Consider the following 115343-nt stretch of genomic DNA (forward strand, 5'->3'; position numbering starts at 1 on the left):
CGAGGTCGCGGGTACCCCCTTCGACTTCCGGGCGGCCAAGACGATCGGCGCGGACCTTCGTGCCGCCCACCAACAGCTGCTGTACGCAAAGGGCTTCGACCACAACTGGGTGCTGGACAAGGGCGTCACGGCGGAGCCTGAGCACGTCGCCACCCTCAAGGACCCGTCGTCCGGCCGCACCCTGCGGATCGCGACCACCGAGCCCGGCCTCCAGTTCTACTCGGGCAACTTCCTCGACGGCACCCTCGTCGGGACCGGCGGTGCCGTCCACCGCCAGGGGGACGCGCTGTGCCTGGAGACCCAGCACCACCCGGACTCCCCGAACCGGCCGGACTTCCCGTCCACGGTGCTGCACCCGGGCGAGACCTACCGCACCACGACGATCCACTCGTTCGACGCGTAGCCGGTGTTACCGAGGGTCACATTATTGACCGGTTTCACAGGAGCTTCACAATTTTCTTTCGAAACCACAGCGGTTGAACAGCGACCCACAGCCATCCGTATTCAGGAGCGGCCCGTGCTCCCCCGCGCGGGCCACCCAGAGCCGGAGGACCCGTCCTCCCCAACGGGTCCGCCACATACGGAGGTTCCATGGCCGACAACGTCACCTCGCTCTTTCGCAGCACGGCGGCGCACAGCCCCTCGATGGCTGCGCTTGCGCGAGAGAGCGACGGGACCGGCCCGGTCGACTTCTGTATCCCGTGCAACCCGTACTTCCCCACCCCCGCCATGATGGACACCATGTCGGCGCGGCTGCGTGACATCATCACGTTCTACCCGAGCAGCGCCGACACGATCACCGCCGAGCTGTGCAATCTGCTCCAACTGCCGCCGCAGGCGGTGGCGATGGGCAACGGCTCGACCGAACTGATCACGTGGATCGACCACTTGCTGGTCCGTGAATCCCTCGCCGTCCCCGTCCCCACCTTCGGCCGCTGGACCGACCAGCCCATGGAGACCGGCAAGCGGGTCGACATGTTCCCGCTCCAGGAGTCCAGCGGCTTCAACCTCGACCTCGCCCAGTACGCCGAGTTCATCCGCGCGCGTGGCACGCGTGTCGCCGTCATCTGCAACCCGAACAACCCCGACGGCGGCTTCCTGCACAAGCACGCGCTCGTGCAGTTCATGGACGCGATGGCCGACCTCGACCTGATCATCATCGACGAGTCGTTCCTGGAGTTCGCCGACGCGGAGGCCGAACCGAGCGTCGTGCAGGAGGCGATGATCCGCCCCAACGTGATCGTCCTGCGCAGCCTCGGCAAGAACTTCGGTCTGCACGGCATCCGCTTCGGCTACATGGTCGCCAACCCGTCGCTCGCGGGCCGCGTCCGTTCCATGCTGCCGAAGTGGAACCTCAACGCCTTCGCCGAGTACGTGGTGTTCATGCTCAAGGAGCACGGCCAGGAGTACATGCAGAGCCTCCACCAGGTGCGCCGTGACCGCCTCGACATGGCGAGCCAGCTCTCCTCCCTGCCCGGTCTGACGGTCTACCCGTCACAGGGCAACTTCCTCTTCGTGCGCCTCCCCGTCGGCGCCGAGGGCACCGTGGTCCGGGACCGGATGCTCACCGAGCACCGCATCCTGATCCGTGAGTGCGGCAACAAGATCGGCTCGTCCAGCCGCTTCGTGCGTCTCGTGGTGCGCCCCCAGGTGGACGTACGTCGCCTGGTGTCCGGCCTGGAACAGGTGCTCTACGGGACCAGAAGGGGAGCCGCCGTACCTGAGCTGGGTACAGGCATGAACTACAGCTCGGGCACTGCGGCGGTGGACCGGTTGGTCAGTGCCACCAACGGGGGCGGTATGCCGGGCCTTGCCGCTCAGGCCCTCGGTACCGGTATGCCGGGGCTGACAGCAGCCGCGGCAGCCGGTACCGGCATGCCGACTCCCATGCAGGCCCCCATGCAGATGCCCGCCGCCATGCAGTCCGGTGGCTCCGGGATGCAGATGCCGGCGGCGATGACCGCGCAGAGCTACGGTGGCGGGGGACAGAGTTACGGCGGCGGTGGGGGGCAGAGCTACGGCGGCATGCAGATGCAGACGCCCATGCAGCCGCAACCGCAGCAGGTGCCTCAGCCCCAGATCCCCCAGCCGCAGATGATGCAGCAGCCGCCCCAGATGCAGCCCCCGCAGCCCCAACAGCCCCAGCAGTCGATGGGCCAGCAACAGCCCACCCCGTCCGGCGTCCCGGCCCGCAACGGCCTCACGGCCGCCCAGGTCCGCGGCACCACCGGCCCCGGCCTGGCCCCCGCCCCGGCGACGGGCTGGCCCGCCGCCCAGAGCTGGCCCAACGCGGCGGGTATGGGGCAGGCGGGCTGAACGGCCCCGGCCCGGCGGGCAGTTGCCGAGAACGACCGTGTGCCGCCACCCTGATCGAGGGTGGCGGCACACGTCGTCACGGCGTTACGGCGGATCAGCGGTCGTCCGCCGCGGGCGTCAGCTGCACTCGTTGTCCGCGGCCTGCGAACCGCCGTCGTCCAGGTTGCCGTTGTACACCCATCCGTTGACCTGCGTGCCGCTGATCCGCACGTGGGTCCACTTGTTGCCGGCGGAGTTGGTCACCCAGCAGTGGTAGAACAGCGTCACCGAGGTGCCGACCTCGGCGGTGACGCCACAGTCGGCGCTCGGGCCGGTGCGGACCAGTGCGCTGCTGCCCGCGGCGGTGCCCTCACCACCGGACTTGTTCTGCCACGCCGGGTGGGTGCACGCGGCGGCGGCCGAGGTCGCCGCACCGGCCGCCGGAGCGGTGGCCATGAGTCCGGCCGAGGCCACGAGAAGCGGCAGCGCTGCCATGGTGCCCAGCTTGGTCATGTTCATCAGAAGTATCCCCTGTCCGAGGGGCCGCCCCGTTGGGCCGCCCGGTGATCAAGAGAATGTCGTGTTCACGCGGACAAGTCGTTGACCCTGAGTCCACGCCTTTTTGACCATCCGTCCAGACACCCGCTCAGACCGGTCCCCCCGCCATACCGACCGCCCTCCCCCGGTACTCCCTGGGCGTCATCTCGTACGCCCGGCGAAAGGCCCGGCTGAAGTGGGCGACATGGGTGAACCCCCAGCGCCCGGCGATGACGTGGATGGGAGTGGTGACCATCAGCGGGTCGCCCAGGTCCCGTCGGCACTGTTCGAGCCGCTCCCGGCGCATCCATCCGGCGACGGTGATCCCGCGCTCCTGGAAGAGCCGGTGCAGATGGCTGAGCGAGATGTGGTGCGCGGCGGCGATGGCGCCCGGAGCCAGCTCGGGCTCGTGCAGATGCTGGCGGATGAAGCCCTGTATGCGGAGGGTGAGCGCACGGCGTTCGGTCTCGGGGTCGAGGCGGGCGTCGGAGTCGAGGGCATGGGCGAAGAGCGCCGAGACCAGGTCGACGACGACCCTGGCCAACCGGGGCCCGTCGGAGGGCCGGTAGGAGTCGCTCTTCGCGGTCAACTGGGAGAGGAACTGGACCAGTAGAGAGCCGATGCCGTCCCGCCCGGACAGTCGGCAGCGCATCAGCTCGTCGATTCGGTCGAGTGCGGGCGGCAGTTGTGACTTGGGGATCTCCAGACCCACCCCGGTCTGCGCGGAGTCCGGAGGAAGGCCGATGCCGGACTCGCACTCGAAGGGCCGCGAGGTGTCGATGACACAGACGTCGTACGGCCCGAACTCGCCTTGTACGCCGTCTCGTTCGACTCTCATGGTGCCGCTCAGCCGCAGCGACAGATGGAACCGCTCGGGGTCGGACTGCCGGATCAGTCGCGTGGTGCGTCTGAAGCGCACCGACGGCAGGGTGGCAGGCCACACCGTGACGGCGCCGAGGTTCAGCACACGCTGGTAGGCACGGAAATCGTCGTGGCGGTCACTGAACAGTTCCATGGGGGCGTGTGTCCGCTGGAACAACTCGCTCCAGTAGTCGAACCGGTCCCCCGCCGAAACGTCCATGCTCCGGAACACCGTTTCACTCAACATGCGATTGCCCCCGCCCGTGAGGCCTTCTCAGAGCCTCACTCCTCGCCCCTTCGTACCAACACGACGGCATGACCTTCAACGAGGTGGAGGGATCTTTCACCGGAGCCTGCGGTGATCTTCCTCACCGCAGGCCACGGCATGGACGAAATCGCTGACGACCCGTCAATGGTCTTGCTCCAGAAGGAGTTTGGGTGCCACCGACGAGCGGTGTGCCGGGCTAGTGATCGTGCTCCAGGTGGAGCTTGAGCAGATCGACGCCGTAGTCGCCCCCGTTGGGGGTCCGGACGATGGTGTGGATGTGCTGCTGGGTGGGCGTGCCCCCGGGCCCGCCCATGCCGCCACCGCCACCGCCTCCTCCGCTCGATGACTTGTTGCCGTAGCCGAGGGGCGACTGGGCGTCGTACTCGATGAGTACGACGGGACTGTGCACGCGGTAGTAGAAGGCGGAGGAATCCTTGGTCTCGCCGATCCAGTAGAAGTACGTGTCGTCGAGATGTTCCTCCACCTCGGACATCCGCACCTCGGCGTGCGCGTCGGCCATGTTGCCGACGTAGACGCGCACCAGGTCGAGCAGCTTCTGGCGCGCGGTGGCGCTGAACCCGGCGGCGGCCAGGCCCTGGTAGGCGAGCTTGAGGTTGTCCTGACCGGCGCCGGCCTTCAGGTTGTCGCCGGCCTTGGTCTCCGAGGAGATCACCTTCTCGCGCTGGGCGTCGGTCAGGGCGCGCAGCGCGGTCAGACCGGCGGTGGTCTCCTTCTTGAAGGTGGTGATCTTCTCGCCCTTGTAGGTGGCCGAGGTCGGTTCGGAGCCCATGAAGGTCGGGGTCATGACGACCTGGTCGCCGAGGACGAAGTAGTTGATGGCGACGTGATGCCCCTCGTACTGGAACCCCCAGGGCTTGCTGGTCGAAGGCGTCCCCATGAAGGTGAAGAAGTAGGCGCCCTCGGTGAGGGTGTCCCGGCCGCCGCCGCTGTAGTCGCCGAGGAACGCGTTGAGCTTCATGATGTTGCGGGTCTGGGTGAGCCCGTCGGCGGACAGCGCGACACCGAGGAGCGCGTACCCGAGGTCGCGCTGCTTGTCGGTGATATCGCCCATCCGGACGCCCTGACGCTCGTACCCGTCGACGTTGCTCCACTTCAGCCACTCGTCGTCGTCCACGTCGAACACGCAGGACTTCCGCTGGGCGCTGGAGAGCCCGTCCAGGAAGGCCTGCGCGGCCTTGACGACGGCATCCGTGGAGACGTCGGTGGAGTGGATGGAGTAGAGCCCGTCGACGGTCTTCCCGTCGGTGGTGACCCCGGTGAAGTCGGCGTACTTGACCTCACTGGCCCCGGGTCCCATCCCTCCACCACCGCCACCGCCGGGCCCGCCGGAGGGCATGCCGTTCGGGGGGCCGCCGTACGAGGAGGAGGACGACGACGTACTCGCCGAGTCGGAGGATCCGGAGGAGCAGCCGGTCATGGTCGCCAGGGCGGCGACTCCACCGGTGAGCAGTGCCTTGTTCATGAACCAGCGGCGGCTGCGCTCGGTTTCGGGGGTGCGGGGGCGGTGTTGGGACATGGGGCCACGGTGGGGCGCGAAGCTGAGGGAAAACTGAAGGCCGGCCGAGGCGGCGACCGGTGACGCGCCTCATGCCGCTGTTGCGTCCGGGGGCCGGTTATGGTCCGGGCTTGGGCAACATCGCCGTTGAGCAGTTCGGGACCGGGACCGGGGAGGCGGACACGTGCCAGGTGAGAATCCAGCCGGCGGTGAGCGCCACCGCGCCGCCCGCCAGGGCGATCGCGCCGCCTGTTCCCAGGCCTGCGGCCGCCAGGCCCAGGCAGACCGGCCCGACGCCCTGCAGCGTCATGCTGCCGGAGCCGAGCAAGCCGAAGGCCTGACCTTGGCCGTCCTGCGGCAGGGCGTCCAGAAACGGGCGTTGCAGGCCGAGACCGTAGGCGTATCCGAGGCCGCTGACCAGCAGCAGACAGGACGAGACGCCCACTCCGGGCTCGGCAGCGAAGCCGATCAGCGGCAGCCCCGCCAGCGCAACCAACGGGACTACCAGTCGCTCCCGGGCGCGTGGCCGTAGGAGTCGGCCCACCAGCAGGTCACCGACGAGCATGCCGACCGGCAGACAGCCCATCAGCACCGCGTACCAGCCGGGCGCGAAGTGGCGTTCTCCCGCGTAGGCGACGATGAGGCCTTCCGCGCCCGCTACGAACGCGACGGGTAGCCACTGGGCCAGCATCAGTCGCCGCACTGTGCGTCCGCGCAGCAGCAGGCCGGCACCCCGCAGGCTTGCCCGGACGGCCCCGCCATCGCCCCCAGCACTGCCGGGTGTGCCGCCGAACTCTCCCGGCTCCAGCCGGGGTAGCCGGAGGCGGACAGCGAGCGCGCATCCTAGGTAGAGGGCGGCGCTGACCACGAGCGCCCGGCGCGGGCCGAGTGCCGCGACGGCCGCACCACCCAGCGCCAGACCGAACAACTGCGCGCCGGAGGAGGCGATGTTGTTCAGTGAACGGCCCAGTACATAGGCGTCGCCCTCCAGCCACCGCGCGACCAGCCGGCTCGACGCGCCGTGAAACACCGGTGTGGTGAGGGCGACCAGCGCCACGACACCGAGGCTTGCCACGATCGGCATCCGCACCAGGGCGAGCAGCAGGGCGGCGGCGCACTCCAAGGCGTAGCCGCCGACGATGAGCGCGCGGGGCGGCAGTCGGTCGGCCAGTGAGCCCAGCAGCAGCGAGCCGAACAACTGCGGGAGAAAGCCGATGCCGAAGGCCACCGCGCTCAACAGCGCGGAGCCGGTGGCCGAGAAGACCAGCACCGAGAACGTGGTGATCCGCAGCGAGCCCGCAGTGATCGCTACGGCGCGGGTCGAGAAGAGCAGCCGGAATCGCGGCTCGGCCAGCACCTCCCGGTAGGTGGCACGGTCGTTGCCCTGCGCGGGTTCGGCGGTTGGGGTCATGACGCGCACCCTCGCCGCGCGCCCACGCCACTCACCAGTGATTCGTCGCTGGACGAATCGAAACAGACGTCCAGCGGTAGCATGGCCGGGTGCTCCGCTTCGAGGTCTCCGTCGAGGACCTGCTGCGCAGCCGCTTCGCACTGTCTCCCGCGCTGGACCTCTGCCTGCTGCTGCGCTCGCTCATCGGCCAGGGCCGGCCGCTGCCGCGAGCCTGGGCCACCCGGCTCATGCCGGCCTTTGTACGGCTTCGCCGCGACACCGAACTGAACGCCGCACTCGCCCTGCAGACCCCGCAAGGCGGACCGAACTTCGTCGCCCCACCCCCGCGCGGCCTCAACCAGACCTGGGCGGACGACCTGGCCGTAATCAGGGCCACACCCCTGGAAGCGGCCCGCCACGAATTCGCCGTCACCACGACCGGACCGTCCGCCCGCGATCCCCGCGTACGCGCGGTGCTGGACTCACCGGACGCCGTCTCCCGGATCGCCGAGGCGATGGACCAGGCGTGGCACGAGCTGCTCGCCGCGGACTGGCCGCAACTGCGCGCGGTCTGTGAACGCGACGTCGTGCACCGTGTGGGTGTGATCGGCGAGCACGGATGGGCCGCGACCATCGAGAGCCTGCACCCCGGCATCGCCTGGCACGCCGGCGGTATCGAGATCGACTTCTTCCGAGGCGGAACAGTCCCCCTCGCCGGCGACGGGCTCCTGCTGATCCCTTCGGTCTTCGTCGGGCATATCGCCACGCATCTGGAAGACCCCTGGCCCAGGACCCTGGTCTACCGTGCCCGCGGCACCGCCGCCCTGTGGGGCGAACAGGAGACCGTCCCCCGACCGGACGCGCTGACCGCTCTGGTCGGCCGGGCCCGAGCCCGGCTGCTGGTGGCGCTGGACGCCCCGGCCAGCACCAGCCACCTCGCCCGAAGCCTCGCCATGACACCCGGCGCGGTGGGAGACCACCTCGCCATCCTGCGAGGCGCGGGGCTGCTCGTCCGCGCCCGGTCCGGACGGTCGGTGCTCTACCGGCGCACCCCGCTCGGCGAGGCACTGGTCGCCGGTTCGGGCTGAGGGCTACCGGCTGCCCGAACAGCCCCACCGAAGTCGCCCTCGCCCGCTGACCCGGCCCCTGCCGGCCAAGGCCCGCCCGGCCGGCTGCCCGGCGCGTCACGTGACGCGCCGGACGAGACATCCTATTTTCTTCCCCGGCGCATGAATCGGGTATGTGGGTGTGAGACTGTCGGGGTGGGCTGAGTGCAGGTGGCATCGGGCAAGGGGGCGTGATGGTGGCGACGTTCAAGCCGCGGATCTTCATTGGATCTTCAGGCGAGGCCAAAGACATCGCGCACTCCCTGCATAAGGCCCTGTCCGCGTCGGCTGCTCCAACTGTGTGGTACGAGGATAATTTCGCAGCTTCCAGGACAGTGATCGAGCGGCTCGACGAGGTCGCGCATTCCGAAATTGATGGCGCTGTCCTGGTGCTCACTGCGGACGATCTCCGTGAGCGGGCCGGAAGCACGTCTTTAACGCCACGCGACAATGTCATATTTGAGTTAGGGCTCTTCATCGGTGCAGTGGGAAGGGACCGCACATTCGGTCTGCTGTGCAGTCACTGCGCCAAGAGTCTGGAACTTCCCAGCGACCTTCTGGGTGTCACATGGTTGCACTTCCAAAATCCGCGATGCAACGGAGCCTCGTCCGCGACGGACCCGGTCGCCTACTTGGGACATCTCACCAGCGCAGTCCGCGGTGCCGCAGATCAGATTCTGAACGGCCTGAAAGCGGCGAAGGTTTCGCCTGTACGGGCACCAGGCCTCCCCGACCTGGTCAAAGCCTATCCGATGCGGAGATTGGTGACGCGACACACCTGGAATGAGGTGCTGCAGAACGCCAGTCGGCATATCTGGCTCTACGGAATGGCCGAGCACGGATACGCCGAAGACGACGACGTCCCCGAGCTGCTGGCGAGCGCGGCCTTCCGGGGCTGCGAAATCCGGGTGCTCCTTCTTGATCCGGACCACAGCGGGACCTTGTCGGTCGACCGTGAGGAGGGAAATCCGTCGGGGACGATCGCTCCCCGAATCAGAGCAGCTCTAGCCAGATTTCAAGCCATGGCGGAAGCGTGCGACGGCAACATGCAGGTGAATGTCTACGACGGGCCACCCACTGTCAGTATCGTACGCGGTGACGATCGTATTCTCGTCACACCCTACGTCCGATACATCTCGGGCAACAACACTCCAACATTTGAGCTGGAAAGCGCGGAACCCGTTGGCATGTTCGGTCGCTATGCGCGGCATTTTCAGAAAGTATGGAACGATTCCAGGCCATGGAGTGGGTGAAAGATGATTGGTTTGAAACGACGCTCACGCAAGCAGGCTACTGAATGCACCATGCAGAACGCTGAACTGCTTGAGACCGAGGTGATCACCGAAGGTCCCAAGAGGTTCGTCCGCGAGAAGTTGCGCATGCCAGACGGAAAGGAGATCGACTGGTATTACATCGACACGCCGGACAGTGTCATGATCGTACCCATCACCGCGGACGGTGACGTCGTGCTGATCCGCCAGTACCGCCACAACCTGAAAAAATACACGCTCGAAATCCCGGCCGGCACCGTCATGCGTGGAGAGAGCCCCAAGGATGCCGCTCTCCGTGAACTCTGGGAAGAAACCGGTTTCAAACTCGCCAGCCAATCCGCCTTGATCGATCTGGGTGACTACTTCGTTCTGCCTTCGGAGACCAACCGGAACGCCCACCTGTTCCTGGCCCCGTCCGTACTTCTCGGCACCACAGCACCCCCTGGTGACACACAGATCGAGAAGTACTTCGACATGAGCGTGTGCTCCCTGCCGCTGACAGAAGCTCTGGCCAGAATCGGCCAAGAGATCCACGGCATCGAGACCGTTGCAGCACTGCTCATGGCTGCAAACGCCATGAAGGCCGACAACGCATGACCATTACCGCCGGAACGCAAGGTCTCCGGCGGCAAGCTCCATCGCCACTGATCGCGCTCCGCGTCGTCCCCGCCCGTACGGCAGCCGTCCCAAGATCTGCCCGGTCCGCGCGTGGACCGCGTGGAAGGAGGCGGTCGGGCTCGACGACCCCGACGGGTGCGCCTGGCGGCGCCTCCTCAACCGCTGACACACCGTCATGGAGTGCGGGCTGCAGCCCGAGTCCATCGGAGACATCGTCACCCGCGCCGGCGAACGCGCCGGGATCGAGATCCGCTTCACCGGCCACAGCCCCCGCTGCGGACTCGCCACGTCCTTCCGGCTCAAGGGCCACGACCAGATCGTCATCGCCGAGCAAGGTGGTTGGGCCCCGCGCACTCCAAGGTCCTGGCCGGCTGCCTCGAAGTCGTCGACCAGTGGGAGGACAAGCACCTACACGTCGACCTTCCGCACTCAGGACCGGGTTCCGGTTATTCTTGTCCGCGATCTCCGAATCCCCACCAGCACCATCGAAACGGCCGAGTGCACGCTGCCTGTCCTGCTCCGACGGGGCGCCGGGTCGGGGCATGAGGGCACAACCGGGCCGCGTCGGCCCAGAATGCGAGGACCCTGATGGCGGAGGTCTCGGCAGGCAACCCGTGCCCGTTTCTGCGTGCTCTGGTCGCACACGACTACCTGGACGATGGTGTGGTGCCGCTGTCCACCGCGGCCGGCACGATCGTGCGGGTCGCCGCCGCAGGCGAAGGCGAATCCGACCTGCCGGACAAGGCGGTACGGCTGATCGCACTGCTCGCCAACGGGATCAGCCCCGCCCAACTGGTCCGTAACGCCCGGCAGGGCGTACAGCTGAACGCGCTGCGGGACGGCCCCCTGGACAAGCACGGGGCAGGCTCGCGCATCCTTGATGTGAAGGCCCAGGTCAACGAGAGCGAACTCGACCGGCTGGACACCTTCGCCAGCGACAAGCAACGGCCCGACGGCGGCACCGAGCGCGGCCTCGACCTCGCCGAGATCACCCGCTACATGGAAGCGAACTACGAGCGTGCCCGGAGCCACCGCCGACGCATCGACCGCAAACTCATGAACGGGGAGTTCCCGCAACTCCTGAGGGTGATCGGCCGCGACGGCCCGCAGGGGCGTTACCTGTCCCTCGACGACGTGCGCCGCCTGTGCGTCGAGCGGAAACTGCCCCAACGGATGCTGGACCGACTCGAAAAGCGCTGAGACAGCGAGCGCGGCCCGCACGGGAACACGCCTGTCGGCACACTGGGCGACACGGCTTCGATGCCCCGGATCAGGTGCGTGAGCGAGCAGGGCGGCGGCCCGGGGCGGTCGGAGTGATCCGCCCCCGCACCCGCCCAAGCCCCTACCTCAGCCCCTGGCGCCGCACCAGCGACCACCACTCCGGTACGTCCACCTCGGCCCGTACCGTCTTCCCCGGTGGCTCCCGGTCCAGCACCTCCCACCGGTCCGCCACCGCGTCGACGAGAACCAGCCCTCGCTTGGACTCCGCCAGGGGCGACGGAGGCCTTACGTCCCTCGGTCCCGGCGGGCGCGAGCCGCTGCGGCTGTCGGTGACCTCCACGCGCACGCCGCCCGTGACGAGCGTGAGCCGCAGCTCGAAGTCCCGCCCGGGGACGCGTCCATGGGTCACGGCGTTCGCGGCCAGCTCGGCGACGATCACGGCGACGGCCTCCGAGACGTCCGAGCCGTACAGGATGCCCCAGGCGTGCAGCTGCCCCACGGCGAGGTGCCGGGCGAGACGGGCACCTCGCGGGGTGGAGCTCAGGCGCTGGGTGAACATACGTACGGTAACCGGGTGTTGAGGGGCCGAGGATGCGCTCATGCGCCCAATGTGGCGCGCGGAAGGGCCACTTCACCAGGTCGGAGCCGTGTACGCCGGGGCAGCGTACGCGGTTACGGACTGGACAGTACTCGTTACTGCACGTGAGCATTGGCGGATCGGTGTGCGGCGGGGCGAGTGCGCGAGAGGTGGTCGGCGATGACTGAGGGCACGCAGGGGACGACGGGCGGCGAGCCGGAGTTCTCGGACAGTTTGCGGACGTTCGGGGCGGTGGTCCAGGCCTTGCGCGAGCACATGGGGATGAGCAGGAGGGAACTGGCGCTGGCGGTCCGGTTCTCCGAACACACGGTGGCCTCCGTCGAGTTGGGGAGGCGGATGCCCGATCCGGAGTTCGTCGACCGAGCGGATGCGGCGCTCGGCAACACGGGGGCGCTGAAGAAGGCGGCCGAGTTCCTCAACCGGCAGCCGGGACTGGCCGCATGGTTCAGGCGGTGGGCGCAGCTGGAGGGGACGGCGATCAGCCTGTGCACATACGAATGCCGCCTGATTCCGGGCCTGTTGCAGACGGAGGCGTACGCGCGTGCCGTGACGATGAGCGTGCCGCCGCTACCCGTCGAGGAGGAGTTGAACTGGCGGATCGAAGCCCGTCTGGAACGGCAGAAGCTGCTCTCCGTGCAGCGGAATCCGCTGTGCTCGTTCAGCTTCATCCTCGAACAGGCGGTGCTGGAGCGGCACACGGGCGGCGAGGAGGTCACCCGGGAGCTGTTCGACCACCTGTTGGACGTGATCGACCGGCACTGGAACGTGGAGGTACAGCTCATGCCGCTGCGGCAGCCCGTACACGCGGGGCTGGACGGCCCGTTGCAGCTGCTGGAGACACCGAAGAACAAGTGGTTCGCCTACTCCGAGGGGCAGGAAAACGGCCGTCTCATCTCTGACCCGAAAGGGATCAGCATCCTCCAGCAGCGGTATGCGAAACTGCGCTCGCAGGCTCTGACACCTGAAGATTCCCGGAGCCTGTTGGAGCGGATGCGAGGAGCGCTATGAGGACGACGTCCAGCCTGGCCTGGTTCAAGAGCAGTTACAGCGGCTCCGAGGGCGACGACTGCGTCGAAGTCGCCCTCTCCTGGCACAAGTCCAGCTACAGCAGCGGCAGCCAGGGCGACTGCGTCGAGGTCGCCACCTGCCCCGGCACCGTCCACATCCGGGACTCCAAGGACAAGGCGGGCCCCCAGCTCACCCTCTCCCCCGCCACTTGGGCCGGCTTCGTCGCGTACGCCGTCAGGGTCTGACAGCGGGCGGGGCGAGGTGCGGTCGAACATAAACCGCGTCCGCCGCGTCACAGTCCCGACAGCATCAGCTTCGGGGGGACCCCATGCGCACGCACAACACCCGTACCACGACCCGGCTCGCCCTCGTCCTCACCCTCACCACCGCCCTGTTCGCGGCCGGCTGCGACGGCGAGAAGGTGGAGGACGGCAGCACCGTCCCCAAGGACGGCAGCACCGTACCGAAGTCCACCGCGCCCAAGAACAGCCCCGCACCGTCGAACAGCCGCGCCCAGCGGGTCGCCGACGCCTGGGAGGGTTCCAAGGCGGGTGAGGACTGGCTCAAGGGCTACTTCCCCATGGGCGACGCGGCCCAGCCGCCCGGCGGCGGCTTCCGCAGCGAGGACGACAAGATGGCCTACGAGGGGGAGAGTTACGTCCTGCGTGGCGAACTCCCCGCCACCGCGCCCGAGGAGGGGAAGGTGGAGTGGGAGGGCGGAGGCTCCCTCGCCCACCCCCTGCTGGACGCGCGGCAGACGTACAGCGCCCTGAACCGCTACGGCGAGTCCGCGGACCCTCATCTCATCGTCACCGGGGCCAAGTTGGGGGAGATGACGATCTCGACGAGCCGGGGCCCGGCGACCGTACCGGCCTGGCTGTTCACGCTGGAGGGGTACGACGAGCCGCTCAAGCGCGTCGCACTGCGCCCGTCGAAGCTCCCGAAGTCTCCGATCGGGCAGCTCGGGGAGTCACCCACCGAACTGTGGCAACTCCCGCGGCTGGTGGACTTGTCCGAGGACGGGCGGACCATCACCGTGCTGGCGCACCACGGCTCCTGCGACAACGGCCCTCGTGTGAAGGCACTGGAAACGGACGGCAGCGTGGTGCTCTCCGCGACCGTCGCCTCCAGGAAGCTGGATCCGGATGTGGCCTGCGACGCCGCCATGCACGGAAAAAAGGTGAAGGTCGAGCTGGACCGGCCGCTGGGCACCCGGATCCTCCTGGACGCCTTCATGGGACGTCCGGTGCCGTACGGCGAGGAGGGCTGGGCCTCACCGAGCTGGAGTTGAGGCGCTGCGCCTGCCTCGCCAACCCCCTTGTCTCACAAGTGACTTGACGTGTCGTCACTTTGCCAAATCCCTAGCTCGTCGACAGGACATCGACAGGAAACCCCACTAGCTTGCCGTGTCCATGACAGAGATTTCGGAAACGCCCCCCACGGCGATCGGTCGCCGCACCGTACTGATCGCGACCGGCGCCACCGCCGCCACCCTGGCCGTGGCCGTCGCCGTGCCCGAATCCCCGGCCCCCACCGCGGACACGACCGCTCCTGTCGCCGCCGCGGCCGTCTGCACCCTCACGAAGGAGATGACCGAAGGCCCCTACTACCTCGACGGCCAGTACGTCCGCGCCGACATCCGCGAGGACAAGACCGGCATCCCCCTCAAACTCACCCTCACCGTCGTCGACGACGACACCTGCGCGCCCCTCGGCAACGCGCTCGTGGAGATCTGGCACTGCGACGCCCTCGGCGAGTATTCCGGCTTCGTCGGCAACAACGGCCACAACGAACCGGACAACGGCACCTTCCTGCGCGGCGGTGTACTGACGAACTCCAGCGGGGTCGCCAACATCACCACCGTCTACCCCGGTTGGTACCGGGGCCGCTGTGTCCACATCCACCTCAAGGTGCACACGAACGTCACGCTCACGTCCGACGGCTCGTTCACCGGCGGCCAGGAACTCCACACCGGGCAGCTGTTCTTCAACGAGACGATCACAGCGAAGGTCGCGGCACTCTCGACCTACGCGGCCAACACCGTCACCCGCACCACCCTCGCCCAGGACTCGATCTACGACGAGGGCGGCGCCGCCTCCGGCCTCCTCACCCTTACCGCACTGGGGAGTTCGACCTCGGCGGGGTACGCGGGGACACTGACCGTGGGCGTGGAAAGCAGCTGACGCCGGCCTCCCCGGCGTAACCCGGCACACCGGGAAGGGTGGTGCGGACACGGCCGGCCGTGTCCGCACCACCCGCACGCCCACCGACCCGACGGGCGACGCCCCGCGAGCGTGTCGCCGCCCGTCGGGCAGGCCTACAACTCCCTTACGGCTCCCACAGATCTCACTTCGCGGGGCACTGCTGCCACGCCAGGTGGTAGATCGTGTCGATCTCGCCGTCCGTCGAGTCCATCGCCATGAAGCTGGTGCCCGTCGACGTGCCCGCGTTCACCCGCAACTCCGTGTTGATGTTGAAGTTGCGCTGAACTCCACAGGGCGCCCACACCAGTTGGGCCCACTCGGTGGTGTCGGTGGCCTGCCAGTTGTCGTTGTACGGACCGTTGTACGAGTGGTTGCGGAACGCCGTGTTCGACGAGCCCTGGAAGTAGTACGAGGCTCGCTGGACGCCGCTCGCGCCCCGCTGAAGGGCCGCGAAGCCCCGGTAGTCGACGCTGGCGATGGCGTACGTGAAGCCCGCCGGGACGTGGACCAGCAGGTTGAGCTGGCAGTTCTTGCGGAACGCCGTCGGGTCGGAGTTGCCGCCGGCCTGGGCGAGGTAGTCGCTGTAGGTGACGGTGAAGGCGGTGTTGTCGCCGGAGACGGCCACCGCGGCCGTACCCGCGGGACAGCCGGAGCCGTTCACCGTGGCGACCTTGATGACGATCTTGTCCGGGGGCGGGTCCTCGAAGGACGACCCGGCACCCTGTGCGGGTATCGCGGAGGCGAACAGAGCGGCAATCGCGCCGCTCACGAGCAGGCCACCAGCCATGGTTCTCCCTTTCGTCGCAGTGGTGCAGTGGGGGGTGAGAATCATGCGTGCACAGCAGTCATGCACATGCCAAACAAGACGCACGACCGCACTCAACCTGTGATTGAGCCATGAAGGATCTGTGAAGGTCGAGCGGTCGCAGCATAGGTGGCCCGGCAGGCACCAGCCACGTCGATCCCCGGCCAATCCCCGCCCCCGCGCGGCCTGTTTAGCCCGTCGATGTAACGCGCAGCTATCATCACGCCACGCGGAGTGTGCCCCAACTCCGCACCAAACCAATGGAGTTGAGCGTTAGGTCCCCAGGGCATTCATAGCCGGGTTTTAAGGAAATCCTCAGGTGCGCCCCTAGGTTTCCGGGACATGACAGAGAACACGAACCCCCAGAACAGCGCCCCCACGACCGCCTCCGAGGTCCTCTCCGACACCACCGCCGGCGCGGGCAAACACCGGCTGAGCAAGTCCGTACAGCGACGCCGCGTCCTGATCGGCGGCGGTACCGCGGCGGTCGTCGGCGGACTCGCGGTCGCCGGCTTCGCCTCCGCCAGCCCGACCACCACGGCCACGGAGTCCGAGACGGCCACCAGCACCTCGGAGGACAGTTCCTCGTCGACCACCAGCAGCGTCTGTGTCCTCAACGCCGAGGTCACCGAGGGCCCTTACTCCCTCGACGGCGCGCTCGTCCGTGAGGACATCCGCGAGGACAAGGAAGGGTTCGAGGTCCAGCACACCTTCACGGTCGTCGACGTCGGCAACGACTGCGCCCCGCTCGCCGACGCCCTCGTCGAGATCTGGCACTGCGACCACCTCGGCGAGTACTCCGGCTTCGTCGGCGGCAACGGCCACCAGGAGGAGGACAACGGCACCTTCCTGCGCGGCGGGCAGCTGACCGACGAGAACGGCCAGGTCACCATCGTCTCGATCTGGCCCGGCCACTACATCTCCCGGGCCGTCCACATCCACATGCGGGTGCACACGGACGTCACGCTCACCGACACCTCGTACACCGGCGGAGAGGTCATCCACACCGGTCAGCTCTTCTTCGACGCGGACATCAACGCGAAGGTCCAGGCCACCTCCCCCTACTCGGCGAACACCACCCCGGAGACCCTTCTGTCCGCCGACAGCATCTACGACGACGGCGGTGCCTCCTCCGGCCTGCTGACGCTCACCGCACTCGGCTCCAGCGTCTCCGACGGCTACAAGGCCACCCTCACTGTCGGGGTGGACACGACCGGCTGAGCCCGGAAACGAGAACGACCTGAGCGCCGTGCGAGGACGGCGCTCAGGTCGTTCACGTTGTTCGTATCGGTCACACGGAGAAGGGGAGCCTGGCGTGCTACTTCAGGTAGACCAGGCCGTCCGTCGTGACCGCCGGGCGGCCGGTCGTGCCGACGACCACGATCTTGACCGTGTGCTTGGCGCTCGCGCTCCAGGTCTTCGTCCAGATCGCGTCACGGTACTTCGTCGTCGCCGACTTCAGATCCACTGTCGCGACCTTGACCCCGTCCACGAACACGTTGACCTGGCCGGACGTCGAGGCCCGCGACACCGCGAGGGCGGCCGAGCGGCCCGTGAACGTCCAGGTCAGCGAGGCGTTCCTGGCGGAGCTGGAGTACGACTTGCCGCCCAGGTAACTGGTCGACGACTTGGTCGCCCAGGTGCCCGTGCGGGTCGCCGAGGTCTCCTGGAGGATCACCGGCGTACCGGCGACCGAGGCCGCCCTGGTGTTGCCCGCCTGGTCGTACGCCGTCATCGACCAGGTCGTGGCCGCACCGGACCTGGCGGTCAGGTCGGCGCTGACGACCGTCGGGCCGTACGTCCTGGCGACCGGGGCCGTCAGACGCACCTCCTTCAGGGCTGCCGAGTCCGTGGCCTTCCACTTCAGGGTGACCGGGACGGCCGTCGTCTCCACCGTGCCGGCGCGCAGGGAGAGGTTCGGCGCGGTGGTGAAGGTGGGCGGGGTCGTCTCGGCGACGACGGTCGCGGTGGCGGTGGTCGCGGTCTGCCCGGAGATGTGGGTGGCCCGTACGGACACGGCGTGCGTGCCGAGCGCCAGGTTCGCCTGCGCCGAGGTCGCCGTACCGTCGGTGGTGGCGGCGACCTTGCCGTCGACCAGCAGCTCGTACTTCGTGATCAGGGCTGCCGGGGTGGTCGCCGACCAACTGACCGTCGTGGCCGACTTGGTGTACGTCCGAGTGTCCGAAGTACCCGCACCGGTCACCGAGTTGAGGGCGAGACCGGTGACCGGGCCCGCCGCATAGCTGCGGATGGTGGCCAGTTGGGCGTGGAGCTTGCTGCCCGGGCACTCGGTGGCGTAGCCGTCGCCGTGGCCGTGGATGGTCGGGAAGGAGAGCTTGTCGCCCGTCTTCCACGTCCTCGTGTTGTACTCACTGGTCCCGGCGGCGCCCGCGGTGAGCGTGGTCGTACCGGCCGGGTCGACACCGTACTGGCCGAGCTTCCAGGCGGCGAGGCGGGCGACGGAGGTCAGGACCGCCGTCGGCGGTTCGACCAGGTTGTAGTTGCCGAGGACCGAGATTCCGGTGGTCTGGCTGTTGAAGCCGTAGGCGTGCGCACCGAAGACCGGCTTGTCGACCCCGCCCTTGCGGCCCTCGAAGATCGTGCCGCACTTGTCGACCAGGAAGTTGTAGCCGATGTCCTTCCAGCCGTTCGATTTGACGTGGTACGTGTAGATGGCGCGGATCATCGCCGGGGACTGGTCGCACGTGTAGTCGTTCGTCTCGGCGGTGTGGTGGACGACCACCGCCTTGATCCCGCCCGTGAGGTAGTCCGGCGCCTCGGGGCTCATCGACTCGTCGGCGCCCCAGCCCGCCCGCAAGGTGATCGGCGGCTTGGGAGCGGTGGACGGCGGGGCCGTGGGACCGGTGCTCGCCGAGGCGTCCGGTGAGGCCGGAGCCGAAGTCGTCGCCGGCGCTGTCGTCACGGGCGCGCTGCTCGGCGACTCGGACGTGTCGGGGGAGGCCGAGGCGGACTCGCTCGGGGAGGCGGAGGCAGGGGCGGACGCCGAGTCCGTCTCCGTCGGCGAGGCGGTCTCCAACTCGTCCGGCGTGATCGTCGCGTCCGGCGACTCGGTGCTCGCAGCCGCCACGTACCCCGCCGGCTCCAGGTCGGAGACCGCACCGGTGCCGGGGTCGATCATGTCGACGCGCAGTCCCTCGGGCAGCTCGGCGGACTCCTTGCCGTCGACCCGGACCTCCACGCCGTCGGACGCGCCGACCCACGCGGGCTCGGTGCCGGCGCGGGCCGCGCCCTCCTCGCCGGGGCCGCTGTCCGTGCCCAGCTCCAGCCAGGACGACCAGGTGCCGGTGCCGGCCTCGCGGGTACGGACCTCGACCTTGCCCGCCATCCGTGCCGACGGGTCGGACCAGGTCACGCCGAGCAGACTGAACGGCTTGGTGTCCCGCTTGGCCAGCGTCGCCGAGTCGCCGTCGGCGGCGACCTTCAGCGCCGCCGCGTACTCCTCGCTCGCGATCGGCCCGGAGACCGGCTTCCCGTCGTCGGCCGCGCTGTCCGCGCCACCGCCGCTCACGCCCTGCACGATCAGAACCCCGGACACACCGGCGGCCACCACAGCCCCGATGCCCCACCCGCGACGCGATCTCAGCGATCTCATCCCCGTACGCACACCCTTCACCTGGACCCCACGCATTACATGCACATGAAGGGGTCAAGGTATCGGGAGAGTGAAGATCGTCAACAACCAACCCGCGATTTCATCCTTCGAAGTGGTTTACAAGCGCTCCGATGGAGCAAAATAAAAGGCCCTCAAAGACCGGAAACTCGGAACATTTACGGGTTTTCCCAGGCGGCCGGTTCCGCCGCCAGCCCCCGCACCGGCTCGGGCAGCTCCCCCGACGCCAGATCGGCGAAGGTCACCCCCTCCAGCACCTTGCGGACGTTGGCGCGCAGGGCGACCCACAGCGGCAGCAGCGGTTCGGCGGGGCCCGTGTAGGCGAGGCCGGTCGGCCGTTCACCGCGCACGGACACGATGGGCCCGTCGACGGCCCGGACGACGTCGGCGACAGTGATCCCGTCGGCGGGGCGCGCCAGCCGGTAGCCGCCGTTGCCACCGCGCCGGGAGTCGACGATCCCGCCGCGCCGCAGATCGCCGAGGATGCCCTCCAGGAACTTGTGCGGGATGGCCTGGGCCGCGGCGACGGTCTCCGCCTTCACGGCACCCTCGTCCTGCCGTACGGCGAGCTCCAGCACCGCTCGCACCGCGTAGTCAGCCCGCGCCGAGATCCTCATGGGGTCATTGTCGGTCGTCGGGATGTGTGGACAATGACCGGACACGTGTACGAGGAGATCCCTTTGGTGCTGAGCAGACGAACCTTCACCGCGGCCGTCGGCACCGCCGCCCTCGGTCTCTCCCTCGACGCGAGTGCCCGCAGGGTCTCCGACGCCCCGGCCGGGTCCACGCCCACCGGCCCGCCCCCCGCCCCGCCCACGGCGGACGGCCGCCCGCACACGGTCGGCTTCGACCGCTACTCGCTCCTTGTCGACGGCCGGCGGCTCGTCCTGTGGTCGGGCGAGATGCACCCCTTCCGGCTGCCCAGCCCTTCCCTGTGGCTGGACGTCCTCCAGAAGATGCGCGCGCACGGCTACAACGCCGTCAGCGTCTACGTGGCCTGGAACTACCACTCTCCTGCCCCCGGCCGGTACGACTTCACGGGCGTCCGCGACCTCGACCTGTTCCTCCGCCGGGCCGCCGAGACCGGCCTGTACGTCATCCTGCGCCCGGGCCCGTACATCAACGCCGAGGTCGACGCCGGCGGCTTCCCCGGCTGGCTGACCGCGACGAAGGGCCGCGCCCGCACCTCCGACCCGACCTATCTCGGGCATGTCGACGAGTGGCTGACCGCGGTCGACAGGATCGTGGCCCGTCATCTCCACACCCGGGGCGACGGCACGGTCCTGCTCTACCAGATCGAGAACGAGTACGGCTCGTACGTCACCGAGCCCGCCGGCATCGACTACATGTCCCATCTCTACGCCAAGGTCCGCGCCGACGGCATCGACGTCCCCCTCTTCCACAACGACCTGGGCAGGAACGGCTACTGGGCCCCCGGCACCTTCGACACCGGTGGCGAGCGGGGGCGTTGGCTGTACGGCTTCGACGGCTATCCGGACCCCGACCAGATCCCGCCGGACTGGGGACACTTCGGGATCGGCGGCGAGAAGGGCGGGGCCACGGCGAGTCCCGGCACCCCCGGTTTCATCCCCGAGTTCGGGGGCGGCTGGTTCGATCCGTGGGGCGGGGCCGAGTTCGACGGCGCGGGGTACGCGGGGTCGGCGCGGACCCGGGACGCGGCCTACGAGCGGCGCTTCTACCTCACCAACCTCGCCAACGGGATCACCGTCCACAACGTCTACATGACTTTCGGAGGCACCAGTTGGGGCTGGCTGCCCGCCCCGCAGGTGTACACGTCGTACGACTACGGCGCCGCCCTCGACGAGGGGCGCCGGGCCGGCCCGAAGGTCGTCCCCATGCACCAGTTCGGGCATCTGGTGCGATGCGTACCGGAGTTGGCCAAGCTGGACCGGGCCGAGGACATCGCGGCGGAGGACGCCGGGATCAAGGTCTACCACCTCTCCAACCCGGACACCCACGCCCATGTGTACGTCCTGCGCAACGACTCCGCGGAGCCGGTCGCCTCGACGCTCCCGGTCGCCGGGGTCTCGCTGCCGGTCACCGTCCCCGCCTCGGACGCCCGTCTCCTGGCCGCCGGAATCACCCTGGGGCGCCGGAAGCTGGCGTACTCCAGCGCCCAGCCGATGCTGTGGCTGACGGCAGGTCGCCAGGACGTCGCCGTACTGACGGGACCCTCGGGCGAGACTTCGGTGACGGCGGTGGAGTGCGCGAGCGAGCCGACGGTGACCGTGCGGACAGGGGCCGCGGAGTTCTCGTACGCGGACGGGGTGGTGCGGGTGACCGCCCGACTCGGCGGGCTGACACGGGTGTTGGTGGAAGGGGGCGGGGTCTCGGCTCCCCTCCTGCTCCTCCTGGCCGACGACGAGACCTCCGTGCGGCTGTGGCCACGTGAGACTCCGTCGGGGTCGGTGCTGGTGTACGGGCCGTCGCTGCTGCGGACCGTCGAACTGCGGGACGGTGTGGTGCGGTTGACCGGGGACACCGTCGACGTCACCGAGCTGGAGGTGTGGGCGCCGCGCGGGACACGTGAAGTGGTCTGGAACCAGGAGACGTTGAAGGTGTCGGCCACCGGCTCCGGGAGTCTGCGGGCCGAGCAGCCGTTGGCAGGGGTTCCCGAGGTCGCGCTGCCCGCGCTGAGCGGCTGGCGCCGGCTTACGGAGAACCCCGAGTCCGATCCCGGGTTCGACGACTCCAAGTGGACGGTCGCCGACCGGACTTCGACGTTCAGTACGACCGCCGTGCCCGACGGGCAGCCGGTGCTGTTCGCCGACGACTACGGCTTCCACTACGGGGACGTCTGGTACCGGGGTTCATTCACCGACGCCTCGGGGGCGGAGTCCGTGTCCCTGGCCTACAGCACGGGGACCCAGGGACTGCTGATGGCGTGGCTCGACGGCGAGCCGCTGGGGTCGCACCGGATGCCGGTGCCGGACAAGAAGACCGCACGGAAGGGGAGTTGGACGGCCACGGCGACCTTCGACGTGCCGGCGAAGGCGCGTACGCGCGGTCGGCGTGTGCTGTCCGTGCTGGTGCGGCGGATGCAGCACGACATGGACGGCAAGGCGCTGGACACGCACAAGGTCGCGCGCGGACTGACGGCCGTGACCTTCGGCGGCGCGAAGCCTGTCGTCCGGTGGCGGTTGCAGGGCGGGACGGCTGCCGATCCGGTGCGCGGACCGCTCAACACCGGTGGGCTGTACGGGGAACGGGAGGGGTGGCATCTGCCGGGGTACGGGGACGGCGACTGGCCTGTCGTCGACCTCCCGCGTACCGAGGGGCGGCGGCTCGGGGTGACCTGGTACCGGACCGGGTTCCGGCTCGCCGTCGATCCGGGGGTCGACGCGTCGATCGGGCTGGAGCTGACGGACGATCCGGCGCGCGCCTACCGCGTCCAGATCTTCCTGAACGGCTGGAACATGGGCCAGTACGTCAACGACGTCGGCCCCCAGCACACCTTCGCCCTGCCGAACGGCATCCTGCGCACCCGGGGCGCCAACACCCTTGCCCTGGCGGTGCTTTCGGACGGTACGACGGTGTCGGGGCCGGGGGACGTACGGCTGACGTTGACGGGCAGCTCGACCGGGGGAGTTCCGGTGACGGTCGTTCCCTCCCCCGGCCGTCCCCCGGCCGGTGGTCCGCGGACCTAGGCGAGCCGGATCACGTTCCACGACAACGGCTCCAGGACCGCGGTCAGTCTGCCGTCCTGGACGGTGGTGCCGGTGGCCGGGTGCGGGGTGACGCGCTCCGGGTCGGCCAGGGTGTTGCGGGCGTCCGGGTCGGCGTCGGCGATCACGCTGTGCTCGACGACCGACGTCAACTCCAAGCCGTTCAGGGCGACTTCGAGAGGAAGCGACCGGGTGCGGTCGCGGTTGACGGCGAAGACGGTGACGGTGCCGTCGTCGGCGCGTACGGCGGTGGCGTGCAGGAGGTCCGTCTCGCCGTACTTCTTCGTCTCGTAGGTCGGCGAGTCCACCCGTACGTCGAGCACCTCGCCGCGCCCGTACCTGCTGGCCTGCGCGAACGGGAAGAACGTCGTCTGGCGCCAGGCCGGGCCGCCCGGCTCGGTCATGATCGGGGCGATGACGTTGACGAGCTGGGCGAGACAGGCGACGGTGACGCGGTCCGCGTGCCGGAGCAGGGCGATCAGGAGCGAGCCGAAGACGACGGCGTCGGTGACGGAGTAGACGTCCTCCAGGAGGCGTGGAGCCTCCGCCCAGTCCCGCGCGCCGGAGTTCTCGATCTCGTGCCACTCCGAGATGTACCAGACGTTCCATTCGTCGAAGGAGAGGTTGATCTTCTTCTTGGACTTGAGCTTGGCGCCCACGTGGTCTGCGGTGGCGACCACGTTCTCGATGAAGGACTCCATGTCGACGGCGGAGGCCAGGAAGGAGTCGACGTCGCCGTCCTCGGGCTGGTAGTAGGCGTGCAGGGAGATGTAGTCGACGAGGTCGTACGTCTCCGTCAGGACCGTCGCCTCCCACTCGGCGAACGTCGGCATCGACTGGCTGGAGGAGCCGCAGGCGACGAGTTCGACGCCCGGGTCGATCTGGCGCATCGCGCGGGCCGTCTCGGCGGCGACACGGCCGTACTCCGTCGCCGTCTTGTGGCCGGTCTGCCAGGGGCCGTCCATCTCGTTGCCCAGACACCAGAGGCTGATGCCGAAGGGGTCCTTGTCGCCGTGGGCGATCCGCCGCTCCGCCAGAGCCGTGCCGGCGGGGTGGTTGGCGTACTCCTGGAGTTCGATGGCCTCGGCGACGCCGCGGGTGCCGAGGTTGAGGGCCATCATGGGCTCGGCCTGGGGGCCGATCTTCTTCAGGAAGGCGATGAACTCGGAGAGGCCGAAGCGGTTGGACTCCGTCGAGCGCCAGGCGAGATCGAGGCGGCGGGGGCGCTCGTCGACCGGGCCGACCGAGTCCTCCCACTTGTAGCCGGAGACGAAGTTGCCGCCGGGGTAGCGGATCGTGGTGACGCCCAACTCCCGGACCAGGTCCAGGACGTCGGTGCGCAGGCCCGCCTCGTCGGCGGCGGGGTGGCCCGGTTCGTGGATGCCGGTGTAGACGCAGCGGCCGAGGTGTTCGACGAAGGAGCCGAAGAGTCGGGGGTCGACCTCGCCGACCTTGAAGGCGGGGTCGAGGGTGAAGCGGGCGGTGCGGGACATGGGTTCCTCTCCGGCGTACGGCGTGCGGTGTTCTGTTCATCGGCGTTCGTCGGTGTTCGGTATATCGGCGTCCGCTCGCAACTTCGAACAAAACCGTAATTTTGGAGTGTCCGCACGTCAATGGCGTGCGGACCCAACGATCGTTCCGCAGCCTCCAACGATCGTTGGATTTTCCTGGTGCGGAGGGGTCCGGACGCGTAGGGTCGGCCCGTGAGTGAGAACCCTTCGGAGACCCTCTCGAACACCCTCGCCCGCCTTGAGGAACGCATCGCCGAGGCCCGTCTCGATCGCGCCGAAGTGCTGGACGTACGGGGCCTGTCGGCCCGTACCGCTCTCACCGAGGACGAGATCCAGGCGCTGCTGACCGACGGCGCGCGGCTTCCGGCCGAAGACATCGAGAGCCGCATCCGGCGCCGGGTGCGCATCCTCCACGAGACGCGCCTCGCGGCCGGCGGCAGAAAGCGCGGCGAGGTCTGCAAGGAGATCGCGGACGCGCTGTCGATCAGCCCCGAGTGGGCCCGTCAGCTGCTTCTCGGCAAGAAGATGCCGAACGTTCCCGATCTCACGGCCCTCGCCGCGTACTTCGATGTGGAGCAGGGCACCGGCTTCTTCACCGACCCCGCGCCCGTCGTCCTGAACCGTGAACTCCGTCGGCTGCTGGAGGATCTCGGCGACGCCGAGGAGGGCCCGCTGGTCCGGTTCGCGACCCGGCACGGGGTCGTCACGCTGGCCCTGCGCGGCCGACAGCTGACCCCCCGCAAGCAGGAGGCCCTCGCGGTGATGCTCGAAGGGCTGCTGAGCGGCGGCGAGGAGGCGGAACGGTGACGCGGCGGGGGATCACGCGAAGCGTCCTGGCGGCGCTGCTGCCCGCCCGGGCCGCGCACCGCTTCCGGACCCGGGCCGCGATGCGTGAACTGACCGGCGCGCTCGACGCGGCACTGCGGGAGCACTCCAACAGCCCCTCGGGCGGCCGGGAGTTGTGCCGGGCACTGTGCGAGGAGATGAGCGCACGGCGCGGGCGGCGCGTCGAGCTGCGTTTCGAGCGCTTCCCCGACGAGATCGAAGTCACCGGCCTGTGGGTGGAGTTCCACGACTTCGACCTCGTCATCGTCGAGGAGCGGGCCGAGGCGGTCCAGCAACTCGTCATCCTGGGCCACGAGTTGTGGCATCTGCACGCGGGGCACTGCCATCATCACAGCGCCGGTGCGACCGCCGCCCGCGCACTGGCCGACGAGCAGTCCTGGCAGGACGGCGCGCTGGCCGTGGCCGCCCGCAACGGCTCCCGGGCGGCCGACGAGGCCGACGCCGAGGAGTTCGGCCACCGGCTCGCCACCGTCTTCCGGCCGTGGGTGGAGGGCCGTACGGCGAGCGCGGGCAGCAGTGGCGTCCAGGCCTCGCTCGGGTATCGCGGCCGGGGAAGCGGAAACACACGGCGATGAACCCCTCCGGCTTCCCCGGTGAGCCGTACTCCGTCCTCGTGTTCGGGACACCGATCGCGTTCCTGGCCGCCGCCCTGGTGTTCAAGCTGCCCAGCATCGTCAGGCTGTGGCGGGACCCGCTGCGGCGCGCGGTCGGCGGGCTGCTGCTGCTCGCCTGCGGCATCTTCGTCCTCGCGGCGCCGCCGGCCGTCGGCTGGACCAACCGGGTCACCGGCGTGCCCAACATCGCCGCGCCCCTGGTGTACAGCTTCCTCGTCGCGTTCTGCGGGGCGAGTCTGCTGCTGATGATCGCGTGGCGCGGCGGTCTCACCGGCCACTCGCCGGGTTCGGCCAGGGCGCGGCGCGCGATGCGCTGGGTCGCCGCCGGGCACACGGGGGTGGTCGTCGCGCTGTGGGCGTTGTTCGTGCTCGCGGACGTACCCGTGGAGCGGCGGCGGGACCTGGACACGTACTACGCCCGTACGCCCTTCATGCGCGAGCTGATCGTGCTCTACCTGCTCGCGCACACCACCTCCTGTGTCCTGACGTACCGGCTGATCCGGGACTGGATCCACACCGTCGCACTCGACGTGTGGCTGCGCCGGGGTCTGCGGGCGCTGGCCGTCGGCTACGCCGCCAACCTGGTGTTCGACGCGGCGAAGGGCACGGCGGTCGTCGCCCGCTGGACGGGCGGCGACCTGGATCCGCTCTCCACGGAACTGGCCCCCCTCGCCGCCGGTGTCGCCGCCGTCCTGATCGCGACGGGGTTCGTGCTGCCGCACGCCGGCCAGTATCTGCGCGACCGCTGGCGGATCCGCCGCGCCCACCTCCGGCTCGCCCCGCTGTACGACCTGCTGCGCACCGCCACCGGCAGGGGCGTCCCCTTCTCGCTGCGGGCCACCCCGGAGCTGCGGCTGACCCGCCGCGAGACGTTCATCCGCGACACCCTGCTGCAACTCTCCCGCCACTTCGACGAGGAGCTGCGGCGGCGGGCCTACGAGGCCGCCGTGGAGCTGGGACACGGCACGGGCCGGGCGGGGGCGCTGGCGGCGGCGGTGACGATCCGGGACGCGATCGAGGCGCGTGCCCGGTCCCGTACCCCTTCCCGTGCCCCTTCCCGGACCCCTGCTCCCCAAGTCACCGGCCACGACGCGGACTTGCTCACGGACCTGCTCCGGGGCATCGAAGCCGTGTCCGAGGTCCTGAGCCACCCCGATGAGATCGAGGCGGTGCGCGCCCTTGCGACCGCCACAGTAGAGAGCCTGCACGTATATGAGTGATCAGTCGTCTCCCGTCAGATCAGCCGTGGTCCTCGGCGGGTCGCTCGCCGGGCTGCTCGCGGCCCGCGCCCTGGTCGAGTTCGCCGACCGCGTGACCGTCGTGGAGCGTGACGTCCTGCCGGACGGACCCGAGCCGCGCAGAAACCTGCCGCAGGCCCGACACGTGCACATGCTGTGGTCCGGCGGGGCCCGGGCCGTGGAGGAACTGGTTCCGGGCGTGGGCGAGTCGCTGCTCGACGCCGGTGCGCACCGGCTGGCGGTCACGACGGACATGGTCGCGCTGGCGCCGCAGGGCTGGTTCCGGCGGTGGGACGAGTCGCACCACGTGTTCCTGTGCGGCAGGGACCTGCTGGACGCGACGGTCCGGGCCCAGGTCCTGGACGACGACCGGATCAAACTGGTCGAGCACGCCGAGGTGTTGGGCCTGGAGGGCACGGACGAGGCCGTCACCGGGGTGCGGTTGCGCGGCGCCGACGGCAGCCGGCGCACCCTCCACGCGGACCTGGTCGTGGACGCCACCGGCCGCGCCTCGCGCACCCCGCACTGGCTGCGCGAGCTGGGGCTGCCCGAACCGCCCCGCCGCGTCGTCGACTCCGGGCTCGCGTACGCCAGCCGGATGTACCGGGCGCCCGAACCGGCCCGGCACGGCTTCCCGGTGGTCAACGTGCAGGCCGACCCGAGGGCGGGCGGACCGGGCCGGGCGGGTGTCCTCCTGCCGATCGAGGACGGCTGCTGGCTGGTCTCCCTCTCCGGCACCCGGGGCAGCGAACCCCCAACGGACGGCGCGGAGTTCACACGTTTCGCCCGCGAGGAGCTGCGTCACCCGGTGATCGCGGACCTGCTCGCGGGAGCGGAGGCGCTGACGGACATCTCCGTCACCCGTACGACGTCGAACCGCCGGCACTACTACGAGCGGATGCCCGCCTGGCCGGAGAACTTCACGGTGCTCGGCGACGCGCTGGCCGCGTACAACCCGATCTACGGCCACGGGATGTCGGTGGCGGCCCAGAGTGCCGTGGCGCTGCGGGATGTGATCCGCCGTCAGGGCTGGAACACGCCCGGTCTGTCCCGCCGTGTCCAGAAGGCGGTGGCCCGACCGGTCGCGGCGGCCTGGGACCTGGCGACGAGCCAGGACATCTTCTACCCCGGCGCCACGGAGCAGGGCCCCACGCTCCGGGACCGCATGCTGGCGGCCTACGTGGGCCGTCTCATGCGTACGGCGACGGGCAACGGCCGTGTCGCGCGCCGGGTGACGGACGTGACGTCCCTGGAACGCGGCGCGGAGGTGCTGTTGGCGCCAAGTGTCCTGCTGGCGGCGGCGATCGGCCCCCTGAAACCGCCACTGAGCGGACCGCCCCTGCGGCCGGAGGAGTGGAAGGCGGCGGAGTGAGAGTGGCGGAGTGCCGGTGACGAGAGCCCTGAGGTGAACGCGGCCGGGCAGGCAACGGAACGGAACTCCCGTTGCCTGCCCGGCCGTTGACGCAGTTGTCGTACGTCGCCGTACGTTCGCCGTGCTGTCAGCCCGTGAACGCCGGCTGGGCGATCCCCTTGCCCGCTCCCGGTACGACCAGGAGCGAGCCCGACATCGGGTGGGGGGCGGACAGACCGACGCGGGCCGTGGTGATGTACAGGTCCGTGAGGTCCGGGCCGCCGAAGGCGCAGGCCGTGGGGCGGACCGTGGGGAGGACGACCGTGCGGTCCAGGGTGCCGTCGGGGGTGTAGCGGCGAACCGCTCCGCCGTCCCACAGGGCGACCCATACGCATCCGTCCGCGTCGACCGTCAGGCCGTCGGGGAAGCCCGCGCCCTCCTCGATCAGCGCCAACTGGCGGCGGTTGGTGACACTTTGACCGTCGGACGACACATCGAAGACGTCGATGCGGCGGGTCGGGGAGTCGATGTAGTACATCAGGCTGCCGTCCGGGCTCCAGCCCGTGCCGTTGCTCACCGCCACGTCGTCCAGGACGGTCGTGACCGCGCCGTCGCCCGTCAGCCGGGACAGGGTGCCGCCGCCGGGTGCCTCGTCGTAGCGCATCGTGCCGGCCCACAGGGAGCCGTCGGGGGCCACCGCCGCGTCGTTCGCCCGGCGGCCGGGGGTGGGGTCGTGATGCAGCCAGCGGAAGCCGGTGGCCGGGTCGGCGCCCTCGGCGTCAACCAGAGCGACTCCGTCACGCAGGTTCAGGACCAGGCCGCCGCCCGTGCGCGGCTTGGCGGCACCCACGTGCTGTTCGGTCGCCATGACCGTGCGACGGCCGGTCGACGGGTCGTAGGTGTTGACCCGGGAGCCGAGGATGTCGATCCAGATCAGTCGGGACTTCGCCGCGTCCCAGGTCGGACCCTCACCGAGGGTCGCCTGTGCCCGGACCGCCACTTCGAGGGCGGGCTCGTACGTCGTCATGCCACACTCCGGTAACCGAGGCGCTCGGAGAGTTCGGCGGCGCCCTTGGCGGCGAGCTGCTCCAGCTCCGAACGGTGGTCGTCGCTCCAGCGGATCATCGGAACGGAGATCGACAGCGCGGCGACCACCCGGCCCGTGCGGTCGTGCACCGGGGCCGCCACACAACTGACGTCCGGGTTCGACTCGCGGTTCTCCACGGCGACACCCCTGCGGCGGATCTCCGCGAGGGCCTCGCGCAGGGCAGCCGGGTCGGTGATGCTGTTCGGCGTCATCGCGGCCAGCGGGACGTTGTCGGGGACCCGTGCGGAGAGCTCGTGGTCGGGCAGCGAGGCCAGCAGCATCTTGCCCACGGAGGTGCAGTGGGCGGGCAGGCGGCGACCGGCCGCCGACACCATCCGTACCGCGTGGGTGGAGTCCATCTTCGCGATGTAGATGACGTCCGTGCCTTCGAGGATCGCCACGTGCACCGTCTCGCCGCACGTCTCGGCGACGGAACGGGCCACCTGCAGGCCCTCCGCGGCCAGGTCCAGCTGCTCGGCGTAACGGCTGCCGAGCTGGTACGGGCGTACGCCCAGGCGGTAGCGTCCCGGCTGGCCGGGAACCTGCACGATGTACGAACGGGCGGCGAGCGTCGTCACCAGTTCGTGCACGGTGGTGCGCGGCAGCTGGAGTCGGCGCACTATGTCCGGGGCGGAGAGTGTGCCGTCTCCGTCCAGGAAGAGCTCAAGAATGTCGAGAGCCCGGGTCACGGCAGGTACGAGGCGTCCCATGACGGCCCCCTCTCTTGTGTTCAAGGTGTCGGTGGTCTCGACGCTTTTCGACGGCGTTCGAGATTTCAACAGACGATCGGCATGACGAACAGAGGACAGGCTAGCCACAAGGACTCGGGCGGGCAATGGGCGCGCGATGGCTTCGTTGCCGTCCGTGACTGTGCGCGCCTCCCGGCGGGTACGCGACGATGGTCCGCATGCTGTTCACGGTTATCGACTTCCAGCTGGTGCTGCTGCGCCGCATGGCCGACCACAACCCGGACCTGGTGGAGGACGCCCGGCACGAGCTGGGTGTGTCGATCGCCGACATGCGCGAGGCCAACAAGCGCTGGCAGGCGATGCTCCGCTCCCCGCGCGCCCGCGCCGCCGCCTCCCGGTACCGCTCCGTCCTCGGTACCCCCGAGTCGGTGACACCCCTCAGGATCGGCGACCTGGAGTGCGAGGCCTGGCTGTGGCCGGTCCCCCTCTGGCCCGACCTGCGCTTCGAGGTGCTCGTGGCCCCGAACGGCGTGGCCTGGAACGAGTGGCTGGTACGGGCTCCCGGCGCCCCCGCGCCCGACCTCCGCACGCCGGACGACCTGCGCCCCTGGTCCTGCACGGTCGACGAGGTCGCCCACGCCTTCGCCCCCGCACGCCCCCTGGAGGGCACGGCCCCGACCCGCTGGGGCCTGGCGTTCACAGCACCGGACGGGACGGGGGTACGGCAGGAATGCGTGGCGGAGTTCACGTGGGGGTTGCTGCAGCGGGTGGCGGTCAAGGACTGACGGGCCTGACAGGCCCGGCAGCCACGGCGGGCACGACGCGAGCGGCAGTCCCTAGCGACCGACGGCGGCCCGAAGGATGGCCTGCACGACCACCGGCACCGAGTCCGGATGCAGGCCGAGGAACAGGTTCGGCTCGATCAACTCCAGTTCCATGACCAGGGGTTCACCGTCGTCACCGAGGACAAGGTCCACACGGGCGTACAGGAGACCGGAGTTGTCGGGCACGACGGCCAACGCCCTTTCGGCAAGGGCGAGTTCGGCTGACGTCGGAGACCAGACCTCAAGGTCGGGATGGGCGACCTTCTCGTCGTCGTACGCCGTGCCCGGAGACAGCACGGCCCCCTTGCGACTGGCGTGCAGAAGACGCCCGCCGAAGAACTGCAGGGCACGTTCCCCGGTGACGTCGATGCTCCTGATGTACGGCTGCACCATCGCGGTGAACCCCTCCGCGTGCATGCGCGCGAGATGCCGTACGGCCGCCTCCCGGTCCTCGGGCGTGTAGCGGGCTGCGTAACGGGCGCCGGCGCCGGAGGTGGGCTTGACGACGTACTCGCGGTCGTCGGGGAGCTCGGGGGCGTCACCGGGGGCCAGATAGCGGGTGGGGACCGTGGGGACACCGGCCGCGGCCAGCTCACCGAGGTATCGCTTGTCCATGTTCCAGCGCAGGACACCGACCGGATTCGCGACCCGCGTGACCTTCCCGCACCGCTCCAGCCAGCCCGCGAACTCCTCCGCGCGCCAGGTGTAGTCCCAGGTGGACCGGACCACGGCGAGATCGAAGGAGGTCCAGTCGACCTCGGGGTCGTCCCAGTGGACGGCGGTCGCGTCGGCCCCGGTTGCCACCAACTCGCTCACCAGGAGCGGGAAATCGCGGTCCTTGCTGGGCTCCGGCCGGGGGTCGTAGGTGACGATCGCGATGCGGACCACGGGGACTCCCTCGGTAAGGCGTGTACTACTGGTTCACCACTGTTGGTGATACCGGGTGAAGGTTAACAAGCCCTTGACCTTCACCTTCGGTGAAGCCGCAGCATCGGTGGCGGAACGAGGAACCCGGCGGGAATCCGGGATCAGGAAACGGGGTGCTCCATGACGAAGCCGGAGATGCTGACCATCGGGGCGTTCGCCAGGGCGTGCCGTCTGTCGCCGAAGGCGCTTCGGCTCTACGACGAACTGGACCTGCTCCGCCCCGCCCGCGTCGACCCCGACACCGGATACCGCTACTACGCGGTCGAGCAGCTGGAGCAGGCCCGGCTGGTGGCCTGGCTGCGCCGGCTGGGGATGCCGTTGGCCCATGTCCGCCAGGTCAGGGCCCTGGAACCGTCGGCCGCCGCCCGGGAGATCCGTGCCTTCTGGGCGCGGGTCGAGGCGGAGACCGCGGTCCGGCGGGATCTCGCCACGTTCCTCGTCGATCACCTCTCGACACCGCCGAGGAAGGACACCCACCCCATGGCAAGCACCGATCTCCTCGAACTCCGTTACGCCGCCCGCACCGACGTCGGTCTGGTCCGCGCGGCCAACCAGGACACGGCGTACGCCGGTTCACGCGTCCTGGCCGTAGCCGACGGCTTCGGCCCCGGAGGCGCCCCGGCCAGTGCCGCCGCCGTCGAGGCCCTGAAGTTCCTGGACGCCGAACCGATCACCGCGGGCAGCGTCCTGAACCTGCTGGAGGACGCGGTCCAGGGCGCCACCCAGGCGGTCCAGGACATCGCCGAGGCCGCGCACGAGAAGACAGGGGACGAGAGGACGGACGACGTCGGCACCACCCTCACCGCGATGGTGTGGACCGGCTCGCGCCTCGCCCTCGTACACATCGGGGACAGCCGCGCCTACCTCCTGCGCGACGGCGCACTATTTCTGATCACCCACGACCACACGCTGGTCCAGTCGATGATCGACGAGGGCCGCCTGACCCCCGAGGAGGCCACGACCCACCCCCAACGCACCCTGCTTCTCAAGGCGTTGACAGGCGCCCCGTCCTCCTCCCCCGACCTCCGCCTGCACGACGCCGAGCCCGGAGACCGCTACCTCCTCTGCTCCGACGGCCTGACCAGGGCCGTACCGGAGCACACCATCCAGGACCTCCTCACCACCACCCCCGACCCGGACGCGACCGCGGTCGCCCTCATCGAGACGGCGAACGCCAACGGGGGCCCTGACAACGTGAGTTGCGTGGTGGCGGATGTGGTCCGCGCGGACGGCGGCCGGATGCGGGTGCGGATGCAGTAAGACGAGGCGGGGCGACGACGGGCGGCAGGCAGGCAGGCGTACGGCACCATCGATGCCATGCCCCTCACCGGCACCGACGCCTGCACCGCCGTCGCCCCGCCGCCCTTCCTCCACCGGTACGACGCGCGGTCGCCGCTGCCCGCGGGCACGGCTTCCCGTACTCCTGCCGCCCCGAACAGGGCCGCCTGCCGCACGCCCTGACCTGCGGCGCGGATGCCCGTATCGGGGAGACCGGCACGGGGTGCGGGGTCGGGCCGGCGTGGCTCGCTTCGGGGGCGAGGGCGTGCGTGCGGATCGTGAGCGTGGAACGGGATCTCCAACTCGCCCGTCGTACAGCCGAGTTGTTCACCGAGCCCCGGCATCGAGGGGTCGTCGGTGGGTATGCCGAGGAGTTCGTGCAGTTCTCGGACCCGGAATGCCTGGTCGGGTGCTGGTTGAAGGCGTTCACGATGGCCCGGTAGGCGGTGGCCTGTTCGGGCGGATCGAGTTCGCCTCCGTCGCCGGTCGGCGCGAGTTCGGCGATGACCTTTCGGGCGGTGGCCAGGTCCGCGAGACGCGCTTCGGTCTCGGCGAGTGCGCCGGTCAAGTCCCGTATCCGGCTGCGGAGTTCATCGGCAGAGGCGACTCGACGCCGGGCTCGCCTCCATCACGATCGCCGTCCTGCTCGCCGCCTGCCGGCCCGAGGACAGTCGCCAGGCCGTGGGCCAGATCGCCTGGACGACCGTCCTGGCCCCCGGTGGTGAAGCGAATCTGATGGTTGCGGCTCGGAGCGTCGTGATGGTGGCGGCGCTCGCGGTGTCGGCGACGGTGATGGACGTGAGTCCGTTCTCGACGAACGGGGCGCTGGTCCTGGCCTCGGCACCGGATGTCGACCGTGAGCGTTTCTTCCGGCAGCTGATGGTGTACGGAGGAGTCATGCTGGCCGTGGTTCCCGCGGTGGTGTGGCTGGTGCTGGTGGTACCCGGCTGGGCGTGACCGCGGCGCCTGACCGCTGGTACCACCACACATGTACGACGATGTGACGAGTTAAGGAGTACGACGCGTGTCCTCTCTCTTCCCCGGGCTGACCGACGGCCCGACCGAAACCCCGGACGAGCGGCCCGCCCTGCGCTTCGGCGACCGATCGCTGACGTACGCCGAGCTCGCCGCCGCTGCCGGAGCCCTCGCCGACCGGATCTCCGGCGCGGGCGGCCCGGTCGCCGTCTGGGCGACACCGGCGCTGGAGACGGCCGTCGGTGTCGTGGCCGCGCTGCTGGCCGGGGTGCCGGCGGTGCCGCTCAACCCGAAGTCGGGCGAGAGCGAGTTGGGGCACATCCTGAAGGACAGCTCGCCCACCCTCGTACTCTCCGCACCCTGCGACCAACTCCCCTCCGCTTTCGGCTCGTTGGAGCGCATCGACGTCGACATCGACGTGCGTACGTCCAGCGGGGTCCCCGGAACCGCATACGAACCCTCCCCCGAAACCCCCGCCCTCATCGTCTACACCTCGGGCACCACCGGCCCGCCCAAGGGCGCCGTCATCCCGCGCCGGGCCGTCGCCGCCACCCTGGACGCGCTCGCCGACGCCTGGCAGTGGACCTCCGAGGACGTGCTGGTGCACGGGCTTCCGCTCTTTCATGTGCACGGTCTGATTCTCGGCATCCTCGGCCCGCTGCGGCGCGGGGGCTCGGTACGGCACCTCGGGCGGTTCGGGACGGAGGGCGTGACCCGCGAGCTGAACGACGGGGCGACCATGCTGTTCGGCGTTCCGACGATGTACCACCGGATCGCGGAAGCGCTCCCCGACGACCCGGAACTCGCCGCGGCGCTCGGCCGGGCCCGGCTGCTCGTCTCCGGTTCCGCCGCGCTGCCCGTGCACGACCACGAGCGCATCACGGCCGCGACCGGCCGACGGGTCGTGGAGCGCTACGGCATGACGGAGACCCTGATGAACACGAGCGTCCGCGCGGACGGCGAGCCTCGCGCCGGCACGGTCGGCGTACCGCTGCCGGGCGTCGAGCTGCGGCTCGTGGAGGAGGACGGGACGCCCATCACGTCGTACGACAGCGAAACCGTGGGCGAGATCCAGGTGCGCGGGCCGAACCTGTTCACCGAGTATCTGAACCGGCCTGACGCCACCGGCGCCGCCTTCACCACCGACGGCTGGTTCCGCACCGGCGACATGGCGGTGCGCGATCCCGACGGCTATGTACGTATCGTCGGCCGCAAGGCCACCGACCTGATCAAGAGCGGCGGCTACAAGATCGGCGCGGGCGAGATCGAGAACGCGCTGCTGGAACACGCGGGCGTGCGCGAAGCAGCCGTGACCGGGGAGCCCGACGCCGACCTGGGCGAGCGGATCGTCGCCTGGATCGTCCCCGCCGATGCGCAGTCCCCGCCGGACGCCGACGAGTTGGCGAACCATGTCGCCGCCCGTCTCGCCCCGCACAAGCGCCCCCGGGTCGTGCGCTACCTGGACGCCCTCCCGCGCAACGACATGGGGAAGATCATGAAGCGGGCCCTGCCCAGTGACTGATCCGGCAACCGACCGAGAGGCCGCCCAAATGCCCGACGACACCCCCGGTCGCAGCTCCGCCCGCCGGCTCATCGCCCTGCTGACCGACGGCTCCCCCGAGGGATTCCATGAACTCCCCTACCCTGCAAGGGAGTTCAAGCCAGACGGCCCTCTGTCCTGGCAGGGCTACGATGCCGCGCGCGCCCGCGCCGCTGCCCGCACCGGCGAGGAGGAGTCCGTCGTCTGCGGCACCGCCGACATCGGCGGCACCCCTGCCGTGCTGATCGCCTTCGAGTTCGGCTTCCTCGGCGGCTCGCTCGGCGAACGCACCGGAGACCGGCTGGAGTTGGCGTACGAGTACGCGCGCACCCACCGCCTGCCCGTCGTACCGCTCGTCGCGACGGGCGGCAGCCGCATGCAGGAGGGCATGCTCGCGCTGACCCAACTCCAGCGCGTGGCGAGGCAGTCGATGCTCACGCGTGCGGCGGGCCTGGCGCAGATCGCGGTCCTCCGGGATCCGACGACCGGTGGCGGCTGGGCGACCCTGGGCGCGGGTGCCGACATCGTGCTCGCGCTGCCCGGCGCCCAGGTGGGTTTCGCGGGTTCCCGGGTCCGGCCGGCCGACGCGGACCCGGCGGCGTACACGGCCGAGGCGCAGGTGGCAGCGGGCGCGGCCGACGCGATCGTACGCCCGGAAGCACTCCGGGAGACGCTGGCCCTGTGGCTACGCCTGCTGAGCGCCGGTGCCGGTGCCGTCGATACAGCCGATACCGCCAGTACCGCCAGTACCGCCAGTACCGCCAGTACCGCCCATACGGTCGACGCCCGGCCGACGGAGGCTGCCCCGCCGCCTCCGCCCTCACCTCTTGGCGCCGGGTCCCTCCCCACCTCCGGCTGGGACGCCGTCCAGCACGCCCGGTCTCCCCAACGCCCGCGGGCCGAGGCCTACTTGGACGCGTACTTCGCTCGGCGCGCCACGATCAGCGGCGACCGTTGCGGCGGCACCGACGCCGGCATGGCGTGCGGATTCGGCGAACGCGCGGCGGACGGACGGACCGTCGCGTACGCCGCTCAGCTCGGCACGGCCACCCGTCCCGCCGGCTATCGCACCGCCGCACGCCTGATCCGCCTCGCGGACCGGCTCGGCATCCCGGTGCTGACCCTGGTGGACACCCCGGGTGCCGCCAACGACGCCGACGCCGAGCGCCAGGGCGCGGGCGCCGCGATCGCGGACCTCTTCGGCGCGGTCGCCGCCGCCAGTACGCCGGTCACCACGCTGCTGATCGGCGAGGGCGGCTCGGGGGGCGCTCTGGCCCTCGCCGCCCCCGGCAACACCTGGGCCACGCCGGACAGCTACTTCTCCGTCATCGCCCCGGAGCTCGCGGCAGCCATCCTCAAGCGTCCGGAGAGCGAGGTGGAGACGACGGCGGACCAGCTCCGGATCCGCCCGCAGGATCTGGTGGAGCTGGGGGTGGTGCGGGGCATCGTGGGCCGCCCGTAGCCCTCCCGGGACCTTTGGACGGCCACCTCGGGACCTTGGTCATAATTCAGACATAAAGGATAAAACACCCATACGGCGGCGCCCCGCCCGGCCCTCTACAACAGGCGCCCCTCTCCCGCCCCCCGCACGATGCCAGTGGAGGCCCGCCGACCGGCGCGGCCCGTACGGTCTGCGCTCTCGGGAGGATCTGCCATGACCGTCAGTCTGGAACAGATGCGCCGCTGCCATTTCGCCGTCGACCTCGGAGCCGCGCGGACCCGCGTCTACGTCAAGGGCGCCGGGCTCGTCGTCGACCAGCCGTCCGTCGCCGCCGTGAACACCAGGACCGGCGCGCTGATCGCGGTCGGGGAGTTCGCCGAGAAGATGACGGGGCGTACGCCCGACTACATCCGGGTCGTACGGCCCGTGTCCGGTGGGACCGTCGTCGACATCGAGATGGCGCAGCGCATGCTGCGGCACCTGATCGGCGACAAGGTGCGGCGCACGCTGCGCCGCAAGCCGTTCCTGCGGGCCGCCGCCTGCACCCCCCACGACGCCGACCCGCTCGCGCAGCGCGCGACCATCGAGACGCTCGTCGGGCTCGGCGCCCGGCGGGTCGAGCTCGTCGACACGCTCGTGGCCGCCGCCGTGGGATGCGGACTGCCCGTCGAACGGCCCGAGGCGACCATGGTCATGGTGTGCGGCGCCGCCGCCACCCAGCTCGCCGTTCTCTCCCTCGGCTCGATCGTGACCGCCCAGCGGATCCCGGTCGGCGGCGAGGCCGTCGACCACGCGATCGTGCAGCATCTGCGGCACCAGCACGAGCTGATGCTCCCCAGCCAGTCGGTACGTCCGCTGCAGCTCGCCCTCTCCGGCAACGGGCTCACCGCGCACGGGCCGTCGTCCACCGAGATCCACGGACGGGACGTCGCCACCGGCCTCGCCCGCTCCGTCCAGGTCGACACCGCCGCCGTTCGCGACGCCATCCAGACGCCGCTGACCGCCGTACTCGACGGGATCGGCAAGGTCCTGCGGGACTGCCCGCCCGATCTGGTGGCCGACCTCGCCGACCGCGGCATCATGATGGTCGGCGGCAGCGCGCTGCTCCCCGGGTTCGACCAGATGCTGCGGCAGGCCACGGGCATGCCGGTGCACATCGCCGAACGGCCGGACGTGTGCGCGGTACAGGGCCTCGGGTACATGCTGGAGGGCAGGATCGAGCCGATGGTGCTGGATCCACTGGCCACCTGAGGCCGGCCTCCCGCACCGCCGGCCCCACCATCCGCATGCCGGACGACAGGCCCCCGCCTCCCGCCTCTTCCCCGCCTCCTCTGCCGCCCCGTCTCGAAGCCGTGCTCGGCATCGGTACCGATCTCGAACTGCGCACGACCCTCCAGCACATCGTGGACGGCGCGGCCGAGTTGACCGGTGCCCGGTACGCGGGACTCGGGATGGCCGACCCCGGGCTCGACGGCCTCGTGGAGATCCGCAAGGCCGATCTGGGGCGCGCCGAACGGGAGGGCGTCACCGTCATCGACGTACCGATCCACGTCGATGACAAGGAGTTCGGGCGGCTGTATCTCGCCGAGAAACTCGACGGTACGCAATTCAGCGACGAGGAAAGGGAGTTGCTGGGGGTACTGGCCGCGCAGGCCGGAATCGCGATCGGCAACGCCCGGTTGTACGAGGCCGCACGGCAGCGCGAGCGCTGGATCGAGGGTGCCGCCGCCGTCACCACCGCGCTGCTCACCGGTGGGGCCGACGACGACGCGCTGATGACCGTCGCCAACCGCGCCCGGCTCCTCGCCGACGCCGCCGCCGGCGTCATCCTGCAACCGACGGAAGCCGGTGGCATGGAGATCGTGACCGCCTCCACCCTGGACGATGCCGGTGACATCGTCGGGACCACCATCGCCCCGGGAAGTCCCGTCCTCGTCCAACTCCTCGGCGGAGAGCCGGTGTTCGTCGACGACTCGGCGACCGATCCGCGGATGACCACCCCGGTGAGGCACCGGTTCGGGCCCAGCATGCTGCTGCCCCTGCAGGCCGAGGGACGGCTGATCGGCACGCTCGCGCTGCCGCGCCGACGCGGGGAGCGCCCGTACACCGACGTGGAACGGCTCCTCGCGACGCAGTTCGCCTCGCAGGCCGCCCTCGCGCTCGTCCTCGCCGACGCCCGGCGCCGCCGGGCCCGTCTCGCGGTGTACGAGGACCGCGACCGGATCGCCCGCGACCTGCACGATCTCGTCGTCCAACGGCTGTTCGCCACCGGCATGATGCTGGAGTCCACCCAGCGCCGGGCCGCGGGCGACGACACGGTGTGCGAGATCCTCGGGCACGCTGTCGACGAGCTCCAGGCGACCGTCCAGGAGGTCCGGACGACCATTTTCGCCCTCCAGCAGCCCCCGGCCGACGCACCGACCACCTTGCGCGGCAAGGTACTTCGGGAGGCGGCCGGTGCGGCGGCGGTGCTCGGCCGCCGGCCCTCCGTCCGCTTCACCGGCCCCGTCGAGCACCGCGTCCCGTCCCCCGTCGCCGCCCAGCTCCTGACCGCCCTGCGCCGCGCCCTCGCCACCGCCGTCCGTCGCCCCGCCGTCACCCGCGTCGCAGTCACGGTCGACGCGACGGCGACCCTGCCGGACGGTCGGGACGGCGTACGGCTGACGGTGTACGACGATGGCGTCAGCGGCGATGACACAACACACCCAGGCGCGGGTACGACGGTCATCTGGCAGGCCCCGCTGGGAGACGGCACCCTGGAGTGAGGTCACGGACCGTGGACGGCGGAGGGGCAGCCAGTGACGGACATTGACACGCGTAACGGCACGCGCGTCGGCGCGGGCATGAACACCCGCACGGGGATGGACACCGGCACGGGCACGCGCGTCGGGACGCGCGTCCGCACCCGCATCGGCGTGACCGGGCACCGCTCGATCCCCGCCGCCGTTCTGCCGTCCGTCCGCACGGGCATCCGCCTCCAGCTCCAGGGCGACGAGGAGATGGAGGTCCTGAGCAGCCTCGCGGCCGGGGCCGACCAGCTGTTCGCCGACCTCGCCCTGGACCACGGCATCCCGGTCACGGCAGTGATTCCCGGTATGGACTACGAGGCCCACCTCGGCGACGCCGACACCCGGGCCGCGTACCGCCGCCTCCTCGACTCCTGCCGTACGCAGGTGAATCTGCCCGAGGAGGCGACACACGAAGAGGCCTACTTCGCGGCGGGCCGCTGGATCGTCGACCATGCCGACCGGCTGGTCGCGGTGTGGGACGGGCAGCCCGCGCGGGGACTCGGGGGCACCGGGGACGTGGTGGCGTACGCCCGGCGCACGGGCGTACCGGTGACGGTGCTGTGGCGGCCGGGGGTGCTGCGCGCCTGACTTCGGGGCCGGGATCTCCGGTCCGGAGTCGCCGCCCCGGCGGGCATCTCAGCCGAACCTGACCACCCAGTCGGTGTGCTGCGGTGAGACCAGCCGCTCGGCGTCCGCCACCGCCTCCGCCCAGGCCGCCTCCGTCACCGTCCTGGACATCGTGGTCCGCAGCATGTCGAGGTCCTGCTTGATGAGGCCGTACGCGTACGCCAGCGGCCGGTGCCTGCGCACCTCCTGCCACGCCACCCCCGCCGCCGCCGCGGCGCTGAGCAGACCGGTGAGATCCCAGCCGCCGATCACACCGAGGGCCCGGAGGCCGGCGGACAGCAGTGCCAGCAGGGTCAGTACGGCGGTGACGGACGACCAGTGGACGGAGGACCTGTGCGTCTGCGCCGCCTTGTTGCGGTGCCAGACGAACTGTTCGAGCAGCCGGTCGCGGAGATAGATGTCCCGTCTCGCCGCGAAGGGCTTGGCGCGTACCGCCCGCATGGCCGGGGTGATCTGGCCGATTCCCCGGGCACGGGTCCCGTTGCGTGAATCGTCGACCCACCCCACCTTCCTCAGCTCCGCCAGCCGCCCTTCCAGTCGCTCCGCGAACAGTCCGTCGGGATCGATGACCCGGGAGTGGAAGGGCCCGCCGTGCACCATGTACTGCCAGGCCAGCGATTTGAGCAGCTCGGCGACGTCCCGGTGGGCGCGCCAGTGGGCCCGGGCCCGCCTGCGTGCGGTGTGCAGGCCGACGGCGATGGTCATCGCGTACAGCATGGCCGCCAATGCCGCCGGAATATGACTGTCAAGACGTTCCGCGAGCATGGCGGCCGTGGTCGCGAGGAGCAGGGTCACGAGTTGGGTGCGCACCGCGCGAAACGATTCTCCTTGCCTGACCAGCGCGCGATGGTCACTTATCCGGAAGAGCGGTGGCAGGTCGCTGTCGCTCAAGGTCACACTGGGCCCTGGAGTTCCCGTCCGCATGGTCCCCCCGTACGGCTAGAAGCGAACACCTGAGGGAATTCTCTCGCAGGAACGCGACAACAGACCACCCCCCGGTATGCCTTCGACAGCCGTGCGTGGTACGGTCCGCGCGAGAAGTGTCCACACAGGTCTCAGACTGTCTCAAGAACGTCTACAGATCCCTCCGGATCATCCCCCCGTACGACGGCGACGGGATGGGCTGGGTCTGTTCATCGACGAAGTGGAGCTATGAGACAGCCATGAACGAGGCCACGACAATCCAGAGCGTATCGGCCATTTCCCGGTCGGCGCAGCGACGGCACACCCCACTGACATCCGTCGCCACCGACAAGGCAGCCGTCATCAAGTCAACCGGACGCTTGACGGACGCCGCCGGCTGGACCTCGAAGAAGCCGATCACCTTCAATGCCGCAATCTGAGCGGCGGTAGGCCCGGCGACCTGGGGGTTCCCGGCAAAGCCACTGCCGGGAACCCTTGCCCCCCACGCCCAGGTACCCCAACCGCCCCAGAGGTATGGGGACTTGTTGGCACCATAGCCGCTCGAGGACCCGTAGGCTATCGCGGGTGACCCAAATCCAAGAACTGGTCCTGAAGATCCATAGCAGATGCAACATCGCTTGCGACCACTGCTATATGTACGAGCTGGCCGACCAGAGCTGGAAATCACGGCCCACGGTGATCTCCGAGGACACGGTCACACACGTCGCACAACGCCTCACGTCTTATGCTGAGGCCCACCGGCTCGATTCCGTCTCGGTCATTCTGCACGGCGGAGAACCCCTCCTCGTGGGCCCTGAGCGTCTCCGCCGCATCTGCGGGGAAATCACCCGCATCCTGTCTCCTGTCACCACCGTCGACCTCCGCATGCACACAAATGGAATGCTGTTGCACAGGCCTCAACTAGAGGTCCTCCGGGAATTCGGGGTAAAGGTCGGCGTCTCTCTCGATGGTGATCGTTCGGCCAATGACCGACATCGCCTGGACCGCAGGGGACGCAGCAGTTACGACAAGGTTCTGGCGGGAATCGAGCGGCTGCGTTCCCCTGAATACCGGCACCTTTACATGGGGCTGCTCTGCACGGTCGACATCAAGAACGACCCGGTCGTCGTCCATGACGCGCTCACCGCACTGAACCCGCCCGGGATCGATTACCTTCTTCCGCATTCGACATGGGACAACCCGCCGCCTCCCGGAATTACGGATTCCCCGACTCCGTACGCCGAATGGCTGCTCAGGATCTTCGACCGCTGGGAGGAACAGGGCCGCCCCATGAGGGTGCGCACCTTCGACTCCGTGCTCAGCACACTGCGTGGCGGCCCTCCTCTCAGCGAGGCCATGGGGCTGGCCCCGTCCGATCTGGCGGTCGTGGAGACCGACGGCACCATCGAGGGGGCCGACTCCCTCAAGGCCGCCTACGACGGGGCTCCGGCCACGGGATACGACGTCTTCCGGCACGGCTTCGAGGAGTACGCCCGCCATCCCGGAGTCCAGGCACGGCAGTTGGGCATCGAGGGCGTCAGTGAGACCTGTCGGCGGTGCCCGGTCGTCGAGTCCTGCGGGGGCGGGCTCTACGCACACCGGTACAGCACCACGTCGGGCTTCGACAATCCGTCCGTGTTCTGCGCGGACCTGCGCGCCTTCGTCGAGGGCGTCGCGGAGCGCATCACCGAGCGCGCATTCGCTCCCGCCGTCCACGACACCGGCGAACTGCTCTTCGCGCGGGACAAGTTGACGCGTGACCTGCTGCAACGCATGAACGACCGGGCGGTCGGGGATCCCGGACCGGAACCCGACTCCGACTCCGACTGGAGCGAGGCCTGGCAGGCCCTCCTGTCCCTGGACACGGACGACCGCACGGCAGCCGAACTGGACGCGGTGCTCTCGCACCCGTACACCCGTACCGCGCTGCGTCTGGCGTGGGACGGTCCCGCCGATCCGGCCCTGATCGCCCCACTGGTGGTGGCCGCTGCCGTGCGGTCGGGAGCCGGGACGACGCTGGCCTGGGAGCATCCGGCCGCCCGGCTGCATCTGCCGACCCTGGGCACCCTGGAGCTGCCCGGACCGGGCCGGGTCGAGGTCACGACCGACGCCGACGGCCTTCTCGTACGGCACAAGGATGGTGAGGGTACGGAGCGGGTGCCCCTCACCACTCCCGGTGCCGACTCGTCATCCGGGACCGCGCGTTGGCGGCCCCTGGACAACGGCGGGCCGCTCGTCGACGACGCCGACCCGTTCCGCGACTGCTTCCCCGCTCCCGTCACCGAACCGCTCTCCCCCGGTGAGCGGGAGGGCTTCCGTGCGCTGCTCACCCGGTGTTACGCGCTGATGGACGAGCGTCGGCCCGGTTGGCGAAGCGATCCGCGCACACTCGTAGCCACCGTCGTGACCCCGCTCTCCCAGGGCGCCGGAGTCCAGCTCGGCCGACATGCGCCCGGCGCCCTGGGGGTGGCCGTCGATGCCGAACCCGATGACTTCGTAAGGCAGTTGCCGCGGATCGGGCGGCGGGCCCGGCTCGCCGCACTGCGCGAGACGACGGATCTGGCGGTACCGGGCAGCCCGGCCGGACATCTGCTGGACGAGGCGAGCGAGGCACTGGCGTCGGGCTGCGGGGGCAGCGCCTCGCAGAGCCCCGACACGGACGGCCGCGCCGTCGCTCTCAAGGAAGCCCACCAAGCGCTCACCGAACTGGCCGAGCTGCCGCAGCGGCAGCTCACGGAGACCGGCACGGCCCTGGCAGACCAGCTGTGGGCCGAGTGGCGGGAAGAGGCGGGCGGGCGTGGCTGACCCCGGTGAACTCCGCCAGCTGCTGAGGACGTTGGCGATCCGCCGGGGCGGCGTGCTGATGGTGCACGCGTCCCTGAAGCACAGCGGGCTGCGGGACACCGAGGTACGGGACGCCCTGCTCGACGTGCTCGGCCCGGCGGGGACGCTGGTTGTGCCCACCTTCACCCAGGAGAACTCCCGTACCTCGCGCGCCCATCGAGCCCTGATCCGCGGGCTGGGCGAACGGGAGAGAGCGGAGTACGAGGCCTCGATGCTGCCGTACGAACCGCTCACGTCACCCTGCCGGGCCGCCATGGGAGTGCTGGCCGAGTGCGTCCGGACCAGCCCAGGCGCCGTGCGCAGCGCCCATCCGCAGACATCGATGGCGGGGATCGGCCCGCGTGCCGCCGAACTTCTCGACGGACACGACCCGCACTGTCTGCTCGGGGAACGTTCACCGCTCGCCCGGTTGTATGCCGCTCAGGCCCAAGTCCTGCTGCTACGCGTGGGATTCGAGGTGTGCAGCGCGTTCCATCTCGCCGAGTACCGGACGAATCCGCCCCGCCCCAGGCGCACATACGAGTGTGTCGTCGAGGAGAAGGGCCATTGGGTCTCGTACGAGGACACCGCGCTGGACGACAGCGGCTTCGCCGCTCTGGGGGGCGAACTGCCGCGAGAAATGGTCGCGTTCGGTGAACTCGCGGGGCGGAAAGCGACTTTGGTCGAGATGCGGCCCGCCGTCGACTTCGCGCGCGACCGGATGTCCGGATATCGCCATGGAATGACGTGAAACCAACGACACGTACGGCCAAGTCGTCGGGCACATTGTTGGTCCGGCCAGATGACGCCGTCGGCGGGACGAGGGCATCGTCGACGGGCAGGGGGGCGCGTGAACATACCCGCACGGGGACAGGGGTCGGACAACCGGCCCTACTTCTTTCTGAGTTACGCGCACACACCGGCGTGGGGATCGGGCGGAGCCGATCCCGACCACTGGGTGCGGGTGCTCTTCACCGATCTGTGCGACCACATCATGGCGCTCACCGATCTGCCCGCGGGCGCGGCGGGCTTCATGGACCGCGAGATGCGTTCCGGGGACGGCTGGCCGGAGAAACTCAGCGAGAACCTCGCCGCCTGCCGGGTATTCGTGCCGCTCTTCTCGACGCGCTACTTCACGAGTGAGATGTGCGGGAAGGAGTGGTACGCCTTCCACGAACGCATCCTGCGCGCCCGGAACACCGGCGCCGGGGATGTTCCCGCCATCGTCCCGGCCATGTGGACGCATGTCGACTACGGCCAACTCCCTGACTCCGTACGGCACATCCACTTCGACCAGGCCACCTACGGGCATCGGTACGCGACCCACGGCATCTACGGGCTGATCAAGCTGAAACGGCTGCGCGACGAGTACGAGGAGATCGTGCTCGACCTCGCCCAGCGGATCGTGCGGGTCGCCCACGACTCACCGCTGCCGCCCAGCAGGCCCCGACCGTACGAGTCGACGCCAAGCGCGTTCAAGCCGCGCGGCGAGGGCCCCCGCCGGATCCATCTGACGGTGGCCGCGCCGACCCGGGACGGTATCCCCGAGCATCGCGACAAACGCCCGTACGGTGAGGACGCCCAGGACTGGAATCCGTACCACTCGGAAAGCACCCGGCCACTGCCCGCGCACGCCGAGGAGCTGATCAGGTCGCTGGACTACCGGATCACGATCTCCTCCTTCGACGACGAGGACCCCGGCGGACAGGATGACGACGACGAGCCCGCGAACGCGGCCGGTGACGACATCGAGAAGGCTCCGCCGGGCCGGCCCGGCATCCTGCTCGTCGACCGGTGGGCACTCACCGACGCCGAACGCCGTGAACGGCTGCGGAAGTTCGATCTCGGCGCCCGCCCCTGGATCAGCGCGATCGTCCCCTGGAACCGGTCGGACCTGCAGTGTCACAGCGAGGAGGGCAAGCAACTGGCGGTGGAGCTGGAGCGCACGCTGCCGCTGATCCTCGACCGGGGCCGGCGCACCGACTGCAGGATGGCCGTCAACGGCGTACCCAGTCTCAAGGCCTTCACCGATGTCCTGCCGACCGTCGTGGCGCACACGACCCGGCAGTACCTCAAGCACGCGGTGGCTCACCCGCCCGCCGGCCCGCACGTGCCCCGGCCCCGTCTGATGGGCCCCACCCACCCGCCGCTCCCGGAGGCGGGAGACGACAACGGAGGAGAAGCATGACGGCCGTGCAGGACGGACGGATCATCACCTTCTACTCGTACAAAGGGGGCACGGGCCGCACGATGGCCCTGGCCAACACCGCGTGGATCCTGGCCGCCAGCGGCAAGCGGGTCCTGGCCGTCGACTGGGACCTGGAGGCACCCGGCCTGCACCGCTTCTTCCATCCGTTCCTGGACTCCAACGCGCTGGCCGCGACCACCGGCGTCATCGACATCATCAACGAGTACGCCTGGGCCGCGACCACCGGAACCCAGCGCTCCGGCCCCTGGCACCTCGACTTCGCGGACGTCGAGCAGCACGCCATGTCGCTCACCCCTGAGCGCCTGGGTCTCAGGTTCGTGGACGGCGGCTCGCTGGACTTCCTGTCCGCGGGCCGCCAGGACCGTTCGTACTCGGCGACCGTGTCGTCGTTCGAGTGGGACAACTTCTACGAGCGGCTCGGCGGCGGGATATTCCTGGACGCGTTGCGCGACAGCATGAAGGCGTCGTACGACTATGTGCTCATCGACAGCCGAACCGGACTGTCGGACAACGCCGACATCTGCACGATCCAGATGCCGGACGTCCTCGTGGACTGCTTCACCCTCAGCGACCAGTCGCTGGACGGCGCCGCCGCCGTGGCCCGCAGTGTCCAGGACGGCTACCGCAAGCGTCGCATCCGTGTGCTGCCCGTGCCCATGCGCATCGACGAGGGCGAGAAGGAGAAGGTCGACGCGGGGCGGGCGCTGGCCCGGCTGAAGTTCGCCGGGCTGCCCAAGGGGCTCGACGAGGGCGACCTGAGCCCGGAGGAGATGACGGCCTACTGGGGAAACGTCGAGATCCCCTACCGCCCCTACTACGCGTACGAGGAGACCCTGGCCACGGTCGGGGACGAGAGCGGCATCGCCAACTCCCTGCTGTCCGCGTTCGAACGACTCACCGCGGTCATCTCGGAGGGCACGGTCACCTCGCTGCCGCAGGTCCCCGAGCCCGTCCGGCTGCGCTGCCGGGACGCGTTCCTGCGACGTCGGCCGCTGGCGACCACGGCGGACATCGTCGTCGCGTACGCCGGTGAGAACCGGATGTGGGCGGACTGGATCGAGGCCGTGCTGAAACGCTCCGGCTGCAATGTGCTGCCGCACGACATCTCGACCGGCCCGGTCTCCCGCCCCGCCGACTCGACCCGCACCCTCGTGCTGCTGTCGAACGCCTTCCAGAAGTCCCGGTACGCGGACGCCGTCTGGCGCGCGCTGACCGACACCGACACCGAAACCCCGCACGGCGCGATGGTGCCGCTCAGGGTCGACGAGGTCCGGCTGCCCATGGCGTACCTGGACCACAACCCGGTCGACCTGCACCGCCTCGACGAGGCGCAGAGCATCCTCACGCTGCTCAGCGCCGTCGATCTGTCGGGCCAGCCCGTCGGCGCGGGAACCGGGGGGCCGCGCTTCCCCGGCTCGACGCCGGCGATCTGGAACGCGCCGCAGCGCAACAACACCTTCACCGGGCGCAACGTCATCCTCGACGTGGTCCGCGACCAGCTCAGCAGCGGTACGACCACCGTGGTGCCGCAGCCGCTCGCGCTGTTCGGGCTCGGCGGGGTCGGCAAGACCCAGGTCGCCATCGAGTACGTGCACCGGTTCATGGCCGACTACGACCTCGTGTGGTGGACCTCGGCCGAGCACGAGGACGACGTGGTCGCCTCCCTCGCCGAACTCGGCGCCCGCATCGGTGCTCCCGGCGGCGAGGACATGACGATGGCCAGCCAGGAAGCCGTCCAGATGCTGGCCCGGGGCATGCCGACGAAACGGTGGATCCTCGTCTTCGACAACGTGGACGACCCGGCGTCCCTGGCCCGCTACGTCCCGCAGGGCGGCGGCGGACATGTGCTGGTCACCTCCCGCAATCAGGCCTGGGCGCAGCAGGGGGCGTCCATGCCGATCGAGGTGTTCCTGCGCGAGGAGAGCGTCGAGCACCTGACCCGGCGCGCGTCGGGACTGAGTGCCGGGGAGGCCGACCAGGTGGCGCAGGCGGTGGGCGACCTGCCGCTCGCGGTCGAGCAGACGGCGGCCTGGCTCGCCGAGACGGCCACCCCGATCGACGACTACCTGCGACAGCTCGCCGACCAGACCACCGACGTACTGGACCTCAACCAGCCCGCCGACTACCCCCACTCGGTGGCCGCGACCTGGAACATCTCCATCGCCCGGCTGAAGGAACGCTCCCCGGCGTCGGTACGGCTGCTCCAGCTGTGCGCCTTCCTCGCCGCCGAGCCGATCTCCTCTCAGCTCCTGTACAGCAAGGAGATGATCGACGCTCTGAAGCCGTACGACGCCTCGCTCCAGGAGAGTCTGCTGCTCGGGCGGGTCATCCGGGAGATCGGCCGGTTCGCGCTCGCCAAGGTCGACCAGGTCAGCAACAGCATCCAGGTGCACCGGCTGGTGCAGGCGGTGATCCGCGCCCAGCTGACCGAGGAGGAGCAGCGGGAGGCCCGGCACGTCGTCCACACGGTGCTGGCCGGAAGCCGCCCGGACGGCGACGAGCCGATCGACGACCCGGAGAACTGGCCGCGCTTCGCCGTCATCTGGCCGCACCTCACCGCCTCCGACGCCCGCAACTGCGTCGACTCCGGGACCCGCCGCCTGCTCATCGACCGCGTCCGCTACCTCTGGAAGCGCGGCGACTTCCCCGGCGCCCAACGCCGCGCCGAGGAACTCCTCGCCCACTGGAAGGAGTTGCTCGGCGAGGACGACGTCCAGTACCTCTACCTGCGCTGCCAACTGGCCAGCGTGCTGCGCTCGCAGGGACGTTACGTGGAGGCCCGCGACATGGACACCGAACTGCTGGCACGCCAGCGCCGGGTCCTCGGTACATCCCATCCGCACACGTACGTCACCACCTCCAACCTCGCCAGCGACCTCGCCGCCCTCGGCGAGTACCGGTCGGCGGTGGACCTCGCCCGGGAGGCGCACGACGGGTTCAGCCAGATCTTCCACGAGTCCCACCGCCGTACCCTGAGCGCCGCCAACAACCTGGCTCTGGCGCTGCGCATGGTCGGCCGCTACAGCGACGCCCGAGCCATAGACCAGGACACCCTGGACCGCCGGATGGAGGTCCTCGGCCCCGACCACCCCTACACACTGGCCTCCGCCGAGCAGCTCGGCCGCGACCTGCGCGAGGTCGGCCGCTACTCCGAGTCCGTCGCCCTGCTGTCCCGTACGTACGACGCTCACAAGCGCATCCTCGGCAAGGAGTTCCCCGGCACCCTGCGCTGTGCCAAGTCGCTGGCCGTCTCGCTGCGCCGGGCGGGCCAGTTCGAGGACGCCCGCCGGCTCACCACGGCGACCCGCGGCCAGTACCGTGCCCAGTACTCCAAGCCGACCCCGGACTCACTGGCCTGCGACCTCAATCTTGCCGCCGACCTGTTCGCGGCCGACGAGCGCGAGGACGCCCGCGAGGTGGCCCGGGAGGCACTGGGCGAGTACATGAAGGTGCCGGGCGAGGCCCACCCGTACACCCAGGCCGCGCTCAACAACCTCGGCATCTTCCACTGGGGCTGCGGCGACGTGGACCTCGCGGGGGAGGTGTTCCACCAGGTGCTGCCACGGATGGTGGAGGTCCTCGGCGAACAGCATCCGCACACTCTCTTCTGCGGCATCAACTACGCCAACGTCCTCGCAGACCAGGGGAAGTTGGAGGAGGCGCGCGCGCTGGAGGAGAACGCGGTCACTGTCCTGCGTACGGTGCTCGGCCAGCACCATCCGGAAACCCTGGGCATCGTCACCAACTTCGCCCTCACCCTCACGGCACTGGGCCGCAAGGACGAGGCACGGCGGCTTCGGGAGGAGTCCCTGAAGGAGCTGCGCATGCTGCTGGGCGAGGAGAACGGCATCACACAGGTGGCGTCGGACGAGCGGCGGATCTACCGGGACCTGGAACCGCTGGCGGTCTGACGGTCCGTCAAGAGAGCCCGGGGCAAGGACTGTCGGTCGGCTGCGTGGTCAGCTGAACCTGTCGCCGAGCAGCCAGCCGATCACCCTGGGCAGTGCGCGCACCGCGGCGAAGTGGACAGCCGTGGGTTCGACGACCGTCCTGGCCCGTGGGATACGGGCGGCGAGCCAGGACGCGTGGGCGGGCGGCGAGAAGACGTCCCGCCCGCCGTGCCAGAGCAGGACGGGCACCCGGATGTCCGCGGGGTCGAACCCCCAGGGGCCGGTCAGCGCAAGGCCGTCGTCGATCCAGCCGTACGGTGAAGTACGCACCGCCTCACGGAAGTTGCGCAGCAACATCGAGCGCATCGCGGTGTCCGAGACAATCGAGAGGTCGTCGTCGGTCAGATCGCTGCGGAGTTCGTCGAGGAGCGTCGCCGGGTTGCTGCGGATGGCCGCCGAGCGCGGGATGAGCCGGGCGGCGAACCGCTCCGGATCAGTGGAAGCGGTGCGGAACTCCTTGACGTTGGAGGGGGCCATGCCCGCGAACCAGTCCAGCCCCTCCGCGTCCCTCGGGGCGAGCCCGACCAGCGCGGCGGCCCGGGTCACCCGGTCCGGCAGCAGTGCGGCGCAGGCGAGGGCGTGCGGGGCGCCGCCGGAACGGCCGACCACGGCGAAGCGATCCAGGCCGAGGGCGTCGGCGACATCGCGTACGTCGCCCACGACGTCCGCGACCCGACGGCCCGGGCGTCGGTCGGAGCCGCCGTACCCGGGGCGGTCGTAGCTGATGAGGCGGGCGCCGCGCTGGTAGAGGAACATCGAGCGGGGCCGGGGCCCGACCCGGCTGCCGGGCGTGCCGTGCAGGAGGAACACGGGGTGCCCACCGGGGTCTCCCGACACCTCGACGCGTAATCGCCGCCCGTCCGGGGTCCGCACATGGTCAGACACCACCGCCGTGTCTCCCTCCCCCCTGCGCTGCCCGATCCCTGCCCGAATGAACACAGGGCGAAACGGCTGCGCGTATCCAGCCCGTCCAGTGTTCGAGAACAAGGCCCCTCAGGGCCGGAGGGAGGTCTGGGGGCGTGGCCCCCGGGTACGGGACGGGTGGGAGCGGCAGAAGCAAGCCCCCCACCACCTCCCCTGACCGGCCCTTTACCCCCACCTGGCACACTGTCCGCACCCGGAGAAGGAGCAAACCGCATGTCGATGGTCGGCAGCCTGCGCAAAGTGGCCCGCCTGGCTCGGCGTGGGCGGCGGCGGGTGGACCTCAGTCACCCCGCCCGCTCACCGCTCGGCTCGACCGTCGTCAACTGCGTGATCTACCGGGACGGGGTTCGCCAGGAGACCGCCCCGACCGTCGAGGAGTCCGTCGCCCGCGTCCGCAAGCACAACCGCGGCTTCGTCTGGCTCGGACTCCACGAACCCTCCGAGACGGAGCTCACCCACGTCGCCGAACTGTTCGGACTGCACCCGCTCGCCGTCGAGAACGCCGTCCAGGCCCATCAGCGCCCCAAGGTGGAGCGGTACGGTGATGTCCTGTTCGCCGTGTTCAAGACGGTCTGCTATGTCGAGCACGACGAACTCACCGCGACCAGCGAGGTCGTCACCACCGGCGAGATCATGGTCTTCGCCGGCCCCGACTTCGTCGTCACCGTCCGACACGGCCGCCACGGCTCCCTCGGCCCCCTGCGCGAGGACCTGGAGTCCGACCCGGAGCAGCTCGGCAGGGGCCCGGCGGCGGTACTGCACGGCATCGCCGACCATGTCGTCGACGACTACCTGCACGTCACGGACGCCGTCCAGGACGACATCGACCAGGTCGAGTCGGACGTCTTCTCCCCGCAGAGCCCGCGCACCGCCGACGCCGGCCGTATCTACCAGCTCAAGCGCGAGCTGCTTGAGCTCAAGCGGGCCGTGGTCCCCCTCGGCCGCCCCCTCCAGCAGTTGGCCACCGAGCCGATGCCCTCCGTCGAGCCGTCGATACAGGCCTACTTCCGGGACGTGTCCGACCACCTCCTCCGCGCCACCGAGCAGATCCACGCCTACGACGCCCTGCTCGACTCGATCCTCCAGGCCCACCTCGCGCAGGTCACCGTCGGCCAGAACGAGGACATGCGGAAGATCACGGCGTGGGCGGCGATCGTCGCCGTACCGACGATGGTCTGCGGGATCTACGGCATGAACTTCGAGCACATGCCCGAACTGCACTGGCGCTTCGGCTACCCGCTCGTCCTCTCCGTCATCGGCACCGTCTGCTTCTTCGTCCACCGCGGTTTCAAACGCAACGGCTGGCTGTGAACGCGGCCCACTGCCCGCCCGTACCTTCTGTCGAGTCGTACGTCCGCCGTACCACCCGACCTGGAGCAGCGCAGTGTCCCAGCAGCAATCCCAGCGATCTTCGTTCCGCCGGGCCGTCGCACTCGCCGCGCTCCTGACGGCCGTCGCCCTTCCCCTGGCCACGGCCTGTACGGCGGGCTCGGACTCGGACACGGATACGAAGGCCGGGAAGAAGGCGTCGCCGTCCGCGTCGGAGTCCATGCCGCCCGCTCCCGTGGCCGCCGTGGTCGCGCCGGCCAAGGTCGAGGTGATCGCCAAGCTGACGGGCTGCGAGGTGACGATCCGTACCGACGCGGCCGAACTGCGCGAGGGTGTCTGTCACACCGCCGACGGCGACTACCTGATCACGACGTTCCCCGAGGAGAAGTACAAGCTCACCTGGCTGGACAGCGCGGCCATCTACGGCGGCAAGTACCTGGTCGGCACCAGGTGGGTCATCAGCGCGCCCCCGAAGCTCCAGGAATCGCTGCGCCAGAAGGTCGGCGGCACGTTCGAGGACCTGAACGACCACGACGCCCAGAACTAGGACCGGCCTGCGTCAGGACTGTCCCCCCGCGGGCGCCGGATCCGGCTCGTAGCCGCTGATGACGTACGACTGCTCGTCGTCGATCGCGTTCTCCTCCGGGTCCAGGGTGATCCGTACGGGGTGCCCGTCGGGCGCGTACTCCGCTTCCGCCGTGTCCGCGCCATCGTGGTGGGCCCGTGCCAGCTGGTCCAACAGCCCGCCGATGGTGGGCACTTCCTCGGGTGCGCGCTGGACGGCGCCCCGCGCGCTCTCGTCGAGCCCGACCGCCTTGGCCACCTTCCCGTCCCGGACCGTCACCCGGAACGTGCCGATCAGGCTGCGCTCCCCCTCGCTCGACGTGAGCGTGTAGACGTACGAGGCGGGTTCCTCCCAGGACTCCGCGAACGACGAGAACGAGGAGGTGGGGGTGGGCGAGGACGCCGACGCGCCCTGCCCCGACACCGAGGCTCCGGAGTCCCCTTCGCAGCCGGCGAGCGTGCACACCAGCCCCGCGACCAGTACGACGGACGACAGCAATCGGACCGAAGCCATGGTGATCCCCCTGAACAGTGAACGAGTACCGACTGCGGACTACCGCTAACCGCTACGACGCGGCTTTGCCGGGAAACGTTCATCCGAGAGGTCGATCCGACAAGCGGAGGCTCTCAGGCCGCGCGGCCCCGCCCGTCGGCGGTCGGGTCCGTCGCCACCCCGGCGATCTGCGCGAGGAACGCGTCGACGAGGTCGTACGCCCGCTGCCGTGACTCCTCGTGCCGGGCGCGGGTCTCCGCGAGCAGCCGGTCCGGGTCCTCGCCGTGCGCCCTGGCCTCGCGCCGGCCGGCGGCGTCCAGCCACTGGAGCAGTGTCTCCTCGTCGAGCTCGGGATGGAACTGCACCCCGAGCGCCCGTCCGGCCCGGAAGGCCTGCGGGCCGACCGCGCTGCGGGCCAGCTCGACCGCACCCGGCGGGACGGTGAACCGGTCGAAGTGCCACTGGAACCACGGCCCGGCCGGAATCAGCCCGGGTACGTCCGACTCGACGGCCGTCCAGCCGATCTCGTGCCGGGGAGCCGCCTCGACGCTCCCCCCGAGGGCGGTGGCGAGTGCCTGTGCCCCGAAGCAGATGCCGAGCACGGGCAGCTCGGCGGCGTGCGCGGTGCGCAGGAGCTCCAGTTCGCCGTCGATCCAGGGGGCGACCTTGGACCTGTCGTAGACCGACCAGGGCGCGCCGAGCAGCACGATCAGGTCGTAACCGGCCGGGTCGGGGAAGTCGAACCCGACGCCGGGGCTGTCGTGGCGCTCGGCCGGTACGACGGTCAACTCGTCGATTTCGTAGCCGAGTCGGGCGATGCGGTCGCCGACGGGACCGGACAGCGAGAGATGGTCGTGACGTATGACGAGGGCGCGCACGGGGTTCTCCACTTCGTAAGCGACATGGCCGGGTCGAGGTCCGGGGATCAGCTCTTGGGGCGCCGTCCGCTGCGGCGCGGAGCGGGTTCGGCGCCGTCGAGCAGTTCCAGCCGACGGTCCTCCCCGTGGGTCTCGACCTGGACGACGATCCTGCGCAGCGCGTCCGCGGTGGCCCGGCACTCCTCGGCGCTCAGAGGGGCGGCGACGAAGGCCTCCTCGGCGTTGAAGTCGGGGAACAGCGTCCGCATCAGCGTCTCGCCCTCGTCCGTGAGCCCGAGCAGCACCCGCCGTCCGTCCGAAGGGTGCTCGATACGCCGGACCAGCCCACGTGACTCCAGCGTCCGGGCCACTCCGGTGAGTGTCCCCTTGGAGATCCCGGCCTCCTCGGCGACGAGCCGTGTCTCGGTCTCCCCGGAGATCCAGACGACCCACAGCACGACGAACCCGGTCCAGGTGAGATCCACCCCGCGCAACACGGAGTTCTCGACATGCTGGCGCACGGCGGAGGCGGCCCGGTGGATGTTCGCGACGACGGCCATCTGGTCGTGCTGGATCGAAATGTCCCCGAGCTTGGCCTTGACCAACTGCTCGGTCTCGACGATCGGTCGCTGCGTCACCGGCACATCCCCATCCACCCCGTCCATACGCACATTCTCGTTCGGCACCAAATTGTACGGAGGACACGGAAGGCGCCCCGGCAGGCGCGGGGAACTGTGCGATCAACCACACGCAGCCCGCGCGGACCCACCGGCATCACATGGCGGACGCTCCTGCGGAAACCCGCCGCATCACGTCCCGGCAGAAGGCCCCGACCCCGTCCGGATCATCGGTGAACTGCGACGGCTTCACACAGAACGTCGTGAACCCCGACTCCATCTGCTCCGGAATCGAAGCCAGCGCCGCCCCGAGATCCGCACAGGACCGCTCATCGGGGAACACCACCCGCACTCCCCCGATCATCTCCAGCTCGGACACATCCCGTCCCGCCTCCTTCATCGCCTCCCCGAGCACCTTCAGCTCGTCGGCCGTGGGCCGCCCCAGCGGGTTGAAGGCGTGCCCGTACCTCACCAGCCGCCGCACCATCGCCGTGTGCATCCCGGCCCCGCCGAAACACAGCCGGGGCCCGTCCGGCCGGTACGCCTTGGGCTCGAAGTACACGTTCTCGAAGGGGTAGTTCCCGCCCTCGTGGGACACCGGCGACGGGCCCCACAACTTCGCCCAGATCTCCAGGTGTTCGTCCAGCAGCCGGCCCCGCCGGGCGAAGGGGACCCCGAGCGCGTCGTACTCGTCGCGGCTCCAGCTGACGTTGGGCAGCACTATCAGCCGCCCCTCACAGAGCAGGTCGAGCGTGCCCAACTCCCGCGCCAGCAGCAGGGGATGGCGCAGCGGGGCGATCACGGCCGAGGCGGCCAGCCGGATCCGTTCGGTCACCGAGGCGATCGCGCCGAGCAGGATCAGGGAGTTGGGCCAGGGCATGTACGGGTCCTGGTTGCCCGGCAGGGCCCAGTCGCGCGGGTTGCCCATGACGCCGTTCACGCCGGCGTCGGGGCCGAGCACGATGTGCTCGCTGAGCATCACCGAGTCGAATCCGGCGTCCTCGGCCTCCCGGGCCCAGCGCACCAGCAGCGGCAGGTCGACGCGCCCGCCGGTCATGGTCCAGTTCTCACTGAGGACCAGTTGCATACGAGGAGCTGCGGTCATGGTCGTACGCACTCCGTTCTCCTCGCCGACGTCCTCGCCGACGCCCTCACCAAGGCTGGGGCCGACGTCTCGGCGAAGGCTACTTTTCATTTGATGCCAAACAATAAATGGTCCAGATCCCCCCCGGCAAGGGGTGAGCGGTGTTCGTCGACGGAACGGCTGGTCAGGCAGTGGCCGTCGGGGCCCCGACGGACAGGGAACGGGAGGTGGCGCCCTGGTCCGGGCAGCCGCAGGACGCCCGGACGACCAGGCGGGACGCGAAGCGGCGGGTGCGGTCCGTCTCGCCGGGAGTCGTCGCGTCGAGTTCCGGGTCGAGCGCCATGTCCACCGCCCTGCGGGCCATCGCCTCGCGGTCGGACGCGACCGTAGTCAGCGGCGGGTCGGTCATCGCCGCCTCCTTGACGTCGTCGAAGCCCGACACCGCGAGCTCCCCCGGTACGTCGACGCCCAGTTCACGGGCCGCCCGCAGCAGGCCGATGGCCTGGTCGTCCGTCGAGCAGAACACGGCGGTCGGCCGGTCGGGGGCGGCGAGCAGGCGCAGCGCGATCCCGTAGGTGTCGTACCGGTTGTAGGGGGCGTGGAAGAGCAGTCCCTCGGTGGGGCGGCCGGCGTCCGCCATCGCCTTGCGCCAGCCCTCGACATGGTCGGCGACGGGATCCCCGGCCAGGGGAGCGGATCCGGGACCGCCCAGGCAGGCCACGGCGGTGTGCCCGTGCTGGAGGAGGTGCCGGGTGGCGAGCCTGGCGCCCTCGACGTCGTCCGTGACCACGGCGAACTTCCGTACGGAAGCGGACCGTTCGTGCATCAGCACGACCCGGGTGTCCATGGTGTCGAGCTCGGCGGCGATCCGGTCACCGAGCCCCAGACTGACCAGGATCAGCGCCGACACCCGCATCCCCAGAAAGGCGTGCAGGTAATGGATTTCGCGCTCCTCCTGGTAATCGGAGTTGCCGACGAGCACCATTTTTCCCCGGTCGGCGGCGGCGCGTTCCAACGCGTGGGTGATTTCCCCGAAAAATGGCTGACGGGCGTCCGGAACGATCAGCCCCAGCAGGTCCGTACGGCGACTGGCCATGGCCTGGGCCACCCGGTCGGGCCGGTAGCCGAGCTCTTTCACGGCTTCGAGAACGCGTCGGCGTTTCTCCGCGGAGACGGGCCGGGGGCCATTGTTGACGACGTAACTGACGACCGCGCTGGAAGTTCCCGCGAGTCTGGCGACGTCGTCCCGTGTCACCTTTGTCACCGGGTGAGTCTACGGGCGTCAAATAGCCTGCTGGAAAGGAACGTTGGCTTTCGGCCAGGGCGCCGAAACGGGTTCGCGGATGCTTCGTGCCGGGCATCGTGAGGACAGGACCGACAGGACGGGACGGCAGCGGCGCCGGGCGGAAGGCCGGTGTGCGGCTTTTCCCCCGGCACCGGGGCCCCTACCATTCACCTGCCCCACGGGCGGTCACACCCGTTCCGCCGGGGGGCGTCTCCGGTCGTGCCGTACGGCGCGCGGGGCCGGAGCGGAGGGGGGACAAGGCCATGGGGACATCCTTGCGCACCCGTTTACGAAGGCTGCCCGACGTGGTCCCCGGAATCGTGCTCGGCGCCGCGGGCCTGCTCGCGGTCGGAGTGCTGACCGGCCTGGCGGTGGACGCCTCGGGGCTGGTGCGTTCCGACGGCTATGCGCTCGGGGCGGCACTGCTGCTCGCGGTCGGCCTGTACGGGAGCACGTACTCGATCGATCTCGGGGCGCTGCGGGCCGATCTGCCCGGTGTGGTGGCCGCGGTCACCCTGGGTGTGGTTCTCAAGGCCGGGCTGATCGCCGGCACGATGGTGCTGGTGTTCCGGCGGCCGGAGTACCTGGTGCTCGGTATCGCCGTCGCCCAGATCGACCCGCTGTCGGTCGCCGCCCTGACCGGCAAGGGGCGGATGTCACCGCGCGCCCAGTCGCTGCTGACGGCGTGGGCGTCGTTCGACGACCCGATGACGGTTCTGCTGACGCTGTATCTGGCGGGGTACGCCTACACGGCGGCGGGCCACGAGGGCGCCCCCGGGATCAGCCGGGGCGCGGGCGGCGACTACGCGACCGGGCTCCTCTTCAACGCCGTGCTCCTGGCCGCCGTCGTGCTGTTGTGGTGGGCCGGACGCCGGGCGGTGTCACGGTTGCCGGACGTGCCGGCGGTCCGGCGTACCAAGGCCGGCGGGGCGGTGCTGCTCGTCGGGGCGATGCTGGTGCTCGCGGCGATGAACCAGCTGATGCTCGCAGTGGCGCTGGCCGGTCTCGTGCTGCGTGCCACGGTGCTCGACAAGGCGGTCGGCCGGGCGGTGGGCGGCGCGTTCCTCGCCGCGTTCCTGACACTCGGGCTGCTGCTCGCACACGGGGTGCGGCTGTGGCCCGGGTTCGTGCTCGGTGTGTCGGCTTTCGCCGCGCAGGCGGTGGTGGCACTGGGCGTACTGCCTTTGTTCGTACGGGAGTTGGAGCGCCGCGACCGGATCGCGCTCGGCCTCGGCCAGCAGAACGGCATCACGGCCGTGCTGATCGCCCTGACCCTGGAGCGGGACTTCCCGGGCACCGTCGCGATCGTCGGCCCGGCCGTCATCACCGTCAACCTGCTGCACGGCACCTCGCAGGCGCTCCTGGCACACCCGCCCGGCCGATGGCGGGCACGCACCCGCCGGGAACTCTCCTCCGACGCCGAGCGTCACTCTCCGTACGACCAGCAGGCGGACGACGAACAGCCGGTCGCATGACCGGAGTCCGGGAGTACGGAGTCCCGGAGTGCGGAGTTCCGGCGGCCCGGAAATGTGGGACAGACGGCGACCGCGGGGAATGCAAGACGTACGAGACCTACCAGGCATGTGAAGTGCCGGCACCGGACGGGGGAGACGCTGATGAGGCGGGCGAGGAGATCAGGTGTGCGAGGGGTGCCCTGCGACGGCACCCGGCCGCTGACCCGGAGCACCAGGAGCACTCGGAGCACAGCTCCCCCGGCCCGCCGACCACGCGCGCGGCACGCCCGGCACGCGGTGACCGGGGCGGCTCTCCTGCTGCTGGCCACCGGTGCCGCACCGGCCTTCGCAGCGTCCGCCGGGGGCGCCGACTCCCCTGAGCGGGATGCCCAGTTGGTGTACTGCCTCGATCCCGTCCACCGCACCGACCTGCTCACCGCGGCCGTCCGGCTGGGACTGCTGAAGGCCGATGACCGGGTGACGCCGGAACAGTGGTCCAGGGACCACGACGACGACTTCGGGCGGACCTGTGCCGCGCTCATGGCCGCCGACGCGGACTCCCCGGGAACGGCGGCACAGGGCGAGGGTGCGGACGAGGACGGCTGGTTGATGGCCCTGCTCAAGCAGCTGCCCCTGCTCCTGGTGGGCGCGCTGCTCACCCTGGGCGGCCAGTCCTTCGAGCGCGGCCGGTCCCAACAGCATGCGCTGCAGCAGGAGTTGGCGACGACGGAGAGCGCGTACCGGGTGGCCGCACGGGAGTATCTCGCCGAGTACGGCCTGCGGGAGCGGCCGGACCACTCGGCGGTGCGTGCCACCCGGGAGGCGCTGGCCGCCGCCCTCTCCCGGGTGCCCGGTCCCCCGGCCCGGCGTGCGGCGGCCGAGCGGCTCGCCGACGCGCTGCCGCTGGCCGATCCGTTGCCATGGACCAGCGGGGAGTATCTGACCGACTCGGAGGACCGTGTCCGTGGCGCGAACGAGGAGCACGCCTTGGTGGAGCGCTGCCTGCGCGCCCTGCCCGAGCTCAACCGCTCCTCCTCGTACTGGAGTTGGTACCGCGCGCGGAGCCGCTCCGCGCGTTCCGGGGCGACGGGGGGTGCCGAATGATCGGGCCGCTCGACGAGACGGAGAACGCCAACCCGTTCGGTGTGTTCCTACCGGAGGTGAGGGATCTGCTGCCGGTGGGGCACGCCCGGCCGAGGGCCGACCACCCGCTGGTGCCCTGGAAGGACGAGAGCCACACCCACCAGTGGGTGGACGTCGACCACGCCGGGCAACAGCTCGACCGGTTCGAGCAGTGTCTGAGGGACGAGCTGCCCGGGCTGCTCCTGCCGAAGGAGCGAGGGCATCTGATCGTGGTGACCGGGCCGGTGGGCATGGGCAAGACGACCCTCATCCACCGGTGCGTGCAGCGGGCGCACGAGTATCTCCAGGAGCTCTCGCGGCACTTCGAGGAACAGGCGCGCCCCAACCTCGCGCCGCGTCCCGTCGTGGCGATGGCCGGGGGCTACAAGAACGGCGGGGAGGAGGTCAGTTGGGACGGCCGCGGCAATTTCGCCGACACCCAGGAGATCAACGCGGCCATTCGCGACAAGCTCGTCGAGACACTTGAGGAGGAGTTCCCCGGGGTGTCGCTCGACCCGTCCGTCACCGGGGACGACGTCCGCGGGGCGTTCAGCAGCATCAGCAAGCTGCTCGCCCAGCAGAACAGTGTGCTGTTCGCCATCGTCCCGCACATCGACTGGCGGGACGCCGGGGGCGAGGTCCGCACGAACTTCCTCAAGACGTGGCTGAGCCACGCACAGAGCCGGATCGTACTGTTCGTCGAGATCAGTCACCAGAATCCGAGGACTGCGGGCGAGGTGATCGCGGGACTGCCCACGAACACGGCGGTCACCCATCTCTCGCTCGGTTCGCTCGCCACGGAGGACACCGTGAAGTTCACCGAGGCCGCCCGCGGCGGCCATCCCGACCCCGAGGACGCACCGCCGCTGCCCGCGATCCCGGGGCAGGGGCAAGGGCCGGGCCAGGGGTCGGCCCCGGCGCAGGACCCGTGGCGCCATGCCGACGTGAGATATCTGCGCCAGGAGTGCTTCAGGGTGGCCGAGCGGCAGAGACTCGCGGGTGGCCGTGTGCGCGTGACCGCCGCCGATCTCGCCGCGCCCACCCTCGACTCCGCGGACCTGGGCCGCGCGTCCGCCGACCCGGCTCGCCCGCCGCGCAGACCCGCCTAGCTGCGGGGCTCCCCACCCGCCCGTTCCCCTCGTACACGGGAACGCGTACACAGGAACCGAACAGCCGCACAGATGTACCCGATCGCCGCTCCCAAGGCCGACACCGGACACACGAGGAGTGCCAACGTGACGCCGACCAGTGGACACACCTGGCACCGCAACCCCTTCCCGCTGAGCCCTGTCGTGCGCCTCGGGCCCATGTCCGACCTGGGGGACGCGCGGGTCCGGGCGTCCGACTCGGGCAACGCCCACATCGACACCCCGCTGATCGCGGACGTCGAGGCGCTCGTCGACGACTACTTCGCGCCGCCCGCCGCCGGTGGCCGGCGCGGCCGGGCGATCGCCCTGGTGGGCGAGTTCGGCCTGGGCAAGAGCCACGCCCTGCGCCGGACCTACCAGACGATCCGGGCGCGGCACGCCGAGACGGCGACCTGGATAGTGGACGAACCGGCGCAGGACATGGGACGGCTCTACCGCGACCGACTGCGCGGACCGGGCGACACCGAGCAGGGCAAACGGGCCTTCGAGGAGCTGGTGCGGGACTACTACGCCTATGTGACGGCCGGCTGGGTCGGCGCGGCCGACGACGACCCGCGCCGCGGCACCCTGCGGGAGATCGCCACCGGGCTGCGCGACCGGGTCCTCGACCCGGACAAGGTCGTGTCGGCGCTGCGCTACGACCCCGAGGTGATCCACGCCGATCTGCGCGGCACCCTGGGCGAGGTCACCGAACACCGCAGGTTCTCCACCGCGCTCGCGCTGCTGCTGGAGGCGCCGTTCAACCGGATGGTGTGGAACTGGCTGAACGGCGCCGAACCCGCCGAGGCGCTGCGCGAACGCGGGATCACCGAGGCGATCGGCCCGTCGGACGGGCGCCCGGACCTCGCGGCCGGCATCGACCGCGTCTTCGACGCGCTGACCGTGCAGGGCTTTCTGCACGGCCGGGTCGGACAGCCGTACGTCCTGCTCCTCGACTCGCTGGAGAAGGTGCTCGACTGGCCGGACGACAGCCGGCGGGCGTTCATGGACGCCTTCGAACGCCTCATCAACATCTATACGAGCCACGGCGGTCTGCTGGTGTTCTGCTCCTCGCCCGACGGGCTGCGGGCGCTGCGCCAGAGCGTGCACGAGCGGGTGGTGCAGCTGTGGCCGACGGGGCTCGACCAAGACCGTACCGGGGAGCTGGTGGCCCGGTATCTGGCCTCGGGCGAGGAGACGGACGAGGCGGAAGCCGACGGCGAAGGGCCGTCCGCCCCCGAGTCCGACCCCGATTCGGCACCGCCTCCCACCGGGCCCTTCGACGACGAAGCGCTGCGGCTGCTCCACGAGTTGACCGAGGGCGTGCCCCGTGAGGTGCTCAAGACGTGCCGGGAGGCCTGGCAGCTCAGCGAGGACACCGCGGGCCTGGTGCGCCGGGTGCCGGGGGTGACGGTCCTGAAGGCGGTACGGGCACTGCACGAGCGGGTGTCGTACCAGCGGGTCCTGGGCGATGTGCACGACGCCCTCGATCTGGGCCAGTGGCGGATCGCCTCCCACGACCCGGTGCCGGCGAGGCGCACACGCTCGGCGGACGGCCGGGAGGAGGTCCTGTACTGGCTGTCGCCCGCGCCGAACGCCTACATCGCGGTGGTCTACACCCGCTCCCTGCTCCTCGCCGACGACGTCGAACGGATCGTCACCCAGGTGAACGGGCTGCGCGGCGCGGTGCGCCCGGGGCGGTTCGAGGCGCTGCTGGTGGTCAACGGGCTGGTGTCGCACGCGATGCAGGACCGGCTCGGGCGGTCGATCGGCTCCCGCCCGCTGGTGTACCGGCAGGGCGGGTTCCCGCGGCATGTGCACGAGGCGCTGCTGCAGCTGGAGCGGCGGCTCGTGGAGGAGGGCCGGGAGGAGGACCTCGCCGAGCTGGGCGAGCGGATGCGCCGGAACCTGGAGCAGCAGACGGCCCACCTCGACGAGATGCGCCGCAACCTGGCCGCGATGACGCTGGAGGTGCGTCCGGGCACGGCGGGCTCGACGGGGACGCCCCTGCCGGCCTCACAGTCCGTTCGCGTCACCGCCGAGGCGGAGCCGGCCGAGGAGCTGCCGGGCCCGGTTCGGCGCCGGTTCCGGGACGCGCTGGCGATGCTGGAGTCGGTGACCCGGCGGGTGGCCGGCCGGAGCGTGAACCGGCGGGCGGCGGCGACCTCGGCGGAGCTGAGCGTGCTGGGCTGCGCGACGCTGGTGCGGGCGCTGACGGAGGACTTCCGGGGCGCTGTCGCGACCTGGGCACGGGCGGCGGCGCCGGGTACACCGACCGAGGTACAGCTGAGCGAACTGCGCCGGATCTGCCGGGAGTACGAGAGCGCCGTCGAGGTGCTGCCGGTGCATCTGCTGGGCAACGCCGAGCACCAGCACCCGCTGACCCCGGCCCGCACGGTGGAGGTCCTGGCGGAGGAGGTGTGGGGGACGCTCAGCGCCCCGGCGGTTCCCTAGGTCCCGTCAACTCCCTTTGTATGTATGGGTGTTGTTCAGTGCGGCGGCGGACTGGTCACGCCGCCCGTGAGCTGGGCGAGGCCCGTGAGCCGCCGTTCCGCGTTGCCCACCTGCCGCTGGTCGAGGGTGACGCCGAGGAGGAAGGCGCGGGGCGAGGTCCAGTGGACGTACACCGCGCCCTCCTGGACGTCGAGGACGAGCCGTTCGACCGATGCGCCGCTGCCGGGGGGCGGGGCGATCAGGTCGAGCGCGTCCTTGAGGCGGATCAGGTGGCCGCGCAGGCTGCGCGAGAGGTCGCGGTAGGCGGTCCGCCGGGTGCGCACACTGACGTCCATGAAGCGCGGGCCGAGTTCCTGGCTGTCGAAGACGTCACCGACACAGACCAGGGTCCAGTCCCGGTAGTAGCCCGCGTACTGCAGGTCCGTGGTGTTCACATGGGTGCGCCACAGATCGCGCAGCCGCTGTTCGTACACGGTGTCCGGGGCGGCGGCCGTCCCGAAGTCGACGTGCGGGCCCGCGGGCGTCTCCCCGCTCTGGAGATGCGCCTTCGCCTGCGCGTCACCGCCGAGCAACTCGTCGGGGAGTCCGTGCACTTCGGTACGGATACGGGTGACGAGCAGGTTCATCGCCTCGTCCATGTCGGGCACGCCGTCGGGTACGTCCGTGACCGCCGCGAGGAACTCGTCGGGGCGGGCCCGGCCGCCCCACAGGCCGGCGCGCGTGCCCGCGAGGACCGTGCGCATCAGCTCGCCGGTCTTCAGCGGGCGCAGGACGGCGCCGAGGTCCTGGGTGCACAGCAGCAGCCTGGAGCCGGGCAGCGACTCGTTGTGGGCGTCGTCGCCGGTCTCGGTGACCAGGCTGGAGAGCGGGGCGCGGTCCGCTCTCAGGACGGCGAAGTCGAGGATGCCGTTGCTGTAGTGGGCCAGGGAGCGGATCGCGGGCGTCCGTGCGACGGTCTCCTCGCACAGCGTGGTTATCAGGCCGTGGCGCTTGGGAGTCCAGTGGGACTCCTTCAGCGTGGTGCTCGCGTGCGGTGCGGGGGCTGCCACGGGTGCTCGCCTTTCGCTCGTCGGTGGCTTGCTGATTCGGTGCTCTGCCGATCGGTGGCGTGCCGGTCGGTCGCCGGGGAGGCTGTCTGCGGGCGGGTCACACGTCGGGCAGCTCCAGGTCGATGTCGTAGCCCGAGGGCGGTACGGGACGGGTGGGGTCGACGCCGGTGAGGCGTTCCAGGTGGGCGCCGACCCTGCGGCCACCGACGCGGTGGGCGATGCCCAGGTCGCCGAGGCGGGCCAGTGCGGTGCGGGCGAGTTCCACGGCCTCCTCGTCGTGGCCCGCCGAAGCGAGCGTGGCGGCAAGGGAGTTCTCCGCGATGGCCACCCAGGGGTGGGCCCGGCCCAGCTTGTGGGTGAGGAGGTTCAGCGTGCCCCGGCCGATCTCCTCGGCGAGCCGCAGCTCACCGGTGGCCCGCAGATAGACGCCGTGGCGCACCTGGGCGACGCCCGTGTAGGGGTGCCCGGGCCCGAACCAGCGGGCGAGGGTGTCCACGCACTGCCGGGCCTGCTGTTCGGCCTCGTCGGCCTTGCCGAGGGCGTGCAGGTCGGCGGCGTAGCTGAACCGGCAGCGCACGGTGTCGAAGCGGTCGGGGCCGAACCGGTCGACGTACAGGCCGAGGGCGCGCAGGTCGCGTTCGTGGGCGAGTTCGTAGCTGTAGAGGGGGTCCTTGAGGGCGGGGAAGCCGTCGGCGAGCCGGCGTTCGCTGACCGCGAGGCCGACCTCGGTACGCAGCCGGACGAGGTCCCAGGTGTCGCCGTGCCGGCGCAGTTTCTGGCGCAGCAGGTCGCGGGCCTCACCGTCGCGTCCGGCGGCGCGGTACAGGTAGGCGAGCAGTTCGGCGGCGTTCCAGGCGACGGGGTCGTCCGTGCCGCCGACGGCCTGGCGGTAGCGGAAGCGGTCCTGGATCGCGGCCAGGGCGGGGGCGACCCGGCCGGTGAGCGACTCGGTGAGGGCGAGGTTGTGTTCGGCCTGGATGGTGGCCGGGTGCTGCGGGCCGAGCAGCAGGGTGAGGCCCTCCAGGACGGGCCGCAGTTGCAGCAGGGCGTCGTCGAAGCGGCCCAGCGCGCGCAGGGTGGCGGCGTAGGAGTCGGCGGAGAGCAGGGTGCGCGGGTGGGTGATGCCGAGGAGCCTGCGGTGACCGCGCAGGGCGTCCTGGGCGATCTGCCGGGAGAGGTCGTAGTCGCCGCGCAGCCGGTGGGCGCGGGCGACGAAGTTGAGCAGGCGCAGGTACTCGGGTGACTGTTCGTCACCCTCGCCGGCGGCGTTGCCGTCATCGGTTCGCCACGCCTCACGCGCCCGCCCGGCGATGTCGAGGAGACGGTCGAGGTCGGCGGCCTCGGCGCGCTGGCTCAGCGAGTTGAGGTGGCGCAGCAGCGAGCGGCGCACCCGTGGCCGCGGGTCCTCCCACAGGCGCAGCGAGAACACCTCGCGGGCCCAGTCCGCGGGCAGGTCGGGGCCCTGCGGGGCGTGTTCGGACAGGACGCTGCGCAACACGGACTCGATGTGCGCGCGTTCGGCCGGGTCCATGCCGGCGCGGATCAGGTCGCGCAGCCCGTGGTGCTGGACGAGCGGTTGCCGGGTGCGGTCGAAGTCGACGTCGAGCAGGCCCACTTGGGCCAGGGCCCACAGGGCGACGCTCACCATGTGCTCGTCGGGCAGCAGGACCTCGGTGCCGGCGGGTGCGGGCGTCGACGACTCGTCGTCGCGGGCGAGTTCGGACAGGATGCGGCGCGAGCGCAGCAGTTCCAGGCCCATGCCGCGCCCGGTGAGCAGGGAGGCGGCGCCCAGCAGCCAGCCCACGGCGTCGCGTTCGGGGCTCTCGGCGCCCCAGGCGAGGGCGCCGGGGGTGGTCCGTACGACACGCCGGGCGACCTGCACCATCACGGCCACGGGGGACACGGCGTCGGCGGTGCGCAGCAGTTCGGTCTTGCCGGCGCGGTACTCGGCGAGGAGGTCACCGACGGCGGCGCGGACCGCGGCGTCCTGGTTCATGTGGTCGTCGCGGCGGTGCGCGGCGGTCCGCTCGGCGAGGCAGTGGGCGGCGAGGTGCAGGGCCTGCGGGACGGAGTCGACGACGCTGCCGATCTGCCGGGCCTGCCGCTCGCTGATCTCCGGCACCTTCTCGGCGAGCAGCGCGCGGCTCTCCTCGCCGTCCATCGGGGCGATGGCCAGGGGCCGCAGATGCGGCGGCCGGACGTCCTCGGCGGGGTCGGTCCCGGCCGGTGCGGTCCGGCTGGTGATGAGGACGTGCCCGCGCTCGTGCGGTACGGGCAGCAGGCCGTGCAGTTCGGCGGGGTCGGTGACACCGTCGTAGACGATGAGCCAGCTCTCCGCCTCGGCGTCGGTGCGGGAGAGCCGGGACAGCAGCCGGGAGATGCCGTCCCCGTCGGTGCCGACCCGGTCCTCGGGGGCGCCGAGGCGTCCGGCGAGCCGGCCGAGGCCGCGCTCGACGCGGGTGCGCTCCCAGGCGCGCACCCACCACACGACGTCGTACGAGGCCCCGACGCGGTGGCACAGTTCGTGCGCGGTGTCGCTCTTGCCCCAGCCGCTGGGGCCGTGCAGCACCAGGCAGGCGCCGTCGCGGGCGGCGCCGCGCAGCTCCTCGTGGAGTGTGCCGAGCAGCGGGGCGCGGTCCACGAAGGCGCTGTTGCGCGCGCCCACGTTGGTGGTCTCCGGCAGCCGCGGGAACCCGGCCCCGCCGGCGCTGCCGCCGGGTTCGGGCGCGCCGAGGCCGAGGCCGGTGTACAGCAGCCGCAGTGCCTGGTCCTCGGTGGTGTCGCGCAGGTCGATCCGCTCGTGGTGGGCGGCCGCGGTGTGCGGGAACGGCTCGTCGACGAGGAGGATGCGGACGTCGGTGTGGGAGAGGGCGCCGATCTGTTCGAGCAGCGTGTCGTCGGCGTCGTCGGGCGACAGGAAGAGCAACGCGGCGCCGGGGTCGGGGCGTTCACCGGCGTAGGTGTCGGCGCGGCGCAGCTCCGTGCGCACTCCCTTGACGGCGAGCCGGTCGCGCAGCCACGCGGCCCACAGGGCGTGCCGGGCCGAGTGGACGACGGTGACGTCGGTGAGGCGGGCGGCGCGGCGGGCGCGCAGCCAGTCGGCGAGCTGCTCGTAGTAGGGGCGCAGCCCGCTGACCGTGCCGGCGTCCTCCGCCTCGACGGCGAGGCTGAGGCTGTCCTGGTAGAGGGGGTTGTACGGAATTTCGAGGAAGCGGATGTCGGTCCTGCCGAGCGCGGCGGCGACCGGGGCGAACTTCCGGCGCACCCGCTCGCGGGCGTCGCGCAGCCGGTCGTGCACGCCGATGTCGCTCTTCAGCCCGAGGGTGAGCAACCGCACGGGCCGGTCGCCCCGGCGCACGATCAGGTCCTCGGCGAGTGCGGCGGCCCCGTCGATGGACCAGGCGGTCATCGCGAAACAGACGACGATCGTGTCGGCGTACGCGGCGGAGCGCACCGGTTCCGTCTCGTCGGAGGAGTCCGGTACGGGGGCCTCGACGAGGAGATGGTCGTACGCGGCGGCGACGGGGTCCTCGGCGAGCGCGGCGAGGGCGGGGCCGCCGGGGAAGGTGGCGGTGTGCACGCGGCCGGGTTCGGGGCGGGGCGGGGGCGCGCTCATGTCGCGTTCGCCGGAGCGGCCGTCGACGAGGAGGACGCTGCGGTTGGTGTCGGCGAGGATGTCGGCGACGTTGCGCAGGGTCGTACTCAGGCCGAGGTTCCCGGAGGTGGCGAGGAAGACCGCGAACGGCCCCGGCCGGTCAGGGGTGTTGGCGTCTGGCATGGCTTCTCCGCTCGGCACGTCTCCGCTCGGCGCGGCGGTGAACAAGGGGGACAAAAAGGGCGGCCGAGGGGCGCCAGTATAGGTCGCCGTGCGCCTGACTCACGGCGTCCGGACCACTCCCGCGCGCCCCGTGTCTCATACGCTCTCGCTGTGCCCGGTGACGAAGGGATTGCCCTCGGCGCAGCTGTCGTACACCTGGCGCAGCAGCGCGCCGAGCACCGAGTCGGGCAGGGCCCCGATGTCCTCGGGCGACAGGGCGACGAGGTCGAGAACGACCGACTCGACCTCGGGGTCCGGGCCTTCGCCCGTTCCCGCTCCTGTACCCGCCCCGGTGGGGGCGGTGCCGTCGGCGACTGCCATGCAGGTCACTCCATGGGGTGTCGGAGGATCTCAGGAAGGGCTGTCCAGCGTAGCGCCGCCAACTGCCCTTACGGCAGAAGCCGGAGACCGTGAGCGTCGCTCAACTTCCCCACAGTCGACCTTCGTTGGCTCATTCATGATGTTGACGCTGTGGTTGACCCGCCCGAATACTGGTCGCACGTCGAACAGAGTGCGCCGTCGGCAGCGCCCGGACGGGCAACTCACAGGCACCGGACAGGCCCTGGGTCCGCGACGTACGCCTTCGGGGGGAAGCGGATGAGTCGACCGCCACCGGTCCGCGCCGAACCACCCTGGCCGAGGGCCGCCGACGTGGCGGCGCGCCGGGCGGCGGGCTGGCAGCCGTATCCGCTCGACTCCTTCGTCCTCAAGGTGCACAGCCGCTGCGACCTGGCCTGCGACTACTGCTACATGTACCGCTCGCACGACCAGAGTTGGCGCGCCCAGCCCCGCACGATGTCCCCGGCGACGCTGGCCCGCACCGCCGAGCGGATCGCCGAGCACCTGTCCGCGCACGGGGTGACCGAGGCGGGTGTGGTCCTGCACGGCGGCGAGCCGCTGTTGATCGGCGACGAGGCGCTCGCACGGACGGTCCGCACCCTGCGCGGTGCGGTCGGCGACGGGGTACGACTGCACCTGAGCCTGCAGACCAACGGCCTCCGCCTCACCGAGCAACGCCTCGGCCTGCTGGGCGAGTTGGGTGTGACGGTCGGGGTGAGCACCGACGGCGGCCGGGCCGCCCACGACCGGCACCGGCGGGGCGCCGACGGCCGCGGCAGCCACGCCCGGGTCGAGGCCGCCCTGCGCCGCCTGGCCGGTGAGCGCCACCGCCATCTGTTCGGCACGCTGCTCTGCACGATCGACCTGCGCAACGACCCGGTACGCACATACGAGGCCCTGCTGACCCACAGTCCCCCGGCCGTCGACTTCCTTCTCCCGCTGGGCAATTGGCAGACCCCGCCGCCCGGGCTGGACCCGCACGGCCGGCGCACCCCGTACGCGGACTGGCTGTGGGCGGTCTTCGAGCGCTGGTACGGCGCCCGGACCAAGGAGACCTCGGTCCGGTTCCTCGACAACCTGCTCGCCCTGCTGGTCGGCGCCACCCCGCGCACCGAGGCACTCGGCCTGTCCCCGGTGCGGTACGCGGTGGTCGACACGGACGGCTCCCTCACCCAGGACGACACGCTGCGCACCGCGTACGACGGCGCCACCCGCACCGGCCTCGACGTCCACGGCCACTCCTTCGACACCCTGCTGCTCCACCCGGGCATCGCGGCCCGCCAGTGGGGCGCCTCCGCACTGTCCGCCCCCTGCCGCGCCTGCCCCCTGCACCGGGTGTGCGGAGGCGGCCACTACGCCACCCGCTACGACCACGCCACGGGCTTCGCCAACCCGAGCGTGTACTGCGCCGACCTGACCGAACTGATCGGGCGGGTGCACGGACGCCTGAGCGCCGATCTGGCGGCACGCGAACAGGGGCGGACACGAGGGGAGCCGGGCGGGGAGCCGGGCGCGGAGGCAGAATCGGACGCCAGGACGGACGCGCCCCAAAGAGGCGCGGGGAACTGCGCGACCAACCACCCACAACCCGCAGCCGCCACACCACAGAACCCCCCGAGCTCAAAGGCGCCCCCGCCATGACCCCCTCCCCGCACCGGATGCCGGGCGCCCTGTTCGACGCGGTCGCCGCCGGGGGCGGTGGGGCGCCCGCCCTGCGACTGCTGGCCCGCGCCGAGCACAGCAGGCGTCTGGCCTGTGCGTATGCCGTGACGGTGGCGGCCCGGGAGGCCGGGGGCCGGGTCGCCGAGGAGGCCGAGTACGCCTGGGGTCTGTTCGCCGACGCCACGCGCACCGCGCCCGAGGCGGCGACGGCCGTACTGACCCACCCGTCGGCCGGCCCCGCCCTGTTCGGCCTGCTGGCCCATCTGCGCCACCCGGACGGTCGACTCCCCCCGCCCGTCCACTGGTTCACGGCCCTGGCCGTGTCGGCTGCGGCCCGTGCGGGGCTGTCGGCCCGGGCCGAGCTGCCCGTCGCCGGTTCCTGGGCCGCCCTGCCGTCCCTGGGCCGCGCCCGCTTCCCCGGCGCCCGCCCGGGCGACCGCGCCGAGGTGCGCGTCGACGGGGCGGGCCGCTGCCGTGTCACGGCGGCGGGCGAGACGGTCACGGTGCCCGGACTCCCGTACACCGGCGGCCCGTTGGGCGGTCCGACGCACGGACCCGGCGCCGACGGCCTGCCCGGCACCGTCGGCCGCTGGCACGGCGCGCATCTGCTCGCCACTCTCGACGGCGGCGCCCCGCTGCTGCTGGACACCCTCGACCCGCCGTGCTTCCCCCACTCCGCGCGCCACCCGGACGGCCTCCCGGCCGCCGAGGCACGCCGCTGGGCCGGCCCGGCCCGGGGAGCCTGCCGGATCCTGCGCGCCGACCGTCCCGAGTCGTACGCCGAACTGGCCGCCGGACCACACCTGTTGGTGCCGCTGACCCGTCCCGGCCACGGCAACAGAAGCGGCAGCAGCGCGGAGACGTTCGGCTGCATGGCGCTGTCCCCGCCGACCTCGGCGACGGGCCTCGCGGTGACGCTCACACACGAGACGCAGCACAACAAACTGGCGGCACTGCTCCACCTCTTCGACCTGTTCGAACCAGGTGGCCCCGAACGCTTCTACGCCCCCTGGCGCCCCGACCCCCGACCCCTCCCCGGCCTGTTCCACGGTGCGTACGCGCATCTGGGCGTCGCCCTCTTCTGGGAGCGCCGCCGGGAGACGGAACCCGACCCGGCGCTGCGTGCCACCGCGCACGCCCAGTTCGCCCGCTGGCGCCTGGCCGCCCACGAGGCGACCACCGTCACCCTGTCCTCCGGCCGCCTCACCCCCCTCGGCAACCGCTTCGCCCAGCACATGCTGACCACCCTGGACGCCCTGTGCCGTCTCCCGGTCCCCGCCCCGGCCCTGCACCACGCCGAATCGGCGGCCCGCGCCCACCGCGCCGACTGGCAGAACCGCAACGGAGACATGGCCCGCAGACTGTCGGCGTGACGGCGCCCCACCCCGCCCCACCCCACCCCACGCCGCTGTCGCGCGTCCCGGCCCAGGCCGGGGGGCCGAGCCTTCCTCCCCTTCGACCGCCCGGCAATCACCTTCCCGGCACCGTCATGTTCGACCCGTCGGCACTCGTTCCGTCCGGCGAACGTGTTACGCGCCGGAAACCTTGACGATCTCTGTGCCGGGTGCAACGATTCCGGCGCCGCGATGTTTACGTAAACATCGCCCCCCTCGGTCTTCTGACCGGCATGCGAAAGGGCAAGTTGATGCGCAACATCCTCGCCGGCACCCGCCCCTCCCCCAGACTCCGCGCCGCCCTCGTGGCTCTCGCGCTCGCCGCGACCAGCGGCACGGCCGTCGCCGCCAGCCCCGCCTCCGCCTCCACCCCTGCTTCCGCCCTCGCCCACGGCGCGCCGAGCATGGACACGACCCAGTTCAAGGGCGTCAACTGGGCCGACCCGCGCGACAACTTCGCCGACGACCTGCTCCAGCTGTCCGGTCTGTCGACGTCGGACAACTACGCCCGGACCTACTCCAAGGCGAGCCGGATCATCTCGGCGTTCCGCGCGAACCTCGGCGCCAACACCGTGCGGCTGCCGATCAACCCGTACACGGTCAACGGCTCCTACTGGAAGTCGTACCGCGCGGTCGTCGACGCGGCGTCCGACCAGGGCTTCAAGGTGATCGTCTCCTACTGGGAGGGCACCGGCGCCCAGAAGGACGGCTTCATCGACGACACGGCCACCTTCTGGCCCATGTGGGACAGGGTCGTCAAGACCTACAAGAACGACAAGCACGTCTACTTCGAGCCGATGAACGAGCCGCACGGCTACACCGACACCGAGTGGGCCGACATCGCGGCGAAGTGGCTCGCGCGGTACAAGTCCGTTCCCCGCAACCAGGTGTTCGTCAGCGGCGCCGGCTACAACGACCATGTGACGTCCGTCTGCGCCGACCCGCGTCTGAAGGGCACGTACCTGTCGCTGCACCACTACGGCTTCTGGAAGGAGTACGCGACCTACGACCAGTGGGTGGCCGACCTGAAGGTACGCATCGGTGACTGCGCGAACCGGACCGTCGCGGACGAGTTCGGGGCCTTCATGACGACGGGCCTCGACTACAACAAGAAGACTCCCGACAACAACTTCGTCAACTTCATGCAGGCCGTCACCGACACCTTCCGCGAGCTGAAGATGGGCTCCGTCTACTGGCCCGGCCTGCGCACCGACGACATGTACTCGATCCAGAAGCTGGTCGGCGACCCCAACCGCCCCTGGCTGGCCACCACCAACCAGTCCGGCGCCGACCGCCTCGCCTGGGGCTGGGGCCGCGGCAAGCCGGTCAAGGGCTGAGTCGAGCACTGCGTTCCAGGGCCGGGTCCAGGGCCACGGTCCAAGGCCGGGGTCCAGGGCCGATACCTCGTTGATCGGCACCTGTCGGGACCATAGGTTCGGGTGTATGACGAACCTTCGGATCGGTGTGATGTACGACCGCGACTGGGCCCCGGAAGGGCTGCCCGGCTTCGCGCGGCAGGCCGAGGCCCTCGGGGTGGACGACCTGTGGGTGGTCGAGGACCTCGGCTGGAACGGCGGCATCTCGGCGGCGGCCGTGGCGCTGGGCGCGACGGAGCGGCTGCGGGTGGGCATCGGGATCACCCCGGCTCCGTTGCGCAGCCCGGCGCTGCTGGCGATGGAACTGGCCACGCTGGCCCGGGTGTTCCCGGGCCGGCTCGTCGCCGGGATCGGGCACGGGGTACGGGAGTGGATGACGTCGGTCGGCGTCGCACCCCGTTCACCGCTGGCCCTGCTGGAGGAGACGATCACCTCCGTACGCGCCCTGCTGCGCGGGCAGCGGGTCGAGCTGGAGGGGCGCGAAGTGCGCCTGGACGGCGTCCAGTTGGTTCATCCGCCGATCGAACCGCCGCCGGTGGTCGCCGGTGTGGTGCGAGCCCGTTCGCTGGAGCTGTCCGGCCGGGTCGCGGACGGCACCCTGATCGCCGAGGGACACGGCCCGCGCGACCTGGAGAACACCCGGGCCCTGACCGCGAAGGGCGGCGCCGGCCCCGAACACACCCTGACGGTACTGGCGTTCTGCTGCGTCGGCGACGACCCCGACGAGGTGACCCGCACCCTGCACCCGCACACCGAGGGCCACGGCGGCTGGCTGGGCCGCCCGCAGGAGGAGGTGTTCACCGTGTCCGGCAACGCCTCGGAGGCCGCCGAGGACATCGGCGCGCTGTCGGCGGCCGGAGCGGACACCGTCGTACTCCGGCTCGTCGGCACCGAGCCGCTCACCCAACTGGAGGCCGTACTCAAGGCGTTGGGCCGCTGAACCGATCCGGGCAGCGGTCTGCGGACAGGGGTCGGCGGACAGGGTTCAGTGGGCGGCGAACTGGACGCGGGTGGGCTGGACGACGTCCGGCCGGACCGCGATCCCGTCGAGGGTCAGCTGTTCCCCGTAGATGTCACTGATCCTGATCGAGCCGCCGCACCCGCTGCCCTGCTCGGAGAGGAAGTAGTTGTACTCGGTGCGCGCCAACCGGACCCAGCCGCCGGCGGTACGGACTTCGAGGCGCGCCAGTGGATTGCGGTGGCCGATCACCTGGATGCCGCACCAGTACTGGCTGGACCCGGTCTTGTAGCGGATCGAGAGCGGCTCGGCCGTGGCGGGGCTCAGCAGGCTCCACGTGATCGGGATCCGGCCTGCCACGGGGGCCGCGATCTTGGCGAACGCCTCGGCGCTGAGGTCGAGTTGACCGGGTGCGCAGTCCCCCGGGCACTCGTTGGTGATCCGGACCGTGACGGATGCGCCGCTCGCCGCGCGGACGAGGATGTACGCCCCGCAGGCCATGGACGTCTCGTAGTCGGCGGTGTTCATCGCGGCGGTCATGACGTCGGCGCTCGGCCCGTACGAGCAGGCGTGGCCGTCGCCGTTCCCGGCGCCGTAGAAGGTGGCGACCCCCTGGTAGGTGGTGCCGGGCCGGATCCGGCCGGCCAACGGCGCCTCGCCCGAGGCCAGACGGGCCGCGGCTCCGCCGCTGCCGCTGCCGCTGCCGCCTCCGCTCGTGGCCGTCGGCGTGGGCGTCGATCTGGGCCCGGGCTTCGCAGCCGCCGCGTCGGTCGGGGTGGGCGTCGGGGACGGGGACCGGGTGACCGGGGGCTTCTTCGGGGAGGGCGTCGTCGCCTCCGGCGTCGTGCGCGGGACGACCACCCGGGCGCCGGCGGCGGCAGTGGCCGCCCCGTACCCGTCGTCGGCGGCCGGGTGGTCCGGCCGCAGGGCCACGAGCAGGGATATGACGAGCACGACGGCCGCCGCGGCGGCACCGGCGAGCACACCGCGCCGCCGAAGGGGAGAGCGGCGCGGGGAACGGCGCGGGGAATGGGACGCCACGGCAGAGGTCCTTACCTGGTCCGGAAGTGCATGTGCGCGATGCGAGGCTCCAGTCGAGGCAGCTTTTGGCCCATAGTCTCCACGGCGCCCGAAAAGGTTGCCGCGGTTTCGCGGATCCCGTGACCACACTCACCTCGGCCGGACCTCGGCGGATCGAGCTCCGGCTGCGGGCCCGCATTCCATGGTCGTCCCAGCGGCGTTCCGTCCCCGCAGGTCACAGGCGTATCGCCGTCCCGCCGTCCCGATCCGGAGCAGGAGCATCCGCTGCGGGACGGCCGATGCCAGCATGGCCGGCGACCGGGGGCTCCCGGCCACTCACCATGAGGAGAAACCAGATGGGACAGAGGACGCTTCTGCGGGGTCTGACCCTCGCCGTGGCAGCGGTCCTGCCCCTGTACGGGCCCACGGCGGTACAGGCGGCACAGGCAGCGGCACAGTCCGCGGCCACCGCGGTCGCGGTCTGCGGCCACACGAGCGCACAGCCCACACTGCAGCGGGGATCGACGGGGGACGCGGCGATCGCCGAGGCGCAGTGCGAGCTCAGTCTCGCGACGAAGCCGAGCCGGTACACGCCGATCGCGGCGGACGGCTCGTTCGGGCCGGCGACGGAGACACGGGTCAAGGAGTTCCAGCAGTGTGCCGGACTGGACGTGGACGGTGTGCTCGGCCCCCGGACCTGGGCGTCGCTGAACACCTGGGCGGCCCAGCCGCACACCTGCGCGACCCAGGGCACGTCGAGCACGGCGCAGACAGCCCTGTGCGGCCACACCGACGCGCGCCCGACGCTGAAACGGGGTGCGAATGGCGCCGAGGTCAAGGAGGTTCAGTGCCGGCTGAACCTGGCCATGGAGGCGTTCCACTATCCGCCGCTGACGATCGACGGGGACTTCGGCGGCGGTACGGAGTCCCGGGTCGTCGAGTTCCAGCACTGCGCCAACCTCGGCGCCGACGGCACCGTGGGCCCGAACACCTGGGCGAAGTTGGTGGACTGGTCCGGCCGTAACACGTACTGCACGCCGCCGCGCCCCGCCGGCTACCCGATCGACGGCCTGGACACGGCCAAGTACCAGCACCCCGGCGGCGCGCCGATCGACTGGAAGGCCGTGCGGGCCTCCGGTGTCGAGTTCGCGACGGTCAAGGCCACCCGGGGCACGAACGTCACCGACGAGTACCTGACCGCCGACCTCCAGGGAGCGCGGGCGGCGGGGCTGGCCGTCGCGCCGTACCACTTCTACACGGGCTCGGCGGCGGACACGGGTGGCGCCCAGGCCGACCGGTTCATCGCCGCCGTCCGCGCGACCGGGTACACCGGGAAGCGGGCGGGCGACCTGCCGCCGGTCTTCGACCTGGAACGCATGGACGACGGCAGCGGACGCTGTCCCACCTACGGCACGGTGGGCGACGCCAAGGCCTGGCTCGACCGGGTGGAGGCGGCCTTCGGCCGTACTCCGATCATCTACACCCAGAAGTCCGTCCTGGACGACTGCCTGGGTTCGACCACCGCCTTCGCCCGGTATCCGCTGCAACTCGCGGACTACCGCCAGTCGATCACCCAGCCGCCGCTGCCGAACGGCTCGACGACCTGGGCGATGTGGCAGTACACCGACGCCGCGCTGTTCCCGGGCATCCAGGCACCGGCGACCGGTGACGTGTTCAACGGCACCCAGGCCGACCTCGACCGGCTGGCCAACCGGTGACCCCGGCCGCCACCGCCGCCGTACCTAGGAGCGTCCCCATGACCGCCCGGTTCGCCCGCGCGTCCCTCGTCGCCCTGCTTGTCACCCTGGGCCTCACCGTCCCGGGGCCCGCCTCGGCCGCCACAGCCACCTCCTCCGCCGCCGCCACGAGCTGTTACGGCGGAGCGGTCACGGTGCACTACGGGGAGGTGCGCGACTTCGGCCCGTACGTGACCACGAGCCGCTGCACGGACATCAACATGCGCATGACCGGCGGCGACGCCGACTTCGGCTGGGCCTGCGTGCAGTTCGCGAAGGTCGGCGCCTGCAACTACTGGACCAAGATCGGCCGGAACTGGACGACCATCGCCACCGACGTCCTGAACGGAACCAAGTTCACCGTGCCCAACGGCGTCGATCTGGAAGGCAGTTCAGCCACCTTCCAGATCGCCTTCTGACCCTCTCACCCACTTCACCGAACGGAGACCCACCATGATCAGGACCAGGGCGCTCGCCTCGGCTCTCGTCACCGTCGCCGCACTGCTGGGAGCGGGTGCCGCGCCCGCCGCCGCACAGTCCTCGGCCGCGGCGACCAGCTGCTACGGCGGCGCGAAGAACCTGAACTACCGCTACAAGGGGGACGGGCCCAGGGAGTACGGCCCCTTCACCACGTCCTCGCGGTGCGGTGACATCAACATGCGGCTCACCACGGACGACCAGAGCTTCCTGTACGCCTGCGTGGTGTTCGTCGACCACACCGACAAGTGCAACCACGACAACACGTACTCCCTCCACGGCACCCCGTGGGCGACGGTCGCCACCGACGTCAAGGACGGCACCCGCTTCGTCCTGCGCGTCGGCCCCTATGACACCGACGCGCAGAACGTGAACTTCCAGCTCGCCTACTGACCTCTTTCCGCTCCTTCTCGCACCACCGTTCCGAAAGGACGACGATGACCTTCCTCTTCCGTTCCGCCGACGGCCGCTCCGTCGGCAGCCGCTCGCTCGACCGCCGCGGCATGCTGCGCGGCACGCTGGCCGTCGGCGCCGGCCTGGCGTTCGGCCCGCTGCTGCTCTCCGGTACCGCGCAGGCCTACTCGTGGTCGCGCACCATGAAGCAGGGCGACAACGGCGCCGACGTGCTGGAGCTCCAGATCCGGGTCGCGGGCTGGGCGGCCGACAGCGCGAGCCAGACCCGGGTCGGCCTGGACGGAGACTTCGGTCCCGGCACGGCCGCGGCCGTCAAGCGGTTCCAGGCGGCGTACGGTCTCGACGACGACGGGGTCGCCGGGCCCAACACCCAGGCGAAGCTCAACGCGCTGGAGCAGTCGGACGGCTCCACGGCCCACTTCAACTGGAGCGAGTTCTACGACCAGGCGAGCGGCAACTTCAACGGCGGCAAGGTGAGCGCGGCCACGGTGAAGGAGAACGCCCGCCGCTGCATGTACAAGCTGGAGGCGCTGCGCAAGAAGCTGGGCGACAAGCCGATCACGGTCAACTCCGGTTTCCGGAGCATCGCGCACAACGCCGACATCGGCGGGGCGAGCGACAGCATGCACCTGTACGGCACCGCCGCCGACCTCGACGTGCCCGGCGTGGCCACCAAGACCGTCTACCAGAAGGCGGAGACCTGCGGGTTCTCCGGTCTGGAGAGGTACACCGTCGACCACCAGCACGTCGACAGCAGGGCCGACCTGGGCCGCGACTGGTGGTGGGAGAGCGGCACGATCTGACGCCGACCCGGATGACCAGGAGCCGGCAGCCCCGGTACCGCGGCGGCGGTACGCGGGGCTTCGGGCTTCGGATCACCCAGAGCTCTCGCGCTTCAGTCCTCCGGCGCGCTCGTCACCGCTCCGGCCGGGGCCGTCAGCATGACCAGGCCCACAGCGAGCACGGCCAGCCCGCACCAGGAGGCGGCCGGAAGCCGCTCGCCGAGGACGGTGACACCCAGGACCGCGGCGACGGCGGGCTCGGCCAGGGTGAGCGAGGTGGCCATCGACGCGGGGGTGCGGCGCAGGCCGTACCCGAAGAGCCGGTAGGCCAGATGGACGGTGAACAGGGCGAGATACACGGCCACCGCCGCGCCCCGGGTGGTGGTGAGCCAGTGCGTGTCGACGCACAGCACCAGCGGCAGGACGAGCAGTCCGGCCGCGCCGAACAGCACGCCCATCACCGCGTCCGAGGGGTGTCCGCGGGTGATGAGCCTGCCGCCGATCAGCGAGTAGACGGCGTACGACAGTCCGGCGCCCACGGCGAGCGCGATGCCGGTCGGGTCCATCGGCGTGGTGTGTCCGGTGAGTTCGGGGCCGAGGACCAGCAGGACGCAGCCCAGTACGGCGGCGGCGGTGGCGGCGCTCCAGCGTGCGGTCGGCCGGGCCCCTCCGGTGATCCAGGCCAGCAGTCCGGCGAAGACGGGCGCGCTGCCCAGGGCGATCACGGTGGCGACGGCCACGCCGGTGCGGGCCACCGCCGGGTAGAAGGTGACCGGGTACAGGGCCACGGCCGCCGCACCCAGGACCAGCAGCCATCGCTCGGGGCGGGTGCAGGCAGCCGGCAGTGAGCGGGCGCGGCGCGAGGTGAAGAACAGCAGGATGCCGCCGAGGGCGAGACCGGCGCACCCGATGGCCGCGGCCGGTGCGCCGGCGGGGGCCAGGGAACTCGCGGTTCCGGTCGTGCCCCACAGCACGGCCGCGGCGAGGATGGGCGCGGGGCCGCCGAGGAGCGGGGTACGGGAAGGGCGCGGGCGGGCGGAGTCCGGGCGCGCGGGGGTCAGAGAGGTCGTGCGGTTCGGCACAGTCGTGTTTCTTCCGTCGTCGCATGCGTCTGGGAGCGGATCCGAAAACGGGCGCGCGCGCACGACAACAGCCCCTGCCTCGAAGGTCGTTGAGGGCCGGGGGGCAAACCGTCGGGGTACGCGCCCGGTCAGGCGCGGAGCGGCGGCAGAACGACGTGCCAGTAGGTGTTCACGGCGCGATGCTAGTCGCGCCCACCGCACATCGGCCAGCCGGTGCGGGCCCGCTCGGCGCGGTGGCCGGGGATCCGCCGGGCCGAGGAGAGCACCGACTCCGCACGGGCCGCGTCCGGAGACTGCTGGGCGCCAGACGCGGGAGGGCGGACTCAGGGCGTCGGGGGCCGTACAGGGGACTTCGGCGGCCAGGTCTGGCGACCGGTGACGCCCGCTGTCTACGGTGACCGCCGAGGAGAAGAGGCGAAAGTGAGCGCGATGCCCGTTGCCCCCGGCCCGGCGGACCCTGCCGGGACCAGCCGCAGTACGTCGGCGACGATCCAGCCGAACATCCTGCGCTATCTCGTCGTGGTCGCCGACGAGCGCGGTGTCGATCTGCGCCCCCTGCTGAAGCAGGTGGGACTCGACGAGTCGGTCATGCGCTCCGCCGCGCTGCGGGTGTCGTACCGGCAGGGCAGCGCGGTGATCCGCCGTGCGCTGGAGCTCACCGGGGACGAGCACCTGGGGCTGAAGGTCGGCTCGGCGCAGCATCTGACCGCGTGGGGCCTGCTCGGCTTCGCCCTGATGGCCGACGACACCCTGCGGCACGCCATCGAGACCGGGGTGAAGTACCAGAACCTGTCCGGGGCGATGGTGGTGTGGTCGGCCGCCGTGGGTGAGGAGGACGACGCGTTCGTGCTGCGAGCCGATCTTCCCGATCCCGCCATGGACCCGGGCGTGGCCTCCTTCCTGAGCGAGGAGGCGTTCGCCTCCGTGGTCACCCTGTCCCGGCTGGCAGTCGGCCCCGCCTTCGCCCCGAGGGCGGTGGAGTTCTCCTTTCCGCCGCCACCTCCACGCCAACTCGACCTGTACGAAGCCCTGTTCCGCTGTCCGGTCCGCTTCGGCGCGCCCGCGAACCGTCTGGTCGTCGACCCCGCGTGGGCCCGTTTCCGGATGCCCGGCCGGGATCCGGTGAGCTACGCGTCGACGCTGGAGATGCTCGACGCGCACATGACCTCCCGTCGTGACCAGCAGGATCTGCTGGAGGTGCTGGAGATCTCCGTCGCGCAGGGCCTCCCGGTGGTGCCGACGTTCGGTGAGCAGGCGCGGCGGCACGCGACGAGCGAACGGACGCTGCGCCGTCGGCTGGCCGACTGCGGCACGACGTACGAGGCACTCGTCGAGGGGGTGCGCCGGGAACGCGTCGAACAGCTCCTGCTCCGGCCGGAGTCGACCCTGCGTGACATCGCCCGCCGGGCGGGGTTCTCCGACGAACGGGCACTGCGCCGCGCCGTGCACCGCTGGCACGGCACCTCCCCCGGCCGACTGCGGGAGCGGATGCGTACGGCTCGCCTCTGAGGCCGAGACCGAGGCCGAGACCGAGGTCAGCGGGTGCGGATCCAGATCGTCTTCTCCCGGGTCCACTGGGCGAAGGCGTCGGTGGACTTCTCCGCTCCCCCGAATCCGGACTGCTTCCAGCCGCCGAACGGTGTGGTGATGTCGCCCTCGCTGTAGGCGTTGACGGAGACCACGCCGGCCTCGATGCCGCGGGCCAGCCGTAGCGCGGTGTCGAGGTCGCGGGTCCAGACCGAGGCCGCGAGCCCGTACTCGGTGGCGTTGGCCATGCGTACCGCCTCCTCCTCGGCGGTGAAGGTCTGGACGGTGACGACCGGCCCGAACAACTCCTCGGTGAGGACGTCGCTGCCGTCGGGGACGCCGGTGATCACGGTGGGCGGGTGGTAGGCGCCGTGCGGAGACAGCCCGTCGGGCAGTCCCCCGGTGTGGATCCGGGCCCCGCCCGCCCGGGCGGCCTCCACGGCTCCGGCGACCCGGTCGTGGGCGGCGCGGTTGATGAGCGGACCCAACTGCGTGCGCGGGTCGGCCGGATCGCCGATGACGAGCTCGCTCGCCCTGGCCGTGAACCGCTCCAGGACCTCCTCGGCGATATCGCGGTGGACCAGGACCCGGGAGCCGGCCGTGCAGTTCTGCCCCATGGTCAGGAACGCGGCCTCGATCATGTTGTCGATCAGCTCGTCGCCGTAGGAGAGTGCGTCGGCCATCAGCACCTGGGGGCTCTTGCCGCCCATCTCCAGGGAGACGCGCTTGAAGTTGCTGTCGGCGGCCTCCTTCAGGATGCGGCGGCCGGTCGCGGTGGACCCGGTGAAGGAGAGCGCCCCCACGAGGGGGTCGCGGGCGAGGGCCGCGCCGGCTTCCCGGCCGTACCCGGGGAGCACGGTGAGCACCCCGTCGGGCAGACCGGCCTCGGCGGCGAGGGCGGCCAGGTGCAGGGCCGAGCGCGGGGTGGCCTCGGCCGGCTTGACCAGCAGACAGTTGCCCGCCGCCAGGGCCGGTCCGACCTTCCAGGCGGTCATGGCCAGCGGGTAGTTCCACGGCAGGATCGCCGCGACGACCCCGACCGGTTCGCGGCTCATGAGACCCAGGCCGTCGGGCCCGCTCGGCGCGACCCGGCCGAAGACCTTGTCCGCGGCCTCGGCGAACCAGCGGATCGACTCGATCGCCCCGGGCACATCGCCCGTACGGCATTCGGTGATCGGTTTGCCCGCGTCCTCGCTGTCCAGCCGGGCGAGGACCTCCGAGTCGCGTCCCATCAGGTCGGCCAGCCGCAGCAGCACCGCGCCGCGCTCCCGGGGCGACAGCCGCGACCACACCCCGGTGCCGTGGACCTGCCGGGCCCGCTCTGCGGCCTCGGCCACGTCGTCGGCGCTCGCGGCGGGCAGGGTGGTGATCGGCTCGCCGGTGGCGGGGTTGACCACCTGGAGCGTCTCGTACGGCATCTCGTTCCGCGTCTTGTACGACGTCACGTTCAGCGTCTCGTTCGTGTTCATGCTTCCTCCACCAGTTCCCAGCGCCCGTCGGTCCGGCGGGCCAGGCCGCGTCGGCGGAGTTCCTCCAGATAGCGGGCCATGCCCCGGTCACCGCGCTTGCGGAACAGCGGGAGCACCCGGGGCAGCAGGTTCGGCATGAGCATCGCGAACCGCACCAGACGGGACTCGGCGGGCCGGGGGTAGGCCTCCAGCCTGGGCCTGTCCAGCAGGCTCACCACGGCCGCGACGACGTCGGCGGGCTGCTGGGGCGGGTCCTGGAACTGCATCGAGTTGCCGCCCTCCACGGCCTCCTGGCGCAGCATCCGGGTGTCGGTGGCGGAGGGGAGCACCGACCCGGCCAGGATGCCCTTGCTCCTGAGGTCGAGCCCGATGGCGAGCATCGCGCCGCGCAGCCCGAACTTGGAGGCGGTGTAGATCGGGGTCTCGCCGAGCGGGAAGATCCCGCCGAGGGAGACGGTGGTGACCACGCGGGCGTCCTGGGACCGCAGGAGAAGGGGGACGGCGATCCGGGTCGCGACCAGCGGTGAGGTCAGGTTGAGGGCGATCTCCCGCTCGATGCTCTCGACGCTGCGGACGTCGAAGCGTTCCGCGCTGGTCATGCCCACGTTGTTGACGAGGACGTCGAGGCGACCGTGCTCGTCGGCGACCACCTCGAACAACCGCTGCACCTGGGTACGGTCCATCAGGTCGCAGCCGATGCCCGTGTGTCCGTAGCCGGGAAGCTCGGCGGCCAGTTTCATCGCGCGGACCCCGTCGATGTCGACGACGACACAGCGGGCACCGCCGGAGGCGAAGCGGCGGCACAGCGCGCTGCCGATGCCGCCCGCGCCGCCGGTCACCAGCACGATCTTGTCGGTGAAGTCGAACCCGCTCATGCCGTCGCCTCCACGGGTCGCGGGGACCGCACGCCCGGCGGCAGGCCCTCGGTGCGCCAGCCCATCTCGCCCGCGACCTTGCCCAGGTGCTTCACGAAGGCCGCGGCGTCGACGTAGCCGGTGTGGCGGGGTGAGTCGACGAACTTCAGCCCGCCGGACAGATCCGGGCGGTCGGCACGGATCCGCTGGGTGAACCGCTCCGCGTTCGGCAGCCCGTGCCGTGCGTCGTGGATGTACCCGGCGATCAGTTGCGCCTGGGAGTCGAAGAGCTGGTACGCACCGGAGTTGGTCTCGATGAAGCCGATGCCGAACAGGCCCGTGTGCTCGCGCGAGAACGACGACAGGTACAGGTCGGGGTGCTGCTCGTCGCCGAAGTACCGCTGCGCGACCGGCACTTTGTGGACGTAGCCCGTGGCCAGCAGGACGAGGTCGAAGTCGTCGCTGGTGCCGTCGGTGAAGTGGACGGTCCTGCCCTCGGTGCGGGCGATCCCGGGTTTGGCGGTGATGTCGCCGTGCTGGAGGTGGTGGATCAGCATCGAGTTGATGGCCGGGTGGGTCTCGAACAGCTTGTGGTCCGGCTTCGGCAGCCCCAGCCGCGTCGGGTCACCGTTGATGATCCGCAGCAGGGCGCCGAAGACCCGCTGTGCCAGCCACATGGGCAGGTGCGGCCCGCTGTTGGCGATGGTGTCCACCGGCCGGCCGAACAGGTGCTTGGGGATGAACCAGTACCCGCGCCGCATGCTGATCACCGCGTGGTCTGCGGTCCGGGCCGCGTCGCACGCTATGTCGCAGCCGGAGTTCCCCGCGCCCACGACCAGGACCCGCTTGCCCCGCAGCTCCTCGGCGCCGCGATAGCCGACGGTGTGCCGGACCTGTCCGCTGAACTCACCGGGCAGTTCGGGGATGTTGGGGTGCCACTGCGCGCCCGTGCACACGACGACCTGCCCGTGCGTGCTCTCCCGTCCGTCGGCCCGGGTGACCGTCCAGGTGCCGTCCGCGTTCTTCGCCACGTTCTCGACCTCGACGCCGAACTCGATGCGGTCGGTCAGCCCGTAGGCGTCGGCGAAGGACCGCAGGTACGACAGGATCTGCCGGTGGGGCGGGTAGTCCGCGAAGTGGTCCGGCATCGGGAAACCGCCGAACCCCGACAGGGTCCTGCTGGAGATGAAGTGGGCCGACTCGTACATCGGGCTGCCGGGGTTGTCGATGTCCCAGATACCGCCGGGCCCGGTGTGCCGCTCCAGATGCGTGTACGGCAGATTCCGCTCGGCCAGGGCCCTGGCGACCGCCAGCCCGGCAGGTCCCGCCCCGATGACGCACGTATCGAACTGGCTTTCCTTCACAGGCCCGCCTCCTCGTTCATCCCGCTTCACGGCGTTCGTCACGGGTGTTGGAGGAAACGTATGCACCAGCCGTTCAGCGGGAACTGACCCGCGCGGCCACGGACGGGACCCCAGCGGCCGTGCGGCCCCGACAGTCCGGCGGAAAACGGGACTTGTTCGGGCGACTCATTCAGCAGACTCAGTCGATACCATGGAGTCATGGCTCACGTTTCCGCGGCCGAGCGCCGCCCTCAGCTGATCAAAGCAGCGATCGACTACATGACGAGGGAGGGAGTCGCGGCCGGGAGCACCCGCGCCATCGCCGCCGAGCTGGGGGTCGCCCAGGCCACGGTGCACTACACCTTCGGCACGAAGGAGGGGCTGTACCGAGCCGTCATGGAGCAGCTCACCCAGGATCTGATCGCCCAGGTAGAGCAGGCGGCGCCGGCCGACGCCGGATTCGAGGAGACGGCCGGCGCGCTGGCCGCGGCCCTGTGGCGGACGGTGCGTGAGCAGCCCGCCAGCCATCAGCTCCTCACGGAGCTGACCATGTTCGCGCTCCGCTCCCCCGCCCTGAGCGAGGCCCTCGACAGCCACTACCGGAGCATCACGGAGGTGACGGCGAGACTGGTGACCGAGGCGGCCGAGCGCTCGGGCCAGACCCTCGTCCAGCCCGCGGAGACGATCGCGCGGTTCTTCCTTGCAGGCTTCGACGGACTCACCATGCAGCACCTCTCCCACCCCGACGAGAAGGCCGAGCACACCTGTCTCCAGGCCTTCGTGTCCGCCGTGGTGGCCATGGCGGGCGGCCGGCTGGACCTGGTGTCCGTACCGGCGACCTGAACCGTCCCCCGCGACAGCGGGAGACCCCCACCACCCACAAGGCGACATTGTCATTCGACAATGTCGCCTTATTTTGTCGCCCTTGCATGCACTCCGAGCTGCACTTTCAAGCGACGAGGGCACCTGCACGAGTCACACGACTCGTTCATTCGACTTGAGCAGATGATAAAGTCGGCCTACCGATTGCGGGATCCCCACTGTCCTAGGGAGTTCGTCATGGCCGTTCTGCTCCACCGACTGGGCCACAGCGCCTACCGGCGCCGAAAGCTCGTCCTGGGCATATGGCTCTTCGTCCTGGCCGCCCTCATCACCTGCGTCAGCGTCTTCGGCGGCAAGCTCGACGACCGCTTCGCGGTACCCGGCACCGAGTCTCAGCGTGCGCTGGACAGCCTGAGCAGGACCCTCCCGGAAGCCTCGGGCGCCGGCGCCCAGATCGTCTTCACCGCTCCCAGGGGCCACCGGGTCACCGATGCCGCCTACGCCGCGACCATCGCCCGGACGGTGGCGGAGGTCAGGAAGGCCCCCCAGGTCAGCGAGGTCGTCGACCCCCTCACCTCCGGCGCCGTCTCGGCCGACCGGACCACGGCGATCGTCCAGGTCCAGTACCCCGTGCAGAACGCGCAGGTCAGTACCTCGTCGGTGGACGCGATCGAGAACGCGGCGAAAGCCGCGGAGAGGGACGGGCTCAGGACGTCGGTGGGCGGATCCGTCTACAGCAGCAAGGGCGTCCACGTCGGCCCCTCGGAGATCATCGGCGTGGCCGTGGCCCTGCTCGTCCTCGTCGTCACGTTCGGTTCGCTGCTGGTCGCCGGCATGGCGCTGCTGCCCGCGCTGATCGGTGTGGCGGTCGGTCTGGCCGGGCTGCTCGCCCTCGCGCCCGCGGTCAGCATCTCCTCCACGGCCGTCACACTCGCCCTCATGCTGGGCCTGGCCGTCGGCATCGACTACGTCCTGTTCATCCTCTCGCGCCACCGACAGCAGCTGGCCCGCGGAACCGACCCCAGGGAATCCATCGCGCTGGCCACCGGCACGGCCGGCAGCGCCGTGGTCTTCGCCGGCATCACCGTGATCATCGCGCTCGCCGCGCTGAGCGTCATCGGCATCCCGTTCCTGACCACGATGGGCCTCGGGGCCGCCGGAGCCGTACTCATCGCCGTGCTGGCCGCGATCACCCTCGTCCCCGCCGTCGCGGGATTCGCCGGCTCCCGGCTCACCCCCAAGCCCGGCAGCCGCGCCGCCCGGCGGGCGGCCGACGCCGACTCCCACTCCCACTCCGGCTCCGGCTCCGGCTCCGGCTCCGGCTCCGGCTCCGAGGGGACCACCGGCCGCGTCCCCATGGGCACCCGCTGGACCAAGTGGGTCATCGCCAAGCCGCTGCTGACGGTGCTCGCCGTCGCGGGCGTCCTGGTGACCCTCGCCCTGCCCGCCATGGACATGCGCCTGGCCCTTCCCGACAACGGCTCCGCCCCGCACGCCTCCACCGAGCGCAGGTCCTACGACACGATCAGCGACAAGTTCGGTCCCGGCTTCAACGGCCCGCTCCTCGTACTGGCCGAGACGAAGAACGGCACGGCTGCCACGAGCGCACAGGCCGGTGAGCTGGTGGCCCAGAAGCTCCGGACCCTCAAGAACGTCAGGGTTGTCCTGGCACCCCAGCCCACCAGCGACCCGGCACAGAGCGTCATCACCGTCCTGCCCACCTCGGGCCCGGACAGTGTCGGCACCGGCGACCTCGTCCGTGACATCCGCGAGGCCGCGCCCGGCCTCCGTGAGACCACCGGCGCCTCGGTCGCGGTCACCGGCACCACCGCCGTCAACATCGACGTCTCCAACCGGCTCAGCGACTCGCTGCTGCCCTTCGTCGGCATCGTCGTCGGTCTCAGCCTGCTCCTGCTGATGATCGTCTTCAGGTCACTCGTCATCCCCGTCAAGGCCGCCGTCGGCTTCCTGCTCTCGGTGGGCGCCTCGCTCGGCCTGGTCGTCGCCGTCTTCCAGTGGGGGTGGCTGGCCGACGTCCTCGATGTGCCGCACAGCGGACCCGTCGTCAGCTTCCTGCCCATCATCCTGATCGGCGTGCTCTTCGGACTGGCCATGGACTACGAGGTGTTCCTCGTCTCGGGGATGCGCGAGGAATGGGCCCACACCGGCCGGGCCCGCCAGTCGGTCGTCGACGGCGCGCGACACAGCGTGCGGGTCGTCACCGCGGCGGCACTGATCATGTTCACCGTCTTCGCCGGGTTCTTCCCCCTGGACGACTCCCTGATCAAACCCATCGCGTTCGCCCTGGCCGTCGGCGTGGCCATCGACGCCTTCGCCGTACGGATGACCCTCGTACCCGCGGTGCTCGCCCTCGCCGGGCGGGCCGCCTGGTGGCTGCCGGCCTGGCTGGACAGGATCCTGCCCGACCTCGACATCGAAGGCATCAGCCTCCAGAAGGCCCCGTCGACGGACCAGAACCAGAACCTGAACCTGAATCAGAAAGAACCCCAGTCGGTCTCCTGAGTCCGGCGAGTCCATCGGGCGGGCCCGTGGTGTCACCCCCGCCGCGCTCCCACCCGCCCGAGCGGCGCCCCGGCCGACCGGATCCCCACCCTCCCCACGGCGACCCAAGGACGAACGATGCACCGGGTACTCCTGACGGCCGGCGCCGCCCTCACGCGCGACGCCTACGCACGCGTCATTGAGGACTCCGCCCTCCTGACCGTCCAGGCCAAGATCCCCGACCTCACCCACGCTCTGGCCCAACTCCCTTCCCTGAGGCCCGACATCCTCCTCGTCGACGCCGCGGCCCTGACGCCCTCCCCCGGGACCACGACACTGCTGTCCCTGCGCCGCGCCGCCACCCACAACCCCGTCGCCGTCATCGGTGACATCCCCGCCGAGGAGACCGGCCCGCTTCTGCGAGTCGGAGTCACCGGCATCCTTGACCCCCGCATCGAGACGGCCCCCTTCGTGGCGGCACTCGCCCTGATAGGTCAGGGCGGAACCGTCATCTCCTCGCCGTCCACCACCACGAGGATCCCCGCCACCCGGCCGAGTCCGGTGCTGGGCGAACTCTCCACGAGGGAGCGCCAGGTCCTCGCCCTGATCGCCACCCAGCCGGACAACAGGACGCTGGCACAGCTCCTCGGCATCAGCCCGCTCACCGTCAAGTCCCATGTGAACCGGATCCTGCGAAAGCTCGGCGCCTCCTCCCGCGCCCACCTGGTCACGATCGCCTACGAGAGCGGCCTCGTCAGCCCCGGGCTGCCGACGGGGCGAGTGTTCGCGTACTGAGCCACCGGGGCCGGCCGCGAAGATCCCCGGGCCACAACGGCGGCAACCTTTCCGCCTCCTGTGGCGACCCAGGAGCGCAACACCCTCTCGCGAACGGATCGACATGCACGAAACCAGGCAGACCGCGCGGCACCGCAGGAACCGGCGCGGACTGATGATGGGCACCACCGCGGCGTTGGCCGTCACGGGACTTCTTGTCTGGCTGATCGTGGCCGTGCAACCCGGCAGCAGGGCCGAGGCCACGCAGGTCGCCGCCCCGCCCGCCGCCGCGGCCCAGACGACTCCGGCCCCGAAGAAGGCGGCGCCCACGGCGCCGCTGGCCGGACGGATCCGGCCCAAGGTCACCTACAAGGGGGTCGCCACCGTCTACAGGGCCGGGGTGGGGGACGGCGCCTGCTCGTACGGCCCGAGCGCCAACATGATGATCGCGGCCATGAACACCACCGACTACGAGACGTCGAAGGCCTGCGGGGCGTACGTACGCGTCAGCGCGTCGAACGGCAAATCCGTCACGGTCAGGATCACCAACGAGTGCCCGTTGCCCTGCGCACCCCGGCAACTCGACCTCAGCGAACAGGCCTTCGCCAAACTGGTCCCCGTCTCGACCGGCCGGACCTCGATCACCTGGAGCCTGGTGAGCCCCAGCACGGCGGGCAAGGTCTCGATCCGCTACAAGAACGGCTCCAGCCGCTACTGGTGCGGCATCCAGGCACTGGGCCACCGCAACCCGCTCGCCCGCCTGGAGGTCCGCTCCGGCAACGGCTGGCGCAAACTCGCCCGCACCGGCTACAACTACTTCCTCTCCCCCAACGGCACTGGCTGCGGCGGCTCGATCAGGCTCACCGACATCTACGGCCAGCAACTGACCGTCAACGGGATCGCGCTGCGCCCGGACGCCGTGCAGCCGACACGGCTCCAGTTCGCCCACCGCTGACGCGCCCGCCGGGGAGTCCACCAGCCGGTTGACTCCCCGGCGGGTCCCGGTCCGCCCTGCGGGGCCACTGGGACGATGCGCGCACGGCACCCCCGGCAGGCCCCTGCCGAGAGTTCCGCGACGGCCCTCGACGAGGCGTGCGTGAGCCCGGGGTGGACCGCTCTCCTCGTGCTCCTCACCCACCGGATCCCGGGGACCCTGCCCCGTTCGACGGAGCCGTAGCCGTAGCCGCGGGACGGCCGGTACCGAGCCGTCCTCGCCTCATCGCTCCGACGGGCTGGGAGCGGTGCACAGCGCCCAGATCACGAAGCCGTTGAGCGCGATCAGGACGACGGCCCAGAGCGGCGCGTACGGGATCCAGAGGAAGTTCGCGAGCATGGCCAGACCGGCGAGCCCCACGCCGACGGCCCTGGCCCAGGTGGCGCCCTGGAACAGGGCGGCACCTGCGAGAGTGATGACCACGCCCATCACCAGATGGATCCAGCCCCACCCGGTGATGTCGAACTCGTACACGTAGTTGCGGGTGGTGACGAACACGTCGTCTTCGGCGATGGCGGCGATGCCCGCGAGAAGCGTCATCAGACCACCGAAGATCATCAGGACACCCGCGAAGACCAACCAGCCGCTGCCGATCCCGGTACCGCTCCTCGCCGGGCTCCGTACGGCCGCACCCGGGCGGCTCCCACTCGCATGACTGGCCATCACAGGCTCCTTCGTGTCGTACGGCCCACCCGACCGCACATGCTTCGTCGGGCCGGTCGGGTTACTTCCAATCTGGTCCCGCGAAGTGCGCCGCGCACTTCGAGATGCCGCCCGATGCGGGGTGTGGAACGGTGGGAGGGCCGAAAACGGGCCCGGACCGGGGCCAGAGGTCTCCCCGGGGCCGGCTCCGTCCAGGAGGTGGCGTCATGGCCGACCAGGCCGGCGGAGGGCATCCGAAGGAGCGGGCGGCGCTGGGCCGGGCCGCCCGGGCGGACGCGCCGCGCTCGGCTCACGCGGAGTACCGGCAGTCGGCGAAGCGACCCGACCCGGTCGACGTCATAGAGGCCCAGTCGGCCGCCCGGCTGCCGGAACTCGTGCCCATCCGCTACGGCCGGATGCTGGAGTCCCCCTTCCGCTTCTACCGGGGTGCCGCCGCCGTGATGGCCGGCGACCTGGCCGACACGCCCCGCTCGGGATTCACCGCGCAACTGTGCGGTGACGCGCATCTGCTGAACTTCCGGCTGCTCGCCTCGCCCGAACGGCACCTGATGTTCGACATCAACGACTTCGACGAGACCCTGCCAGGCCCCTGGGAGTGGGACGTCAAGAGGCTGGCGGCCAGCCTGGCCATCGCCGGACGCGAGAACGGCTACACGGACGCCGAACGGGCCTCTGTCGTACGGACCGCCGTACGGTCCTACCGCGAGCGGATGCGTCACTTCGCCGGCCTGGGCCACCTCGCCGTCTGGTACGCCAAGGCCGACACGGAAGTGCTGTGGGAGCTGGCGGGCGGGAAGGTGGGGGCGCGGGCCCGCGAGCGTGCCCGGCGGGCCATGGCCAAGGCGCGTGGCCGCGACAGTCTCCAGGCGTTCGGGAAGCTCACGCGGGTGGTCGACGGCCACCGCAGGATCGCCGCCGACCCTCCCCTGATCGTGCCGCTCCAGGATCTGCTGCCGGACGTCGAACGCGACGCCCTGGAGGAGCAGTTGCGCGAGCTGATCGAGCGCTACGGACGCAGTCTGGAGTCCGACCGCCGCCATCTGCTGCGGCAGTACCGGGTCGTCGACATGGCCCGCAAGGTGGTCGGGGTCGGCAGCGTCGGCACCCGGTGCTGGATCATCCTGCTGCTCGGCAGGGACGACGAGGATCCGCTGCTGCTCCAGGCCAAGGAGGCCGACCGGTCCGTGCTGGCCCCGTTCGCCGGGGCGAGCGCCTACGACAACCAGGGCCATCGGGTCGTCGCGGGGCAGCGTCTCATGCAGGCCGCGAGCGACATCTGCCTGGGCTGGGCACGCGTCACCGGGATCGACGGACGGCAACGCGACTTCTACGTACGTCAGTTGCGGGACTGGAAAGGCATCGCCGCACCCCAGCTCATGACCCCCAAGGACATGCGCGCCTTCGGTGAACTCTGCGGCGCCACTCTCGCCCGTGCCCACGCCAGATCCGGGGACCGCGTCGCCATCGGCGCCTACCTGGGCGGCGGCGACGTGTTCGACCGCGCGCTCGCCGTCTTCGCCGAACGCTACGCCGACCAGAACGAACACGACCACCAAGCACTCACCGACGCCGTACACACCGGCCGGGTCCGTGCCCTGAACGCGTAGCGCGTGCAGGGGCCGAAGACGACTGCCGCGCCGCGAGGCACGGCACGGGCAGGAGGACGACCATGAGCGACAACCTGAACCTGGCATACGACTATCCGCTGCTGGGAGCGTTCTGGACGATGATGTGGATCTTCCTGTGGATCCTGTGGATCACCCTGCTGTTCCGCGTCATCGGCGACGTCTTCCGCGACGACTCGCTGAGCGGCTGGGGGAAGACCGGGTGGACCTTCTTCGTGATCATCATGCCGTTCCTCGGAATCTTCGTGTATCTCGTCGCCCGGGGGCGTGACATGGGCAAGCGGGAGCACCAGGCCGCCAGGGCACGCCAGGAGTCGCTCGACGCGTACTTCCAGGGACACGCGGGCAGCAGCGGGCCGGCGGACGAGCTGACCAAGCTCTCGGAGCTCAAGAGCAAGGGTGTCCTCACCGAGACGGAGTTCCAGCACGCCAAGCAGAAGGTCCTGGCCTCCTGACCTCGACGCGGGCGCCCCGCCGGCTTCCCCGCCTCCTCACCGCCCGGGCCTGTCCGGGGTACCGGGCCCACGCTTCCCGGGGGCGCGCCGGTACGGGTGCGTCCTCGCGCGGGCCGGGCGTGGTCGCCGCGGTCCTCCCGAGCTTGCGGCCGTACCGCGCGGCGAGGGCCACGACGGACGCGAGACCGCGCGGCCCGAACCACCCGACGTACGCCACGGTGGGCAGCCGCAGCCCCGCCTGCCGCGTGATCACGCCGGTGGCCTCCTGGTACAGGCCGGCGAGGGATGCTCCTCGACGCCGACACGGGCACTGCGGACTCTGGCCCGTACGGCCCACCCGGGCGGGCCGTCCTGCCGTGGAGCGGCGGAAATGGAGGGAGGCACTCGCACCAGACGTCTTGGAGTCCGCATGGCCGCCAGCCCGCACGAGCCGTCCGAGCCCGCTGCCGCCCCGGAGGCGGAGGCGGGTGACACGGCGGGGAGCAGTCGCGGGCACGGCTCGGCCCCAGTGCGGGTCACGCGGAAGGCCTCCTCGGCGGTGCTCCTCGTGCTCACCTGCGTCCTGGTGCCGGTCGCCCTGCTCACCGTGTGGGTGCACGACATCGCGCTGGACACCGACCGGTACGTGGAAACGGTCGCGCCGCTGGCCTCGCATCCGGCGATGGAGGAAGCGGCGGTCAGGCGTATCACCCGAGCCGCCGAAGCGCGGGCGGACGGCACCCGGGCCGCCGCGGACATCGCCGCCTGGCTGCGGTCGCAGGGGCTGCCGCCCCGCGCGGCACAGGCCGTGGAGGGTCTGGGCCCGCAACTCGACTCGGCGGTCGCCGACACGGTCGAGAAGGTGGCCACCCGTTTCGTGCGCGACGACCGCTTCGAGCGGATCTGGACGGACGCCAACCGGGCCGCCCACGCCGGGGTCGTGCACGCGCTCACGGGCGAGGGCCGGGGTGCGGTGGGGGTGGACAACGGGACGGTCACCCTCGATGTCGGCGAAGCCGTCGACCAGGTCAGGCGGTCGCTCGTCAAGGCCGGCTTGTCACCGGCCGCCAGGATCCCCGAGGTCGACCAGCAGATGGTGCTTCTCCGGTCCGACCAACTGGAGAAGATCCGCAAGGGTGTCCGTCTGCTGGACGTGCTCGGGAACTGGTTGCCCGCGCTGCTCGTGGTGATCGGTACGGCCGGCGTACTGCTGGCCCGGCGGCGCCGCCGGGCCCTGGCCCGTACGGCTCTCGGCGTGGCCTTCGCCTGCCTGGTCGTGACCGTCGCCCTGGTCGTCGCCCGCCGCTACTACCTGGATCGTCTCCCGCCCCAGGTGCTGTCGGAGGCCGCCGCGGCAGCCGTCTTCGACACCCTGCTGCGCTTCCTGAGGGCCGGCCTGCGCACGACGATGGTGCTCGGTGTGGTCATCGCGCTGGGCGCCTATCTGATCGGCCCGGGAAAGCTGCCGCGCGCCGTCCGGGGCACCTCCGAGCGCGCCGCCGACTCCGCGGCGCGGTGGGCGTACGCCCATGAGGCCCGCACCGGCCGGGTGGGGATCTGGGCCGAGGCCCACCGAAGGTGGATCGCCCTGACGGCCCTGCTGATCGTGGCCCTGCTGTTCGCGCTCTGGAACCGCCCGACGACTCCGAGCGTCCTGCTGCTGGTCATCGCCCTGCTGACCGTACTCGCGCTGCTCACGCTCCTCGCGGCCACCGGCCGCGCCACCATCGACGCCGAGGGCCGGCCACCGCGCCCGGAGGGCCGCGTGTGACGGGAGGCCGCGACGGCGTCCGGGTCGCGAGTCCGTCCCCGCCGCCGGTTCGCCATGGCCGTCGTCGTCGGCGCCGTCGGATCGAGTACTCCCACGACCGTCAGTAAGCGGTAGACCTCCTGAACCGCATCGCCACGGTGTTGTCGGGCCCGAACCTCCCGGAGGACCGGGCCGCCACCTGATCTCCCCTTGCCTGTTCTGTGCCACACCCCATAAGTTACTGACAGGTAGCTCGCCCGGCGGGCCACACCGCCGTCGGAAGGGTGGTGGGCGGATGAGCCCGCGCAGGAGTGACAGCCGTGACCGGACGATCCTCGGCACTGCCTCCCCGCTGCGCGAGTACGGGGCGCACACGACCGGCATCGACCGCGTGCTCGCACACAGCGGAGCGCCTCGGGGCCCGGTCCACCAACACGTCCCCGGCGGGCGGACGCAGCTCATCGACGACCGGTGGAGGCCGTCGACGTGTCCTTCGCCCTGTGGTGCTACCGGCTCGTGGCGAGCGGCTTCCGGGTCGGCTGGCCGATCGCTCTCGGCAGCCGCTGTCTTCGCCCGCCGGCAGGAGTCCCTCGCGGTCCTGTTCGTCCGGCACGGCCTGACCGAGGAACGCAGCCGTCGGCTGGGGGGCTTGATCGTCGCCGCGGTCGAAGGCGCGGTCGAAGGCGAGGTGATCATGTGCCGGACCGAGCAGAGCACCGCTCCCATCGAGGCAGCCGCCACCGGGATCGACGACCTGCTCCGCCACGCCCCGCGCGACCGCCCCAACACCGAATCAGGGCCCGGTCCGTGACCCGCAGACCCGCAGTCCCTCGCACCCGCAGCGACTTGAACCAGTCAGCTCAGCTCGAAGGAGTCTCCATGCCCTCGCTCGACCGCCACGACAACGTCTTCGTCCTCGACCTGGGAGACGGAGAGAACCGTTTCCACCCCGACTGGCTCACCGCCGTCAGTGCCGCGCTCGACGAGGTGGAGAAGGCGGAGGGCCCCCGCGCCCTGGTCACCGCCGCGACCGGCAAGTTCTACTCCAACGGGCTCGACCTGGACTGGCTGTTCGCCCACTCCGACCAGTACCACGACTACGTCGTCTCGGTCCATGAGCTGTTCGCGCGGATGCTGTCGCTGCCGGTCATCACGGTGGCCGCGCTCCAGGGGCACACCTTCGCCGCCGGCGCGATGTTCTCCCTCGCCCACGACTTCCGCGTGATGCGCGCCGACCGCGGCTACTGGTGCCTGCCCGAAGCGGACATCGACATCCCCTTCACCCCCGGCATGGCCGCCCTCATCCAGTCACGCCTGGCGCCACAGACCGCCCACAAGGCCATGGTCACCGCCCACCGCTACGGCGGTTCCGACGCCGCGGCGGCCGGCATCGTCGACCAGTCGGTCACCGAGGACGCGGTGCGCTCCACCGCAGTCGAGATCGCCCAGGCCCAGGTGGCCAAGGCCGGCGACACACTCGGCACCATCAAGGCCCGCATGTACGCCCCGGCCCTGGCCACCCTGCGCGACACCGCCAACCCGCTCGGCTGACCAGCACCTCACCGGCCGCGCACCGAACCCACCGGTCCCACCGGAAGTGCTTCCGGGCTCGACGCCTCAGGGCAGCGCCAAGCTGTTGTCGGGGGTCAGGCCGCTGAGCTTTTCGGGGTTGACCTGGAAGCGCAGGTTCTGGATGCGGCCGTCGACGAGGTCGAACGAGAGGGCGCCGACCGTGTGTCCGCCGAGGGTGGCCAGGACGCCGAGCTCGCCGTTGATGACGGCCGGTTCCATGGTCAGGGTGGCCAGTTCGGGCTTGGCCAGGAAGCCCACGAGCCAGCGCGCGACACGGTCGGTGCCGTGGAGGGGGCGGCGGGCTGCGGTGACCTTGCCGCCGCCGTCGGACCAGGCGGTGACATCGGGGGCGAGCAGCTCCATGACGGCGTTCAGGTCACCGCCCGAGCAGGCCGCCAGGAACTGGGCGGTGACCTGGCGGCGCCGGGTCCGGTCGGCGTCGAAGCGGGGGCGGCGGGCCTGGACGTGTTCCCGTGCGCGGTGGGCGATCTGACGGACCGTCGGCTCGGGACGTTCGAGGGTCTCGGCGATCTCGGCGTGCGAGTAGCCGAAGACCTCGCGGAGCAGGAAGACGGCGCGTTCGACGGGGCTGAGGGTTTCCAGGACGACGAGCATCGCGGTGGAGACGCTGTCGGCCAGTTCCGACTCCGCGGCGATGTCGGGGGAGGTCAGCAGGGGCTCGGGGAGCCATGGCCCGACGTAGGTCTCGCGGGTCGCCCGCGCGGAGGTGAGGCGGTTCAGTGAGAGGTTGGTGACCGTGCGCACCAGGTAGGCCTTGGGGTGGCGGACCGTGTCGCGGTCCGCTGTGCTCCAGCTCAGCCAGGTGTCCTGGAGGACGTCCTCCGCGTCGGTGACGCTGCCCAGCATGCGGTAGGCGGTGGCGAACAGCAGCCTGCGGTGTTCGATGTACGGGTCCTGCTCGTCCCTGGCGTCGACCATCGGCTCATGCTGCCAGCGCCGTAACCAGGGCGGCAAGGCCCGGGATCATGGCGCCGGCAGCCGATGCGCCCGTCATGCCACGGGCTTGCGGGTGGCCCGGCCGCCCTTGGAGACGATGGTGGTGACGTTCATGCGCTTGCTCAATCGGTAGGTCGTGAGCGGGCTGCCGCTGACCATCTCCTTGTACGCGACGGCGCTCCGGCCGGTGAGGTGCATACGGCGGGGGGTTTCGTCGGCCTTGGTGAACTGGATGACGGCGTCACGGCGGCCGAGGCTGACCGGCTGGTGGAAGTAGCCGAAGCGGAAGGGCTTGACGGCCTTGCCGCGCACGAGTCGCGCGATGGTGTCGGCGGTGTACTGGGCGGTGGGCAGGCCACTCTGGCAGGTGCCGTGGATCTGCCCCCAGGCCAGCCGGACGGCGGCGGCGTCGCCGATGGCGTGGATCTCCGGGTGGGAGACCGAACGCAGGGTGGCGTCGACCAGGATGAGGCCGCGGTCGTCGGTGGCGATCCCGGCGTCGGCGGCGAGCGGCGACACCTTGACGCCGGTGGTCCACAGGCAGGCGTCGGAGCGGACGAGCCGGCCGTCGGCCAGTTCGACGGCGTCGGGCAGCACCTTGGTGACGCGGGCGCCGGTCTCAAGAGTGACGCCGAGGCGGTCCAGCGCGCCGTAGAGGTAGGCGCGGGCCTTGGCACCCATCATGCCGCCGGGCTCGTCCAGGCTGATCAGCGTGACGTCCAGGCCGGGGTGGCTCTCGGCGATCTCGGTGGCCGCCTCGACGCCGGTCAGGCCGCCGCCGCAGACGGTGACCGTGCCGCCGGACGCGGCGACCTCGGTGAGGCGCGTGGCGAACCGACCGGCGATCTCCGGGTTGTTGAGGGTGAACGCGTGGGTGTCGGCGCCGGGGACCTTTCCGGTGTCGGTCGAGCTGCCCAGTGCGTAGACGAGCGTGTCGTACCCGAGGGTCTCGGCGTCGTCGACGGTGATCTGCCGGGCCTCGGGGTCGATGGCGGTGGCGGCGCCCTGGACGAACGTGACGCCCGTGCCGGTGAGGAGGTCGGGGATCCGGTGGTCGGCGAGCTCCTGCCCGGCGGCGATCTGGTGCATCCGCAGCCGCTCGACGAACCGGCCGGAGGGGTTGACCAGGGTGATCTTCACGCCGGTCCGGCGGGTGCGGTGGGCCAGCCGGATGGCACAGAACAAGCCCGTGTAGCCGGCGCCGAGGACGACGATGCGGTGGCCGTTGTTCATCGGATCTCCCAAGGTCGGGCACCGGCTTCGGTGCCGGTGACGCCCATGGGACAAGCGACCCGCACCGCACGTGACAGGTCGCAAATGTGATGTACGTCACAACAAATGCATCGGTGGCGTGCCGGCAACAACCCGTCGGCCGCCCCGAGCCGACGCGTATCCGACACCCGCCCACCCCGGGGAGGCCGGCCTCCCCGAGCGGCTCCAGCGCCAGACCCTCGGCGCAGACCGACAGGCACCCCGATTCGGCTCCGCGCCCCGCCCCCACTCGGCTGCGTTCCGCCTCCGGCAGTCCCCGGAAACGCTCCGCCGCCGACCTGGCAGCGCGGGCCCAGGACGCCGCGTCCGGCAAGGCCGTCCCCACCGTCATCACTCACCCGCTCGATCAGACCGCGACCGCCCAGCAGGTCAGCAGGTCAGCAGGTCAGCGACGCCGGGCTGTCCGGGGCGAACTCGTCCTCACCCTCGACCGATCACGACCGCCACGCCTTCCGCCGAGCCCGGCCGCCTTTCCCGGTCACCCCACCCGCTCATCACCCCACCGAAGGACATCGCCCACGGCACGGCCTGCCTCGTCCCCGTCGATGCCCTCGCGCTCTCGCTCGCCAACCCCGACCTGGTCGAGCCACTACGCTCTGACGCGCCGCTGAACACCCCCGACCCGGCGACCCTCTACGGCGGCGGAGCAGTCGGCTGCACCGACTACCCCACCCACACCGCCCGAGGAACCGAACCATGAACGACCCCACACCCAACACCCCCACCACAGCCGGCGAAGGGCCGATGAGCTACGCGATCTTCCAGCTCGCCCGCGCCCACCGGGCCCGTGCCGCCGCCATGCTCCGCGAGATGGACCTGCATCTTGGACAGGAACTGCTGCTGATGCACCTCCTCGACCGGGACGGCCAGACCCAGTCCGAACTCCTCGAAAGCGTCGGCCTCGACCACTCCACCGTCTCCAAGTCCCTGCGCCGCATGCAGGACGCCGGCCTGCTCCTCCGCGAACCGGCCCAACACGACCGACGCGTCATGGTCGTCCACCTCACCGACAAGGGCCGCGCCATGCGCGAACCCCTCGCAGCCATGTGGCGAACCCTGGAAGAGACCTCCGCCCGCAACCTGACGGCCCAACAGGCGGAGTCCTTCGTCCGCACCGCCCACGCCATCGCCGACGCGATCAACAGTCACACCCTTCCGCAAGAGGAGTCCGAGTAACTCCCTCTGCCCGCACCCCGGTTCCCGTGGTGCTGCGGTGTGAGATCCGTCCGTCCCGGTTCACCGACGCGGCGGTTACGACGATCAACAGGAGAGAATGATATGTGAGGGGAATGTAAAGACAGGGGGGCAACTGTGGGGGCGGACGGGGTAGTTGGGGCGAACGGGAACGGAGTTCCGTTGCTGGGCCGCTCCGTCGAACTGGCCCGGTTCGACGCGCTGCTCGACCGTGCGGCAGACGGCGCGCGCGGCACGGCACGGGGCGAGGAGTTCCGTGACAGCGGCCGTTGCCGGCTCGTCGACATCACCGGTGAGGCCGGCATCGGCAAGAGCCGGCTGCTCGGCGAGGTCTGCGCGCGGGCGCGCCGACGCGGAATGACGGTGCTGCGCGGCAGAGCCACGGAGTACGAGCGGCAGGTGCCGTTCCAGGTGTTCACCGACGCGCTCGCCCACCTCGACCCGAACGCCCTGGACGCCCTGGACGGCTTCCAGGAGACCGACCCGGTGGCGCCCCTTCTCCATCGGAGCGGCGCGGTCGACCGTTTCGGACTGCACCGGTCCACGGCTGCCCTGCTCGCCCGGCTCGCCGCCCCGTCCGGGCTGCTGCTGGCCCTCGACGACCTGCACTGGGCGGACCCGGCGTCACTGGAGTTGCTGGACCATCTCGTACGCCATCCCGTGCACGCCCCCGTCGTCCTGGCCGTGACACGCCGTGACCGCCAGAGTCCCGAGTCCCTCGCCGCCAGGCTCACCCGGGAACTCGACACCGGCACGGTCGTCAGACTCGGTCTGAGACCGCTGAGCGCACGCGACTGCGCCGAACTGGCCGGCCCCGGCATGCCGCCCGCCGAGACCGCCGCGCTGTACGCCGCGAGCGAGGGCAACCCGTTCTACTTCCTGACCCTCCTTCAGGCCCACCGCGGGGGTACGACACCCGAGTCCTCGGCGCCGCCCGGCCTCGGCACCCTGCTGCTGGACGAACTGACCGTGCTCGCCCCCTCCCGGCGCGGCATCGTCGACGCCGTGGCGGTACTGGGCGAGCACGCCACCCCGGCGATGGTGAGCCGGGTGACCGGCCGCTCCGGCACCGCGTTCACCGCCGATGTCCACGCCCTCACCCGACGCGACCTGCTGCGCTCCGCCCCCCAGGGCCTGCTGACCCTGCGGCATCCGGTCGTGCGAACCCTCGTCCACGAAAGCACGCCCCTCTTGAGGCGCGTCGAGATCCACCGGCTCGCCGCGCAGGAACTGGCCCGCGCGGGTGCCTCCGCCGCCGAGCGGGCCCACCATGTGGAACAGTCACTGACCGCCTGGGACCCGGCAGCGGTGGCCGTGCTCGAAGAGGCCGCCGCGCGAACCGCCCGAACGGCCCCGGCGAGCTGCGCCCACTGGCTCGATGTGGCACTCCGCCATCTTCCGCACACTCCCGAACACACCACCAGGCGGCGTGAGTTGGTCCTGAGGCGGGCCCGCGCCCTGGCCGCGTGCGGTGGCCTGCGCGAGAGCCGCGATCTGCTCCAGGAGCTGATCGCCACCCCGCGGCTGTCACCCGGTGGCCCGGCCACCGACGAGAACCAGGGTCTCGGCGAGAACCAGGACCGCCTCAGAGTGCGCGCGGTCGTCCTGTGCGCGCTGGTGGAGCGTCATCTGGGGCGCTGCACCGAGGCGGTCGCGCTGTTACGCCGCGAGCTGGCCCGCGGCCCCGCCCCGGCCGACGTCGTCCGGCTCGGTCTGGAGCTGGGCTCGGCCGCGCCCCAGGACAGCGGCACCTCGTACGCCCAGGTGCGCACCGAGGTCGAGGTGGCGCTCGCGGCGGCCCGGTCCCTGGGGGACGAGGTCAAGGAGGCGGGCGTCCTCGCCGTCGCCGCCCTGGGAGAGGCGTACGAGGGCAACATGACCGCGGCGCACGGATTCGCCCGGGAGGCCGCCGCCCTGGTCGACTCCCTGCCCGACAACGATCTCACCGCGCTGTGCGAACCACTGGCCCGGCTCGGCTGGGCGGAGGCGTTCCTGGAGCACTACCCGGACGCGGAGCGGCACGCGGAGCGCGGCCTCGACATCGCCCGCCGCAGCGGCCAGCTCTATGTCGTGCCCCATCTGCTGCTGTGCCTGTCCCATGTCCGGGTCCAGACCTGCCGGATCTCCTCGGCGCTGGAACTCGCCGACCAGGCCGAGGACATCGCCCGCGGGATCGGCAGCGACCAGTTGCTCGCGTTCGTCCTGGCGAGCAAGGCCGCGGCCCTCGTCGCCGCCTGCCCGCCGGGCGATCCCCGCCCTCTCGCCGTAGCCGAGGAGGCGGTGGCGGCGGCCGGTACCGGGGTCGACTGGTGGGCCTCCACGGCCTGGTGCATCTTCGGCTGGGCCGCGCTCATGGCCGGCGATCCGGTCCGGGCCCGGGACGCGATGCTCCGGGCGGGCGGCCCCGAACTGCAGCGGATCCAGCCCTCGATGCGGCCGCTCTACCTGGAGATCCTGGTCACGTCCGCACTGGTGACGGGCAGGCCCGAGGAGGCCCGCGGCTGGGCCGAGCGGGCGCGCAAGGAGGCGGAACAACTGGGGCTGCCGATGCAGCGGGCGTCCGCGCTGCGCAGCACCGCCCATCTGCCGCTGGCGCAGGGGGACACGGCAGCGGCGGCGGACCTGTTCGCGGAGGCCGCGGCGGAGAGCGCCCGCTGCGGCGCGGTCTTCTGGGAGGCCCACTCCCTGCTGCTCGGCGCCCCGCTGGAAGCGGCAGCGGGCCATGGCCGGGGCGGCACGCACGCCTGGCTCAGGGGGCGCCGGCTCGCCGAGACGGGCGGCAGCGGAATGCTGGTCGGCCTCGCCGACGCCACCCGTCCGCCCGGTGGCGGCTCCGAGGCTCCGTACGATTCCCCGGAGCGCGCCGAACTCACCCAGCGGCTGGCCGCCCTGACCGCCCGCGAGCTGGAGATAGCCGAGCTGGTGGCGCAGGGGCTCACCAGCCAGGCCATCGCGGACCGGCTCTACGTCAGCCGGCGTACCGTCGACACCCATGTCTCCCGCGCCTTCCGCAAGACCGGGGTCTCCTCACGTACCGCCCTGGCCACGCTGATGGCCCGCCGCCGCACCGGGAGCCGCTTCGGGGACACCCGCGCGGAACAGGACTGAGCCCGGTCCGGCCGCCACGGTCCGGACCGGGCCGGGCAGCCGCCTACTTGACGTCGACGAAGTCGCCGGTCGCCGTCGCGGCGCCGGTCGTGGCGGTGCCGGCGAAGACGAAGCGGTAGTCGCCGTCGACACCGGCCTTGGTGGTGGTGCTCAGGGCGCCGGTGCGGCTGGTCTTGACCGTCTTGAGGGTGGTGTAGGTGCTGCTGCCCTTCTTGCGGAACTGCAGCTTCACCGGCTGGGTCGCATATCCGTTGGTCTTGCCCGTGGACCAGTCGGCGCGCGTCAGCTTGCCGGTGACCGTGATGGTCTTGCCCTTCTTCACCGGCTCCGGGGAGGCGTTGACGGTCAGCTTGGCGGCACGCTTGATGCTGGCCTTGGCGACGTCGTCGTCGGCACTGGCGCTCGCGTAGAGGTCGTAGGCACCCAGGAAGAGCTTCCAGGGCCCCGCGACGCCGTTGCCGTCCTTGAAGTCGACCGCGGGGTCGATGGTGAAGACCGTCTTGCAGCTGTAGCTGTAGCCGCCCTCGACCGTGGTCTCCGTGCAGACGGGGTTGTCGTCCGTCCCCAGGGCGCCGGTGATGGTGTCCGTGCTCGAACTGTCGGTGCCCTGCCACAGGAACGCCATGGTGAGGGCCAGGCCTTCCTCGTCGAAGGCGGTGAACGTGACGGGAACGGCCTTCTTGCCCGTCACGCCGAGAACGATGTCCTTGCCCTTGTTGACGACTCCGTCCTTGAAGGTGGTGCCGCCCACCGGGTCCTTCCGCAGGCCGCTCTGCGCGGCGAAGGCTCTGAGATCCGTAGCCGTCCCAGGGCGCTCCGCTCCATGAGCGGCGCCCGGAAGAACGAGCGCCGAGAGTATGAGGGCGCCGGAAAGGACGGTGGCCGTGGTGTGCATACGCATGTGATTTTCCCCAGGGTGAGGTCGGACGGCCCAGCCGAACTTGCCTTGTGGCAGGGCCCGTTGACGTGGTGAAGAGAAAGCGGTCAAGAATCCAGGAGGTCGGTGCGCTCCCGGATGCGCGGAGGGCTCAGGACGTGGGAGAGCGGAAGACGTCGTCGATGTCGAGGCTGAATTCGGGCGTCGGGTGGAGCTCGGTCGGGTAGAGGCTGGTCGGGAGAAGGTCCGTCGGCTGGGAGCCCGGTGCGGGTACGTCGGCCGGGTCGGCGGTGGGCTTGCCGTCCGGGCTGCACACCTGCGGCGCCGAGGGCTCGGACAGTTCGTGGTCGGCGACCCGCTGCGACCGGAAGTCCACAATGGCGCGATCCCAGGCGTCCTTCTGGCCGCCGACCTCGACCTCCTCGGGCAGTTCCCTGCTTGTCAGCGGCTTGCCCACGGTGACCGAGATGAGGGCGCCCACGCAGGGACTGCGGTCCGTCGCGTAGAGGGACTTGGGCAGGGCGATCTTCCGCTCGACGCCCGCGTCCACATGGAGTTCGACGCGTTTCACCCGCTGGATGTCGAAGTAGTAGGCGGGCCGCACCCCGTTCGAGAGGCGTTTCCCATCGACGCCGTTCGCGACTCCGTACACCAGTTTCCAGAACTCGACCTGCACGGTGATCTTCCGGCAGAGCGGCCCGTTGTACCCCGGCAGACTGACAACCCTCAGCCCGTCGCCCCCGTAGTTCTCCTTGGGTGTGTCGACGAAGCGCCCGACCCAGTCCCTGGACTCCTCGGCCGTCCACCCCTTGTTGTCGTGGCAACCGGACGCCCCGGTCGGATAGGGGGGAGTGATCGACGGGGTCGGCGAAGGGCTCGGCGACTCGGACGCCCCCGTCGCGCTCTCGGACGGATCACCGGAAAGGGAGGTGCCGCGGGCGCTCGAACAACCCCCGGTGAACAGGACGGCCACGGCGAGGGCCGCGACGACGGGCACGACGGAGTGTTTCGGCCCGGGTACGCGCTTGGGCACGCACCTCACTGATCGAACCAGTTCCTGGCTTCCGCGGAGCAGGCACCCCGCAGCACGACAAGGGCGAGGAGGATGCCCGCGATCGAGATGCCGCCCCCGTTCAGCAGGCCCACCAAACCGCTGACCAGGCTCAGCACCTCGATGGCGATGATCGTGACCCGTATCCCGTTCGCCCGCGTGCCCGCGAAAACGCCGCACAGCAGGAGCGCCCCCGCGATCAGCAGCGTCAGCACCGCCACGAACCGGAGCAGCCCGGCCCCGTCTTCCTGACCGTGGTCCACCGCGTCGTCCACCACGGCGAGCAACAGGAATCCCGCCACCAGGCTCAGCACGGCCTGGACCCATACCCCCGCCAAAGCCATCTTGACGTTCTTCGGCATCTGCGCTTTCACGCCCCGTGTCGTCATGCACGCAAGGAAACGGCACAGATGTCAGGGACACATCGGTAGGAGTACGTAATCCATGTACGTATGTGCCATCGCCGCCCGGCCGCCGCGAACTCCTACACGTCGCTTCGGCACGCGGGGGCCTCGCAGTGCGGGTCTCGTGGTCGCGAGGGAGTCCAACCCTGGTCTCGCACACTGACGTTGGACTCCCTCACCTCATACGCGCAGCCGACCCCTCCGCACCGAGGTGTTCGGCGAGCTCGAACGGCGTGTACAAGGCAACTGCGCTGCGAGGGCGAGGAACACGAAGGCGAGGACCGCGGCCGTCGTCCGGACAGCGTGGGCGATCTGCCAGCGGTCCCGTACGTCGGTCCAGTCGGAGGGCGGGGCCTGGGCGTTCCAGTGGAGCTGGTCGGAGTTGATGGGCAGGTTGACGATGAGGGTGAGGCCGAAGACGAAGACCAGGAGGGCAAGTGCGGCCACGGTCAACCATCGGGTGTTTGTTCGGTAGGTGCGGTGGACCAGTACCGCTGTGCCGATCAGCGCCGGCAGGAGTGTGGCGAGGGCGAGTCTGTCGAGGGAGTCGAGTTCGACCAGCCGGACCTGGGTGTAGACGGTGCTGTCGAAGCCGCGCAGCGAGAGTTCCAGGACAAGGACCGAAGTGAGGAATCCGGCGAACAGCCCCGCGAACACGAGGCTGGCGAAACGGGCGTACTTCGTCATGATCACGTTCCTTCGTGATGGGTGACCCGGGCGGCGAAGGGGCGGGCGGGACGGCCGATGGATCTTCCTGACGGTGTTGGTCACCGTCGCGGGTCGTCGCCCGCCTCCTCACCCGCCGCCCGGGTCGTGTGTGTGGCCGGTGCGCGTCAGTTCGCGATTCCGACGACCTGCTCGATGCTGTCCGGCTGGTTCACCATGGCGAGCATGTGGTGGGCGACGTCGGCCCGTGACACGGAGAACCCGCCCCGGATGTTGCGGTTCCACGCGGTCCGGTACCTGCCGGTCAGGGGCTTGTCGGTGAGCTTGGGCGGGCGCGACACCGTCCATTCCAGTCCGCTGTCGCGCAGGGTCTGCTCGGTCACGGCGAGGTCGGCGTAGTGCCGGCCGAACATCCCCCGGGTCAGCGGGACGCCCAGGTGGCGCATGAAGAAGCCGTCGCCGGGATCGTGCCTGGGCGGCGTCGGCCGGCCAGGCACCGGCACCGGTCCGACGGGGGCGGCGCTGACGACGATGATCCGCCGGACGTGCTCGGCATGCATCGCCGCGACGATCGCACGGGTGCCACGCGAGGTGATGCCCGCGTCCGCGCGCGGGTTTCGCGGGCCGAGCGCGGACAGTACGGCGTCGGCGCCACGCACCGCCTCGGTGAGCGTCGGCATGTCGGGTCGGGTGAGGTCGACGGCGACCGCCCGGACACCGTCCGGCAGTTCACGGGGGCGGCGGGCCACGGCGGTGACGTCATGCCCGCCGGCCACCGCCTGCTCGACCAGGTGCCGTCCGACACCGCCGGTGGCGGCCACGATCGTGAGTTTCATCGGGGTCCTCCCACGGTGAAGGCGGCACGGTGGTCCTGCGCCCAGGTGGCGTACGTGCGTGCCGGGCGGCCCAGCAGCCGCCGCACGGTGTCGGTGGTGGGCCCGGCTTCGCGGGCGTAGTCGGCCAGCGAGCCGAGCAGCCGGTCGGGTACCTCGTCGGGCAGGCCGGCGGCGAGCATGCCACGGCGGATCTCGTCCGGTGCGGCCTCGACGAACGACAGTGTCCGGTCGAGCGCCGCGCCGAGCGCGGCGACCTTCTCCTGCTGGCTCAGCGACTGCTCGCCGGTGAGCAGATACGTCTGACCGCTGTGCTGCGGACGGGTCAGGGCGAGGGCGGCCACCGCGGCGATGTCACGCTCGTCGACGGTCGAGGTCCTCGCGGGCGGGTAGGCCCCTCGCACGGTCCCGGTCGCCCGGATCTGCCCGGCCCAAGCAAGGGAGTTGGCGGCGAAATCGGCGCAGCGCAGGACCGTCCAGTCCAGGCCGCTCCCCTTGGCGATGTCCTCCACCGCGTGGAACTGCTCCCGGAAGCGTGCGTGGCCGGCCGGGTACTGCACGGTCAGGGAGGACAGCACGACCACCCTTGCCGCGCCCGTCTCTCGGGCACGGGCCAACAGGTCGACAGCGGCGGATCCGACGGCACGCGGGCTGAGCAGGACGGCCTCCACGCCGTCGACGGCGGGAACCTTCGCGGGGTGGACGAGCTGTGTACCCGCGGGGAATTCGGCTTGCGGGTCGCGGGTGACAGCGGCGACTTTCGCCCCGCCCTCAACCAGGAGGCGGACGGTTTCGCGGCCGACGACGCCGGTGGCCCCGGTAATCAGGATCATGACTGAACCCCCAGTACGTGTATCGATAATCGATCTTGCGCGGTGGATGACGACCGCGGTTCGTAACGCGGTTGGTAACGCGGTTCGTAGCGCGGTTCGTAGCGGGGTTCGTAGCGCGGTTCGTAGCGCGAGAAGAGGTCACGGGCGAGCCGTGCGCCAGGACCATCGGCATGCGGTCTCACGTCGGCTGCCGGTGCGTTGTTCAGGCGGACTGTCCGGCGGTGGCCACCGTCTCGCGGCGCTGGGCCCGCAGCAGTCGGCGGCCCTGATCGCCCTTGGCCCAGGTGTGCGAGCCGGGCTTGTGGGCCTCGTTCACCAGCTGCTTGATGGTGTGCTCGCACACAAACTCCTTCACCTTCGCGCCTGTTCGGCCGCCGAGGTGGAGCCGCTTGGCGGTGTCGTCCTTGTGGGCGAACTGGAAGATGCCCGCGCGGCGCCCCAGGCTGATGCACTGGCCGGCGAACCCCAGGTCGATCGGTGCGGGCCGCTCGCTCGCGATACGGCTGAGCACCGTGTCGGCGGCGTGTGCGCCCAGCGGGCCGGCGGCCTGGCAGCTCATCCGGAACGGCATGTCCGACGGTGCCGCCGAGTCCCCGGCGGCGACGATCCGCTCGTCGTCGACGCTCGTCAGGGTCTCGTCGATGAGCAGGCGGCCCAGGGCGTCGGTGGTGAGCCCGCTCCGGGCGGCCAGGTCCGGCACGCCGAACCCGGCGGTCCAGATGGTGACCTCGCTCGACAGCTCACGACCGTCGCCGAGGCGCACGGTGTCGCCGGTCACCTCCGTGACCTTGGTGCCGGGTCCCTGCAGCACGGTCACGCCGAGGCGGGCCAGCCGCCCGGCGACCGAGCGGCGGCCGTTCGGGTGCAGATAGGGACCGAGCGGCCCTCCGCAGACCAGGGTCACGGTGCGGCCCCTCTCCGCCAGTTCGGCGGCGGTCTCGATGCCGGTCGGACCGGCGCCGACCACCGTCACAGGGGCCGTGGCGGGAGCGGCGTCGAGGACCGACCGCAGGCGCTGCGCCTCCTCCAACGTGGCGATCGGGTGGGCGAACTCGGCAGCTCCGGGCACACCCGGGACGGCGCTGCCGCTGCCCACCGCGTAGATCAGGTAGTCGTAGCCGACCGTGTCGCCGCTCGCCAGCTCCACCCCGCGCCCCGTCGCGTCGATCCGCGTCACGGTGCCGACCACCAGCCGGACGCGCTCGCCCAGGATCTTCCGGTAGTCGTTGACGGCCGAGTGCGTCCCGCCCGCCAGCTGGTGCAGTCGGATCCGCTCGACGAAGTCCGGGCGGGCGTTGATCAGGGTCACGGTCACGTCGTCGCGCTGCGTCAGGCGGTTGGCCGCCATGACCCCGGCGTAACCGCCGCCGATGACGACGATCTCGGTGTTCTCAGCCATGGTTTCTCTCCTCCGCTTTCAGAAATTCGCACGCCGGATGTCGACTCGGCACGCAAGGTGTCGACTTGGCACGCCGTGACGGCGTGCAGGACGGGTCAGCTGAGGCCGAGGCGCTCCGGCGCCGAGCCGCGGAGCGGGGTGGCGTCCAGGTAACGGACCTCGTAGACGCGTTCCCCGAACTTCCAGCCGTCGGCAGTGCGCTCATAACGGTCGTGGTACAAGGCGTGGTTCAGGTGCGAGCTGCCGTCACGCATCCGTCCGAACTCCTCGATGTACGCCCGGCCGGTGGCGGTGTCGCCGTCCAGCCGGATGATGCCCGGGTGGACGTTCTGCACGAAGAACTCCCAGAGCGACTGGCCCCACTCGATCCCCGCGCGGATCTCCTCGCGCCCGACGAACTCCTTGTCGATGTGCGGCCAGCGCATGACGCCCTCGGGCGTGAACAGCGAGACGACGCGGTCGAAGTCACGCATCATCACCGCGTCCGTGATCTCGGCTCGCAGCGCCTCGATCTCGACGCGATCGGCGATGGCCCGCATGTCGCCCATCGGTTCCCTCCCCATCCATGTGCGCGTCAGGCGGGTGTCGCCTGTCCGGTGGTGATGGATCCAGCATCGAGGGGGCGGGACAGCGGAACAATGCAAGGTTCCTTGGGCTATTCATAATGTAGTTGTTATGCATGGATAGGGGTTGTGGACAGGCGTTGCGGATGAGGTTCGATGATGGGGGTTGTGCATGGAGCTGCGTGACATCGAGATCTTCCTGACCCTGGCCGAGGAGCTGCACTTCGGCCGCACCGCGGAGCGACTCCATGTGTCCCAGGCCCGCGTCAGCCAGGCCATCGCCAAGCAGGAACGGCGCCTGGGCGTCGTCCTGTTCGACCGCACCAGCCGGCGCGTCGCCCTGACCCCGGTCGGCCGGCGTCTGCGCGAGGACCTCCAGCAGGCCGTCGACCTTCTCCGGGAGGGGCTCGCCCGCGCCGAAGCGGCCGGCACGGGGACGGGGACCGGGCAGACCCTGCGCCTGGGGGTGTTCGGCCATGCCGGCCACGAACTGCGCCCCCTCATCGAGGCCTTCCGCTCCCGCCACCCCGGCAGCGATGTCCAGTTCGGCGAGATCAACGGCTGCGACCCGTTCGGCGCGCTGCGCACCGGAGAGCACGACGCGCACGTGCTGTGGCTTCCGGTGGCCGAACCGGACCTCACCGTCGGCCCGACCGTGCTGACCGGAGGCCGCGTGCTCGCCGTGGCGGCAGACCATCCCCTCGCCGAGCGCGGCACCGCGTCACTGGAAGACCTCGGCGACAACCATGTCGTCGACTTCGGCCCCGACGCCCCTGAGTACTGGGTCACGACCATGGTCCCCACGCGTACGCCGCTCGGCCGGCGTATCCCGCGCGGGCCCGTCGCGCGGACCTTCCACGAGATCCTCTCCCTGGTCGCCTCCGGACAGTGCGTCCACCCGCTGGGCGAGATCGCCGCCCGCTACAACAGTCCCCCAGGCATCGTCTTCCTCCCCGTTCACGATGCCCCCACCATCCACTTTGCCCTCACATGGCGATCGACCGCCGACGGCCCCACCCTCCGCGCACTGGCCCAGACCGCCGCAGACTTCGGTCCCGTCTCCCTGTGACAGCCGAACACGGCTGCCGGCGGCCGTAACCCGAGCAGTTGGACGAGACCTGTCCCCGACCGCCCCGACGTCCTGACCACGACCGCGACCGCGACCGCGACCGCGACCACGGAGCACCACACGAGAGGACGGTGTGCCCGCTCGGGGCCGTTTCCCTCTCGGGCCGCACGGGGTGGTAACACCGGTCCCCAGCAGGGGGGATGCCCGTGGCCTACGATTAACCGTCCATGGAAGATAGTTCTACGGAAGTCGAGTGATGGCTGACGCCGACCTGAAGCTGCTGTACCGGGAGCTGGTCTCGCTGGAGATCGAGCTGTGGGACGGTATCGAGGGGCGTTTGAGGGCGGAGTACGACCTGCCGCTGACCTCGTTCGAGGTGCTGCACCTGCTGCGTCAGCAGCCCGGGCGGCGGATCCAGGACATCGCGGAGAAGTTCTCGATCACGGTGGGCGGCACGAGCAAGGTGGTCGACCGTCTTGAGGCGGCGGGCCTGTGTCAGCGGCGGGCCAATCCGAACGACCGCCGTTCCTCGATCGTCGAACTGACGCCTGCGGGGCGGAAGCTGGTGGACGGGGCGCTGAAGGTCTTCGAGGAGGAGCTGGAACTGCGGATCGGGTCGGTGATTCCCGAGCGGTCCGTACGCGAGGTGACCGCGGTCCTCAGCACACTGCGGGCGGCCGGACGCGCCCTGGACGCGGAGCGGAAGGCCACCGCGCAGACGTCATCGTCGGCCATGCGGGCACCGAAGCAGCCCGGCCGACCGGCTTCGTGAGCCGGAACGGCCCGGCAGTGACCGCGGGCTGACCGGCCGGGGCCGGACGACCACAGCCCCGGCCCGGCCCGTCAGCCACACCTCAGTCGGCGATACCGGCGAAGGCGATGACGTTGTCGATACGGCCCCGGACGAGGAGATTGCCGGGGCCGCCGTTGCGCACGGCGTACTCCTCGCTGCGGTCGTCGCCCATGTAGCGGGCGCCCAGGAGACCACCCCAGCGCAACATGCCTTCCGGATCGTCGGAGGTCGTCGCGCGACCCCGGAGGAGGACGAAGGCGTACGGGGGCCGGTCCTCGTCGACACAGAGGGCGAACCGTCCGTCACGGGCGAGGTTGCGGCCCTTGACCCCGTTCCTCTCGGTGGTCAGCACGATGTCGTCGCCGTCGAGGAGGAACCAGACCGGCGTGACGTGCGGGCTGCCGTCGGCGCGGCTGGTCGACAGCTTGCCGGTGCGGGTTCCGTGCGCGACGAACGCCCGCCACTGCCGCTCGGTCATCTTCCGCATGCGGGTGCCTTTCGTGTGCGTACGGATCGGCTCGTGGGTGCCCGGGGTCGAGTCGGCCCCGGGCACCCGCGGTTCTAGCCCCAGAAGGCGTCTTCGGCGGCCGGGTCGGCGGAGAAGAGCCACATCTCGGCGATCTTGCCGTTCTCGATGCGCAGGAGGTCTACGCCGTCCATGCTCATCGACGTGTCGCCGCGGCGGCCGGTGAAGTGGATGGTGGCTGCGACCAGGTCGCCGTTGCCCATGAGCGTGTGGATCTTGTCGATGGCGAAGGAGCCCTGGCTGGCCTCCATCATGCTGCCGAGCATCTGGAAGACGGCGCCCTGGCCCTTGTGCTCGCCGGAGAACCGGTTGGCGCCGGGCTGGTGCCAGACGATGTCGGCGTCGAGGAGTTCACCGAGAGCGGCCATGTCTCCGGTCTGGACGGCCTGGAAGTAGGTGCGGGCGATGTCGATGTTCGCGCTGGTCATGTCGTTTGCTCCTTGGGGTTCTGGGATTCTGGGGTTCTTGTGCGGGGGTGGGTGGCTGTCGGGTGAAGTCGAGACGGCGAAGGCCATGCGGGCGCCGCCGGGGTCGCGCGGCGGCCCGCGCGACCGGTCAGGGGGCGGGGGCGGGCGCGGAGAAGACGCCGAAGTGGTTGCCGGCCGTGTCCCGCAGCCGGGCGAAGGTCAAGCCCGCGGAGTCGGAAACCGGCTCCATGACCACCTCGGCGCCGAGTTCTCCCGCGCGCTCGACGGTCGCGGTGACGTCCTGGACGAGGACGTAGAAGATCGCGTAGTTGGAGAACTTGCCCTCGGACTCCCACACGCCGCCCGTCGGCTGTTGGGCACCGGGCGGTGTCACCGAGTGGTAGGTGACGCCCGGGGTGTTGGTGTTGAGGACGTAGTTCCAGTCGAAGAGCTCGCCGTAGAACTCCTTGACCTTCTGCGGCTGGTCGGTGCCGAACTCGAACCAGGCGACCGAGTTGAAGGCGGGAACGGTCATGACACTCACTCCTTGACAGTCCCATACAGGGACAAACGTGACTCTCCGCAGCGCGCTTGACCCGGAGGGCGATTACCGCTCCCCACCGGAACGACTCACAGGGCCTGCCGACCGGAAGCAGACAGACCTGCGATCAAGGCCCCGGAGCGGCCGCCCACCCAGCAAACCATTTAGATTCCATGGAATCAACTTTCAGAGATTATTGTTCCACGTAATGCAGGTTTGAGGTCCAGTCGCCTCACCCGGCACACAGCACGCAGCACAGGAACGGGTGCCGCCCCGGGCGCGGGCGGCCGACAGCAGAGAGGAAGCCCGTCATGGAACCGGTCGAGATCGAGGCGAAGACCCTGATCCAGAAGTCGAAAACCCCGTCGAACGACTACGTGATCAACCCCTACACCGGCTGTGTTCTGGGCTGCGCGTACTGCTTCGCCTCCTTCGCGGGGCGGCAGTTCGGCCGGTCGGCCAAGGAGTGGGGCGACTACCTGTACGTGAAGAAGAACGCCGTCGACCTGGCCCGCAAAGAGCTGGCCCGGATGCCCGAGCACAAGCGCCACGGCACGATGCTGCTCAGCTCGGTCACCGACCCCTACCAGGGCCACGAGACGAAGTACCGGCTCACCCGCGGCATCCTGCGCGAACTGAAAGCCGTCGAGTACCCGGGCCTGGTCCGCATCCTGACCAAGTCACCGGTCGTCACCCGCGACATCGACCTGCTCGCCGGCCTGCCCAGAGCGGAGGTCGGCATGACCGTGACCACCGCGGACGACAAGGTCAGCCGCTGGCTTGAGGTCCGCGCCCCGCTCGCCTCCCGTCGCCTGCGCACGCTCACGGAACTACGCGAGGCAGGTATCCCCACCTTCGCCTTCGTCGGCCCGCTCCTGCCCCACTTCGCCGCCCGGCCCGAACTCCTGGACCATCTCTTCGGGCAGCTCGTCGACGCGGGCATCACCGAGGTGTTCATGGAGCACATCAACCTCAAGCGGTACATCCGCGAGCGCATGGACCAGGTCCTCGCCGACGAACCCGACGAGGTGCGCGAGGCGTACGTACAGGCCCGCACCAAGGAACACCGCGAACAGCTCGACGCGATCGTGGCCGGCCTACTGGCCAAGCACGGGCTGCGGCTGCGCTTCGACGAGGTCGTCCACCACGACGACAACGACGCCCTGCGACAGAGGCTGGCCGGCCAGGCGTAGGTCGGGCGGGACGAAGTCTGTGCGTACGGGTTGAGGCCAGGAGCCGGCCGCGGATCACGCCGAGGGACTGTTCGGCCACTGGGGAGGTCTGCTGTGTCCGTCCGTCGGCCGAACGGAAGTCGAGTGTGCCGACCTGCTCTTCGGCGTCCAGGTAGTCATCCGGGGAAGTTCGGTGATGATGAGGCGGCACAGCGCCGCCGCGCCGGGCCGCGAGACCAGGCGGGCGCAGTCGCGGCCAATGTGGTCCAGGCAGTACCGGGGATCACCGAGCGGGGGTGGCGCGGCGTACTGCACGTCCAGCTGCCGCAGTAGGCTGCGGACACGTGATGGTCGAAAAGAGACACTCCGGACCGAACGGGCAGGCCGGACCGGCTGCGGTTCCGCTCTACGGTTTCCAGCCCCCGGTCGGTACTCCGTACGGCCTTGAGGTGAGTACCGTCGAGGAGTTCTTCGCCCAGCACGACGACTGGCCGTGGAACCCGCCCCGTCCGGGCCGTGCCACCTTCCACTACCTGATCCTGGTCATCGAGGGCGAGTTGAGGCACGACGTCGACCACGTCACTCGGACCGTCTCCCCCGGCCAGTGGCTGTGGGTGCGTCCCGGGCACGCGCAGTGCTGGCATCCGCCCGGCGCGGCCCGCGGCCCGTTCATCCTGTTCGAACCGGACGTGCTGCGGCCCGACCTCGCCCGTCTCCTGGCCCCGCTCACCGCGCACGAGGCCCCTGCCGTGCTCAGCCCGCACCCCGACGACACCGCCTGGCTCCAGCAGACTGCACTCCAGCTCCTGGACGAACACCGCGCACTGGGGAGCCGCCCCCTCGGCATCCACCACGCCCTGCGGCGGAGCCTCCTCGAATCGCTGCTGCTGCGCCTGGCCAACTCCCCGGACACCGCCCCCATCGGCACGGCCACGGCAGGCACTGGCCGCGCCGACAGGTACGGACGCTTCCTGGACGCCCTGGAGCTGCACTTCCGCGAACTCCACCAAGCCGCGGACTACGCCGAGTCGCTCGGCTGTTCGGTCCGCACCCTGAGCCGTGCCGCCCGGGACGCCACCGGCAAGGGGGTACGTGAACTCATCGACGAGCGGCGCCTCCTGGAAGCCCGGCGCCTGCTGGCAGGTGCCCGGTGGGACGCCCGGACTGTTGCCGCCCACCTCGGCTTCACCGACCCGGCGAACTTCGGCCGCTTCTTCCGCGACCGCACCGGCCTCACCCCGGCCGCCTTCGCCGCCGGCGAGGCCACGACCGTCTCGCATCGTTTCCCGGGATCCG

At 70.8% G+C, this 115343-nt stretch carries 101 protein-coding genes and 1 pseudogene (2 of these 102 only partly in view); 61 read left to right on the forward strand and 41 right to left on the reverse strand.

Annotated features, from left to right (window positions below; translation table 11 throughout):
* Both OHN74_RS12280 and OHN74_RS12285 read left to right on the forward strand, forming a co-directional pair.
* On the forward strand, window positions 1-403 hold the 3' end of the coding sequence (locus OHN74_RS12280; protein ID WP_443060377.1) for an aldose epimerase family protein. Its footprint begins 677 nt before the window's first position; 403 of the gene's 1080 nt are visible here — the last part of the coding sequence; the start codon falls outside the window, past its left edge; it ends in the stop codon at window positions 401-403.
* 188 nt (window positions 404-591) lie between these two features.
* On the forward strand, window positions 592-2316 hold the full coding sequence (locus OHN74_RS12285) for a pyridoxal phosphate-dependent aminotransferase (RefSeq protein ID WP_327694604.1): 1725 nt from the start codon (window positions 592-594) through the stop codon (window positions 2314-2316).
* A gap of 117 nt (window positions 2317-2433) precedes the next feature.
* Here OHN74_RS12285 and OHN74_RS12290 read toward each other — a convergent pair whose 3' ends face one another.
* From OHN74_RS12290 to OHN74_RS12305, 4 genes are all read right to left on the reverse strand, one after another.
* A complete protein-coding gene (locus tag OHN74_RS12290; protein WP_327694605.1) occupies window positions 2434-2814 on the reverse strand; it encodes an SH3 domain-containing protein in 381 nt (126 codons plus the stop codon).
* 127 nt (window positions 2815-2941) lie between these two features.
* On the reverse strand, window positions 2942-3940 hold the full coding sequence (locus OHN74_RS12295; RefSeq protein WP_443060378.1) for a helix-turn-helix domain-containing protein: 999 nt from the start codon (window positions 3938-3940) through the stop codon (window positions 2942-2944).
* A gap of 217 nt (window positions 3941-4157) precedes the next feature.
* Window positions 4158-5498: a DUF3500 domain-containing protein gene (locus OHN74_RS12300; RefSeq protein ID WP_327694607.1), complete on the reverse strand. Its 1341-nt coding sequence runs from the start codon at window positions 5496-5498 to the stop codon at window positions 4158-4160.
* 97 nt (window positions 5499-5595) lie between these two features.
* On the reverse strand, window positions 5596-6888 hold the full coding sequence (locus OHN74_RS12305) for an MFS transporter (protein ID WP_327694608.1): 1293 nt from the start codon (window positions 6886-6888) through the stop codon (window positions 5596-5598).
* A gap of 89 nt (window positions 6889-6977) precedes the next feature.
* On the opposite strand from OHN74_RS12305, the gene OHN74_RS12310 reads away from it, so the two are divergent.
* From OHN74_RS12310 to OHN74_RS12325, 4 genes are all read left to right on the forward strand, one after another.
* Window positions 6978-7955, forward strand: coding sequence for an ArsR/SmtB family transcription factor (locus OHN74_RS12310; protein WP_327694609.1), 978 nt, complete (start codon window positions 6978-6980; stop codon window positions 7953-7955).
* Window positions 7956-8167: 212 nt separating this feature from the next.
* A complete protein-coding gene (locus tag OHN74_RS12315; protein ID WP_327694610.1) occupies window positions 8168-9226 on the forward strand; it encodes a TIR domain-containing protein in 1059 nt (352 codons plus the stop codon).
* Window positions 9227-9277: 51 nt separating this feature from the next.
* Window positions 9278-9841, forward strand: a complete 564-nt coding sequence (locus tag OHN74_RS12320) for an NUDIX hydrolase (protein WP_327694611.1) — start codon at window positions 9278-9280, stop codon at window positions 9839-9841.
* Between the two features lie 609 nt (window positions 9842-10450).
* Window positions 10451-11062, forward strand: coding sequence for a hypothetical protein (locus tag OHN74_RS12325; RefSeq protein WP_327694612.1), 612 nt, complete (start codon window positions 10451-10453; stop codon window positions 11060-11062).
* Between the two features lie 142 nt (window positions 11063-11204).
* Here OHN74_RS12325 and OHN74_RS12330 read toward each other — a convergent pair whose 3' ends face one another.
* Window positions 11205-11642, reverse strand: coding sequence for an ATP-binding protein (locus tag OHN74_RS12330; protein ID WP_443060379.1), 438 nt, complete (start codon window positions 11640-11642; stop codon window positions 11205-11207).
* A gap of 198 nt (window positions 11643-11840) precedes the next feature.
* Between OHN74_RS12330 and OHN74_RS12335 the strand changes: the two genes are divergently transcribed.
* The 4 genes from OHN74_RS12335 to OHN74_RS12350 all read left to right on the forward strand — a co-directional run bounded on the left by OHN74_RS12335 (window position 11841) and on the right by OHN74_RS12350 (window position 14872).
* The gene (locus OHN74_RS12335) at window positions 11841-12689 is read left to right on the forward strand and encodes a helix-turn-helix domain-containing protein (RefSeq protein ID WP_327694614.1); all 849 of its coding nucleotides are present in this window, start codon (window positions 11841-11843) and stop codon (window positions 12687-12689) included.
* Window positions 12686-12934 (forward strand): DUF397 domain-containing protein, encoded by a 249-nt coding sequence (locus OHN74_RS12340; protein WP_327694615.1) that lies wholly within the window; start codon window positions 12686-12688, stop codon window positions 12932-12934. The genes OHN74_RS12335 and OHN74_RS12340 overlap by 4 nt, the downstream gene beginning before the upstream one ends.
* An 83-nt stretch (window positions 12935-13017) precedes the next feature.
* Window positions 13018-13980 carry a hypothetical protein gene (locus OHN74_RS12345; RefSeq protein WP_327694616.1) on the forward strand — a complete coding sequence of 321 codons (963 nt, stop codon included), beginning with the start codon at window positions 13018-13020 and terminating at the stop codon, window positions 13978-13980.
* 121 nt (window positions 13981-14101) lie between these two features.
* Window positions 14102-14872 (forward strand): intradiol ring-cleavage dioxygenase, encoded by a 771-nt coding sequence (locus OHN74_RS12350; protein WP_327694617.1) that lies wholly within the window; start codon window positions 14102-14104, stop codon window positions 14870-14872.
* 163 nt (window positions 14873-15035) lie between these two features.
* Here the strand turns inward: OHN74_RS12350 and OHN74_RS12355 are convergent, their stop codons facing one another.
* Complete coding sequence (locus OHN74_RS12355; RefSeq protein WP_327694618.1) at window positions 15036-15680, reverse strand: DUF4360 domain-containing protein; 645 nt, start codon at window positions 15678-15680, stop codon at window positions 15036-15038.
* A 360-nt stretch (window positions 15681-16040) separates the two neighbouring features.
* Between OHN74_RS12355 and OHN74_RS12360 the strand changes: the two genes are divergently transcribed.
* Window positions 16041-16919 carry an intradiol ring-cleavage dioxygenase gene (locus OHN74_RS12360; RefSeq protein ID WP_327694619.1) on the forward strand — a complete coding sequence of 293 codons (879 nt, stop codon included), beginning with the start codon at window positions 16041-16043 and terminating at the stop codon, window positions 16917-16919.
* A 97-nt stretch (window positions 16920-17016) separates the two neighbouring features.
* On the opposite strand, the gene OHN74_RS12365 is transcribed toward OHN74_RS12360, so the two are convergent.
* A complete protein-coding gene (locus tag OHN74_RS12365; protein ID WP_327694620.1) occupies window positions 17017-19311 on the reverse strand; it encodes a peptidoglycan recognition protein family protein in 2295 nt (764 codons plus the stop codon).
* 176 nt (window positions 19312-19487) lie between these two features.
* Complete coding sequence (locus OHN74_RS12370) at window positions 19488-19946, reverse strand: RrF2 family transcriptional regulator (RefSeq protein WP_327694621.1); 459 nt, start codon at window positions 19944-19946, stop codon at window positions 19488-19490.
* Between the two features lie 63 nt (window positions 19947-20009).
* Between OHN74_RS12370 and OHN74_RS12375 the strand changes: the two genes are divergently transcribed.
* A complete protein-coding gene (locus OHN74_RS12375; protein WP_327700088.1) occupies window positions 20010-22997 on the forward strand; it encodes a beta-galactosidase in 2988 nt (995 codons plus the stop codon).
* Here the strand turns inward: OHN74_RS12375 and arfA are convergent.
* Complete coding sequence (arfA, locus tag OHN74_RS12380; protein ID WP_327694622.1) at window positions 22994-24508, reverse strand: arabinosylfuranosidase ArfA; 1515 nt, start codon at window positions 24506-24508, stop codon at window positions 22994-22996. The two genes, OHN74_RS12375 and arfA, sit on opposite strands and share 4 nt — an antisense overlap.
* Before the next feature lie 210 nt (window positions 24509-24718).
* Here arfA and OHN74_RS12385 point away from each other — a divergent pair, with 210 nt between their 5' ends.
* From OHN74_RS12385 to OHN74_RS12400, 4 genes are all read left to right on the forward strand, one after another.
* Complete coding sequence (locus tag OHN74_RS12385; RefSeq protein ID WP_327694623.1) at window positions 24719-25333, forward strand: transcriptional regulator; 615 nt, start codon at window positions 24719-24721, stop codon at window positions 25331-25333.
* Window positions 25334-25413: 80 nt separating this feature from the next.
* A complete protein-coding gene (locus OHN74_RS12390) occupies window positions 25414-25947 on the forward strand; it encodes a toxin-antitoxin system, toxin component family protein (RefSeq protein ID WP_443060546.1) in 534 nt (177 codons plus the stop codon).
* Window positions 25944-27206 carry an MAB_1171c family putative transporter gene (locus OHN74_RS12395; protein ID WP_327694624.1) on the forward strand — a complete coding sequence of 421 codons (1263 nt, stop codon included), beginning with the start codon at window positions 25944-25946 and terminating at the stop codon, window positions 27204-27206. The genes OHN74_RS12390 and OHN74_RS12395 overlap by 4 nt, the downstream gene beginning before the upstream one ends.
* Window positions 27199-28596, forward strand: a complete 1398-nt coding sequence (locus OHN74_RS12400; RefSeq protein WP_327694625.1) for an FAD-dependent oxidoreductase — start codon at window positions 27199-27201, stop codon at window positions 28594-28596. Before OHN74_RS12395 ends, OHN74_RS12400 begins: the two co-directional genes overlap by 8 nt.
* Window positions 28597-28723: 127 nt before the next feature.
* Here OHN74_RS12400 and OHN74_RS12405 read toward each other — a convergent pair whose 3' ends face one another.
* Both OHN74_RS12405 and OHN74_RS12410 read right to left on the reverse strand, forming a co-directional pair.
* Window positions 28724-29602 (reverse strand): SMP-30/gluconolactonase/LRE family protein, encoded by an 879-nt coding sequence (locus tag OHN74_RS12405; RefSeq protein ID WP_327694626.1) that lies wholly within the window; start codon window positions 29600-29602, stop codon window positions 28724-28726.
* Window positions 29599-30372, reverse strand: a complete 774-nt coding sequence (locus OHN74_RS12410) for an IclR family transcriptional regulator (protein ID WP_327694627.1) — start codon at window positions 30370-30372, stop codon at window positions 29599-29601. The genes OHN74_RS12405 and OHN74_RS12410 overlap by 4 nt, the downstream gene beginning before the upstream one ends.
* Window positions 30373-30560: 188 nt before the next feature.
* On the opposite strand from OHN74_RS12410, the gene OHN74_RS12415 reads away from it, so the two are divergent.
* Entirely contained in the window at window positions 30561-31136 is a 576-nt protein-coding gene (locus OHN74_RS12415) for a hypothetical protein (protein ID WP_327694628.1), read from the forward strand.
* 51 nt (window positions 31137-31187) lie between these two features.
* Here the strand turns inward: OHN74_RS12415 and OHN74_RS12420 are convergent, their stop codons facing one another.
* A complete protein-coding gene (locus OHN74_RS12420; RefSeq protein ID WP_327694629.1) occupies window positions 31188-32063 on the reverse strand; it encodes an ATP-grasp domain-containing protein in 876 nt (291 codons plus the stop codon).
* Between the two features lie 159 nt (window positions 32064-32222).
* On the opposite strand from OHN74_RS12420, the gene OHN74_RS12425 reads away from it, so the two are divergent.
* The 9 genes and pseudogenes from OHN74_RS12425 to OHN74_RS12465 all read left to right on the forward strand — a co-directional run bounded on the left by OHN74_RS12425 (window position 32223) and on the right by OHN74_RS12465 (window position 40713).
* Complete coding sequence (locus tag OHN74_RS12425) at window positions 32223-33362, forward strand: protein phosphatase 2C domain-containing protein (RefSeq protein WP_327694630.1); 1140 nt, start codon at window positions 32223-32225, stop codon at window positions 33360-33362.
* Window positions 33363-33419: 57 nt separating this feature from the next.
* Window positions 33420-33563: a hypothetical protein gene (locus OHN74_RS12430; protein ID WP_327694631.1), complete on the forward strand. Its 144-nt coding sequence runs from the start codon at window positions 33420-33422 to the stop codon at window positions 33561-33563.
* 95 nt (window positions 33564-33658) lie between these two features.
* Complete coding sequence (locus OHN74_RS12435) at window positions 33659-33823, forward strand: hypothetical protein (RefSeq protein WP_327694632.1); 165 nt, start codon at window positions 33659-33661, stop codon at window positions 33821-33823.
* A gap of 163 nt (window positions 33824-33986) precedes the next feature.
* Window positions 33987-34337: pseudogene (locus tag OHN74_RS12440) on the forward strand (SLC13 family permease); the annotation flags it as partial.
* A gap of 67 nt (window positions 34338-34404) precedes the next feature.
* The gene (locus OHN74_RS12445) at window positions 34405-35877 is read left to right on the forward strand and encodes an acyl-CoA synthetase (protein WP_327694633.1); all 1473 of its coding nucleotides are present in this window, start codon (window positions 34405-34407) and stop codon (window positions 35875-35877) included.
* A gap of 28 nt (window positions 35878-35905) precedes the next feature.
* Complete coding sequence (locus OHN74_RS12450; RefSeq protein ID WP_327694634.1) at window positions 35906-37357, forward strand: carboxyl transferase domain-containing protein; 1452 nt, start codon at window positions 35906-35908, stop codon at window positions 37355-37357.
* A 192-nt stretch (window positions 37358-37549) separates the two neighbouring features.
* The gene (locus OHN74_RS12455) at window positions 37550-38587 is read left to right on the forward strand and encodes a rod shape-determining protein (protein WP_327694635.1); all 1038 of its coding nucleotides are present in this window, start codon (window positions 37550-37552) and stop codon (window positions 38585-38587) included.
* A gap of 35 nt (window positions 38588-38622) precedes the next feature.
* Window positions 38623-40101 (forward strand): GAF domain-containing protein, encoded by a 1479-nt coding sequence (locus OHN74_RS12460; protein WP_327694636.1) that lies wholly within the window; start codon window positions 38623-38625, stop codon window positions 40099-40101.
* Between the two features lie 78 nt (window positions 40102-40179).
* The gene (locus OHN74_RS12465; RefSeq protein WP_327700090.1) at window positions 40180-40713 is read left to right on the forward strand and encodes a hypothetical protein; all 534 of its coding nucleotides are present in this window, start codon (window positions 40180-40182) and stop codon (window positions 40711-40713) included.
* A 48-nt stretch (window positions 40714-40761) separates the two neighbouring features.
* Here the strand turns inward: OHN74_RS12465 and OHN74_RS12470 are convergent, their stop codons facing one another.
* Window positions 40762-41676, reverse strand: coding sequence for a DUF4231 domain-containing protein (locus OHN74_RS12470; protein ID WP_327694637.1), 915 nt, complete (start codon window positions 41674-41676; stop codon window positions 40762-40764).
* 239 nt (window positions 41677-41915) lie between these two features.
* On the opposite strand from OHN74_RS12470, the gene OHN74_RS12475 reads away from it, so the two are divergent.
* The 5 genes from OHN74_RS12475 (at window position 41916) to fxsT (OHN74_RS12495) (ending at window position 50598) form a co-directional block, all read left to right on the forward strand.
* A complete protein-coding gene (locus tag OHN74_RS12475) occupies window positions 41916-42095 on the forward strand; it encodes a hypothetical protein (RefSeq protein ID WP_327694638.1) in 180 nt (59 codons plus the stop codon).
* A 94-nt stretch (window positions 42096-42189) separates the two neighbouring features.
* Complete coding sequence (gene fxsBH / locus OHN74_RS12480; protein WP_327694639.1) at window positions 42190-44460, forward strand: radical SAM/SPASM protein FxsBH, inactivated beta-hydroxylase extension form; 2271 nt, start codon at window positions 42190-42192, stop codon at window positions 44458-44460.
* On the forward strand, window positions 44453-45229 hold the full coding sequence (locus tag OHN74_RS12485) for an AAC(3) family N-acetyltransferase (RefSeq protein ID WP_327694640.1): 777 nt from the start codon (window positions 44453-44455) through the stop codon (window positions 45227-45229). Before fxsBH ends, OHN74_RS12485 begins: the two co-directional genes overlap by 8 nt.
* Before the next feature lie 99 nt (window positions 45230-45328).
* On the forward strand, window positions 45329-46666 hold the full coding sequence (locus tag OHN74_RS12490; RefSeq protein ID WP_327694641.1) for a TIR-like protein FxsC: 1338 nt from the start codon (window positions 45329-45331) through the stop codon (window positions 46664-46666).
* Entirely contained in the window at window positions 46663-50598 is a 3936-nt protein-coding gene (fxsT, locus tag OHN74_RS12495) for an FxSxx-COOH system tetratricopeptide repeat protein (protein ID WP_327694642.1), read from the forward strand. Before OHN74_RS12490 ends, fxsT (OHN74_RS12495) begins: the two co-directional genes overlap by 4 nt.
* Before the next feature lie 48 nt (window positions 50599-50646).
* Here fxsT (OHN74_RS12495) and OHN74_RS12500 read toward each other — a convergent pair whose 3' ends face one another.
* On the reverse strand, window positions 50647-51522 hold the full coding sequence (locus tag OHN74_RS12500) for an alpha/beta fold hydrolase (protein WP_327700091.1): 876 nt from the start codon (window positions 51520-51522) through the stop codon (window positions 50647-50649).
* A gap of 252 nt (window positions 51523-51774) precedes the next feature.
* Here OHN74_RS12500 and OHN74_RS12505 point away from each other — a divergent pair, with 252 nt between their 5' ends.
* Together OHN74_RS12505 and OHN74_RS12510 are read left to right on the forward strand one after the other, a co-directional pair.
* Window positions 51775-52872 carry a magnesium and cobalt transport protein CorA gene (locus tag OHN74_RS12505; protein WP_327694643.1) on the forward strand — a complete coding sequence of 366 codons (1098 nt, stop codon included), beginning with the start codon at window positions 51775-51777 and terminating at the stop codon, window positions 52870-52872.
* 73 nt (window positions 52873-52945) lie between these two features.
* Complete coding sequence (locus OHN74_RS12510) at window positions 52946-53437, forward strand: hypothetical protein (protein ID WP_327694644.1); 492 nt, start codon at window positions 52946-52948, stop codon at window positions 53435-53437.
* A gap of 12 nt (window positions 53438-53449) precedes the next feature.
* Here the strand turns inward: OHN74_RS12510 and OHN74_RS12515 are convergent, their stop codons facing one another.
* From OHN74_RS12515 to OHN74_RS12535, 5 genes are all read right to left on the reverse strand, one after another.
* On the reverse strand, window positions 53450-53968 hold the full coding sequence (locus OHN74_RS12515; protein ID WP_327694645.1) for a DUF6174 domain-containing protein: 519 nt from the start codon (window positions 53966-53968) through the stop codon (window positions 53450-53452).
* Between the two features lie 113 nt (window positions 53969-54081).
* A complete protein-coding gene (locus tag OHN74_RS12520) occupies window positions 54082-54825 on the reverse strand; it encodes a type 1 glutamine amidotransferase (RefSeq protein WP_327694646.1) in 744 nt (247 codons plus the stop codon).
* A gap of 47 nt (window positions 54826-54872) precedes the next feature.
* Window positions 54873-55442, reverse strand: coding sequence for a MarR family winged helix-turn-helix transcriptional regulator (locus OHN74_RS12525; protein WP_443060380.1), 570 nt, complete (start codon window positions 55440-55442; stop codon window positions 54873-54875).
* 136 nt (window positions 55443-55578) lie between these two features.
* Complete coding sequence (locus tag OHN74_RS12530; RefSeq protein ID WP_327700093.1) at window positions 55579-56526, reverse strand: LLM class flavin-dependent oxidoreductase; 948 nt, start codon at window positions 56524-56526, stop codon at window positions 55579-55581.
* Window positions 56527-56689: 163 nt separating this feature from the next.
* Window positions 56690-57769: a LacI family DNA-binding transcriptional regulator gene (locus OHN74_RS12535; protein WP_327694647.1), complete on the reverse strand. Its 1080-nt coding sequence runs from the start codon at window positions 57767-57769 to the stop codon at window positions 56690-56692.
* Between the two features lie 296 nt (window positions 57770-58065).
* Here OHN74_RS12535 and OHN74_RS12540 point away from each other — a divergent pair, with 296 nt between their 5' ends.
* The 4 genes from OHN74_RS12540 (at window position 58066) to OHN74_RS12555 (ending at window position 63947) form a co-directional block, all read left to right on the forward strand.
* Window positions 58066-59265: a hypothetical protein gene (locus OHN74_RS12540; RefSeq protein ID WP_327694648.1), complete on the forward strand. Its 1200-nt coding sequence runs from the start codon at window positions 58066-58068 to the stop codon at window positions 59263-59265.
* 165 nt (window positions 59266-59430) lie between these two features.
* A complete protein-coding gene (locus OHN74_RS12545) occupies window positions 59431-60348 on the forward strand; it encodes a hypothetical protein (protein ID WP_327694649.1) in 918 nt (305 codons plus the stop codon).
* Window positions 60345-61475 carry a hypothetical protein gene (locus tag OHN74_RS12550; protein ID WP_327694650.1) on the forward strand — a complete coding sequence of 377 codons (1131 nt, stop codon included), beginning with the start codon at window positions 60345-60347 and terminating at the stop codon, window positions 61473-61475. Before OHN74_RS12545 ends, OHN74_RS12550 begins: the two co-directional genes overlap by 4 nt.
* Window positions 61476-61601: 126 nt before the next feature.
* Complete coding sequence (locus tag OHN74_RS12555; RefSeq protein ID WP_327694651.1) at window positions 61602-63947, forward strand: hypothetical protein; 2346 nt, start codon at window positions 61602-61604, stop codon at window positions 63945-63947.
* A 35-nt stretch (window positions 63948-63982) separates the two neighbouring features.
* Here OHN74_RS12555 and OHN74_RS12560 read toward each other — a convergent pair whose 3' ends face one another.
* The 3 genes from OHN74_RS12560 to fxsA form a co-directional block, all read right to left on the reverse strand.
* Window positions 63983-64996, reverse strand: a complete 1014-nt coding sequence (locus OHN74_RS12560) for a hypothetical protein (protein WP_327694652.1) — start codon at window positions 64994-64996, stop codon at window positions 63983-63985.
* Window positions 64997-65093: 97 nt separating this feature from the next.
* Entirely contained in the window at window positions 65094-68774 is a 3681-nt protein-coding gene (fxsT, locus tag OHN74_RS12565) for an FxSxx-COOH system tetratricopeptide repeat protein (RefSeq protein WP_327694653.1), read from the reverse strand.
* 135 nt (window positions 68775-68909) lie between these two features.
* Window positions 68910-69134, reverse strand: a complete 225-nt coding sequence (gene fxsA / locus OHN74_RS12570) for an FxSxx-COOH cyclophane-containing RiPP peptide (RefSeq protein WP_327694654.1) — start codon at window positions 69132-69134, stop codon at window positions 68910-68912.
* Between the two features lie 276 nt (window positions 69135-69410).
* Between fxsA and OHN74_RS12575 the strand changes: the two genes are divergently transcribed.
* From OHN74_RS12575 to OHN74_RS12590, 4 genes are all read left to right on the forward strand, one after another.
* Window positions 69411-70793, forward strand: a complete 1383-nt coding sequence (locus tag OHN74_RS12575; RefSeq protein WP_327694655.1) for an FxsB family cyclophane-forming radical SAM/SPASM peptide maturase — start codon at window positions 69411-69413, stop codon at window positions 70791-70793.
* The gene (locus OHN74_RS12580) at window positions 70790-72187 is read left to right on the forward strand and encodes an HEXXH motif domain-containing protein (RefSeq protein ID WP_327694656.1); all 1398 of its coding nucleotides are present in this window, start codon (window positions 70790-70792) and stop codon (window positions 72185-72187) included. The genes OHN74_RS12575 and OHN74_RS12580 overlap by 4 nt, the downstream gene beginning before the upstream one ends.
* Window positions 72188-72459: 272 nt before the next feature.
* A complete protein-coding gene (locus OHN74_RS12585) occupies window positions 72460-73545 on the forward strand; it encodes a glycoside hydrolase family 5 protein (protein ID WP_443060547.1) in 1086 nt (361 codons plus the stop codon).
* Window positions 73546-73651: 106 nt separating this feature from the next.
* Window positions 73652-74524, forward strand: a complete 873-nt coding sequence (locus tag OHN74_RS12590; RefSeq protein WP_327694658.1) for an LLM class flavin-dependent oxidoreductase — start codon at window positions 73652-73654, stop codon at window positions 74522-74524.
* 45 nt (window positions 74525-74569) lie between these two features.
* On the opposite strand, the gene OHN74_RS12595 is transcribed toward OHN74_RS12590, so the two are convergent.
* A complete protein-coding gene (locus OHN74_RS12595) occupies window positions 74570-75583 on the reverse strand; it encodes an expansin EXLX1 family cellulose-binding protein (protein ID WP_327694659.1) in 1014 nt (337 codons plus the stop codon).
* Between the two features lie 335 nt (window positions 75584-75918).
* Here OHN74_RS12595 and OHN74_RS12600 point away from each other — a divergent pair, with 335 nt between their 5' ends.
* The 4 genes from OHN74_RS12600 to OHN74_RS12615 are packed head-to-tail and all read left to right on the forward strand — an operon-like array spanning window position 75919 to window position 78992.
* Window positions 75919-77280 carry a GH25 family lysozyme gene (locus OHN74_RS12600; protein WP_327694660.1) on the forward strand — a complete coding sequence of 454 codons (1362 nt, stop codon included), beginning with the start codon at window positions 75919-75921 and terminating at the stop codon, window positions 77278-77280.
* Between the two features lie 38 nt (window positions 77281-77318).
* Entirely contained in the window at window positions 77319-77717 is a 399-nt protein-coding gene (locus tag OHN74_RS12605; protein WP_327694661.1) for a hypothetical protein, read from the forward strand.
* Between the two features lie 34 nt (window positions 77718-77751).
* Window positions 77752-78168, forward strand: coding sequence for a hypothetical protein (locus tag OHN74_RS12610; protein ID WP_327694662.1), 417 nt, complete (start codon window positions 77752-77754; stop codon window positions 78166-78168).
* Between the two features lie 44 nt (window positions 78169-78212).
* Window positions 78213-78992: a D-Ala-D-Ala carboxypeptidase family metallohydrolase gene (locus OHN74_RS12615; protein ID WP_327694663.1), complete on the forward strand. Its 780-nt coding sequence runs from the start codon at window positions 78213-78215 to the stop codon at window positions 78990-78992.
* Window positions 78993-79084: 92 nt separating this feature from the next.
* Here OHN74_RS12615 and OHN74_RS12620 read toward each other — a convergent pair whose 3' ends face one another.
* Window positions 79085-80053 carry a DMT family transporter gene (locus OHN74_RS12620; protein WP_327694664.1) on the reverse strand — a complete coding sequence of 323 codons (969 nt, stop codon included), beginning with the start codon at window positions 80051-80053 and terminating at the stop codon, window positions 79085-79087.
* Window positions 80054-80482: 429 nt separating this feature from the next.
* On the opposite strand from OHN74_RS12620, the gene OHN74_RS12625 reads away from it, so the two are divergent.
* A complete protein-coding gene (locus OHN74_RS12625) occupies window positions 80483-81562 on the forward strand; it encodes an AraC family transcriptional regulator (RefSeq protein WP_327694665.1) in 1080 nt (359 codons plus the stop codon).
* Window positions 81563-81588: 26 nt separating this feature from the next.
* Here the strand turns inward: OHN74_RS12625 and OHN74_RS12630 are convergent, their stop codons facing one another.
* Genes OHN74_RS12630 through OHN74_RS12640 form a run of 3 tightly spaced genes read right to left on the reverse strand, consistent with a single transcriptional unit; the run spans window position 81589 to window position 85267 of the window.
* Window positions 81589-82998: an aldehyde dehydrogenase family protein gene (locus tag OHN74_RS12630; protein WP_443060548.1), complete on the reverse strand. Its 1410-nt coding sequence runs from the start codon at window positions 82996-82998 to the stop codon at window positions 81589-81591.
* 47 nt (window positions 82999-83045) lie between these two features.
* Window positions 83046-83924 (reverse strand): SDR family NAD(P)-dependent oxidoreductase, encoded by an 879-nt coding sequence (locus OHN74_RS12635; protein WP_327694667.1) that lies wholly within the window; start codon window positions 83922-83924, stop codon window positions 83046-83048.
* Window positions 83921-85267 (reverse strand): flavin-containing monooxygenase, encoded by a 1347-nt coding sequence (locus OHN74_RS12640; protein ID WP_327694668.1) that lies wholly within the window; start codon window positions 85265-85267, stop codon window positions 83921-83923. The genes OHN74_RS12635 and OHN74_RS12640 overlap by 4 nt, the downstream gene beginning before the upstream one ends.
* A gap of 198 nt (window positions 85268-85465) precedes the next feature.
* On the opposite strand from OHN74_RS12640, the gene OHN74_RS12645 reads away from it, so the two are divergent.
* The 4 genes from OHN74_RS12645 to OHN74_RS12660 all read left to right on the forward strand — a co-directional run bounded on the left by OHN74_RS12645 (window position 85466) and on the right by OHN74_RS12660 (window position 90299).
* Window positions 85466-86089, forward strand: a complete 624-nt coding sequence (locus OHN74_RS12645) for a TetR/AcrR family transcriptional regulator (RefSeq protein WP_327694669.1) — start codon at window positions 85466-85468, stop codon at window positions 86087-86089.
* A gap of 216 nt (window positions 86090-86305) precedes the next feature.
* Window positions 86306-88591: an MMPL family transporter gene (locus OHN74_RS12650; protein ID WP_327694670.1), complete on the forward strand. Its 2286-nt coding sequence runs from the start codon at window positions 86306-86308 to the stop codon at window positions 88589-88591.
* A 117-nt stretch (window positions 88592-88708) separates the two neighbouring features.
* Window positions 88709-89365: a helix-turn-helix transcriptional regulator gene (locus tag OHN74_RS12655; RefSeq protein ID WP_327694671.1), complete on the forward strand. Its 657-nt coding sequence runs from the start codon at window positions 88709-88711 to the stop codon at window positions 89363-89365.
* Window positions 89366-89468: 103 nt separating this feature from the next.
* The gene (locus OHN74_RS12660) at window positions 89469-90299 is read left to right on the forward strand and encodes an expansin EXLX1 family cellulose-binding protein (RefSeq protein WP_327694672.1); all 831 of its coding nucleotides are present in this window, start codon (window positions 89469-89471) and stop codon (window positions 90297-90299) included.
* 261 nt (window positions 90300-90560) lie between these two features.
* Here OHN74_RS12660 and OHN74_RS12665 read toward each other — a convergent pair whose 3' ends face one another.
* Window positions 90561-91001 (reverse strand): DUF7144 family membrane protein, encoded by a 441-nt coding sequence (locus OHN74_RS12665; RefSeq protein ID WP_443060381.1) that lies wholly within the window; start codon window positions 90999-91001, stop codon window positions 90561-90563.
* Window positions 91002-91207: 206 nt separating this feature from the next.
* On the opposite strand from OHN74_RS12665, the gene OHN74_RS12670 reads away from it, so the two are divergent.
* From OHN74_RS12670 to OHN74_RS12690, 5 genes are all read left to right on the forward strand, one after another.
* A complete protein-coding gene (locus OHN74_RS12670) occupies window positions 91208-92608 on the forward strand; it encodes a DUF2252 domain-containing protein (RefSeq protein ID WP_327694673.1) in 1401 nt (466 codons plus the stop codon).
* Between the two features lie 62 nt (window positions 92609-92670).
* The gene (locus OHN74_RS12675; RefSeq protein ID WP_327694674.1) at window positions 92671-93081 is read left to right on the forward strand and encodes an SHOCT domain-containing protein; all 411 of its coding nucleotides are present in this window, start codon (window positions 92671-92673) and stop codon (window positions 93079-93081) included.
* Window positions 93082-93490: 409 nt separating this feature from the next.
* Window positions 93491-94831, forward strand: a complete 1341-nt coding sequence (locus OHN74_RS12680; protein WP_327694675.1) for a hypothetical protein — start codon at window positions 93491-93493, stop codon at window positions 94829-94831.
* 274 nt (window positions 94832-95105) lie between these two features.
* On the forward strand, window positions 95106-95621 hold the full coding sequence (locus OHN74_RS12685; RefSeq protein ID WP_327694676.1) for an LmrA/YxaF family transcription factor: 516 nt from the start codon (window positions 95106-95108) through the stop codon (window positions 95619-95621).
* Window positions 95622-95689: 68 nt separating this feature from the next.
* On the forward strand, window positions 95690-96361 hold the full coding sequence (locus tag OHN74_RS12690; protein ID WP_327694677.1) for an enoyl-CoA hydratase-related protein: 672 nt from the start codon (window positions 95690-95692) through the stop codon (window positions 96359-96361).
* Window positions 96362-96427: 66 nt separating this feature from the next.
* Here the strand turns inward: OHN74_RS12690 and OHN74_RS12695 are convergent, their stop codons facing one another.
* Window positions 96428-97321, reverse strand: a complete 894-nt coding sequence (locus tag OHN74_RS12695; protein ID WP_327694678.1) for an RNA polymerase sigma-70 factor — start codon at window positions 97319-97321, stop codon at window positions 96428-96430.
* A 72-nt stretch (window positions 97322-97393) separates the two neighbouring features.
* Window positions 97394-98572 carry an NAD(P)/FAD-dependent oxidoreductase gene (locus OHN74_RS12700; RefSeq protein ID WP_327694679.1) on the reverse strand — a complete coding sequence of 393 codons (1179 nt, stop codon included), beginning with the start codon at window positions 98570-98572 and terminating at the stop codon, window positions 97394-97396.
* A gap of 735 nt (window positions 98573-99307) precedes the next feature.
* On the opposite strand from OHN74_RS12700, the gene OHN74_RS12710 reads away from it, so the two are divergent.
* A complete protein-coding gene (locus OHN74_RS12710; RefSeq protein WP_327694680.1) occupies window positions 99308-99787 on the forward strand; it encodes a MarR family winged helix-turn-helix transcriptional regulator in 480 nt (159 codons plus the stop codon).
* A gap of 180 nt (window positions 99788-99967) precedes the next feature.
* On the forward strand, window positions 99968-102913 hold the full coding sequence (locus OHN74_RS12715) for a helix-turn-helix transcriptional regulator (protein WP_327694681.1): 2946 nt from the start codon (window positions 99968-99970) through the stop codon (window positions 102911-102913).
* A gap of 43 nt (window positions 102914-102956) precedes the next feature.
* On the opposite strand, the gene OHN74_RS12720 is transcribed toward OHN74_RS12715, so the two are convergent.
* The 8 genes from OHN74_RS12720 to OHN74_RS12755 all read right to left on the reverse strand — a co-directional run bounded on the left by OHN74_RS12720 (window position 102957) and on the right by OHN74_RS12755 (window position 109524).
* Window positions 102957-103814 (reverse strand): hypothetical protein, encoded by an 858-nt coding sequence (locus tag OHN74_RS12720; RefSeq protein ID WP_327694682.1) that lies wholly within the window; start codon window positions 103812-103814, stop codon window positions 102957-102959.
* 127 nt (window positions 103815-103941) lie between these two features.
* Entirely contained in the window at window positions 103942-104787 is an 846-nt protein-coding gene (locus OHN74_RS12725) for a hypothetical protein (protein ID WP_327694683.1), read from the reverse strand.
* A gap of 41 nt (window positions 104788-104828) precedes the next feature.
* Window positions 104829-105230, reverse strand: coding sequence for a hypothetical protein (locus tag OHN74_RS12730; protein ID WP_327694684.1), 402 nt, complete (start codon window positions 105228-105230; stop codon window positions 104829-104831).
* A 195-nt stretch (window positions 105231-105425) separates the two neighbouring features.
* Window positions 105426-105932, reverse strand: coding sequence for a DUF1772 domain-containing protein (locus OHN74_RS12735; protein WP_327694685.1), 507 nt, complete (start codon window positions 105930-105932; stop codon window positions 105426-105428).
* 146 nt (window positions 105933-106078) lie between these two features.
* Window positions 106079-106747, reverse strand: coding sequence for an NAD(P)-dependent oxidoreductase (locus OHN74_RS12740; protein ID WP_327694686.1), 669 nt, complete (start codon window positions 106745-106747; stop codon window positions 106079-106081).
* On the reverse strand, window positions 106744-107577 hold the full coding sequence (locus tag OHN74_RS12745) for an NAD(P)H-binding protein (protein ID WP_327694687.1): 834 nt from the start codon (window positions 107575-107577) through the stop codon (window positions 106744-106746). Before OHN74_RS12745 ends, OHN74_RS12740 begins: the two co-directional genes overlap by 4 nt.
* A gap of 202 nt (window positions 107578-107779) precedes the next feature.
* Window positions 107780-108976, reverse strand: coding sequence for an NAD(P)/FAD-dependent oxidoreductase (locus OHN74_RS12750; protein ID WP_327694688.1), 1197 nt, complete (start codon window positions 108974-108976; stop codon window positions 107780-107782).
* Window positions 108977-109071: 95 nt separating this feature from the next.
* Complete coding sequence (locus tag OHN74_RS12755) at window positions 109072-109524, reverse strand: nuclear transport factor 2 family protein (protein ID WP_327694689.1); 453 nt, start codon at window positions 109522-109524, stop codon at window positions 109072-109074.
* Window positions 109525-109711: 187 nt separating this feature from the next.
* On the opposite strand from OHN74_RS12755, the gene OHN74_RS12760 reads away from it, so the two are divergent.
* Entirely contained in the window at window positions 109712-110608 is an 897-nt protein-coding gene (locus OHN74_RS12760; protein ID WP_327694690.1) for a LysR family transcriptional regulator, read from the forward strand.
* A gap of 256 nt (window positions 110609-110864) precedes the next feature.
* A complete protein-coding gene (locus OHN74_RS12765; protein ID WP_327694691.1) occupies window positions 110865-111380 on the forward strand; it encodes a MarR family winged helix-turn-helix transcriptional regulator in 516 nt (171 codons plus the stop codon).
* An 82-nt stretch (window positions 111381-111462) separates the two neighbouring features.
* Here the strand turns inward: OHN74_RS12765 and OHN74_RS12770 are convergent, their stop codons facing one another.
* The 3 genes from OHN74_RS12770 to OHN74_RS12780 form a co-directional block, all read right to left on the reverse strand.
* On the reverse strand, window positions 111463-111888 hold the full coding sequence (locus tag OHN74_RS12770; RefSeq protein WP_327694692.1) for a PPOX class F420-dependent oxidoreductase: 426 nt from the start codon (window positions 111886-111888) through the stop codon (window positions 111463-111465).
* 74 nt (window positions 111889-111962) lie between these two features.
* Window positions 111963-112355: a nuclear transport factor 2 family protein gene (locus OHN74_RS12775; RefSeq protein ID WP_327694693.1), complete on the reverse strand. Its 393-nt coding sequence runs from the start codon at window positions 112353-112355 to the stop codon at window positions 111963-111965.
* Window positions 112356-112482: 127 nt separating this feature from the next.
* Window positions 112483-112869, reverse strand: coding sequence for a VOC family protein (locus tag OHN74_RS12780; RefSeq protein WP_327694694.1), 387 nt, complete (start codon window positions 112867-112869; stop codon window positions 112483-112485).
* 317 nt (window positions 112870-113186) lie between these two features.
* Here OHN74_RS12780 and OHN74_RS12785 point away from each other — a divergent pair, with 317 nt between their 5' ends.
* Together OHN74_RS12785 and OHN74_RS12790 are read left to right on the forward strand one after the other, a co-directional pair.
* The gene (locus tag OHN74_RS12785) at window positions 113187-114068 is read left to right on the forward strand and encodes an SPL family radical SAM protein (RefSeq protein ID WP_327694695.1); all 882 of its coding nucleotides are present in this window, start codon (window positions 113187-113189) and stop codon (window positions 114066-114068) included.
* A gap of 428 nt (window positions 114069-114496) precedes the next feature.
* Window positions 114497-115343: the 5' portion of a helix-turn-helix domain-containing protein gene (locus OHN74_RS12790; RefSeq protein ID WP_327694696.1), read on the forward strand. It continues 20 nt past the right edge of the window; only the first 847 of its 867 coding nucleotides appear in the window; its start codon is at window positions 114497-114499; its stop codon lies beyond the right edge, outside the window.

Source organism: Streptomyces sp. NBC_00459, from assembly GCF_036013955.1.
In the GTDB taxonomy this organism is placed as follows: Bacteria; Actinomycetota; Actinomycetes; order Streptomycetales; family Streptomycetaceae; genus Streptomyces.

Coding starts and splice junctions, on each gene's coding strand:
- OHN74_RS12340 (WP_327694615.1), top strand. CDS start 12,686: ATGAGGACGACGTCCAGCCTGGCCTGGTTCAAGAGCAGTTACAGCGGC.
- OHN74_RS12625 (WP_327694665.1), top strand. CDS start 80,483: ATGCCCGTTGCCCCCGGCCCGGCGGACCCTGCCGGGACCAGCCGCAGT.
- arfA (WP_327694622.1), bottom strand. CDS start 24,508: ATGTCCCGCACCGCCCGCTTCACCCTCGACCCCGCCTTCAAGGTCGGC.
- OHN74_RS12530 (WP_327700093.1), bottom strand. CDS start 56,526: ATGACCGCAGCTCCTCGTATGCAACTGGTCCTCAGTGAGAACTGGACC.
- OHN74_RS12785 (WP_327694695.1), top strand. CDS start 113,187: ATGGAACCGGTCGAGATCGAGGCGAAGACCCTGATCCAGAAGTCGAAA.
- OHN74_RS12460 (WP_327694636.1), top strand. CDS start 38,623: ATGCCGGACGACAGGCCCCCGCCTCCCGCCTCTTCCCCGCCTCCTCTG.
- OHN74_RS12390 (WP_443060546.1), top strand. CDS start 25,414: ATGCGTGAACTGACCGGCGCGCTCGACGCGGCACTGCGGGAGCACTCC.
- OHN74_RS12690 (WP_327694677.1), top strand. CDS start 95,690: ATGCCCTCGCTCGACCGCCACGACAACGTCTTCGTCCTCGACCTGGGA.
- OHN74_RS12605 (WP_327694661.1), top strand. CDS start 77,319: ATGACCGCCCGGTTCGCCCGCGCGTCCCTCGTCGCCCTGCTTGTCACC.
- OHN74_RS12580 (WP_327694656.1), top strand. CDS start 70,790: ATGACCCCCTCCCCGCACCGGATGCCGGGCGCCCTGTTCGACGCGGTC.
- OHN74_RS12765 (WP_327694691.1), top strand. CDS start 110,865: ATGGCTGACGCCGACCTGAAGCTGCTGTACCGGGAGCTGGTCTCGCTG.
- OHN74_RS12590 (WP_327694658.1), top strand. CDS start 73,652: ATGACGAACCTTCGGATCGGTGTGATGTACGACCGCGACTGGGCCCCG.
- OHN74_RS12335 (WP_327694614.1), top strand. CDS start 11,841: ATGACTGAGGGCACGCAGGGGACGACGGGCGGCGAGCCGGAGTTCTCG.
- OHN74_RS12365 (WP_327694620.1), bottom strand. CDS start 19,311: ATGAGATCGCTGAGATCGCGTCGCGGGTGGGGCATCGGGGCTGTGGTG.
- OHN74_RS12425 (WP_327694630.1), top strand. CDS start 32,223: ATGACGAAGCCGGAGATGCTGACCATCGGGGCGTTCGCCAGGGCGTGC.
- OHN74_RS12645 (WP_327694669.1), top strand. CDS start 85,466: ATGGCTCACGTTTCCGCGGCCGAGCGCCGCCCTCAGCTGATCAAAGCA.
- OHN74_RS12405 (WP_327694626.1), bottom strand. CDS start 29,602: ATGACGACGTACGAGCCCGCCCTCGAAGTGGCGGTCCGGGCACAGGCG.
- OHN74_RS12750 (WP_327694688.1), bottom strand. CDS start 108,976: ATGGCTGAGAACACCGAGATCGTCGTCATCGGCGGCGGTTACGCCGGG.
- OHN74_RS12290 (WP_327694605.1), bottom strand. CDS start 2,814: ATGAACATGACCAAGCTGGGCACCATGGCAGCGCTGCCGCTTCTCGTG.
- OHN74_RS12395 (WP_327694624.1), top strand. CDS start 25,944: ATGAACCCCTCCGGCTTCCCCGGTGAGCCGTACTCCGTCCTCGTGTTC.
- OHN74_RS12685 (WP_327694676.1), top strand. CDS start 95,106: ATGAGCCCGCGCAGGAGTGACAGCCGTGACCGGACGATCCTCGGCACT.
- OHN74_RS12295 (WP_443060378.1), bottom strand. CDS start 3,940: ATGTTGAGTGAAACGGTGTTCCGGAGCATGGACGTTTCGGCGGGGGAC.
- OHN74_RS12430 (WP_327694631.1), top strand. CDS start 33,420: ATGCCCCTCACCGGCACCGACGCCTGCACCGCCGTCGCCCCGCCGCCC.
- OHN74_RS12680 (WP_327694675.1), top strand. CDS start 93,491: ATGGCCGCCAGCCCGCACGAGCCGTCCGAGCCCGCTGCCGCCCCGGAG.
- OHN74_RS12475 (WP_327694638.1), top strand. CDS start 41,916: ATGAACGAGGCCACGACAATCCAGAGCGTATCGGCCATTTCCCGGTCG.
- OHN74_RS12630 (WP_443060548.1), bottom strand. CDS start 82,998: ATGCCGTACGAGACGCTCCAGGTGGTCAACCCCGCCACCGGCGAGCCG.
- OHN74_RS12610 (WP_327694662.1), top strand. CDS start 77,752: ATGATCAGGACCAGGGCGCTCGCCTCGGCTCTCGTCACCGTCGCCGCA.
- OHN74_RS12455 (WP_327694635.1), top strand. CDS start 37,550: ATGACCGTCAGTCTGGAACAGATGCGCCGCTGCCATTTCGCCGTCGAC.
- OHN74_RS12730 (WP_327694684.1), bottom strand. CDS start 105,230: ATGACGACACGGGGCGTGAAAGCGCAGATGCCGAAGAACGTCAAGATG.
- OHN74_RS12410 (WP_327694627.1), bottom strand. CDS start 30,372: ATGGGACGCCTCGTACCTGCCGTGACCCGGGCTCTCGACATTCTTGAG.
- OHN74_RS12360 (WP_327694619.1), top strand. CDS start 16,041: ATGACAGAGAACACGAACCCCCAGAACAGCGCCCCCACGACCGCCTCC.
- OHN74_RS12760 (WP_327694690.1), top strand. CDS start 109,712: ATGGAGCTGCGTGACATCGAGATCTTCCTGACCCTGGCCGAGGAGCTG.
- OHN74_RS12660 (WP_327694672.1), top strand. CDS start 89,469: ATGCACGAAACCAGGCAGACCGCGCGGCACCGCAGGAACCGGCGCGGA.
- OHN74_RS12575 (WP_327694655.1), top strand. CDS start 69,411: ATGAGTCGACCGCCACCGGTCCGCGCCGAACCACCCTGGCCGAGGGCC.
- OHN74_RS12675 (WP_327694674.1), top strand. CDS start 92,671: ATGAGCGACAACCTGAACCTGGCATACGACTATCCGCTGCTGGGAGCG.
- OHN74_RS12740 (WP_327694686.1), bottom strand. CDS start 106,747: ATGAAACTCACGATCGTGGCCGCCACCGGCGGTGTCGGACGGCACCTG.
- fxsT (WP_327694642.1), top strand. CDS start 46,663: ATGACGGCCGTGCAGGACGGACGGATCATCACCTTCTACTCGTACAAA.
- OHN74_RS12345 (WP_327694616.1), top strand. CDS start 13,018: ATGCGCACGCACAACACCCGTACCACGACCCGGCTCGCCCTCGTCCTC.
- OHN74_RS12320 (WP_327694611.1), top strand. CDS start 9,278: ATGCAGAACGCTGAACTGCTTGAGACCGAGGTGATCACCGAAGGTCCC.
- OHN74_RS12285 (WP_327694604.1), top strand. CDS start 592: ATGGCCGACAACGTCACCTCGCTCTTTCGCAGCACGGCGGCGCACAGC.
- OHN74_RS12755 (WP_327694689.1), bottom strand. CDS start 109,524: ATGGGCGACATGCGGGCCATCGCCGATCGCGTCGAGATCGAGGCGCTG.
- OHN74_RS12710 (WP_327694680.1), top strand. CDS start 99,308: ATGAACGACCCCACACCCAACACCCCCACCACAGCCGGCGAAGGGCCG.
- OHN74_RS12550 (WP_327694650.1), top strand. CDS start 60,345: ATGATCGGGCCGCTCGACGAGACGGAGAACGCCAACCCGTTCGGTGTG.
- OHN74_RS12465 (WP_327700090.1), top strand. CDS start 40,180: ATGAACACCCGCACGGGGATGGACACCGGCACGGGCACGCGCGTCGGG.
- fxsA (WP_327694654.1), bottom strand. CDS start 69,134: ATGGCAGTCGCCGACGGCACCGCCCCCACCGGGGCGGGTACAGGAGCG.
- fxsT (WP_327694653.1), bottom strand. CDS start 68,774: ATGCCAGACGCCAACACCCCTGACCGGCCGGGGCCGTTCGCGGTCTTC.
- OHN74_RS12745 (WP_327694687.1), bottom strand. CDS start 107,577: ATGATCCTGATTACCGGGGCCACCGGCGTCGTCGGCCGCGAAACCGTC.
- OHN74_RS12600 (WP_327694660.1), top strand. CDS start 75,919: ATGGGACAGAGGACGCTTCTGCGGGGTCTGACCCTCGCCGTGGCAGCG.
- OHN74_RS12400 (WP_327694625.1), top strand. CDS start 27,199: ATGAGTGATCAGTCGTCTCCCGTCAGATCAGCCGTGGTCCTCGGCGGG.
- OHN74_RS12315 (WP_327694610.1), top strand. CDS start 8,168: ATGGTGGCGACGTTCAAGCCGCGGATCTTCATTGGATCTTCAGGCGAG.
- OHN74_RS12505 (WP_327694643.1), top strand. CDS start 51,775: ATGTCGATGGTCGGCAGCCTGCGCAAAGTGGCCCGCCTGGCTCGGCGT.
- OHN74_RS12355 (WP_327694618.1), bottom strand. CDS start 15,680: ATGGCTGGTGGCCTGCTCGTGAGCGGCGCGATTGCCGCTCTGTTCGCC.
- fxsBH (WP_327694639.1), top strand. CDS start 42,190: ATGGGGACTTGTTGGCACCATAGCCGCTCGAGGACCCGTAGGCTATCG.
- OHN74_RS12735 (WP_327694685.1), bottom strand. CDS start 105,932: ATGACGAAGTACGCCCGTTTCGCCAGCCTCGTGTTCGCGGGGCTGTTC.
- OHN74_RS12665 (WP_443060381.1), bottom strand. CDS start 91,001: ATGGCCAGTCATGCGAGTGGGAGCCGCCCGGGTGCGGCCGTACGGAGC.
- OHN74_RS12670 (WP_327694673.1), top strand. CDS start 91,208: ATGGCCGACCAGGCCGGCGGAGGGCATCCGAAGGAGCGGGCGGCGCTG.
- OHN74_RS12515 (WP_327694645.1), bottom strand. CDS start 53,968: ATGGCTTCGGTCCGATTGCTGTCGTCCGTCGTACTGGTCGCGGGGCTG.
- OHN74_RS12350 (WP_327694617.1), top strand. CDS start 14,102: ATGACAGAGATTTCGGAAACGCCCCCCACGGCGATCGGTCGCCGCACC.
- OHN74_RS12305 (WP_327694608.1), bottom strand. CDS start 6,888: ATGACCCCAACCGCCGAACCCGCGCAGGGCAACGACCGTGCCACCTAC.
- OHN74_RS12775 (WP_327694693.1), bottom strand. CDS start 112,355: ATGACCAGCGCGAACATCGACATCGCCCGCACCTACTTCCAGGCCGTC.
- OHN74_RS12450 (WP_327694634.1), top strand. CDS start 35,906: ATGCCCGACGACACCCCCGGTCGCAGCTCCGCCCGCCGGCTCATCGCC.
- OHN74_RS12585 (WP_443060547.1), top strand. CDS start 72,460: ATGCGCAACATCCTCGCCGGCACCCGCCCCTCCCCCAGACTCCGCGCC.
- OHN74_RS12415 (WP_327694628.1), top strand. CDS start 30,561: ATGGTCCGCATGCTGTTCACGGTTATCGACTTCCAGCTGGTGCTGCTG.
- OHN74_RS12615 (WP_327694663.1), top strand. CDS start 78,213: ATGACCTTCCTCTTCCGTTCCGCCGACGGCCGCTCCGTCGGCAGCCGC.
- OHN74_RS12780 (WP_327694694.1), bottom strand. CDS start 112,869: ATGACCGTTCCCGCCTTCAACTCGGTCGCCTGGTTCGAGTTCGGCACC.
- OHN74_RS12655 (WP_327694671.1), top strand. CDS start 88,709: ATGCACCGGGTACTCCTGACGGCCGGCGCCGCCCTCACGCGCGACGCC.
- OHN74_RS12650 (WP_327694670.1), top strand. CDS start 86,306: ATGGCCGTTCTGCTCCACCGACTGGGCCACAGCGCCTACCGGCGCCGA.
- OHN74_RS12770 (WP_327694692.1), bottom strand. CDS start 111,888: ATGCGGAAGATGACCGAGCGGCAGTGGCGGGCGTTCGTCGCGCACGGA.
- OHN74_RS12720 (WP_327694682.1), bottom strand. CDS start 103,814: ATGCGTATGCACACCACGGCCACCGTCCTTTCCGGCGCCCTCATACTC.
- OHN74_RS12700 (WP_327694679.1), bottom strand. CDS start 98,572: ATGAACAACGGCCACCGCATCGTCGTCCTCGGCGCCGGCTACACGGGC.
- OHN74_RS12635 (WP_327694667.1), bottom strand. CDS start 83,924: ATGAGCGGGTTCGACTTCACCGACAAGATCGTGCTGGTGACCGGCGGC.
- OHN74_RS12695 (WP_327694678.1), bottom strand. CDS start 97,321: ATGGTCGACGCCAGGGACGAGCAGGACCCGTACATCGAACACCGCAGG.
- OHN74_RS12470 (WP_327694637.1), bottom strand. CDS start 41,676: ATGCGGACGGGAACTCCAGGGCCCAGTGTGACCTTGAGCGACAGCGAC.
- OHN74_RS12370 (WP_327694621.1), bottom strand. CDS start 19,946: ATGAGGATCTCGGCGCGGGCTGACTACGCGGTGCGAGCGGTGCTGGAG.
- OHN74_RS12325 (WP_327694612.1), top strand. CDS start 10,451: ATGGCGGAGGTCTCGGCAGGCAACCCGTGCCCGTTTCTGCGTGCTCTG.
- OHN74_RS12330 (WP_443060379.1), bottom strand. CDS start 11,642: ATGTTCACCCAGCGCCTGAGCTCCACCCCGCGAGGTGCCCGTCTCGCC.
- OHN74_RS12300 (WP_327694607.1), bottom strand. CDS start 5,498: ATGTCCCAACACCGCCCCCGCACCCCCGAAACCGAGCGCAGCCGCCGC.